Genomic DNA, 92792 nt, shown 5'->3' with positions numbered 1-92792 from the left:
GCACGGAGCTGGGGTGAGGGAGAACGGCCGGTCAGGCGCGGAGGTTGAAGTACGAGCGGGTGTTGCCGTCGGCGCGGCGACCCCTTCTCCGGGCCGGGCATACCATGGAAAAGCAGTCAAAATAGGGCGGTATGCGGCACAGAGCTGGGGGCCGTGATGGTCGAAGAACTGGTGTCTGCAGGGGTGGCGCTGGGGTGCGCCGGTGCGGTGTACTTCCTGGCAGCCGCGCGGGTGGTCAAACAGTACGAGCGTGGGGTGGTGCTCCGCCTGGGGCGGCTGAGCTCCGCGGTGCGGGAGCCGGGTCTGACCATGATCATTCCGATCGTCGACCGGATGCGCAGGGTCAATATGCAGATCGTCACGATGCCGGTGCCCGCCCAGGAAGGGATCACTCGTGACAACGTCACGGTCCGGGTGGACGCGGTCGTCTACTTCAAGGTCGTGGACGCCGCCGATGCGGTCATCCGGGTCGAGGACTACCGCTTCGCGGTCTCGCAGATGGCACAGACCTCGCTGCGGTCGATCATCGGCAAGAGCGAACTGGACGACCTGCTGTCCAACAGGGAGAAGCTCAACCAGGGCCTGGAGCTGATGATGGACAGCCCGGCCATCGGCTGGGGCGTGACCGTCGACCGGGTGGAGATCAAGGACGTCTCGCTGCCGGAGACGATGAAGCGCTCGATGGCCCGGCAGGCCGAGGCGACCCGTGACCGGCGGGCCCGGGTGATCAACGCCGATGCCGAGCTGCAGGCGTCGAAGAAGCTCGCCGAGGCCGCCGCGGCGATGTCCGACCAGCCTGCGGCGCTGCAACTGCGGCTGCTGCAGACCGTGGTGGCGGTGGCTGCCGAGAAGAACTCCACCCTGGTCCTGCCCTTCCCCGTCGAGCTGCTGCGGTTCCTGGAGCGCTCCGGGCAGCCGGCGCAGGGCCCGGAACGGGCCGAGCAGGCGGCGGCGGAGACCGCCACGGAACGCCTGCGGCAGCCGTCCGCCGCACCGGTTCCGCGGGAGCCGGAGGAGCCGGAGGGGCTGGAGGGGCTGACGGGGTCCGGCGGCCGGACCGAGCCGCTCACCCCGGTCGAGGGGGGCGTCGACGCCGGTCGTGCGCTGGCCCCGGAACTGGAGGAGCTCCCCGAGGCGGAAGAGTTGCCGTGAGCCGGCACCCGCGCCCGTAGGGCACTTCGAAGCGCCCCCTCTCCCTGGAGGAGAGGGGGCGCTTTCCGGTCAGATCCGGCCCTCACACTTCGCGCCCCGCGCCGCCGCGCCCGATGCCCGCTGAGGTCCGCACTCAGGACCGCGGTGGGCGGAAATCGGTGTGACGGCGATGTGAGGAAAGCGTGAACTCCCGTATGCCAGACCGGAACTCGGTCTTGTGCACGAGTGAGGCGGATGGGAATACTCGGGCCCGCACGTCGGCATGGACGCGACCCCCGGGGCGCAGCTCCGCGGGGACGGGTTCCGTCCGTGTCCCCACGTCACTCTCCGGGCCCGTGCCACTCCCCACAGTCCACGGGTCCTTCCCCCCACGGGAGGCTCTGAGTTGAATCACAGACGCATACCCAGTCGGCGCATCGTCGTGGCAGGTGCGGGAGCACTTGCCCTCGCCGCCACCGCCACCCTCACCCTCGCCAGCGCCCATGCGGCCCCGGCCACCCCCACGGTGGCCAAGCTCACCTCCGCCGCGGCGACCACACTGGCGTCCCAGTTCAAGACCGGCACGGCCGGTGCCTACTACGACTCCCAGGCCAAGAAGCTGGTGGTCAACGTCGTCAGTGAGACGGCGGCCAAGGCCGTACGCGCGAAGGGCGCCGAGGCCCGCTTCGTCACGCACACACTGGCCCAGCTCGACTCCGCCCGGCAGACCCTGAAGTCCAAGGCCACCATCCCCGGCACCTCCTGGGGCATCGACCCGGTCGGCAACAAGGTCGTGGTGACCGCGGACCGCACGGTCAAGGGTGCCGCGCTGGACCGTCTGGCCAAGGTCACCAAGAGCCTCGGTGACCGGGTCGAGCTGCGCCACAGCAAGGGCACGTTCACCCCCTTCATCGGCGGCGGCGACGCGATCTGGGGGAGCAGCGCTCGCTGCTCGCTCGGCTTCAACGTCGTCAAGGACGGCCAGCCGTACTTCCTGACGGCCGGCCACTGCGGCAACGCCGTCAAGAGCTGGTCCGACAAGCAGGGCGGCTCGGAGATCGCGACCACCGAGGACTCCAAGTTCCCGGGCGACGACTACTCGCTCGCCAAGTACACGGGCGGCGGCGAGCACCCCAGCGAGGTCGACCTCTACAACGGCAGCACCCAGAAGATCACCAAGGCCGCGGACGCGACCGTCGGTGAGAAGGTGCAGCGCAGCGGCAGCACCACCCAGGTGCACGACGGCACCGTCAAGGCGCTGAACGCCAGCGTCAACTACCAGGAGGGTACGGTCGAGGGGCTGATCCAGACCGACGTCTGCGCCGAGCCCGGCGACAGCGGCGGTGCGCTCTTCGACGGCGAGTCCGCGATCGGTCTCACCTCCGGCGGCAGTGGCGACTGCTCCGCCGGTGGTGAGACCTTCTTCCAGCCGGTCCCGGAGGCCTTGAAGGCCTACGGCGCGCAGATCGGCTGATCCGCGGGGTGCACCCGGTGCGGCGCCGGCTCCTGGGCCTGCTCACGGTCCGGGGGGCGGGGCACTCTCCGCACCCGGGTGCGGTGGTGGTCCCTGGGCATCGCCGTCCGGTGTCCAGGGGCCCGGTCCGCTCAGAACACGAAGACCGAACCGCCACCGGCGTTCATCTGGCACGCGTTGGCGAAGGTGTAGGAGTACGAGACCCGCTTGCCCTGCCAGACCCCGTCCGCGGTGACCACGACGGGGGCCCACTCCTTGGTGCACACCCGCTGCGACGGGCTGTTGGTTACCGCGGCGAAGTCACCGGCGACCGCGCGGAGTTGCCCGCAGGCGGCCATGGCGTTCGGGTGGCTGCCGGCCGCCTTCGGCATACAGCTGAGGGTCACTGCGCGTTGCACCGTGGCGGTCGCGCGGCTTTCGCCCTGGCCGACCGTCAGCACCAGTTCCGTCGGGGCGTAGAGCCCGCCGGACCGTGCGGGCGCCGGGGTGGCGGCGGCCTGCGCGGTGGTGGCGAGCGTGCCCAGAACCAGCGCCGCGCCGAGCGCGATCGCCCCAGTGGTGTACCGCATGACGAACACTCCCTTGCTCGAAGGTGCAGATACCGGACGGGAGTCTGGCCCAACCGCACCCCGAAAGCATCCCGAGCGTGCATCGGCCGATCGCTTTGAGTCGTTGAATGAAAGCTGAGGGTAATGGCGCGAACGCGTCATGGACAGGGTGTGAACCGGGTCGCCGGGGGTGTCCGGCCAGCGGGGATGCCGACTTCCGTATGCGGGTGGCAAGCGCCGGTCGGGCGCGGAACGGAGGGATCCGGCCGCCGACCGGTCGTTCGGGAGGGTTTGGATCTCCGGCGATTGGCCGAAGAGGGGGGCCGGAGGCGCCCTCCGTCCTGCCGTGAGTGCCCGTAGGGGTAAGAGCCTCCCCCGGTCCGGCCGCCTTACACCCTCGCCGTGGGCCCGCCCTTGACGCCCGCGCGGGCCCGCCCTCGGGCCCCACGGCTCCGCGCTCAGCGCCCCCGCGGGCCCTCCCCGGCCGCCCCGCCGTCCAGTTCGGGCAGTCCGGCCGTCAAGGTGCGCACGCCCCGGGCCGCCAGTGCGCCGGGCCCCCGCGGCCCGTCCGCCGGGGCGTCCCCCGTCGCCCACTCCTCCACGGCGACCCGCATCGCGGTGTTCGCGGCGGCCGCGCCCAGTCGTACCGCCAATGGGTCCGCGTCGGTCAGCCGCGCCAGCACCGGTACCAGCGCCTCCTCGGAGTCGTGGTGGACCCGGTGCCAGACCGCCCGCAGCGCGGGGTCGCCCGGCATGGCCCGTAGCAGTCCGCGGGTCCAGCGCAGCGCCTCCGCGGCCGGCTCGTCGGCCGGCGTCAGGGCCTGCCGGGCGGCCCGCTCCAGTGTCACGCGTACGGGGGCCGCCCCGTCCGGCGGTGTGGCCAGGGCGTCGAGCCACTGCCGCACCCCGACGGCGAGCAGCGGTGCCACCGCGTCCTCCTTGGTGCGGAAGTAGCGGTAGAAGGTCCGCAGGGCGACCCCCGAGGTGCGGGCGATCTCGTCGGCGGTGACCCCGGCGCCGCGCTCGGCGAACAGCGCCGCCGCGGTGCGCGCGATCTCCAGCTGGGTGGCGGCCTTGCGCCGCTCGGTCAGCGAGGGGCGGGGGAGCGGGGCGGGGCGGGGCTCGGCGGGCATGGGCCCAGCCTACGCAGCGCAACCGCCTCGTCGGCGCATAGTGCAAGCTTGGCACGTTGTGCCATCTGGGCGTAGCGTGCACCAGCACCAGCACCAGCACCAGCACCAGCACCGCGGCCCGTCGGCCGCCCACCGGAGGGGACAGCACCATGAACCGCTTCGACCACCGCCGGGTCCTGATCACCGGGGCCGGCTCGGGCATCGGACGGGCCACCGTCCTCCGGATCCTCGCCGAGGGTGGCCGGGTGGTCGCGGTGGACGTCGACCCGGCCGGTCTGCGGGGCACCGCCGACCGCGCCGCCGCGGACGGCGTCGCCGGGCGGTTGCACACCGCGGTGCTCGACATCGCCGACGAGGCGGCGGTCCGGACCGGCACCGCCGCCGCGGTGTCCGCCCTCGGGGGCCTGGACGTGCTGGTCAACGCGGCTGGAGTGCTGCGTTCCGCACACACCCACGAGACCACGCTGGCGTTCTTCAACGAGATCATCGCGATCAACCTGACCGGCACCTTCCTGATGATCCGGGAGGCGCTGCCGGCCCTCCTGGAGGGCGAGGAGCCGGTGGTGGTCAACTTCAGCTCCACCTCTGCCGCGTTCGCGCACCCGTACATGGCGGCGTACGCGGCGAGCAAGGGCGGCATCCAGTCCATGACGCACGCCATCGCGAGCGAGTACGCCAAGCAGGGGCTGCGCGCGGTGTGCGTGGCACCGGGCTCCATCGCCAGCGGGATGACCAGCGGTCGGGGGCCGGGGCTGCCCGAGGACGCGGACATGTCCCTCTTCGGCAAGCTCGTACCGGCCCTCGGGGAGGGCTTCGCCGCCCCGGAGACGGTCGCCGGCGTGGTGGCGATGCTCGCCTCGCGGGACGGGGCGTTCATCACCGGCACGGAGATCCGGATCGATGGCGGGACGCATATGTGAGGCACGCGGCGGACCGGCCGGGCGGACGGGGCCACGTGGTCGGGACAGGCGGACGGGGACGGGTGGACGGGGACGGGCGGACGGGGTGGGTCGTTCGGCGGCCCGTCCCCGTCAGGCTCAGGCCTGCCCGGTCTCGAACCGGCTCACCTTGCCGTCCGTCACCGTGAACTGCCAGCGGGTGCGCATCTCGCCCCAGGTGTCGTTGCGGTAGTCCGCCACCAGCGACAGCCCGTCGTCGGACTCCGAGCGGACGGCCAGGTGCCCGCGCGAGCCGAAGATCTCCTGGTCGGTCCACTGCCGCAGGTCCCGGTCGGAGCCGTCGTCGGACATCGTGGCGTCGGGCGTGAGCGCGGCGAAGAACGCTTGCTCGTCACCGGCGTTGAGGGCGGTGACCAGGGCGCGCACCGCGGGGTGGGAGAGCTTCTCGGTGCGGAGGGTCATGGCGTTGCTCCTTGGGAGGCGGGGTCTGTACGGGGGGCGGCGGTTCGGTGCGGAACACCGAGCGGACCAGGGCGACGACGGTGCCGCCCACCGCCCAGGCGGAGAGCACCAGCAGGGGTCCGGTGACCGCGTAGCCGCGGAAGTAGGCGAGCGAGCGCGCCGTCCAGGTGCCGGCGCCGGGCGGCAGGGCGGGGCCGATCGCCCGCCAGAAGGGCGGCAGTAGGGGGTAGGGGTAGGCGCCGCCCGCGCTGGGGTTGCCGAGGATGACGATCAGCAGGATGGCCAGGCCGATGCCGAGGATGCCCAGCAGGGCCTGGCAGGCCAGGGTCGTGGCGCCCACCGCGAAGACCACCAGCGCGCCCAGCCCCCACAGTCCGAGGAAGGCGCCGGGCAGCGCGCCCAGGACCGGGCCGACGACCAGCGCGCCGGCCAGTCCGGCGACGAGCGCGTACAGCGCGAGTGCGGCCAGCCGGATCACCGCGCGGTGCCCGTTGGAGGGGCGCGCCCCGGCGCTGATCGCCAGGATCGCGGCGCACAGGTAGCCGCCCACGCACCAGCCGACGACCAGGTAGAAGGACGACAGGCTCCGGGTGTCGCCCGGGTCGGCGGGGATCACGTCCACCGTGCGGACGGTGCGGTGCCGTGCCTCCTCGGCCGCCCGGACGACCGTTTCGACCGCCTGGGAGAGGGACGCCCCGCCGCCGCTGGCGACCAGCAGCCGGTCGGTGGTGCCCCGGGGGGCGACCAGCAGTGCGCCGTCGATTGTCCGGTCGGCGAGCTGCTGCCGGGCGGCGCGCTCGGAGGTGACCGTGCGCGGGGCCAGCGGGGAGCCGGGCAGCCGGTCCAGTGAGCGCACCACCCGTGCTCCCGCGGGCGGGGGAGCGACCACGCCGAGCGGCACATCGGTCGGCTTCGGGTGGTGGAAGGCGCCGGCGTACGACGCGATGAAGCCGACCATCAGGCCCAGCACGCCGAGGACCAGCAGAAAGGCGTGCGGCGTCACCGCGCTTCGCACCTCCCCGAGGAAGGTGGTGCGCCTCCCGTCGTCCGTCGGGGCCATGCCTCGCTCCTCGCCGTTCGCGGCTGCCGGTACTGGGCGGATGCGCCGTGTTCGTCCCCATATCCTGCGGGCGCCGGCGTGCGGGCGCAGACCGGGCGGGGCTGATCGGGCGGAGCTGATCGGCGGAGGTCGGACGGTGAGCGGTCCCGGCTTCCCGGCATGGCGTTCGTACGAATGTTCGATGGGCGGGTTATGGTGGAGGGGAGGAACGAGGGGCACAGGGTTGGCCAGGGGCGGGTGAGGTGTAGGAGGTGCGGATGTCCGGGTTCACACATCTGCACACCGCGTCGGGGTTCTCCCTGCGCTACGGCGCCTCCCATCCCGAGCGGCTCGCCGAGCGTGCCGCCGAACGCGGGATGGACGCCCTGGCGCTGACCGACCGGGACGGGCTCTCCGGGGCCGTCCGCTTCGCCAAGGCCGCCGCAGCGGCGGGTATCCGCCCGCTGTTCGGCAGCGAACTCGCCGTGGCGGAGCGCGCGTCGGGACCCGAGGCCGGCCCGGTCACCGTGCGGCGGCGCACCCCGGTGCGCGGCGGCGCCTTCCGCGACGAGTCCGCCGCCCGCGCCGTCTTCCTGGCTCGCGACGGAGCGGCCGGCTGGGCCGCCCTGTGCCGGCTGGTCTCGGCCGCCCACGCCGGCGGGGGCGAGCAGCCCGTCCTCCCCTGGACCGCCCTGGAGGCCGTCAGCGACGGGCTGACCGTCCTGCTCGGCCCGGACTCCGAGGTCGGCCGGGCCCTGGCCGCCGGCCGCCCGGACCGCGCCGCCCGGCTGATCGTTCCCTGGCGGGAGCTGTACGGCCGGGCACTGCGCCTGGAGGTCGTCGACCACGGCCGGCCCGGCAGCGGACCCGGCTCCACGCGGCTGGCCGCCCGTACCCTCGGCTTCGCCGTCGACCAGGGCGTCCGCGCCGTGCTGACCAACGCGGTCCGCTACGCCGACCCCGGCCAGGGCCCGGTCGCCGACGTCCTGGACTCCGCCCGCCGCCTGGTGCCGGTGGACCCGCACCGCCCCGAGTCCTGGGACAGCGGTGAGCGCTGGCTCAAGGACGGCGCCGCGATGAGCCGCACCGCCGAGCGGGTCGCCGAGGCGGCCGGTTTCCGCCGCGGCCTGGCGCACCGGCTGCTCGCCATGACCGAGGAGACCGCCGGTGCGTGCCTGGTCGACCCGCAGGACGACATCGGGCTCGGCCGGATCCACTTCCCCGAGCCGCGGCTGGTCGGTGCGGAACGCCGCACCGCCGCCCGGGTGCTGCGCTCGCGCTGTGCCGCCGGCATGGTGCTGCGCGGCTACGACCGCGACCGCGGGCGCTGGGCGCGGCTACACGACGAGCTGCGTACCATCGAGCGGCTCGGCTACCCCTCCTACTTCCTGACGGTCGCTCAAGTAGTGGACGACATACGGGAGATGGGGATCCGGGTGGCCGCCCGCGGGTCGGGTGCCGGATCGCTGGTCAACCACCTCCTGGGCATCGCGCACGCGGATCCGGTCGAGCACGGGCTGCTGATGGAGCGCTTCCTGTCCGAACGGCGGGCGGCGCTGCCGGACATCGACATCGACGTCGAATCCGCCCGTCGCCTGGAGGCCTACCGCGCGATCTTCGACCGCTTCGGCACCGAGCGGGTCGCCGCCGTCTCGATGCCCGAGACCTACCGCGTCCGGCACGCCGTACGGGACGTGGGCGCCGCCCTGGGCATGGACCCGGCGCGGGTGGACCGGCTCGCCAAGGCCTTCCCGCACATCCGGGCCGGCGACGCCCGGGCGGCGCTGGCCGAGCTGCCGGAGCTGCGCGGGATCCGTGCGGCCGGCGGCGACCGGCTGTGGCAGCTGGTCGAGGCGCTGGACGCGCTGCCGCGCGGGATCGCCATGCACCCGTGCGGGGTGCTGCTCTCGGACGCCACCCTGCTGGACCGCACCCCCGTCGTGCCCACCAGCGGCGAGGTCCCCCACCTCAAGGGAGGGGGGAGCGCCCCCCTCGCCATGTCCCAGTTCGACAAGGACGACGTGGAGGAGATGGGGCTGCTCAAGCTCGATGTGCTGGGCGTACGGATGCAGTCCGCGATGGCGCACGCGGTCGCCGAGATCGGCCGGGCCACCGGCCGCCGGATCGACCTCGACGACCCCGCGCAGGTGCCGCCCGGCGACCCGGCCACCTACAACCTGATCCGCTCGACCGAGACGCTGGGCTGCTTCCAGATCGAATCGCCCGGCCAGCGCGACCTGGTCGGCCGGCTCCAGCCGGCCACCTTCCACGACCTGGTCGTGGACATCTCGCTGTTCCGTCCCGGCCCGGTCGCCGCCGATATGGTGCGGCCCTTCATCGAGGCCCGGCACGGCCGCAGACCCGTCCGGTACCCGCACCCCGACCTGGCGGAACCGCTGCGCGAGACCTACGGGGTGGTGGTCTTCCACGAGCAGGTCATCGAGGTACTGCGGATCATGACCGGCTGCGCGCGGGACGAGGCGGACGAGCAGCGGCGCGCGCTGTCCGACCCGGAGCAGCAGGGCCGGGTGCGCGCCTGGTTCGCCCGGTGCGCCGAGCGGCGCGGCTATCCGGCCGAGGTGATCGCGCGCACCTGGGAGATCGTCGAGGCCTTCGGCTCGTACGGCTTCTGCAAGGCGCACGCGGTGGCCTTCGCGGTGCCCACCTACCAGTCCGCCTGGCTCAAGGCGCACCACCCCGCGGCCTTCTACGCCGGGCTGCTCACCCACGACCCGGGGATGTACCCCAAGCGGCTGCTGCTGGCCGACGCCCGGCGGCGGGGGGTGCCGGTGCTCCCGTTGGACGTGAACCGCTCGGCGGTCACCCACCGGATCGAACTGGTGTCCGGTAATGAGGGTTCCCGTGAGGTCTGGGGGCTGCGGCTGGCGTTCTCCGACGTGCACGGCATGAGCGAGGACGAGGCGCGGCGGATCGAGGCCGGGCAGCCCTACCACTCCCTGGCGGACCTGTGGCAGCGGGCCCGGCCGAGCCGCCCGGTCGCCGAACGCCTGGCCCGGGTGGGCGCGTTGGACGCCTTCGGCGCCAACCGGCGGGACCTGCTGCTGTACGTCGCCGAACTGCACCGCCACGGGCGGCGGGCGTCCGGTGGTCAGCTGACGCTGCACACGGACCGGGAGATGGGGGTCCCTGCCTGTTCGAGCGGAGCCGCGCACTCGGGGGAGGCCGAGCAGGTCCCGCCGGTGGGACTGCCCGACCTCGGCGACGCCGAGCGGCTCAGCGCCGAACTGGGCGTCCTGGGCATGGACGCCTCCCGCCATCTGATGGCCGACCACCGGGAGTTCCTCGCGGAGCTGGGTGCGGTGCCGGCCCGGCGGCTGCGCGACGCCCGGCACGGTGAGACGGTGCTGGTCGCCGGGGCCAAGGCGGCCACCCAGACGCCGCCGATTCGCTCCGGCCGCCGGGTCATCTTCACCACCCTCGACGACAGTACGGGCCTGGTCGACTGCGCCTTCTTCGACGATCCCCCGGGCTCTGGGGGCTCAGGAGGCACCCTTGCGGCCTGCGCGCACACCGTCTTCCACTCCTGGCTGCTGCTGGTGCGCGGTACGGTCCAGCGGCGCGGCCCGCGCAGCCTCAGCGTGGTCGGCTCGGCCGCCTGGAACCTCGCCGAGCTGGTCGAACTCCGCCGCGAGGGCGGGCTGGAGGCGGTCACCGCCAAGCTCGCCGAGGGGCCCGAAGCCGCCGGGCCGGAGACCGCCGGGGCCACCGCGGATGCCGCGCCGGGGCCGGACACCGGGGCCGGCGCGGACCGGGAGTCCGCGCCGGCCGGTGCCCCGGGCCGCACCATCCGGCTGGAGACCGGCTACGCACTGCACCCCTGGGCCGACCTCCAGCCTCCGGGTGAACGCGCGGCCACCGGCCGCAAGCTGTGGCACTCCAGCCCGGGGAGCGCGGGATGACCCCCGACCCGCGCCCGCCCGCCGTACCGCCGGCGCCCTCCGGCGGCCACCGGCCGCCCGGCCTGCTCCACATCCGCTTCACCGCTGCCGACGGCACTCCCCTGAGCGCCGACCGGTTCGAGCAACTGCTGCGCCTGCTCGCCCGGTTCACACCGGTGACCGAGGCGCTGCCGCCGGACGCCGCACTGGCCGACGTCCGTGGTGCGCTGCGCTACTTCGACCGCGATGCGGAGGGCATCGCCGAGCTGATCCGGCTGCGCGCCCTGGCCTGGCACGGCGTACGGTGCACGATCGGCGTCGCCGGCAACCCGCTGCTCGCCCGGATGGCCGCCCAGGCGGCGGCGCCGGGGGAGATCCAGGTCGTCCCCGACGACGCCGCGGCGGTCGGCGCCTTCCTCGACCGCCGGCCGGCCTCGGCGCTGCACGGCATCGGTCCGGCGACCGCCCGCGCCCTGTCCGCCTACGGCCTCGACAGCATCGGCCGGATCGCCGCCGCACCGCCCGCGACCCTCCAGCGGATCCTCGGCGCGAAGACCGGCCGGAGCGTCCACGAGCGGGCCCGGGGGATCGACCCGACACCGGTCGTGCCCAACGCCGCCAGCCGTTCGATGGCCGCGGAACACCGCTTCGCCCACGACGAGTTGGACCCGGTCCGACGGCGCCGGGCGCTGCTCTCGCTCGCCGACGGCCTCGGGGTCCGGATGCGCGCCGCCGGGCAGGTGGCCCGTGCGCTCACCCTGACCGTCCGCTACGCCGACCGCTCCACCACCACCCGCACCCGGCGGCTGGACGGACCGACCGCCCACGGCCCCGCACTGACCGAGGCGGCCTACGCCCTGCACGCCGCGCTCGGGTTGCAGCGGGCCCGGGTGCGCTCGGTGGCGCTGCGGGCCGAGGACCTCTGCCGCGCCGAACGCGCCGCCCGGCAGCTGACCTTCGACCCGGCCGACGAGAAGGCGCACCGCATCGAGGCGGCAGTCGACCGCGCCCGGGCCCGCTTCGGCGCCGGGGCGGTGCACCCCGCGGCGACCCTGCGTCCCAGGAGCCGGCCGGCTCAGCCGTAGAGCCGCTCGGCGTACCCCGCGCCGTAGTGCTCCTCCAGCGCCTCCAGCGAGGCGTCCGGGGCCTGCACGCCCTTGACGATCCGGGCCCGTGAGGGCGGCGCGTCGATACCCGTCAGATCCGCCGTCGGTGCCGTTTCCCGTGGCCTCTTCCCCGATCGCCGCCCTGGTCGGGGACGTGCACCACGGGAGGCGACCGGTCCGACGAGCGTGCCGCCCCGGCGCAGGAGTGAGGTAGCGGGACACGACGCAGGCATGAAAGGGGAGTTGCAGCACCGGGACGTACGGTGAAGGCCGTGTGTCGTTTCCTTCACCGTCACACCGCTGGCCCGCCCTGCTTACCCAGCCGTAACTTACTTGCCAGTCAACTGCGTTGGCCCTTGCGATCCGGATCGCGGGTGAACGGCTCACCGAGCACTTCGGCACTCCCCTCACCCCGCAAGGAGCACCGTATGAAGCTGCGCTGGTCACGAGCGCTCACCGTCCTCCCCGCCCTCGCCCTCGCCCTGGGCGTCACCGCCGCCCCCTCCGCTGCCGCCGCCCCCACCGCCAGCAGCGGCTGGAACAACTACTCCTGCCGGCCGTCGGCCGCCCACCCGCGGCCGGTGGTCCTGGTGCACGGCACCCTCGGCAACTCCGTCGACAACTGGCTCGGCCTCGCGCCCTACTTGGTGGCCCGCGGCTACTGCGTCTTCTCCCTGGACTACGGCCAGCTGCCCGGCGTCCCCTTCTTCCACGGTCTGGGCCCGATCGACGCCTCCGCACAGCAGCTCGCCGCGTTCGTCGACAAGGTGCTGGCCGCCACCGGCGCTGCCAAGACCGACCTGGTCGGCCACTCGCAGGGCGGCATGATGCCGCGGGTCTACCTGAAGTTCCACGGCGGCGCCGACAAGGTGAACACGCTGGTCGGACTGGCCCCCGACAACCATGGCACCGACCTCAACGGCCTGACCCGGCTGATCGACCACTTCCCCGGCGCCAAGGACAAGATCGGCGAGCTGACTCCGGGCCTGGCTGACCAGATCGTCGGCTCCGACCTCCTCAACCGCCTCAACGAGGGCAGCGACACCGTCCCCGGCGTGCACTACACCGTGATCGCGAGCAAGTACGACGAGGTGGTCACCCCGTACCGCAGTGCGTTCCTCGACGGCCCCGACGTGCACAACGTCGTGCTCCAGGACCTGTGCGCCATCGACCTCTCCGAGCACCTGGCCATCGGGCTCGTCGACCGGGTGGCCTTCCACGAGACGGCCAACGCCCTCGACCCGGCCCACGCCACCCCGACCACCTGCACCTCCTGACCGGAAGCCGGCCCGGCCGCCGGTGCGGTGGCGGCCGGGCCGGGCTCGGCGTTCTCCGGCGTCCGTGCCGGCGCCCCGCCCTCCGCCGTCGGGCGTCCGCCGTCAGACGTCGGCGGTCAGGCGTCCGGGGTCAGATGTCCGCCAGCAGCGCGTCGGTGCACTGCGCCGCCAGTTCCTCGGCGTGCGGTGGCAGCGGTTCGCCGGCGCGCAGGTGGCGGCGGACCAGCGACAGCGGGAGGTCGATGACGGCGAGCGAGACCCGCTCCAGGGCGAGCCTGCCGTGCACGCCGAGGGCGCCGGCGAGCGCCGCCACGGCGGCCCGGACCGCCATGTTCCCCTCGTCGGCGCGGAGCAGGTGCTGCTCCGACCAGTCGTCCCGGCCGAATTCATGGGCCCCGTACAGCAGCAGCGCCGCCTCCTGCGGGTTGCTGCGGCTCCACGCCACGATGTGCCGGGCGGCCGCCCGGGCCCCGGCGCGCGGGTCGTCCTCGGACTCCAGAGCCGCGAAGTAGCCCTCCTGGAAGTGCTCGACCGTACGCAGCCACACCTCGGCGAGGAGCGCCGTACGGCCGGCGAAGCGGTGGTAGAGCGAGCCGCTGGGCGCGCCGACCGAGGCCGCGACCGCGGACATGGTTACGCCCGAGGGCCCGGACGCGGCGGCCAGCCGTACGGCGGCGTCGAGCAGCTGTGACAGGGCGAAGCGTGGTGGTCTGGCCATATTCTAGAGGGTACTCTCCAGTATATTAGGGAGGTGTCTCTATAACCGCTACGGCGCCTCCCGGGCGTGCGGCTCGCTCGACGGAAAGGACGGAGCAGTGGGTGTTCACCACGTGCACGAGCGGGTGCTGCCGGTGCCCGGCGCCGAGGTCGGCCGGCTGATCGACGGGCTCTCCGGCGCCGGCGACCGGCTCTGGCCGCACCCCGACTGGCCCCCAATGCGGCTCGATGGGCCCCTGGCGCCCGGGGCGGCCGGCGGCCACGGCCCGGTCCGCTACACCGTGGCGGCGTACGTCCCGGGGCGGTGGGTGCGCTTCGCTTTCCGGGGGCCGCGCGGCTTCGACGGCTTCCATGAGTACACCGTCCACCCTCTCGGCGCGGACCGCACCCTGCTGCGCCACACCCTGGCCATGCGTCCCCGCGGGCCGGCCCGGCTGACCTGGCCGCTGGTCTACCGCCACCTGCACGACGCGGTCCTGGAGGACAGCCTGGACCGCGCCGAACGCGCCTGTACCGGGACCGTCACCCGCCCCGCCCGCTGGAGCCGCTACGTCCGGCTGCTGCGCGGCCTCATCCGGTGACCCCCGGGGCGCCGGACGGTCTCAGCGCGACACCCGACGCAGCGTCAGGAAGCCGACGGCGGCCGCCGCGAGCAGCGCCGGGACGACCAGCAGCCGACCGGAGAAGGCCAGCACCCCCGCCGTCAGCAGTGAGCTCGCGCACCCGCCGTACCACAGGGGAGTACGGCGCGGCAGCAGCACCAGCGCGGCGGCCAGGCCGGCGAGGGTCACCGCCGCCAGACAGGTGGCGGTGGCCCGCATCAGCAGGTCCAGATCGGCGCCGCCGGCACCGGCCACCACCCCCAGCAGGACGGCCGCAGCGCCCAGCACCGCGAGCGAGCGCCGCGGCACCTCGCCCGGCGCGCCCCCCTTGGCCAGCCAGCGGGGTGCCGCCCCGTCCCGGCCGAGCGCCGCACCGAGCCGGGAGGCCCCGGCCAGGTACGAGTTGACCGCGCCGAAGGTGAGGAAGAGCGCCGCCGCGGCCGCCACCGGGCGGGCGGCCGGGCCCGCGCTACGGGCCAGCAGCTCGGTCAGCGGGGTGTCCGTGTGGGCCGCCGCCGGGCCCAGCACACCGATCGTGACCACCGCGAGCCCCAGATAGAGCACGGAGATGACGGCCAGCGTGCGGCGGGTCACCCGCGGCAGATCCCGCGCCGGATCGGCGAATTCACCCGAGAGGTGGCTGGCCGCCTCCCAGCCGGCGAAGGCGAAGAACAGCACCACGGCCGCCGACCCCACCGACGTCCAGCCGCCGGGCAGGAACGGGGTGAAGTGCGCCGCGGACACCTGAGGGGCGGCGGCCAGCACGGTGCACAACAGCACCGCCGCCAGCAGCCCGCCGAGCAGCAGTTGGGCCCGGCCGGACATCCGCAGCCCCACCGCGTTCGAGACCAGCGAAGCGGCCAGCACCGCACCGGCGACCGCGTTGGCGCCACCGGTGCCCCAGCCGGCCGCGCCCGCTACGTACCTGCCGCCGATCAGCGCCGCCGAGACCACCCCGATCGGCACCGCCCCGTAGAACCACCACCCCACCACGGCCGCGGCCCGTGGCCCGATCGCCCGGTGGACGTAGGTGGCCACGCCCCCGCCGTCGGGGAACCGCGCGCCCAGCGCCGCGAAGGACGCCGCCACCGGTACGCACATGGCCAGCAGCGCCGCCCAGGCCAGCAGCGAGGCGGGGCCGGCCGCCGCGGCGGCCAGGGACGGCAGGGTCAGGACACCGGGGCCGAGCACCGCACCGGCGCACAGCGCGGTGCCGCTGCCGATGCTCAGCCGCCGTACATCCGCCCGCTCAGCAGCGGGGAGAGAAGTCTGTTGCACGGTCACAGTGGCTGAAGGTAACCGTTCACATGATCAATACAAGCTCATGCCGAAGGAAATTCGGCAGAGGGGCCACGATGGGGCCCATGGACGACATTGATTCGGCGATTGTCCGCGAACTGCAGCGCGATGCACGGCAGACCAACCGCGAACTCGCCCGCACGCTCAACATCGCGCCCTCCACCTGCCTGGAGCGGGTCCGGGCGCTCCGCACCCGCGGAGTGATCACCGGCTACCGGGCCACGGTGGACCTGCGCACCCTCAACCGCCCGGTGCAGGCGCTGCTCACGATCCGCATCCGCCCCATGAACCGGGAGGTCATCGAGCGGTTCAAGGCGTTTTTGACCTCGCTGCCGGAGGTGCTCAACGTCTATGTCGTCGCGGGCGGCGACGACTTCCTGGTCCATGTCGCCGTCCCGGACGTCGACCGGCTGCACGCCCTCCTCATGGACCAGGTCTTCAAGCGTCGCGAAGTCGTCGACTGCCGCAGCTCGGTCATCTACCAGCACGTCGCCAACGACATCATCGAGCCGCTGCCGCCGAACGGCCCGTGAACGCGGCGACGCCGCCCCCAGGTGCAGAAGGGGGCGGCATCGTCTGCCCGGACCGTGGGGTGTCCGGGGTGCCCGGGGTGCCCGGTGTGCCCGGGTGTCCAGGTGCTGGGGCGCGATCAGCCGCGGTGGCGGGCGGTCTTGCGGCGGGTGGCGGCGAACATCACGCCGGCGCCCAGCGCCAGGACGGCCGCGCCGCTGATGGCCAGCGGGGTGGTGGAGGAGCTGCCACCGGTCTCCGCCAGGTGCTTGCCGTCGACCGGCGCGGCGGATCCGTCGGTGTGCGGTGCGTTGCCGGGCGCGCTGTCGGGTGCGTTGTCGGGCACGGTGCTGCCGTGGGCCGAACCGCCGCCCAGGGCGGGCTCGTCGGCCTTGCTCGACAGCGTCCGGGCGCTGTCGCCGTGGCCGCCCGTACCACCCTGGCCGCCCGCACCGCCGTGGCTGCCCATGTCACCCATGCCGCCGCCGTGGTCATGGCCCATGCCGACCGTCGACTTGTCGGCGTTCGCCGAGAGCTGGGCCTGGGTCGGCGCCTTGGCGGCCGGCGCCTGCTGTCCGGTCGCGGCGGCGCCCTTGCCGAACACCACGTCGGAGCAGGTGTAGAAGGCCTCCGGGCTGTCCGACCGCTGCCAGACGCTGTAGATCAGGTGCCGCCCGGACCGCGCCGGCACCTTGCCGCTGAAGATGTACTCCCCGTTGACCAGCTTGGGGTCGTTGACCTTCACGAACGGCTTGGACTCCAGGTCCGACCACTTCAGCGGCTTGGACGGGTTGTAGCCGGGCTTGGTGATGTACAGCTCGAAGGAGCCCCGGTGCGGGGCGGTGCCCTTGTAGCGGAACGTGTGGGCGCCGGCCTTCATCGCGGAGGCGGGCCAGTCGGCACGCGCCAGGTCCAGCCCCTTGAACTCGGGGTTGTTGGCGCTGCACAGCTTCCCGTCCGGGATCTTCGTCCTCGACTGACCGCCGGCGTTGCCGTCCCGCACCCCGTTCCAGTCGTAGAACGCCTGCGCCCCGCCGGCCGCCACGGCCGCCTTGCACGCCGCGGACTTCGGGCTCTCCGGGCCCTCCGTGTAGCAGGCCAGGATCCGGCTGACCGGGTCCGACATCGAACCGTGTGCAGCGGCCGGGCTCGCGCTGAGCGCGGTCAGCGCGAGCGGGGCGAGGCCGACCAGGGCGATCGAGGTGGCCTTGCGACGAACGGTCATGGTGGGGGTCTCCTTCATCGATTACGTCGAGCGGGGTGCCAGGTGGCGGGTGTGGGGGGGGGGGGCGGTCGTACGGCCGCCCGCGCCGCCCCCCGGAGAACGACGCCGACGACCCGCAGCGCCGCCTTGCGATCAGCACGCTAGCCCCGCTGAACAGCGCTTTCGGCCCCCGAAGCCCGATCCCGGGGATCTTTATGGCGGACTTAAGGAGCCGCTAAGCGGGGGCACAGGCAGGCGGGGAGGAAGCGGGCATCGGGGTTGCTCCGATCGGGCATCGGGGTTGTCCCGAGGAGGAGTTGGGAGGGGGCGGGTATCCGGGGCATGTGCTCTCCCCGCGTCCATGGCACGTATGGGGCACACGTCCCGGACACAGTTCTGCTGGGTGGTGCGGATCCCTATCGCTGGCGGTGAGGAGCCCGGGCGTCGCTTGGTGTCCGGCCGCGTTGTCAGTGGGTGCTGGCAGCATCGACGGCATGACCACCAACGCAGCCGCCGAGTCGGCCACACCGTCCGCCCTTCCCTCCGACGCCGCCTACTGGGAGGCGGCCGCCGAGAGCTTCGACGAGGAGCCGGATCACGGGTTGCGTGATCCTGCGGTGCGCGCCGCCTGGGACGCGCGGCTGCGGGCCTGGCTGCCGGCTGGCTCCGCCGAGGTGCTCGATCTCGGCTGTGGCACGGGGAGTCTGGCGGCGCTCGCCGTGGAGCAGGGGCACCGGGTCGTGGGCGTCGACCGGGCCGTGGGCATGGTCGAGCGGGCGCGAGCCAAGCTGGCCGGGCGGGACGCCACGTTCCTGGTCGGTGACGCCGCCGCGCCGCCGGTGGGGGAGCGGCGGTTCGACGTGGTGATGGTCCGTCATGTGCTCTGGGCGCTCCCGGATCCGACGGCCGCACTGCGGCACTGGGCGAGCCTGCTGGTGCCCGGCGGGCGGCTGGTGCTGGTCGAGGGGCGGTGGGGCGAGGCCTGGCCGGCCGGCATCCGAGGGAGCGAACTGGTTTCCCTGGTACGGCCGTTGGCGGAGCACACGCTGCTGGAGGACCTCTCCGGGGACCCGGTGCTGTGGGGGAAGGAGGTCACCGACGAGCGCTATGCGGTGATCGCCGATCTGCCGCGCCGGCACACCGAAGTGGTCGATGTGCACCTGGTGCTGCGGCGCGGCGAGGAGGTGCTGCTCGCCCGCCGGGCCGGTACGGGCTACGCCGACGGCCTGCTGCACGCCCCCTCCGGACACGTCGAGGACGGCGAGGACGTCCGGGAGGCCATGATCCGCGAGGCGGCGGAGGAGCTCGGGCTCCGGCTGGCCCCGGAGGACCTGCGGGTCGGGCTCGTGATGCAGCACTGCGCGCCGCCCCCGGCGCGGCCCCGGATCGGCTGGTTCTTCGAGGCGGAGTTCGGGGCGGGCGGCGAGCCGGTCAACCACGAGCCGGACAAGTGCTCCGAGCTGGTGTGGCACCGGATGGACGACCTGCCGGACGACATGGTGGCGTACTGCCGGGCCGGGCTGGACGGCCTGCGGGCCGGGCACCGCTTCCTGCTGCACTGGCACCGGCCCGGCGACGGCATCGCCCACGCCCCGTCCACCCCGGGACGCGCGACGGCCCTGGACGCCCCCTGACTTCCGCCGGCCGGACGGCCGTCGCTCAGCGGCCCGGCGCCACCTCCCGCACGTACCGCCACTCCTCGGCGCACGGCCGGTAGCCCAGGGACTGGTTGACCGCCAGCATCGGGCCGTTGGCGGCGTCGTTGCCGGTGAACGCCTCGGTGCAGCCGGCGTCGCGGGCGCGGTGCAACGAGGCGGTCTTGGCGAGCCGGGCCAAGCCCCGGCCGCGGAAGGCACGGCGGGTGCCGGTCATGGCCGAGGAGTAGCGGCCCAGGCCGTCGGTTGCGGCCACGCTGAAGGCGGCCACCTCCCCGTCGACCAGCACCGCCGTGGTGAGGTCCAGGTCGACCAGGGGATGCTCCCAGGTGCGCAGCAGCCAGTCCTCGTAGGTCATGGCGTCGGCTGGGACATCGCCCGGCTCATCGGCGGTGGCCTCGGCGTCCGCCGCGTACAACAGGCGGGGATCGGCCTCCAGTTCCGCGCCGGTGCACAGTCGGACGCCGGGCGGCAGGCCGGCGGGCAGCGGTGGCAGGGCGGCGGCGGCCAGGGCGAGGCGGAGGAAGCGGCCCGGGCGGGTGCGGCGGTAGCCCCGGCGCTCCGCGAAGGCGTGCGCGGTGGGCTCGTCGGCGGCCCAGGCGAAGACATGGGTGGCGCCGGCCGCGGAGAGGTGTTCCTCGGCCGAGGAGAGCAGGGCCCGGCCGATGCCCCGGCCGCGCCACTCGGGGTGGACGTGCGGGGTGGCCGACGCCTGGCCCGGGACGCTGCTGTCATGCAGCAGCTGGGCCTGGACGAAGCCGGCCACCCGGCCGTCGAGTTCGGCGACGAACAGCCGTAGACGCTGGGCCGCCGCGGCGGTGGACACCTCCCAGGCGATGCTCTGCGGGGTGGCGAGCAGATACGGCAGATTGAGCCGGCGCAGATCGGCGACGGCCTTGGCGTCGGCGGGGCGGAAGTCGCGGACGGTGAGCGTCATGGGGACGGACGGTACGCGCCGACGCCTCGTTGCGCCGCTCCTTTTCCGGCCGGGGAGGCGCGGTGCGTTTGCGCTCTTTTGTGGTGCGGGGGCCTGGGCTTCGTCTGGTGCGGTTCACCGCCTGTGCTGCTCCGTGGTGCGGTCCGCCTGCGCTGTGCTGCGCAGCGGTGCGGTGCGGTCCGCCTGCGGTGCGGTGCGCAGCGGTGCGCTGCGGTGCGGTGCGGTGCGGTGTACGCGGGCCATGCCGCGTTCCGGGCGGGCTTCGGAGGGGCCCGGTCGGTCCGGGGCGATCTCCCGGTCGGTCCCGGTCGGCCCGTCACTACGTACGGTGGCGAGGGCTGCCGGCACCGCCGTGCTGCGGACCAAAGGGGCACCCCCTGGAGGTGCGCACCCGCCACGGCGTCGGGCCCGCCGAAACCGGTCCCCGCTGCACGGACCCGCCGCACCGGTCCGGCTTCGGCCCCGCCGCACCAATCTGCCGCACCGGCCCCGCCGCACCAATCTGCCGCACCGGCCCCGCCGCACCGGTCAACCGTCTCCCGGCGCGGCCCGCGCTCCTGGCGCACAATGGATGCGACAAAGCATGCGCACCGACGAGTACGAGCACACCCGGCCCGGAATCCCCGGAATCCCCGGAATCCCCGGAGTCCCCGGAATCCTCAGAAGCCTCAGAATCCCGGGAATCCCCGGGACGCCCGAGCCTCGCACCCGCCCGCCCCGCCACCACCCCCCCCAGGAGCGCCCCGTGTCACCGCAGGCCCCGACCCTCACCCTCACCATCGACCCGGCCTCCGGCATCGCGCCGTTCGAGCAGGTACGCACCCAGATCGCGGACCGGGCCAGGGACGGCGGGCTGCCGGTCGGCTACAAACTCCCCACCGTCCGCGGGCTCGCCGAGGAACTCGGCCTGGCCGCCAACACCGTGGCCAAGGCCTACCGCGCCCTGGAGACCGACGGGGTGATCGAGACCCGTGGCCGTAATGGCAGCTTCATCGCGTCGGCCGGCGAGGCCGCGGACCGGGAGGCCGCGTCGGCCGCCGAGAGCTACGCCCGCCGCGCCCGGCGGCTCGGCCTGGACCACCGTGCCGCCCTCGCCGCCGTCGAGGACGCCCTGCGCGCGACATACGGCGCCGAGGCCTGAGAGGATCCGGTCCCCGACCGGAAGGAGCCATCCCGTATGACCGGCACACAGGCCCTCGTCCGCCGCCCCGGCCCCCGCCTCGCCGAGGGGCTGGTCACCCATGTCGACCGGCGGCCGATCGACCCCGAACTCGCCCTGCGGCAGTGGGAGCAGTACGTCCGCACGCTGCGCGAGCACGGCTGGCGGATCACCGAGGTCGCCCCCGCCGACGACTGCCCCGACGCGGTCTTCGTCGAGGACACCATGGTCATGTTCCGCAATGTCGCACTGCTCGCCCGCTCCGGCGCCGACCAGCGCCGCCCCGAAATGACCGCCGCCCGCGCGGCCGTGGAGGCGCTGGGCTGCTCGGTCAACGAGATCCGCTCGCCCGGCACGTTGGACGGCGGCGACGTCCTCAAGGTCGGCGACACCGTCTATGTCGGCCGCGGCGGCCGCACCAACGCCGAGGGGATCCGTCAACTCCGCTCCGCCTTCGAGCCGTTGGGCGCCCGCGTGGTCGCGGTCCCGGTGACCCGGGTGCTGCATCTGAAGTCCGCCGTGACCGCCCTCCCGGACGGCACCGTCATCGGCTACCCGCCCCTGGTCGACGACCCGGCCGTCTTCCCCCGCTTCCTGCCCGTCCCCGAGGAGGCCGGCGCCCATGTCGTGCTGCTCGGCGGCGGGAAGCTCCTGATGGCCGCAGGCGCCCCGCAGAGCGCCGCACTCCTCACCGACCTCGGGTACCAGCCGGTGGTCGTGGACATCAGCGAGTTCGAGAAGCTGGAGGGCTGTGTCACCTGCCTGTCCGTACGGCTCCGCGAACTCTATGCCTGACCGGCTCTGACGGGCTCTGGCCGGCTCTGACGGGCTCTGACGGTGATGTGCGCTGATGGGTCGTACCTGACCGTTCGTACGTGGCGAGGAAGAGAGGAGACGGCAGGGGCCGGGGGAGGGACCATGGGGGAGACCAAGGGGAGAGACCGGGGGGAGAGAGCAGGGAAGACACAGGCGGGAGCCGTACCGCCGTCCGCGCCCCACTCTCCTGCTGAGCAGTCACCCCACCTGCCCGTCGTCCCGCCGGTGCACCCGCCCGGGCCTATCGTGACGCCATGAGCAACCTCGATCTAAGACCCACGCCCAGCCTGTGCGGCGGCAGCGGGCGCACCGGCCCGGTCCGCGACCTCCAGCCCGGCAAGCAGGTGCCGCTCGGCGAGAGCACCGTCGTGCGCAGGCTGCTACCCAACCTCGGCCGCCGCATGGTCGGCGCCTGGTGCTTCGTCGACCACTACGGTCCCGACGACATCGTCGACCGGCCCGGCATGCAGGTGCCGCCGCACCCGCACATGGGACTGCAGACCGTCAGCTGGCTGCACGCGGGCGAGGTGCTGCACCGCGACAGCCTGGGCAGCCTGCAGACCGTACGGCCGGGGGAGCTGGGCCTGATGACCTCGGGCCGGGCCATCGCCCACTCCGAGGAGTCCCCGCACGGGCACGGGCCGCTGTTGCACGGCGCCCAGCTCTGGGTCGCCCTCCCCGGGGAACACCGCGCCACCGCCCCGCACTTCGAGCACCACGCCGAGCTGCCGCGGATCACCGGGGGCGGCGGGCTCTCCGCCACCGTCGTCCTCGGCGAACTCGACGGCGCCGCCTCACCCGGCACCGTCTACTCCCCGTTGGTCGGCGCCGACCTCACCCTCCGCTCCGGCACCGACACCCGCCTCCCCCTCGACCCCGACTTCGAGTACGCGGCCCTGACCATCTCCGGGGAGACCGAGGTCGACGGCGTCCGGCTGACCCCGGGCTCCCTCCTCTACCTCGGCTGCGGCCGCACCGAACTCCCGCTGCGCGCCCACTCCGACAGCAGCCTGATGCTCCTCGGTGGCGAACCCTTCGAGGAGAAGATCGTCATGTGGTGGAACTTCATCGGCCGCTCCCACGACGACATCGCCGAGGCCCGCGCCTCTTGGATGGCGGGCACCCGCTTCGGCGACGTCCACGGCTACGAGGGCGACCGGCTGCCCGCCCCGGAGCTGCCGCCGGGCGCCCTGAAGGCACGGGGGCGGGTGCGCTGACCTGGTGCTATGCGCCATGAGTGAGGCACTGCCGAGCGCGGCCACGTTCACCCGGCGGGTGCCGATCTGGAGGACTGGCCGCGCGTCAATGCGGCCGCTCCTGGGGTGCGCCGAGGGCTGCGGGTTCAGTCGCCTGTAGCCACATCGGGTCAGCCGACTTGGGCGCATACCACCACCACGTCGACCTCCTCCATTTCTACGAGCGCGACATCGAGGAAGCCGATGCGCTGACCCGCGTGGCAGCGAGCCTGCTGGTGCCCGAACTCTCCACGCCGTAGCAGGGGTTCGAGAAGCTCCTCGACCGGATTGAAGCCGGCGGTGAGACGGGACACCCGGGCTGGGGTGCCATGACGGCCGGGCCCTGTGCCGGACGTTGGCCTTCCTCGCCTGGTTATGGGGAGTGAAGGCCAACGAATCCCCTGGAGGCAACGCTGTAGGCGTTGGCGGCCGACTGTCAGCAGTTCGGCATGTGGGGCACCTTGGGCGCCGCTCCGCGCACGTAGTGGTTGCTCACCCAGGCCGGGTCGCTACCGGTCAGCAGGGTGACCTTCGTCCACCATACGTTTCCCGAGATCTTGCTGGTGTGCCGGTTGGTCTGGCAAAACGCCCGGAGGTTCGTGTTGGACACCCTTTTGAGGACAACGCAATTCGTCCGAGGGCACTCCCGCAGGGCCACCTGCGTGCCCTTGACGTAGATCTTCTTGATGCTGGCCGCTGAGGTGTTGGACGCCGGCATCAGCGCCGCAGTCCCGGCGGCTGTGTGCGGCATACCGCGCGAATCGGCGTGTGCGGGGGCGGCCACGGCAAGGCCGCCGATCAGTGCGGTGCTTGCCGCTAACGCGGCCAGGCGCTTGTGTGTGTTCATGATCGAATCTTCCTTGGCTGTTGAGTGGGCGACCCCTTTCGTCGCGCCGCCCGGCTTCCGACAAACACTTTGTGGGGCGGGCGGGAACGAGTCCAGACATGCCGGGCGAGTTGGGATAAACCTTCGACCAAATTGAGACAGCACGACCACTGACGGCGCCTGCGGACAGGTAGGAGCGTTGTCTGCGGACTTCCTTCCCGCCGACTCTTCGGCCGCGCGGCGCCCACCAGGCGGGAGGTCACTCGTAGAGGGGCGGAACCACGCGAGGCGCCGTGCGCGGAACGGCCCTACCCGACGCGGGCCCCGGCGCTGCGCGCCCGTGCCCGCGCCTCGGGGCTGACGCCTCGTCTGCGGGGGGACATCCGAGCGTCGGCTGCCTCCGGCTGGGCGACCCACAGCAGGTTCCGCAGGCCGGGAGCCGCCACCACGCCCACGTACCGGGGGTCGCCGGCGAACCACGCCGTCGTGACCTGTCCGGACCTCACCGCGCGCACCCAGAAGTGCCGGCCGGTCCCGATCAGGGCGCCGTACCCGAGGCGCACGGACTTCTCCGGGCGTTCGGGGTCCGGCAGGACGAACTGCGTGCCGCCGTTCTTCTTCGACCGGACGTCGACGATGTCCGCCTGCCACGGGTAGACGCGCAGCACCCGGCGGATGCCCGGCAGCGAGGTGGCGGCGACCATCGAGATCAGGGCGTACCAGATGCCGACGCACAGCAGCGGCAGCCACAGCACCAGTAGCCAACGCGGCGTCATGACGACGCTGAACAGCCATGCCGGAAAGCCCAGGAGCCAGCCCAGCACCGCAGCGCATCGGAACAGCACAGTGCGGCGCCAGGCCTGACGTGTGGCCGGGTCCTCCCAGGCCGTCGTGTGGTGCATTCCGGGCGTCACCTCTGTCATCGCTACGGTCATCACTACGGTCCTCAGGGCCGGCCGAACGCCTCGCGTGCGGAGGTGAGTTCCGGGATACCGGAAGGCTTCCGGCAGGAGCGGCGGGAGGGAGGCCGGTGGTGGGAAGGCCCGGTGTTGGGGAAGGCCGTCCGCCCTCACCGTACGCGGCACCGCGGCACCGGCGTCCGGCCGGTCACGCCGGTGCCGGACGGTGGGCCGGAGCGCGTGCCGACTCCACGGCCACCACTGCCAGCAGCAGGGCGGCGAGGGACGCCACGGCGAGCAGGGCCGGCAGGGCGTGGGCCAGGGGGACGGCGGCCAGGGACGCGACCGCTGCGGTCAGTTGCGGGACCGAGGGGCGGGCGGCGCTGATGTGTTGGATGGCGGGGCCGGCGGCGAGGTAGGCGGCGACTCCGCCGTAGAGCGCGACGAGCGCGGGCCAGGGAAGCGGGGAACTCAGGTCGCGGATGCCGCTCTGGCCACCTTGCAGCACGCCGACCAGCTGCTCCAGTCCAAACGCCACATAGACCACCCCGGCGACCAGGGGGAAGTGCAGCAGGTCGTAGGCGTGCCGGGCCAGAGGGACGCGGTCGGTGCCGTGCAGCAGCCCGAGCCGGTGCTCCAGCGGCGGGCTCACGAAGGAGAAGTAGAGCCACCACAGGCCGACCGTGAGGGCGATGCAGGTCAGTGCGGACAGCAGGATGGGCAGATTGAGTGCGATGTGCGCGCCCGACTGGTTCGCGCTGACCCCGTCGCCGAAGGAGATCAGCAGCTCGCCGAGGGCGATGATGACGATCAGGCCGTGCCGCTCGGCGAAGTGCGAGGGGCTGTGCAGGCGCCAGCCGCCCGTGGGCGGGGTCACCCGCGGGACCACCCAGTCGGCGGCGGCCGCCAGCCCCCACAGCACCAGTTGGACGACCCCGCCGAACAGCGCCCCCACGACCAGGGCGAGCCCGGTGGCGGAGGCCCGGGCGAGGGCCCGGCGCAGGTGGTGGTGCATCGCCGGGTCGCCGGCGGCGACGTAGAACGCGAGCCCGAAGTAGCAGGCGCGCACCGCCAGGAACCCGCACACGAAGACCGCCGGGGTGTACAGCCCGCCGGGTGCGTCGTGCCAGGACTCCTGGATGGCCAGGGCGGTGACGAACAGCGCGGCCATGGCCAGCGCGAAGCCGATCCGCATGGGCAGGGTGTCGGCGTGGGCCTGATTGCCCAGCCAGGCGTACGCCGACCACACCCACCACAGCAGTGTCAGCAGGATCAGGCCCTCGGCCAGCCCCCGCCAGGCGTGGCCCCGGTGGAGGAACACCGTCATCTGGATGAGCGCGAAGACGAAGACCAGGTCGAAGAGCAGCTCGACGAGCGTTGCCCGGTGTCCCGGGGCGGGCGCGATCGGTCGGCGGGGGGCGGCCACGGAACTGACGATAGGTCACCGGGCGCCACCCGCCGGGGAGCCACCGGGCCCGCTCCGCCCGTGGCGGCTACCCGTCGGCGTCCTCCGTCACCCGCAGTGGCAGGGACTTCAGCCCGTGGATGAAGTTGGACACCAGCCGTCGGGGCGGGGCGGCCAGGGTGAGGGCGGGCAGCAGCCGGCAGGTCTCCTCGTAGAGGGTGCGCAGCTGGAGGCGGGCGAGGTGGGCGCCCAGGCAGAGGTGCGGGCCGTCGCCGAAGGAGACGTGCGGGTTGGGGGTGCGGGTGAGGTCGAGGCGGTGCGGGGTGGCGAAGACCCGGTCGTCGTAGTTGGCCGAGCCGTGGAAGACCACGACCTTGTCACCGGCGCGGATGCGGCGGCCGGCGAGGTCGGTGTCGTGGGCCGCGGTGCGGCGGAAGCTGAGGACCGGGGGGTGCCAGCGCAGCAGTTCCTCCACGGCGGGCGTCGGCACCGTCCCTCCGGTGCGCAGCCCCTGGTACGCGTCCGGATGGCCGGCCAGGGCCAGCAGGCCGCCGGGGGCCGCGCTGCGGACGGTGTCGTTGCCCGCGATGGTCAGCAGGAAGAAGAACATCTCCCGTTCGGGCGCGGTGAGTTCGGGGTCGGTGGCCAGGGCGGTCAGCACGTCGTCGGCGGGGTGACGGCGCTTGTGGGCGGCCAGCTCCCTCGCGAAGGCGAACATGTCCTGGAGCATCGCGGGGGAGCGGGGGTTGGCGGGGCGGCCGTCCGGGCCGGCCGCCGGCGGGCCCGCCTCGTCCGGGTCCTGGTAGCCGATGACCCGGCGGGTCCAGTCCAGCAGCAGGCCCCGCTCACCGGGCGGTACGCCCAGCAGGTCGGCGAGGTTGAGCAGGGCGTAGTCGTCCGTGACGTGGGTGACCAGGTCGAACACGCCCGTTCCGGCGCGGGCGGTGCGGGCGGCCGTGCCCAGGAGGCCCTGGGCACGGGCCCGGATCGCGGCCTGGAAGCGGTCCACCCGGCGGCGGGTGAAGGCGCGGCTGACCAACCGTCGCAGCCGGCCGTGGTCCGGCGGGTCCTGGTTGAGCATCATGCTGCGCAGGAACGGTAGGTCCGCGGGGTCCGGATCGCGGATCTGGGTGGCGCCCAGGGAGGAGGAGAAGGTGCGGGCGTCCCTCAGGACCCGTACCACGTCGCGGTGCCGGGTCACCGCCCAGAAGCCGGGGCCGGCGGGCCAGCCCAGCACCTCGGGCTCCTCCTGCCAGGCCACCGGGTGCCGGTCGCGCAGCACCCGGTAGGCGTCGTGCGGCAGCCCGTCCGCATAGCCGCGGGGGTCGAAGACGTCCGGTACGGCGGGGACGTTCGGGGTCGTGCTCTCGGGGGCGGGCCCGCTCATCGGGCCACGACTCCGCGGCCCTCGTCCGCCCCGTCCCCGTCCCGGTCCCCCTCGCTGTCCCGGTTCCCCTCGCTGTCCCGGTCGTCTTCCCCGTGCCTGCCGCCGTCGTCGTCGCCGTCGGCGCGCAGGAAGTCCTCCACCGCCCGGATCAGGTCCAGCGGCGCCTCGTCCATCGCGTAGTGCCCGGCCGATGGAAGTTCGATCAGGGTGCCGCGGGTGTACCAGCGCAGCCAGGTCTGCCGGGCCAGTTCGGCGGTCAAGGCGGGGTCCAGCGCACCGGTCACCGCCAGCGCCGGCACCGCCGAGCCCTCGACCTCGGCGGCGAAACCCTCCCCGGCCCAGGAGTCCAGCCAGGCCCGGAACGCCTTGGGCTCGCTGCGCTCCAGGGACCGACGCACCATCCGGTCCAGCCAGGCCGCGGGCCGCCGCCCGCCGGTGGTGACGTCCAGGATGGTCCGCCGGCTGTCCGGGGCGTGCGCCGCGGAGGCGAACAGCTCCCACTGCGGCGGCGGCAGCGGCAGCCCGGAGGCGGGCACCGGCGAGATGCCGACCAGCCGGCGCACCCTGCGCGGCGCGGCGGCCAACACCCGCTGGGCGACGCTGCCGCCCATCGAGTGACCGACCAGCGAGAAGCGGTCCCAGCCCAGCCGGTCGGCCAGCGCCAGGACGTCCTCCGCGCCCTCGGCGGTGGTGTACGCGCCGGGGACGTCCTGCGCCTGGCCGTAGCCGCGCAGGTCGACCAGCGCGTACTCGAAGGAGTCCCGGTCGAGGTCGGGCAGCACCGGGTCGAACGCGGACCGGTCGGCGAACCAGCCGTGTACGGCGACGACCTTGTGCGGTCCCGTGCCGTACCGGACGTGAGGCAGGACGAAGGAAGCCACGCGCACTCCAAGGGGCTCGGGGAACCGGGCGCGCCGGGGGACCCCGGCCGCCGTCGGCGGTCGCCTGACGACCACAGTGGCCGTAACGTCCGTGCCCCGCAAGGGCGTCCACGGCGCGCCGGCGGGCTGGTAGCGCGCGTCGCCGGGCGGGCAGGCATCGCGGGCATGACCGTCCTCGTGGGAACCTCCGGCTGGCAGTACCGGGACTGGCGCGACGTCCTCTACCCGCAGGGCCGCCCGCAGCGGCTGTGGCTGGAGGAGTACGCACGCCACTTCGCCACCGTCGAGAGCAACGCCGCCTTCTACCGGCTGCCCGAGGAGAAGACCTTCGCCGATTGGCGGGACCGGACCCCCGACGGGTTCGTGATGGCGGTCAAGGCCAGCCGCTACCTCACGCACATCAAGCGGCTGGCCGACCCGGCGGAGCCGGTGGCGCGGCTGATGGCGCACGCCGCCGCCCTCGGTCCCCGACTCGGACCGGTCCTGCTGCAACTCCCGCCCACCCTGCGGGCGGACGCCGGGCTGCTGGACGCCTGCCTCGGCTGCTTCCCGGCCGGGAGCCGGGTGGCCGTGGAGCCCCGCCACGACTCGTGGTGGACCCCCGGGGTCCGAGCGGTCCTGGAGCGGCACGGCGCCGCACTGTGCTGGGCGGACCGGGGGTCCCGGCCGGTGACGCCGCTGTGGCGGACCGCCGACTGGGGGTATCTGCGCCTCCACGGGGGCCGCGCCCGGCCCTGGCCCCGCTACGGCGGGCAGGCGCTCGCCGCGTGGGTGCGGCGGATCGCCCGCACCTGGCCCGACGGGGCCGACGTCCACGCCTACTTCAACAACGACCAGGGCGGCGCGGCCGTCCTCGACGCCATCGCCTTCGCCCGCGCCGCCGCGGCCGCGGGCCGCTCCGTCAGCCGGACGCCGCCCGGGCGTGGCGCCGCCCGCTGACCGCGGCACGGGGATATATCTGCGCGGGTACCGCCCGGGCGAGCGAACGAGGTGAGGCACGGATGATCCGCAGGCGAGTGGTGGTCTCCGGACGCGTGCACGGTGTGTTCTTCCGCGACACCTGCCGGCGCACGGCCGAGGAGCACGCGGTCGCCGGCTGGGTGCGGAACCTGCCGGACGGGACGGTGGAGGCGGTGTTCGAGGGGGAGCCGGAGGCGGTGCGGAGGCTGGTCGAGTGGGCGCGCTCCGGGCCGCCGATGGCGCGCGTGGACGGGGTGGCGGTGACCGAGGAGGAGCCGGGGGAGCCCGAGGGGCTGTGGGGCTTCGAGATCCGACGGACTCCCGGGGGGCCGTAGGCGCGGTGCTTGCGGGGTGAGGTCCGATGGGGGAGCCGGGGTGCCGGGCTGTCCGGGTGCGGCCCGATGGGGGTGCCGGGCTGTCCGGGTGGGGTCGGCCAGGTGGTGCGGAGCCTTCCGGGAGCGGCCCGTCGGATGATGCCGGGAGGTCCGGGCGTGGCCCACCGGGCAGTGCCGGCCCGTCCGGGGGCGGCCCGCCAGGCGATGCCGGGCGATGCCGGGCCGTCCGGGCCCGCCGTACCGCTCGATAGCGATATCTCTATCGATGCCGCCGACCCGGCTATGCATGCCCCGAACCTTCCCGCCGGTCCGTAGGGTGACGGGCACGGCGGAGAGTGCCGTCTCGCCGGAGATGGGGGAGGCCGCGGGGGCTGGGGGAGAGGCTCCGCCGCGGGTGTGCCGTGCGCCGACGCGCGTACGCCACCAGGGCACCTGCCGGACGACCCCGTCCCGGGGAGCAGTGCCCACGGGAGGGACAGCCAGCACATGAGCGGTGGAACAACGGGGGAAGCCGGCGGGGGGACCGCGGCAGCGGCGGACGGCACCGGACGGTACCGGCGCGCGGCGACGACGGTGGTGACGGCGGCCGACAAGCAGTACGCCGACGTCACCAGCGGGCTCAACCAGCGCTACATCGGCCGGCCCGAAGCGGTCCGTATCGTCACCACGACAGGGCAGGTGGTCGACGCCGTCCAGGAGGCCGTGGACGAGGGCAAGCGACTCAGCATCCGGTCGAGCGGACACTGTTACGAGGACTTCGTCTTCCACCCGGACGTACAGGTCGTCCTGGACATGTCGGGGATGGACGAGATCGGCTACGACCCCGAGCACAACGCCTTCGCCATCGGGGCGGGGGCGACCATCCTCAAGACCTACCAGACCCTCTACCCGGAGTGGGGCGTGGCCGTCCCGGCCGGCTTCTGCTACTCGGTCGCCATGGGCGGGCATGTGAGCGGCGGCGCCTGGGGACCGCTGTGCCGGCAGCACGGCCTGGTCGTCGACCACCTGCACGCGGTCGAGGTGGTGGTGGTCGACGCCGCGGGGCGGGCCCGTGCGGTGGTCGCCACCCGGGACGTCCGCGATCCGCACCACGACCTGTGGTGGGCGCACACCGGGGGCGGCGGCGGGAACTTCGGGGTCGTCACCCGCTACTGGTTCCGCTCACCCGGAGCCCGGGGCCGCGACCCGCGCGGGCTGCTGCCCAAGCCGCCGGGCGAGCTGCTGGTCAGTGCGGTCAGCTGGCCGTGGAGCGAGCTGAGCCAGGAGGAGTTCGTCCGGCTGGCGCGGAACTACGCGCAGTGGCACGTGGACCACGTCGCGCCCGACGACCCGCACCGCGCCCTGATCAGCCAGATGGTGCTGGCCCACCGCTCCGCCGGCCAGATCGGCATGCTCGCGATGGTGGACGCCTCGGCCCCGCATGCCGAGCGGATGCTCACCGACTACCTGCGTCGGATCAACGACGGCATCGGGGTCGAACACGGCCCGCTCACCCGGCACATGGGAGACCTGCCCGCCATGCCGCAGTTCGCCGCGCCCCGGAAGTTGCCGTGGCTCCAGGCGATCCGGATGATCGGCACCACCAACGGCACCCTCAACGACCCGACGCTGCGCGCCGAGTACAAGTCGTCCTTCATGCGCGCCGACTTCCCCGACCGTCAGCTGGCGGCGCTGTACCGGCACCTCACCCGCGACGACCTCGGCAACCCCAGCGCCGCGGTACAGATGACGTCCTACGGCGGCCGGATCGGCGCGGTCGCCCCCGGCGCCACCGCGATTCCGCACCGCGCGGCGGCCTTCAAGATGCAGTGGCAGATCTTCTGGAACGACGCCGCCGACGACGAGGCGTGTGTGAACTGGGCGCGGGAGTGCTACGCGGAGGTGTACGCGGACACCGGCGGCGTCCCGGTGCCCAACGAGGTGACCGACGGCGCGTACGTCAACTACCCGGACATCGACCTCAGCGACCCCCGCTTCAACACCTCCGGGGTGCCCTGGCACGACCTCTACTACAAGGAGAACTATCCCCGGCTACAGCGGATCAAGCAGCACTACGACCCGCTGAACGTCTTCCGGCACGGTCAGTCCGTGCAGCGGCCCGGGGCCTGAGCGGCGGCCGACCGCGCCCGCCGGACCGTTCACCGGACCGGTGCCGCCGGACCACCGGCCGGACCGCACTCCCCCACCGCACTCCCGCACCTCACAGGTACAGCCCCGCGTCGGCCCCGGTGTCCTGGGCCGGAACCGATGCGGGGCCCGTGCCGCGGCGGAGCGCGTACAGCTCGGCGAGCGAGGCACCGTCACGGCCGATGCCGCGGTCGGTGCCCAGCCAGCCGACCGCCTCGGCACGGGTCAGCGGGCCCACCTCGATCCGGGCCAGACAGCGGCCGGGGCGCACCACCGCCGGGTGCATCCGCTCCAGGTCTTCGTTGGTGGTCACCCCGACCAGGACGTTGCGGCCCTGGCCGAGCAGCCCGTCGGTGAGGTTCAGCAGCCGGGACAGCGCCTGGCCCGCTGCGTGCTTGGCCTCCCCGCGGATCAACTCGTCGCAGTCCTCCAGGAGCAGCAGCCGCCAGCGGCCCCGGCCCGTGGCGTCGTCCTCCCCGATGGCGATGTCCATGAGGTAGCCGACGTCGTTGAACAGCCGCTCCGGGTCCAGCACGCAGTCCACCTGGCACCACTCGCGCCAGGAGCGGGCGAGGGTGCGCAGGGCGGAGGTCTTGCCGGTGCCGGGCGGGCCGTGCAGCAACAGCAGCCGGCCGGCGATCTCCTCGGGCGCCACCTTCATCAGCCGGTCCAGCGCCTCGGCGACCGGCGCGGTGTAGTTGGGCCGGACCTCCTCCCACGTCCCGGCCGAGATCTGCCGGGAGGTGCGGTGCGGCCCGCGGCGCGGCGAGAAGTACCAGAACCCCATCGGGACGGTCTCCGGCCGCGGGTCCGGCTCGTCCTGCGCCCCGTCCACGGCCTGCCCCAGCACCTTCTCGGCCAGCTCGTCGGTGACGGCGGTGACCGACACATCGGCGCCGCGGTTCCAGCGGGAGACCAGCACCGTGTAGCCGTCGCCCTCGGCGAGGGTGGCGCTGCGGTCGTCGTCCTTGGCCGAGCGCAGGATCCGGGCGCCCGGCGGCAGCAGCGTCCGCCCGGACTTCACCCGGTCCATCGACCGGCTGCGGGAACAGGGCTGCTCGCCCTTGGCGAACCGGCCCAGGAAGAGCGCGTCGATGACATCGGCCGGTGCATCGCTGTCGTCCATCGTCAGACGGAGCGGAAGAGACTCTTCCGTGGCGGACGGTGGGACCTGGTCGGCACACATGCCGCCATGATCTGCCACCGGGCCCGCCGCGTGCACGGATTTTCCCGGGCCGGCCCCCGAACGGGGTGCGGCGCCCGGGGATCCGGCCGCCTCGCGCGCCGGGGCCACGGCTCAGCCCCGCGCCCGGATCCGGCCCGCCTGCCGGAACAGCCGGTCGGCCGCGTCGCGCAGCTCCGGGCGGGCCAGTACGGCGGAGCGCAGCGCCCGCCGCGACGCCCGGTGCGCCCAGTGCCCCAGCGCGACCGGGTGCGGCCGCATCACCCACCCCTCGGCGACGCGGAGTTCCCGGGTCTTCATCGAGTCCTTGTACTCGGCCTCGCCGCGCCCCATGTCGAGGTAGTCCATCGACGCCGCGGCGGCGGCCTCGGCCATCCGCAGGTGCAGCACCAGGCCCGGCGAGTACTTCGCATAGGCCGGGTCGTACGCCGGGAACCAGCAGGACAGCACGGACCGGGTGCGCGGCCCGAAGTGCGCCGCGATCGGCCGGTCACCGGCGTAGAGCACCGACAGCAGGCCCGCGAAGGAGTCGGTGCGGGTGTGGAAGAGCTCCCGGACCAGCCGCACGATCCAGGCCTGGGCGAAGCGGTCGCTGCGCCCCGTCCTGCGGTACTGCGCGGACTTCCACCGGGCGAGGGTGCGCAGCGCCTCCGGGTCCCGCTCGTCGTGGACGTAGCGCACCGGGCCGGCGTTGCGGCCGAGCTTGCGTTCCTTGGCGAGGGTGGTCCGCAGGAACTTCGGCGACTGCGCCCGGAGCCGCTCCAGATACGCCTGGTAGCCCTGGTCCACATCGATGACGGGCGAGGCGTGCGGCTGCCAGGAGCCGTTGTCGAAGGGGCGCTGGTCCGCGACGAGGTGGTCGAACTCCAGCACCGACAGTCCGCAGGCGCGCAGCAGCTCCCGGGCGTCCCAGCGCAACCCGGGCCGGTGCACCAGCCCCTGGGCGTCCGAGACGCCCAGACCGATCGCCCGGCCCACGCCGAGCGGTGAACGGTGGAAGGGCAGGAACGCCGCCGGCCGGCCGCCCTCCCGGAGCACCGCGATCCGCACCCCGCTCCGGCACCGGCCGACGGCCAGGGCGAACTCGGGGGCGAGGAAGGGGTTCGCCAGTTGGGGCGCGCCCGCGGATGGGGCCTCGGACTGCAGGGCGGTCCAGGCGGCCCGGTCGGCCGCGCTCAGATCTCGGGGGTGGTGCACGGTGATGTCCACGTCAGGCCGTCCGTTCCACGGCGGTACGGCCGGCCGGCCGGGCGGCGTACGGGCCGCCGTCCGCCGCTCCGTCCCGGGAAATGCTGGGGGTGTGCATGGGCACTTCTGCCTCCCGTAGGCGCCGGATGCCGGGCCGCGATGCGAGGGGCGCGCCGGCACCGTCCCGACAGTACGGCGCGGCGGACGGGGGCGCGCCGAGGCGGGGCGGGGGCGCCCACAGACGGCGCAATGCCCCCGGGGGCCGTCGTGCGCCCGGACACTGTGAGGGCATCCCCGCGGAAGGAGCCGGGTTGGTGGAGCCGCCGGGCGGAATCCCGCTGACGGTGATCATGGTGGGGCTCACCGTGGCCACCGGTGTGCTGGACGCCGTCAGCTTTCTGACGCTGGGTCAGGTGTTCACCGCCACCCAGACCGGCAATCTGCTCTTCCTCGGCTTCGGCATCGCCGGTCAGGGCGGGCTGCCGGTGGTCGCCACGGCCGTCTCGCTCGGCGCCTTCGTGCTCGGGGCGGCCCTGGGGGCCCGGCTGGAGTCCACGCTCGCCCGGTACCGCAAGCCGTGGTTCCCGGCCGCGCTCGCCGCGGAGGCGGCGCTGCTGGCCGCCTCGGCGGCGGCCGCCTGGGAGTCGGGGCCGGCCAAGGGGCTGCCCCCGGGCCGGCGCTATGTGGTCGTCGGGCTGATGGCGCTGGCGATGGGTATGCGGAACGTCACCGCCATGCGGGTCGCGACCCCGGACCTCACCACCACTGTGGCGACCCGCGCGATGACGGCACTGGTCAGCGGCTCCCGGCTGGGGCGCGACAAGCGGCTGGGGTACGGCACGCACGCCGAGAACCGCCGGCTGTCCTCGGTCGGGGCGATGTTCGCCGGTGGCCTGCTGGGTGCCGGGCTGATCGGCCTGGGCACCCGTCCCACGCTGGTGATCCTGCTGGTGGCGGTGTTCATCGCGGCGGTGGCGCTGCTGGTGCCCGGCCTGTCGCAGCGCCGGCACGGAGTTGGAAGCTGAGCCGGCGTCAGCGAGTCGGAGGGCCCGGCGTACCTACGGCACGGGGGAGCTGAGGCAGCGTCATGATGCCGTGGGTCGGAGGTGGGACCAGGGTGAGCATCCGCCCGAACCGGCAGATTTGCCGTGAACTCTGCACCAGTTTTGGCATGGACACTTCCGGCTACCGGCGAGTCTTGCTACGAGGGATGTGGCAGAGATCCTGCTAAGGGAGGTTCCATGAGACTGTCCCGATTCGCGGCCTTGATGTCCGCCTTCTCCGTCACCTCGGCGCTCGCGCTCACCGGCGCGAGCGCCGCCGCGTCCGCCCAACTCCCCTCCGCAACCGGCTATGTGGCACTCGGCGACTCGTACTCCTCGGGCGTCGGCGCCGGCAGCTACGACAGCTCCAGCGGCTCCTGCAAGCGCAGCAGCAACGCCTACCCGGTCCTCTGGAAGGCCGCACACGCCCCCTCGTCCTTCGCCTTCACCGCCTGTTCCGGGGCCCGAACGGGTGATGTGGTGAGCAGTCAGCTCGGCCCGCTCAACAGCTCCACCGGTCTGGTCAGCATCACCATCGGCGGCAATGACGCCGGATTCGCCGACACCATGACGACCTGTGCGCTCCAGGGTGAGAGCGCCTGCCTCGCCCGCGTCGCCCAGGCTAGGACCTACATCGACGCCACGCTGCCCGGCCGGCTCGACACCGTGTACGACGCGATCGCCCAGAAGGCCCCGAACGCCCGTGTGGTGGTGCTGGGCTACCCCCGCTTCTACAAGCTGCGCGGCACCTGCATCGCCGGGCTCTCCGAGAAGTCCCGGTCCGCGATCAACGCCGCGGCCGACGCCATCAACGGCGTCACCGCCAAGCGCGCCGCCGACCACGGCTTCGACTTCGCCGATGTCAACACCACCTTCGCCGGTCATGAGCTGTGCTCCGGCAGCGCCTGGTTGCACAGTGTGACGCTCCCCGTCCAGGAGTCCTACCACCCCACCAGCTCGGGTCAGTCCGGCGGCTACCTCCCGGTGTTCGCCGACGCTGCGTGACGCTCCCCTCACCGGCGGGGAGGGGTCGGGAGATTCCGGACCCCTCCCCGCGCCGTCCCGCACCCCTCCGGGCGCCGGGGCACCCTCCGTCCATCCGCCCGACGGTTGCTCAACTCGCCCTGCTACGCCCCTCGTAGGTGACATTCCGTATGGTGTGCGTCAACGTCAAGGCGAGGCAGGTGAATCCGTTGACCGGTCGGCACGCGTGTCCTCCGAGAGAGATAGGGTTACCCTGCCCGGGCCGGGTGCCCTCGTAAGGGTGGGGAGAGTCATGGAACAGATAACAGTGCGTAGCAGGGCGAGAGTCCCTGCCATCAGTTGCCGGAGCAGTGCGACCAGCGCGCGCCTCGACCGCCATCTCGCGGTGTTGGGTGGACCTGCCATCCCGCAGCGGGAGACGGAGGGCGCGGCATCGCTGATGCAGGAGCTCACGGCGCGCGATCATGTGCGGATGAGGAACGGCCGCGGCGCCCGGGTGTCGCTGTTCGCCCCGCTGCGCAGGCTGCGCCGCTCGCTCTTCGGGGGACACGGCTGAGTCGTCCCCCTTGCTTCCCAAGCGGCACCTCGGGCGGCCGGCCCGTCCCCGCCCGGCCCGCCGCCTGACCACCCGTCACCTGGTGACGGGTGGTTCTTTCCTCTACGGGGCCGGGCCCCGCGCCGTCGGGCGGTCCGGTCGGACACCGCGGGCGGCCGGCTCACAGCAGCGCACACTGGCCCTCCGGGCCCTCCTCCTGGTGGTCGAGGACGGAGGCCGGACGGCGCGCTGACGGCGGCACCGGGAGGACACCGTCCGCCCGCAGCAGGTCTGCCGTCAGCTGCGGCCCGTCCATGGCGAGTCCGGCCAACTCCGCGCGCTGTGGATCCAGTTCGGCCAGCAGGGCCAGTACGGTGATCAGCTCCAGCAGCTCTGAGGTCCACTGCTGGGGCCAGTCGGCGGGGCGCAGCGCCGCCAGTGAACCGGGCTCGGGCGGCGTCGCCCCGTCCGCCACGGCGCCGCCGCGCTCGGCGAACCACGCGGCCAGGACGCGGACCCCGCCCGCCTGGTAGTCCCATGCACCGGCCGGCACCGGCGCGATCCGGCCGCTGCCCAGCAGCAGCGCCTCCTCCGCCCGGTCGTAGTCGAGGGTCTGCGGCAGCCCGCTGACGGGGAGCGCGGTGCGCACGTAGGGCCGGCGCCCGCCCGGCATCCGGGGCCGCTCACCGGAGCCGGCGCCCCCACCGGGGACGTACGCACCCCGGGTGCCCAGCCACAGCAGCCGCTCGCCCAGTGCCACGCCGCGGCCCCACAGCGCGGGGTCGGCGGGGAGCGGCACCACCGCGCCGTCGGGGGAGGGGTGGGCGGCGGCAACCGCCCAGGCCAGCAGGTCCGTCGGGCCGGCCGGGAGGCCCAGGTGGCGGCCGAGCGCGGCGAGCAGGCCCGGTGCGAGGTTAGGCTCCCGGCCGCCGGGTCGCCGGTAGAGCGGATGGATCCGGCCGGGCCGGCCGGCCGGGGAGCGCCCGTCGGGCAGCAGTGCCGAGCACCCCACCACCGGGCCCGGTGCCGGCGGGGCCGGCCCCCAGTCGACCGCGTACCGCTGGTGGTCGTCGGCCACCCGCCACAGCTCGGGCCGGGCCAGGTCGATCAGCCGGTGGTCGGGCAGCAGCCACTGCGGGTCGAAGCCGCCGTGCAGGATGCGCACCGGTTCGGGGCACGGCCCGCTCGCCCGGTACAGCCGGGTGGTCGCGGTGGCCTGGCCCGGCAGCTGGCCGACCGCGGAGTACAGCGTCCGGGCCCGGGACGGCCCGAACAGCCGCTCGCGGTCCGCCGCGTCCCCGGCCTCCACCAGCGCCCGCCACCGGGCGCGCAGGGTGGCCGGGTCCGGCGACCGGACCCAGGACCGGCCGAGCCGCAGCGGCGCCACCGACCAGGGCATGAGATCGGACAGCCGTGGCGCGTCCTGCTTCGCCGTCACGCGGAGCCCCTCCCGGACCGTTCGGTTCGACCCGGGCATGGTATCCACGGGCCCGGCGGCGGTACCCCCCGTCCGCCGGTCCGTCCGCCTTACGGGGCGGAGCCGGTACGGTGCGCCCGCTGTGGGGGCTGACCCCGATGATCCCGCTGCGGTGCCCGGGCGCGACGCTGCCGGGGGCGCGTACCACCGGGCGCGGTCGGGGTGCTGGACATCGACGCGGTCTGGCGGGCCGAGCACCCGCATCCGGCCCTGCCCCGGCTGCTCACGACCTGCGCGGAGCTATGGCAGGGAGAGCAGGGAGAGCAGGGAGAGGCGGGAGTGGCGGGAGAGGCGGGGGAGCAGGCGGAGCCGGGGAAGCCAGGTAAGTCGGGGAAGTCGGGGAAGCCAGGGAAGGGGGCAGGAGCAGGCGCGGCCGGCGGCGCCGGGGTCAGTGGGCGTCCAGGGTGACCGTGAAGGAGAAGCGGTCGCCGCGGTAGTGGATCCGGGCGACATCGACCGCCCGGCCGTCCTCGTCGTAGGTGACGCCCGTGTAGTGCAGGATCGGGCTGAGCAGCGGGACCTGGAGCAGCCGGGCGGTGTCCGGGTCGGCCAGCCGCGCCTCGACGGTGTCGGTGATCCGGCTGATCCGTACGCCCACCGCGTCCCGCAGCACCTTCGTCATCGGCCAGCGCAGCAGGTCCGCCGGGTCGATCCGCGCCGCGACCTCGGGGTGGACGTAGTTGCGCGCGTGGTTGGTCGGCTCAGCGGTCGCCTCGTCGCTGCGCAGCCGGGTGTAGCCGGCCACCTCGGCCAGGTCCGGGAAGTACTCGGCCAGTTCGGCGGGCACCGCGGCCGGTCCGTGCTCTAGCAACTCGGTGCGCATCCCGGACTGCTGGGCCACGATGGCGTCCACCGAGCCCAGCAGCCGCACGGGTGCCCCGCGGCGGGCGCTGGGTTCGATGAAGGTGCCGCGCCGTCGGTGCCGGCTGATCAGGCCCTCGGACTCCAGCTCCTTGAGGGCCTGGCGCATGGTCAGCACGCTGACGCCGTAGTGCTCGGCGAGCGCGTCCTCGGTCGGTAGCCGCAGCGGCGCGTCGGGCGAGCGGCCCAGTATGGAGGCGCGCAGCGACTGCGAGACCTGGTACCACAGCGGCAGCTTGCGGTTCAGGTCGAGCGAGTCGGGAGCGAAGGTGGTCACGGGGGTTCCCGGTGTCACGGACGGAAGTGGCGCTGGAGACCCTGCCATACGTCGTCGTAACCGCGCTGGAGGTGTCCGGCGTCCCGGGCCTGCTCGGTCAGGGTCAGCGGCCAGCGGGTCTCGAACATGAAGGCCAGCCCGTCGTCGATCTTCTGCGGGGCCAGTTCGGCGGCGCTGGCCCGGTCGAAGGTCTCCCGGTCGGGTCCGTGCGCGGACATCATGTTGTGCAGCGAGCCGCCACCGGGGACGAACCCCCCTTCCCCGGCCGTCTTGGCGTCGTAGGCGCCCTCGATCAGGCCCATGTACTCGGTCATCACATTGCGGTGGAAGTACGGCGGCCGGAAGGTGTCCTCGCCCACCAGCCAGCGCGGTGCGAACACCACGAAGTCCACGCCCGCCAGGCCCGGGGTGTCGGAGGGCGAGGTCAGCACGGTGAAGATCGACGGGTCGGGGTGGTCGTAGCTGATCGAGCCGATGACGTTGAACCGCCGCAGGTCGTAGACGTAGGGGACGTGGTTGCCGTGCCAGGCGACGACGTCCAGCGGCGAGTGGTCGTAGGTGGCCGTCCAGAGGTTGCCGCAGAACTTGTTGATCACCTCGACGGGTCCCTCGACGTCCTCGTAGGCGGCCACCGGCGCCCGGAAGTCCCGGGCGTTGGCCAGGCCGTTGGCGCCGATCGGCCCGAGGTCGGGCAGTTGGAAGGGCCGGCCGTAGTTCTCGCAGACATAGCCGCGGGCGGTCGGGGCCGGCCCGCCGTCGGTCGCGGCGTCCAACAGCTCGACCCGGAAGCGCACCCCGCGCGGGATCAGCGCCACCTCGCCCGGTTCGACGCGCAGCAGGCCGAGTTCGGTGCGCAGCAGCAGGGCGCCCTGCTCCGGCACGATCAGCAGCTCGCCGTCCGCATCGCCGAACACCCGCCGCTCCATGGAGGCGTTGGCGTGGTAGAGGTGGACGGCCATGCCGGTGCGCTGGGTCGCGTCGCCGTTGCCGCCGAGCGTCCACAGGCCGTCCAGGAAGTCCGTGGGCGCCGTCGGGGCCGGCAGCGGGTTCCAGCGCAGCCGGTTGGGGTCGGGGGCGCAGTCGGTGAACGGCGCCGAGCGGACCGCGCCCTGCTCGGCGCGGACGAACGGCGGGTGGGCGGCCGACGGGCGGATGCGGTAGAGCCAGCTGCGGTGGTTGTGGTCACGGGGCTCGGTGAACGCCGATCCGCTCAGCTGCTCCGCGTACAGGCCCAGCGGCGCCCGCTGGGGGGAGTTGCGGCCCACCGGCAGCGCTCCGGGGACGGCCTCCGAGCTGTGCTCATTGCCGAAGCCGGTGGCGTACGCCAGTGCCTCGGCGGTCTTCCTCGCCTGCTCGTTGCCCGTGCCTGCCATCGCGTGCTCCTGCCGCTCAAGGAATCCTATGCAAGACCTTAGGATTGCCGGGCGGGGCCGTCAACGGAGACTCCCGGCCGTGCCGACCGGATCCCGACGCCGGCCCGCGGGGCGCCACCGGCCGGTTCGCCGTGCAGGATGGACGGGTGCAACAGCCGACCCGCCCCGCCCCGTCCGCCCTCCCGCTCCGCCACGCCCCGGTCCAGCGGCGCAGCGCCCAGCGCCTGGCCAGAATCCTCGACGCCTGTGCCGAGGAGCTCCAGGAGACCGGGTACGAGGACCTGAGCACCCGTGCGGTGGCCGGCCGCGCGGGTGTCCCGATCGGCTCGGTCTACCGCTTCTTCCCCAACAAGCGCGCCATGGCCGAGGCGCTCGCCCGACGCAATCTCGACGCCTACGCCGAGCGCATCACCGCCCGGCTGACCGCCCCGGCCGACGCGCCGCTGGAGTGGCGGCGGGCGATGGACGTGGTGGTCGACGAGTACCTCGCCATGAAGCGGACGGTGCCGGGCTTCGGCCTGGTGGAGTTCACCGTCCCGGCGCCACGGGATTCCCGGCCGGCCAACTACCTGGTCGCCGACCGCCTGCTGGCCCTCTTCGCCGGCCGGCTCGGCCTGGACCCCGCCGACCAGCAACTGCGCACCGCCTTCCTGGTCGGCGTGGAGACCGCCGACGCGCTGCTGCAACTCGCCTTCCGTACGGACCCGGCCGGCGACCCGGCCCTGGTGACCGAGACCAAGCTGCTGCTGCGGGCGTACCTGGCCCACCACCTGGATGCGCAGGGGGCGCCGGACAGAACCCATTGACCTGGGGTTTTGCTCGTATTGCTCGCGCGTCAAGCCCTTGTTAACAAAACTTCGCCGGCCCTAACGTCGCCCCGACCGCCACCCCCGCAGTGATGTTCAAGGGCGAACGTGAGGTACCTCCCATGCTGACAATCCTCGGATTCGTCATGATCGCCGCCTTCCTGGCGCTGATCATGATGAAGAAGATGTCGCCGATGGCGGCGCTCGTGCTGATCCCCGCGCTCTTCTGCGTCCTGGTCGGCCAGGGCGCGCACCTGGGCGACTACGTCCTGAAGGGCATCGGTGACCTGGCCCCCACGGCCGCGATGCTGATGTTCGCCATCATCTACTTCGGGGTGATGATCGACGTCGGGCTCTTCGACCCGGTGGTCCGCGGCATCCTCAGGTTCTGCAAGGCGGACCCGGTGCGCGTGGTGGTCGGCACGGCGCTGCTGGCCGCGATCGTCTCCCTCGACGGGGACGGCTCCACCACCTTCATGATCACCGTCTCGGCGCTCTACCCGCTGTACAAGCGGCTGAAGATGAGCCTGGTGGTGATGACCGGCGTCGCCGCCACCGCCAACGGTGTGATGAACACCCTCCCCTGGGGCGGCCCGACCGCCCGCGCCGCCACCGCGCTCAAGCTTGACGCCGGCGACATCTTCGTCCCGATGATCCCCGCGCTCGCCGTCGGACTGGTTGCGGTCTTCGCCCTGGCGTACGTCCTGGGCCGCCGCGAGCGGAAGCGGCTGGGCATGCTGACCCTCGGCGAGGTGCGGGTGGCCGAGGAGACCGCCGAGGACAAGGAGGCCGAGCAGGTCCTGGTCGCGGCGGGCACCGGCGCCAAGGGCGGCGCCCCGGCCGCCGCCCGGCCCGCGGCCGGCGGCGGTGCCGGCACCGGCTCCGAGGACGACGCCGGGGACCTGGACCTCCAGGGGCTGGACCCGGAGCGGCCCACCCTGCGCCCCAAGCTCTACTGGTTCAACGCCGCGCTGACCGTCGCGCTGCTCACCCTGCTGATCCTGCAGACGCTGCCGATCCCGGTCCTCTTCCTGCTGGGCGCGGCTCTCGCGCTGACCGTCAACTTCCCGCACATGAAGGACCAGAAGGCCCGGGTCGCGGCGCACGCCGAGAACGTCCTCAACGTCTCCGGCATGGTCTTCGCCGCCGCCGTCTTCACCGGTGTGCTCACCGGCACCGGCATGGTCGAGCACATGGCCCGCTGGCTGGTCTCCGGCATCCCCGACGCGCTCGGCCCGCACATGGGCCTGGTCACCGGCGTGCTCAGCATCCCGCTGACGTACTTCATGTCCAACGACGGCTTCTACTTCGGCATCGTGCCGATCCTCGCCGAGGCCGGCGCCGCCCACGGCGTCGCCCCGGTGGAGATCGCCCGGGCCTCGCTGGTGGGCCAGGCCCTGCACATGTCCAGCCCGCTGGTCCCCGCCGTCTACGTCCTGGTGGGCATGGCCAAGGTGGAGTTCGGCGACCACACCCGGTTCACCGTGAAGTGGGCCGTGCTGACGTCGCTGGTGGTGCTGGCCGCCGGCCTGCTCTTCGGCATCATCTAGGCCTGCGGTCCGGGGATATGGGGCGACCTGGCCGGCTGGGGTGTGGCCCGTGCCCCGGTCCGGCTCCGGCGCCGGCGGGCGGCCCGGCGCACCCCTGCCCGGCCGGGGAGGTGCCGGGCCGTCCGCCGGGACTCCCTGGCGGATGAAAACTACCGGCGCTAGTTTGGGGCCGTCCGCGGGCGCGGACGACCCACAGCGCCGGGAGGGACCAGGACGTGAAGCAGCACGACGCGATGTACATCGGCGGCAGCTGGCGGCCCGCCGAGGGCAGCGGCACGATCGAGGTTGAGAACCCGGCCGACGGACAGGTGATCGCCACCGTCCCGGCCGGGTCCGCCCAGGACGTGGACGCCGCCGTGCGGGCCGCCCGCGCCGCCCTCCCCGGCTGGGCCGCCACCCCGCCGGAGGAGCGCGCCGACCGGCTGGCCGCGCTGCGCGACCAGCTCATGGCGCGCACCGACGAGATCGCCGCGACGGTCACCGCCGAGCTCGGCGCCCCGCCCAAGCTCAGCCGGGTGGTGCACGCCGGGCTGCCGGTCGCGGTCTGCGGCTCGTACGCCGAGCTGGCCCGGACCACGGCGTTCGAGGAGCGGATCGGCAACTCCACCGTGCTGCTGGAGCCGGTCGGGGTGGTCGGTGCGATCACGCCCTGGAACTATCCGCTGCACCAGGTCGTCGCCAAGGTCGCGCCGGCGCTGGCGGCCGGCTGCACGGTGGTGCTCAAGCCCGCCGAGGACACCCCGCTGGTGGCCCGGCTGTTCGCCGAGTGCGTCGATGCGGTGGGCATCCCGGCGGGGGTGTTCAACCTCGTCACCGGTCTCGGCCCGGTCGCCGGCCGGGCGCTCGCCGAACACGACGGGGTCGACCTGCTCTCCTTCACCGGCTCCACGGCCGTCGGCAGGAGGCTCGGCGCCCTGGCGGGCGGTGCGGTCAAGCGGGTGGCGCTGGAGCTCGGCGGCAAGTCCGCCAATGTCATCCTGCCCAGCGCCGACCTGGCCAAGGCGGTCAAGGTCGGCGTCGCCAACGTCATGGCCAACTCCGGGCAGACCTGCAGCGCCTGGACCCGGATGCTGGTGCACACCGACCAGTACGACGAGGCCGTCGAGCGGGCCGCCGCGGCGGCCTCCGCCTACGTCCCCGGCGAGCGGATCGGCCCGCTGGTCAACGCCCGGCAGCGGGACCGGGTGCGCGGCTACATCGAGCAGGGCATCGCCGAGGGCGCCCGGCTGGTCGTGGGCGGCCCCGAGGCGCCGACCCCGGTGGGCTACTACGTCCACCCCACCGTCTTCGCCGATGTCACACCGGAGATGACCCTCGCCCAGGAGGAGATCTTCGGCCCGGTGCTGTCGGTGCTGCGCTACGAGGACGAGGACGATGCGGTCCGGATCGCCAACGGCACCGTCTACGGCCTGGCCGGCGCGGTCTGGGCGGGCGACGACGCCGAGGCGGTCGCCTTCGCCCGCCGCCTGGACACCGGACAGGTCGACATCAACGGCGGGCGCTTCAACCCCCTTGCCCCGTTCGGCGGTTACAAGCACTCCGGCGTCGGCCGGGAGCTGGGGGCGCACGGCCTGGCCGAGTACCTGCAGACCAAGTCGCTCCAGTTCTGACCGCGCCGGCGGCGGACGGACCGTTGCCGGCAACCGTCCGCTCGTCCGCTCGTCCGTCCGCCCGCCCGCCCGCTCGTCCGTCCGTCAGTCCGCCGCCGTCCGCTCGCCCGTCCGCCCGCCGCCGCCCGCCGCCGGCCGGTCCCGCCCCTGCCCCGCCGCCCCGTATCCCCGTCCTCCGCACCGAGGAGACCCCGTGGTCCGCGCCGCCGTACTCCCCGCCGTCAACGCCCCGCTCCGGATCGTCGAGATCGAGCTGCCCGACCCCGGCCCCGGTCAGGTCCGCATCCGGCTCGCCGCGGCCGGTGTCTGCCACTCCGACCTCTCGCTGTCCAACGGCACCCTGCGCCAGCCCGTCCCGGCCGTCCTCGGGCACGAGGGGGCGGGCACCGTCAGCGCGGTGGGGCCCGGGGTGACCACGGTGTCCGAGGGCGACCGGGTCGTCCTCAACTGGGCGCCGTCGTGCGGCGACTGCCACTTCTGCGGGCTGGCCGAGCCCTGGCTGTGCGCCAACGCCGGCCTCGCCGCGGGCACCCCGTACGCCCGGCTCGCCGCCGACGGCAGCGCGCTCCACCCGGGGCTGGGCACCGCTGCCTTCGCCGAGGAGACCGTGGTGCCCGCGCACGCCGCGCTGCCGCTGCCGGACGGGATCCCGCTCGCCGACGCTGCCCTGCTCGGCTGCGCGGTGCTGACCGGCTGGGGCGCCGTGCACCACAGCGCCCGGGTGCGTGCGGGGGAGTCGGTGGTGGTCTTCGGCGCCGGCGGGGTGGGGCTGGCCACGCTGCAGGCCGCGCGGATCGCCGGGGCGGCGGCGATCGTCGCGGTGGACGTCTCGCCGGAGAAGGAGGAGTTGGCCCGTGCCGCCGGCGCCACGGAGTTCGTGCTCGCCGGTGAGGACACCGCGAAACGGGTCCGCAAGCTCACCGGCGGGATCGGCGCCGATGTCGCCGTCGAGTGCGTGGGCCGCGCCGACACCATCCGTACGGCCTGGTCGGCCACCCGGCGCGGCGGCCGGACCACGGTCGTCGGCATCGGCGGCCAGGACCAGCAGGTGTCCTTCTCCGCGCTGGAGCTCTTCTACTTCGGTCGGACCCTCGCCGGCTGTGTCTACGGCAACAGCGACCCCGCCCGCGACCTACCGGTGATCGCCGGGCACATCCGCTCCGGCGCTCTGGACCTGTCGGCGCTGGTCACCGACCGGATCCAACTCGACGGCATCCCGGCCGCGTTCGAGGCGTTGGTGGCCGGGAAGGGCGGGCGGTCGCTGGTGGTCTTCTGAGCCCCGCTCCGTGGACGCGGGCGAGTACGTTGGCGTGCCATGCGGATCACGAAGTACACCCATGCCTGTGTACGGCTTGAGCACGAGGGCCGCGTCCTGGTCATCGATCCCGGAATATGGAGCGAACCGGCCGCCTTGACCGGCGCGGACGCCGTGCTGGTGACGCACGAACACGCCGACCACATCGACGTCCTCCGCCTGGCCGGGCTCGGCGTACCGGTCCACGCCCCCGCCGAGGCGCACATCCCGGGGTTGGAGGTCATCGAGGTGTCCTCCGGTACGGAGTTCACCGCAGGGGGCTTTCGCGTGCGGGCTACCGGTGGCCGCCACGCGCCCGTCCACGGTGGCCGGCCGGACTGCGCGAACCTCGGCTACCTCGTCGACGAGGCGGTCTACCACCCCGGAGACTCCCTGCACGTGCCCGGGCAGCCGATCGAGACGCTCCTGGTTCCGGTCCAGGGATCGTGGCTGAAGACCGCGGAGGCGATCGATTTCGTCCGGGCGATCGGGCCTCGGCGGGCCTTCGCCATTCACGACGCCCAGCTCAACGACCGCGGCCTGCGCAGCGTCAACGGCTGGCTCGCCGAGGCGACCCACAGCGGCTACCGCCACCTGAGACCCGGCGAATCGCTCTGAGCCGCGTGCCGAAGAGCCCCCTCGATCGGGTTGGCCCGGCTCGTGTCCTCGTCGCCGCCCCGTGAACCTTCCCGGTCACGGCACGAGCTACGGCAGTGGCCCCCGCCCCGGCGGTGTGCCGAGTTCCGGGTGGTGCAGGGCCAGGCCGTCCACCAGGGCGTGCAGCCCGGTCTCGAAGGCGCCCTCGTCGACCCGGCGCTGGTGTTCGGCGAGGAGGTGCGCCTGGCCCAGGTGCGGATAGTCGGCGGGGTCGTAGGCGCCTGGGTCGTCCACGAAGCCGCGGGCGAACGAGCCGAGCGCGGAGCCGGCGACGAAGTAGCGGACCATCGCACAGACCCGGGTGGCCTGGGCGGGCGGCCAGCCGGCCTCGACCATGCCGCCGAACGCCGCGTCGGCCATCTTCAGGCCGGCCGGCCGGCGGCCCGGGCCCCGGGCGAGGTACGGCACGATGTGCGGATGCGCGGCCAGCGCCGCGCGGTAGGAACGGGCCCAGGCGAGCAGCCCGGTGCGCCAGTCCGCGCCGTGCTCGAACGCCGACACATCGACCTCGGCGATCACGGTGTCGGCGACCGCGTCCAGGATCTCGTCCTTGGTCGTGAAGTGGTTGTAGAGGGACGGCCCGCTGACGCCCAGCTCCGCCGCCAGCCGCCGGGTGGAGAGCGCCGGCAGCCCTTCGGCGTCGATCAGCTCCAGCGCCGTGGAGACGATGCGCTCTCGGCTCAGCAGGGGCTTGCGGGGTCGGGCCATGCCGCACATAGTAGAGCTGCCCAGCGGAAACTAGCAGTGCTAATTAAAGGCCCGGCCGGGCATTTTGCGCTGCTCACGGCCGCGAGGGGACCGGGAGGGACCTGGAGCTCAGCGCGGAGCAGACCGCGGTACGCCGGCTCGCCAAGGACTTCACCGACCGCGAGATCGCGCCGTACGCCGTCGCCTGGGACCGGGCGGAGCAGGTCGACCGGGGCGTCGTGCGCAAGCGCGGCGACCGTGGCTTCCTCGGGCTGACCGTGCCCGAGGAGTACGGCGGCGCCGGCGGTGACCACCTCTCCTACGCCCTGGTCGCCGAGGAGCTGGGACGCGGCGACTCCGCGGTGCGCGGGATCGACGTGGCCGCGGCGCGGCTGCTGACCGTGGGGGTCCCCCCGCGCCCTTAAGGCGTGGGGGAGGGTCGCTGATCTCATCCACCGCGGGCAGCCGATCGGCCGGGCGCTGACCGGCGTCTCGGCCTTCTGACCGGCCCCGCCCGCGGCCGGCGGCGGGCCGGTCCGGCCGCCCGGCCAGAGCTAAGCGCTTGCTCAGTGGCGCGGTATGGTGTTCGATCCGTCTGAGGAACACGGCGGGTCGAGGAGCGGGGTGCGCGATGGGTGCGGCGGCACAGCAGGCTGCGGAGGAGTACGAGGAGTGGGCCGGGGTGACCCCGGACGCCGCTCGGCGGCTGGTCGGCGCCGCCGTCGAGGCCTTCGCCGAGCGCGGCTACCACGCGACCACCACCCGGGACATCGCCGGCCGGGCGGGGATGAGCCCGGCCGCCCTCTACATCCACTACAAGACCAAGGAAGAGCTGCTCTACCGCATCAGCGGGATCGGCCACGAGAAGGCGCTGCGCATCATGGGCGCCGCCGCCGAGGCCCCGGGCAGCGCCGCCGAGCGGCTGCGCGACGCCGTGCGGACCTTCGCCCGCTGGCACGCCGAGCACCACACCACCGCCCGCGTCATCCAGTACGAGCTCCAGGCGCTCGGCCCCGAGCACTACGCCGAGATCGCCGGTCTGCGCCGTCGCACCGACCGGCTGCTGCGGCAGATCATCCAGGACGGTGCGGACAGCGGGGAGTTCCGGGTCGACGACGTACCGGGCACCACCCTCGCCGTGCTGTCGCTGTGCGTGGACGTGGCCCGCTGGTTCACCGCGGACGGCGCCCGTACGCCCGACGAGGTCGGCACGCTCTACGCCGACCTCGTCCTGCGCATGGTGGGTGCCGCACCGGACCCGGCTACAGGTAGAAACGGCTGACCGTCTCCGCCACGCACACCGGCTTCTCGCCGCCCTCCCGCTCGACGGTGACCACCGTGGTGAGCTGCACCCCGCCGGCCACCTCGGCGACCTCGGCGATCCGGGCCGAGGCGCGCAGCCGCGAGCCGACCGGGACGGTCGCCGGGAAGCGCACCTTGTTCGAGCCGTAGTTGATGCCCATGGTGACGCCCTCCACCCGCATCAGCTGGGGTACCAGGGCGGGCAGCAGCGACAGCGTCAGATAGCCGTGCGCGATGGTGGTGCCGAAGGGCCCGTCCGCCGCCCGCTGCGGATCCGTATGGATCCACTGGTGATCGCCGGTGGCGTCCGCGAACAGATCGATCCGCTTCTGGTCGATCTCCAGCCAGTCGCTGGTGCCCAGCTCCTCACCGACCGCGGCCCGCAGTTCATCGAGCGATCCGAACACTCGGGGCTCTGCCATCTGTGTCTGCCTCCCTGGGATCCGTCCGCCGTCGTCACACACCGGCCGACCCTTACTAAGCGCTTGCTCAGCATGCGGAGTGCGGGTCCCCGCTGTCAACGCCCGCGTCCCCGCTGTCAACGCCCGCGTCTCCGCTGTCAACGCCCGCGTCTCCGTGGTCGACGTCCGCAAATCCTCGTGGTCGACGTCCATGTCACCGTGGTCGGCGTCGGTGTCCCGCCGTCACCGCCTGGGGCGCCCGTGCCGCCCGTACTGGCCCGTGGCGCGCGCCGGCCCGTGGCGCTCCGGGGCAGGGTCCGGGGGAGAGGGCCCTTATAGGGTTGAAGGGTGCCCCAGCTTCCGTACAAGGTTCATGAACTCACCGTCGGCCAGCTGTCCGCGCGCAGCGGCGCCGCGGTCTCGGCGCTGCACTTCTACGAGTCCAAGGGCCTGCTCAGCAGCACCCGGACGGCAGGGAACCAGCGCCGCTACACCCGTGACGCGCTGCGCCGGGTGGCCTTCGTCCGGGCGGCGCAGCGGGTGGGGATCCCGCTGGCGGTGATCCGCGACGCGCTGGCGGAGCTGCCGGACGAGCGCACCCCCAACCGCGACGACTGGGCTCGGCTCTCCGAGGCCTGGCGTTCCGAGCTGGACGAGCGGATCAGCCAACTCGTCGAACTCCGGGACCGGTTGACCGACTGCATTGGCTGCGGCTGCCTGTCGCTGGAGCGGTGCGCGCTGTCCAACCCGTACGACAACCTCGGTGAACAGGGCCCCGGCGCGCGCCGGCTGCGGGTCGACCGGAGCGCCGGGGACCAGGGGGAGCAGGGCCTCGGGGACAAGGGCGCCGGAGGCGTGGGCGCAGGGGGAGCGGGCGCCGAGGGGGGCCTTGGGGCCACCGCCTCCGAGGACGACGGCCGGGAGTGCACCGGCCGCCCGGCCTGCCCGCAGAGCTGACCGCGGAGGCGCCCGCCCAGGGGTGGGACGGGCGCGCGCCGCGGTCGTGATCACCACACCGGTGGCGTGCGGGCCGCCCAGGGGCGGGCCTGCTCCAGCTGTGCGGATAGCGCGATCAGGGTGGCCTCGTCGCCGTACCGCGCGCCCAGCATCACCCCGATCGGCAGCCCCTCGGCGTTCCACTGCAGCGGGACGTTCACCGCGGGCTGCCCGGTGGCGTTGTAGAGCGAGGTGAACGGTGTGAAGGCCGTCATCGCCGCGAACTCCGCCTGCGGATCGGCGTCGTTGCGGAGCGCGCCGACCGCCGCCGGAGGCGTGGCGAGGGTCGGCGAGAGGAGCACGTCGTAGCCGCCCGCCGGCATCAGGCCGTCGGCGACGGACTGGCCGAGCGCGCGGAAGGTGCGCAGCGCGGCCGCGAAATCCACGCCGCCGACCTCGGCGCCTCGGCGGCGCAGGTAGCGGCTGAGCGGCATCAGCTGCTCCTCGGCGGCCGGCGGGAGCGGGCGCAGCGCGGCGAGCACGGACCAGACCCGGCTGAAGGCGTGCCGGAGGGTGTCGTCGGCCGGCAGCGACAACTCCTCGACCTCGTGGCCGAGTCCGGTCAGCAGCGCGGCGGTGTCGGCGGTGGCGGCCCGGCAGTCGGGGTGCACCGTGACCTCCGGGACCGGGGCACCGGTCAGCACGGCGATCCGCAGCCGGCCGGGGTCCCGCACGGCGTGCGCGGCGAAGGTCTCCCCGGGCGGCAGGGGCGGCGCGCCGTACGGGTCGCCGGGCATCGCGCCCGCCATCACGTCCAGTAGGGCGGCCGCGTCGGCGACGGTGCGGGCCAGCGGGCCGGAGGTCGACAGCCCACTGACGTCGTGCAGCAGCGGGCCGCTGCTGATCCGGCCGCGGCTGGGCTTGATGCCGTACAGCCCGCACACCGACGCCGGGATCCGGATCGAGCCGCCACCGTCACTGGCGTGCGCGACCGGCGCCAGCCCGCCGGCGACCGCCGCGGCCGCCCCGCCGCTGGAACCGCCCGCCGAGCGCGACAGGTCCCAGGGGGTGCGGGCGGGCGGGGCCAGGCCGTTCTCGGTGTAGCAGGGCAGCCCGAATTCGGGGGTGTTGGTCTTGCCGAGCAGCACCGTGCCGCCCGCCCGCAGCCGGGCCACGACATGGTCGTCGGTGGTCGGCACGTGGTCGGCCAGCGCCCGTGAGCCCATGGTGCAGCGCACGCCGGCGACCTGCTGGAGGTCCTTCACCGGCACCGGAACGCCGTACAGCGGCGGCAGCGCACGGCCCTCGCGGCGGGCCGCGGCGGCCTCGCTCTCGGCCTCCGCGGCCTGCTTGCGGGCGAGGTCCGGGGTGCGGGTGAGGAAGGCCCCCAGCGTCGCATCGAGCCGCTCGATCCGCGCGAGGTAGTGCTCGGTGAGCTCGACCGGGGAGAGCTCACCGGACCGGATGCCCGCGGCCTGTTCGAGCGCGGTGAGATCGTGCAGTTCGGCCATGTCCGCCCTCTCCTGGGGTACCGCCCATGCCCGCAAGGCACGGGGGAGAATGCCCGCGCGGCCTGGTGCCGTACGGGCGAGGGGCCGCTGTCCGCGTCCGGCGCGCGGCCGGTGCGGGACGGCCCGGGAACCGTTGTGTCCGTTCACGGGGGCGTTCGTAACGGCCGTGCGGTACGGACCGGCCGTCCTCGGCCGGAGCGCCCCGGCCCTACGCCAGCGCCGCCCGCACCAGTTGGTCGTTGCCGTCGGCCCGGCTGCCGTCGGGGAGCGTCAGGGTGTCCTCGATGCCGATACGGGCGTCCAGGCCCAGCCGCCGGGCCAGCCGCAGCACCGGCCAGGTGCTCGCGTCCTGGCCGTGCAGCAGCACCGGGCGGCCGCAACCGGCCCCGGCCACCGCGGTGAGCAGCTCCTGTGCGGCGGCCGATGCCGATGCGGCGGCCACGCCCATCACTTCGGCCAGTATGCGCAGCACCCGGGGCGCGAGGGGCGAGCGGGCGAAGCGGTCGGCGCCGTCGGTCCCCGACCACAGGCCCGCCTCGACGCCGACGCCGCGGTCCAGCAGGGCCGCGGCGACCTCCTCGGCGCCCGGCTCGTGCCAGTTCACCGAGGCGTAGTCGGGCAGCACCGTCCAGGCTCGGATCCGCTCCACACGGCGGTCGAGGTACCCACCCCGTCCGTCGGGCCGTGGGGGATCCGGCTCGGCCCAGGCGCCGGTCGTCACGCCCACGGGGACGTCCACCGCCGCCCGGAGCGCCTCCAGGACGGGGCCGACCACCTGCGGCGAGAGGGAGTCTTGGCCGCACGGGGTCTTGGGATGGACATGGACTTCCTCGGCGCCGGCCGCCACCGCCTGCCGCGCCGATGCGGCGAGCGCGGCGGGCGACAGCGGCACCACCGCCGAATCGGCCGCGGTCCGGGGGCCGTTGAGACATACCTGCAACATGCCTCGATGATGACAGCTGGGTCTGACATCGGCAGCGGTGCCGCCCGTGGCCCGGGCGGCACCGGCCGGATCAGGCCGCCGCGAACGCCCCGGCCGGGTGGGCCGGGCGGTCGGCGCGCAGCGTCTTCGGCGCCAGCGTCGAGCGCGGGGCCAGTACCCCGCACTGCCGGCAGGCCGGTCCGACGAGGTCGTCGGCGCTCCCGTCGGGCCAGCTGAAGCGGGTGGAGCCGCACACCGGGCAGTCGTGGCGCGGCCGTCCCGACTCCATCGCCGAGATCACGCTGCGCAGCACCACCGCGAGCCGGGCCGCCGGGTGCCGGTGCGGTGCGGCGCATGGCACGATGTCGCAGCCGCCCCAGGTGCGGCGGTGCCACGCGTCGAGCGCGCCGGGCTGCCGGATGCCGTCGTGCTTCTCCTTGCGGCGCCGGGCGGCGAACTCCTCCTCGTAGGTGAGCCAGAGGGTACGGGCCTCTTCCAGTTCGGCGAGCGCGGCGACCAGCCGCTCCGGGTCCGGATTGCGGTCGTGTGTCGCGATGCCGGCCCGGGTGCACAAGTGGTGCCAGGTCGCCCGGTGTCCGTACGGGGCGAACCGCTCAAGGCACTTGCGCAGGGCGGTGCGGCGCTGCGCCGCGACGAGTCGTGGATTGCGGACCTGTTCTGCGAGGGCTCTAAAACCGGCCATTTCATCCCACCTCCGGGGGAGGACCCGACGTGATGGGGATGGGACGTAGCCGGGCGGCACCTGGATCCCTCGAATTTCTGTGCGGTTCCCACGGCGGTGTGCGGGGGTGTTACGGCAGTAACCACCGGAGGGCTGTGGGGAATTGGCAAAGGTGACTGTTGTTCATCTTCCGGCCCGGGATAACCGCCGGTAACCTCCGGCGCACCTTCCCCACGCTCCTGGCGAGCAGGGGGACCCCCACCGAGGAGCAGCAATGCGACGACGTACCAGACGGCTCAGGACTGCCGCGGCGGCAGCCCTGTTCGCGCTGACCGCCATGGTGGTGGCACCGCCCTCCACTGTGGCCGCCGCGCCGAACGACGACCACGACTACTGCCAGGGCCAGTGCGGGGACATCCTGCCGCCCGGCGCCAACGGCAACGCCACCCTGGTGGAGATCCTCGGCAACAAGGTGTTCGGCACCCACCCCGAACACTCCACCGACCAGCTCGCCCCGTACGGTGCGCTGGCGAGCGGATATCAGTCACTCACCGACGACACCTTGGCCAACTTCTTCAACGACGCCTCCTTCGGGGTCCCCGAGGGCCAGGTCGGCAAGGTCAGCACGCCCCGCGACGACGTCACCATCACCCGCGACAAGAAGACCGGCGTCCCGCACATCAAGGGCACCACCCGCTACGGCACCGAATACGGCGCCGGATACGCCGCGGGCCAGGACCGGCTCTGGCTGATGGACCTCTTCCGGCACATCGGCCGCGGCGAGCTGACCTCCTTCGCCGGCGGTGCGCCGGCCAACCAGGGCCTGGAGCAGCAGTTCTGGCCACAGGCCCCGTACACCGAGAAGGACCTCCAGGAGCAGGTCGAGTACATCAGGGACCACAACGGGGAGCGCGGCAAGCAGGCCATGGCCGACGCCCAGGCCTATGTCGACGGGATCAACGCCTACCGCGAACAGTCCAAGAACGGCCGCTACTTCCCCGGTGAGTACGTCCTCACCGGCCATGTCGACGCCCTCACCAACGCCGGTGAGATCGCGCCCTTCAAGCTCACCGACCTGATAGCGCTCGCCTCCGTCGTCGGCGGGCTCTTCGGCAACGGCGGGGGCGGGGAGGTCACCAACGCCCTGTCGCTGCTCGCCGCCCAGCAGAAGTACGGCGTCGAGCAGGGCACCAAGGTCTGGGAGTCCTTCCGCGAGCGCAACGACCCCGAGGCGGCCAAGACCCTGCACGAAGGCCAGCGCTTCCCGTACGCCGTCAAGCCGGCCCAGGCCAAGGGCACGGCGCTGCCCGACCGCGGCTCGGTCACCCCCGAACCGCTGGTCTTCGACCGCACCGGCGCCGCCACCGCCAAGGGCGGCACCGCCCCGCAGGACCCCGTCAAGGCCCCGAAGAAGTACCGCAAGCTGGAAGGCCTGTTCAAGAACGGCGTGCTGCCCGAGGGGAGCTTCAACCCGACCCAGCACCGCGGGATGTCCAACGCCCTGCTGGTCTCCGGCAAGCACACCGCCAGCGGCCACCCGGTCGCCGTCTTCGGCCCGCAGACCGGCTACTTCGCGCCCCAGCTGCTGATGCTCCAGGAGATCCAGGGCCCGGGCATCAGCGCCCGCGGCGCCTCCTTCGCCGGCGTCGGGATGTACGTCCAGCTCGGCCGCGGCCAGGACTACTCCTGGAGCGCCACCTCCGCCGGCCAGGACATCACCGACACCTACGCCGTCGAGCTCTGCAACGCGGACGGCTCGGCGCCCACCAAGGACTCGACCTCCTACCGTTACCGCGGCGCCTGCCTCCCCATGGAGAAGCTGGAGCGCACCAACTCCTGGAAGCCCACCGTCGCCGACCCCACCGCGGCCGGCTCCTACCGGATGCAGGTCTTCCGCACCAAGTACGGCGTCGTCACCCACCGCGCGACCCTCGACGGCAAGCCCGTCGCCTACACCGCCCAGCGCTCCACCTACCGCCACGAGGCCGACTCGATCATCGGCTTCCAGATGTTCAACGACCCGTCGGCGGTGCACGACGCGGCGTCCTTCCAGCAGGCCGCCCAGCACATCGGCTACGCCTTCAACTGGTTCTACGCCGACTCCCGCGACATCGCGTTCTACAACAGCGGCCTCAACCCGGTGCGCAACCCCGATGTGGACCCCTCGCTCCCGGTCCGGGCCGACGACGCCAATGAATGGCGCGGTTTCGACCCCGCCACCAACACCAGCGACTACACCCCACCGGCCCAGCACCCGCAGTCCATCGGCCAGGACTACTACATCTCCTGGAACAACAAGCAGGCCACCGACTACGACTCGGCGGGCTTCGGGAACGGCTCGGTGCACCGCGGCAACCTGCTCGACGACCGGGTGCGCGCACTGACCCGACAGGGCGGGGTGACCCGCGCCTCGCTGACCCGCGCGATGGGCGAGGCCGCGGTCACCGACCTGCGCGGCGAGGACGTGCTGCCCGAACTCCTGCGGGTGCTGGGCAGCAAGCCGGTCACCGACCCCGCGCTGAAGACCGCGGTCCAGCAGCTGGACGCCTGGCGCAAGGACGGCGCCCAGCGCAAGGAGACCGCCGCGGGCTCGCACACCTACACCCACCCCGACGCGGTGCGCCTGATGGACGCCTGGTGGCCGCTGCTGACCGAAGCCGCCTTCAAGCCGGGCCTCGGCGGTGACCTCTACGACGCGCTGCGGTCCGACCTCGCCATCGACGAGTCGCCCTCGGCCGGCCACGGCCCGACCGGGTCCCACGCCGGATCGGCCTTCCAGTACGGCTGGTGGAGCTACGTCGACAAGGACCTGCGGTCCGTCCTGGGCGAGCCGGTCAAGGGCCCGCTCGCCCAGCGGTACTGCGGCAACGGCGACCTCTCCGCCTGCCGCGACACCCTGCTGACCACCCTGCAGCAGGCCGCCGGCAAAACGGCCGAGCAGGTCTACCCGGGCGACGCCAGCTGCAAGGCCGGCGACCAGTGGTGCGCGGACGCCATCATCCAGCGCGCGGTGGGCGGCCTGACACACGACGCCATCAGCTGGCAGAACCGGCCCACCTACCAGCAGGTGGTGGAGTTCCCGGCACACCGGTAGCCGGCGACCACCGGCCACCACCGCCAGGCCCCGGATGCGACCGCGCATCCGGGGCCTGCGCGTGCGCTCCGCCCGCCCATACCGGCACAACTATCCATAACGAGAAAGAGGTTGGGGTGTGCAGCGCCCGGCCGCCCCCAAAAGGCCCACGCCCGGCGGGTTATGCTGCACAGTTCTGAACTTTCGCAGACGGGAAAGCGAGTAGGGGCAGATGGCCGTGTCAGGTCCGCAGCAATACCCGACCGAGCTGCTGGATACCACCATGGACCAGCTGCGCACACTGATCGTCGTCCACGAGGCGGGGACCGCGCTGGGCGCCGCCCGCCTACTGGGCCGCGAACAGTCCAGCGTGCAGAAGCAGCTGGACACCATGAACCGCACCTTCGCCGCGCTGTGCGGCGAGGAACTGGTGCTCAAACAGGGGCGGGGGCGCGACGCCCTGTTCACCGCGACCGGGGAGGCGCTGGTCGAGCTGGCGCGGCGCACCCTGGACACCTGGTCGGAGGGGGTGCACGACGCCCGCCGCCGGCTCGGCCGCACCCTGTCGGTCGGCACCACCCGCTATACGCTCGGCTTCCTCCTCGACGCGGTGGAGCGGGTCAGCGAGGACTACGAACGCGACGGTGTCGACCTCAAGGTCACCCATGTCCGCACCGGCGACCTCTTCACCAAGCTCCGCGCCAAGGAACTCGACCTGGTCTGCGGCAGCATCGTCGTCACCGAAGGGGAAGAAGCGGAACTACTGGCGCCGTACGACGTGATGGAGTGGCGGCGCAGCGGCCTGTCGCTGCTCACCAACCTGCCGCCGGAGCGCCTTCCCGGCACGTCCTTCAGCGCCGGAGACCTGTCCCGGCTGCCCCTGGTGGTCTCGGCACGCGGCCTCATCGGCCGCTTCCTGACGTCCTGGTACGGCCCCGAATACCGCCAGCGGCTCACCGTCGCCGCCGAGATCGAGGCCGCCCACTACGGCTTCGAGCTGCTGCGCTCCGGAGTGGTGAGCGGGGCGATGCTGGTCACCCGGGGCATCGGCGAGGCGGCCGCGGACGGCCGGCTCCCGGAGGCCGGCGGGCTGCGCACCCTGAAGATCGTCGGGGACGTCGGCCCCCGCACCGAGGTGCTGGTCGGGGTCTTCACCCGGCGCGGCGAACGGGCCGCGGGTACGCCCGGCGACCCGCTCAACCTGCTGTGGGACGCACTGTCCGGTGAGAGCGGACGGTGGTGGCTCAGCTCCTAGCCAGGCCGTTTCGTGCGGATCATCCGAGCGTTGATCCGGGGGTGTCGTTGACTGCCACCGGCGAGGCGAGGCAGCCGCGGCGGCAGGCCGCCCTCCTTCGACCGCGCGGCATACGAGCAGCGCAACACCGTCGAGCGGTGCATCAACCGCTTGAAGCGGTGGCGCGGCATCGGCACCCGCTACGAGAAGACCGAGACCGTCCATCTGGCTGCTCACCCCACCGTGGGGAAGGCGCGCAGATGCCCTGCCCTTCCTGTTCCCTGACTCGGTATCAGGGGGAACCCGGAGGGGAACGCTCGCTCCGCAATCATCCTTCTTCGTGATCACGGTCAGGGCCGGATTTCCTGTCCACCACCGCCGATCTGAACCGTTTCTACCGCGCCCTTTCAGGCGGCAAGCTGCTGCCGTCCCCGCTGTGGGAGGAGATGCGGGCGTTCCGAGGCACGGATCGCGGATCGAACCGGATGTACGGGCTGGGCCTGGAGAGCAGGGCCGCCTACTGCCCGGGGGAGAAGCCCGTATGGGGCCATACCGGCAGCGTCCCCGGCTACAGCACGTTCAGCTTCTCATCGGCCGACGGACGGCGGCAGATCACCCTTGCCGTCAACACCAGCCTCACCATGCCGGAGAAGGCCAATGACGCCGCGTTGAAGGTGTTCGGCACGGCCCTGTGCGCGAAGTAGCCCGTTTGAGCGAGGGTTTCTACCGATCCAAAGGAAACTGCCCAGGCGGCTTCGTCCGGACGGTGTGGTCGTCGGGACGGTGTGGTCGTCCGGATGGTGTGGTCGTCCGGTTCGCCGTCCGGGGCTCCGTTTCACGGGACTCGGCGGCGGGCCGGTGGGCACGTACGGTCGCGGAGTCGACCGGGCCGCCGAAGGCAATGGGTGCAACGGCCTGTGCTCGGGCGGGGTTTCCTTGACGAGGTCGGCTTCCTGCCCGCAAAGGTGCCTCAGAGGGGCCGGGGTATGTCCCCCGGGGCCGCCAGCAGCTCCGCCAGCCGCCCGGCGAAGTCGACACCGTCCTCCACGTACCCTGTGTGACCACCGGGCAGTTGCGTGGTGGCCCTCCCCAACGTCCGCGCCAGCGCCGTGCAGCACACGGCCGCCATCTGCTGCCCGGACTGGCTGCCGACCGCGAGCAGCAGGCGGTCCGCCACCGCCCGCAGCGCCTGGGCATCCGGTAGGTACCCGGTCACCTCGGGCAGCTCGTGCTCCAGGAAGAACGGCTCGTTGGCCGCCATCCGCGCCATCATCTCCCGTAGGGCCGGCGGGAGTTCCTCGGGCGCGGGCGGCCGCCAGCCGGGCCCGACCAGCCCCACCGCCGTGAGGAACTGCCCCATCGCCGTCGCCACGCCCTGCCGGCGGAAGGTGACCCGGACATCGGCGAACAGCCGGCGGTAGACCGCGGCGTCCGGCAGCAACTCGATCAGCGGCGGTTCGTGTGCGACGACGGTCCGCACCCGCTCCGGGTGCCGGGCCAGCAGGTCGAGCGCCACCACGGCGCCCGAGCTGCTGCCGTAGACCAGGGCCGGTTCCTCGGTCACCGCGTCCAGCAACCGCCGGAGGTCTTCGCTGTGTTCCGCGACCCGCGGAGTGCTGCCGGGCCGCTCCAGTGGACTGCGGGAGTGGCCCCGACGGTCCGGTACGACGACGGTGAACCGGGTCGCCAGCGCCGGCGCGATCCGGTCGAACACCCCGGCATCACCGGCGCCGCCGTGCACCAGCGCAAGGACCGGGCCACGGCCCCGCACCTCGTAGTGGATCCGGGCGCCGGGCACGTCGAGGGTGCAGCTCCGAGGTGAGGTCATCACGGACTCCCGTTCTTCCGACGGCCGACCATCGGCCACACCCCACCGTGCCGCACCCCACTGACACCCGGCCGATACCCCACCGACAGCCTCCCGACGGCCCCTCGACAGCCTTACGGCAGCGCCTTGATGTCGCCCCGTGCCCCCGCCACCCCGCCGCTCAGCCGCCTGGCCGCCCAACCTCCCAGCCGCCTCGCCGCCCAGCCACCGGCGGCGCTGCCGGGTGCCGTGCCCGGTGGGGGCTCTCCGGCGCAGCGTGGACCGCTGACTGCTGACCGCTGACCGCTGACCGCGTGGCCCGGGGGGCGGCCGGAAGACGATCCGGGGGAACGGGTGTGCGGCCGGGTGCGGCAGGATGGCAGATTGCGCCGGGCCGTCCGGGACGGACCGGCGCCCTCACAGCCCTAGAGACGAGCAGGTGGCAAGGTGACGAGACTTCACATCCGGTACGCGGCACGGACGGTCCTCCGGGCAGGGGGAGCCGGCCGGTGAACCGGGAGATCACGCTGCACGACGGGATCTTCGCCGGGGCCGCGCTGGTGGCCGGTCTCCTGGGCGGCCTGCTGCTGCGCGCGGTCCTGCGCTGGCTGGGGAAGCACGCCAGCAGGACGCGGTGGAGCGGCGACGACGTCATCGTGGACGCGCTGCGGTCGGTGGTGCCGTGGGCGGCGATCTGCGCCGGACTGGCCGGGGCGACCGCGGCCCTGCCGCTGCACGCCGCGATCGGACGGAACGTCAATCGGACGTTGACGGTGCTGCTCATCCTCGTCGTCACGCTCACCGCGGCCCGGGTGATCACCGGTCTGGTCAAGTCCCTGGCCCAGTCCCGTTCCGGAGTGGCCGGATCGGCCACCATTTTCGCCAACATCACCCGCATCGTGGTGCTGGCGATGGGCGTCCTGGTCGTGCTGCAGACGCTGGGCATCTCCATCGCCCCGCTGCTCACCGCCCTGGGAGTGGGCGGCCTCGCGGTCGCCCTGGCGCTGCAGGACACCCTCGCCAACCTCTTCGCGGGCGTCCACGTCCTCGCCTCGAAGACCGTGCAGCCTGGCGACTACATCCGGCTCAGCAGCGGCGAGGAGGGCTATGTCGTCGACATCAACTGGCGCAACACCGTGGTCCGTCAGCTCTCCAACAACCTGGTGATCATCCCCAACGCCCAGCTGGCCGGCACCAACATGACCAACTTCACCCGGCCGGAACAGCAGCTGACGATCCTGGTGCAGGTGGGGGTCGGCTACGACAGCGACCTCGAACACGTCGAGCGGGTCACCCTGGAGGTCGTGGAGAGCGTGATGCGCGACGTCAGCGGCGCCCTGCCGGAGCATGAGGCGGCCGTCCGCTTCCATACGTTCGGCGACTCCAGGATCGGCCTGACGGTGATCCTGGGGGTCGGCGAGTTCAGCGACCAGTACCGGATCAAGCACGAGTTCATCAAGCGTCTGCACCAGTGCTACCGCACCGAGGGCATCCGGATCCCCGCGCCCACCCGGAGCGTGGCGCTCCAGCAGCCCGAGGGCGTCGTGATACCGCATCAGCGCGGAACGGCGGACCCGGTGGGGTAGTCGCCGCGTTCCCGGGGCCCCGAGTCTCTCCGAGTCTCTGAGTTCCTGAGGCCCCGGATTCCCGGATCCGTTACCTCCATCCGGGAGTCCGGGGCCGCGGAGCGCCGGGCCCCGGAGGTACCCAGGCCCCTGAATTCCCGAGGCCGCCCCGCCGACCGCTCCGTCCCGCCGGCCGCTCCGTCCCGCCGGCCGCTCCGTCCCGCCGACCCCTCCGTCCCGCCGACCGCTCCGGCTCGGCGCCGCGGCCGGAAAGGAGTCCCTCACCGGGGCTCCGGGCCGCCGCTGCTGCCACGGCTGCCGCCGCCGGCCAGCCGTTCCACCGCCGCCACCACCCGGCCCGCGCCGTCCTCGGCATCGAGCAGCGCCGCGACCTGCTGGGCGCGCCGGGCGTACCGCGCGTCGCGTACGGCCGTGCGTACGGCCGTCGCCAGGCGTTCCGCGGAGAGCCGCCGGAAGGGCACGGCCGCCGGGCCGACACCCAGGGCGGTCAGCCGCGACGCCCAGAACGCCTGGTCCAGCATCATCGGCACCGGGACCGCCGGCACCCCCGCGCGCAGACCGGCCGCCGTGGTGCCCGCCCCCGCGTGGTGCACCACGGCCGCCATCCGCGGGAACAGCCGGGCGTGCGGCACCTCGCCGACGGTCAGCACGTCGTCGCCGCCGACCGACAGGCCGGCCCAGCCCGACTGGACCACACCGCGTACTCCGGCCAGCCGCAGCGCCCGGGCGACCAGCCGCCCGAGCCGCTCGGGGTCCGCGGGCTCCATGCTGCCGAAGCCCACGAAAACCGGCGGCGGACCGGAGTCCAGGAAGTCCGCCAGCCCGGGCTCCGGTGTCCAGTCGGGGCGTTCCGACGGCCACCAGTAGCCCGCCACCTCCAGCCCCGGCCGCCAGTCCGCCGGCCGGGGAACCACCGCGGGGCTGAAGCCGTGGTGCACCGGCCAGCGCGCCCGCCGCCGTGCCAGCGCGGCCCGGGAGACGCCCAGTTGCCGCCGCAGATGGCGCACCCCGGGGGCGAAGGCCAGGTCCAGCAGCGACCCGGCGCACCGGCCCGCGGCCAGGTTGCCGTACCGCCCCCACGACGAGGTGCCGAGGACGACCGGCGGGAACTCCCGGGTCGGTGCGAGGGGTTGCAGGAAGGCGCCCAGGCACGGCAGTCCCAGCCCCTCGGCCGCCACCAGCCCCAGCGGCGCCAGGCTGCCGGACACCAGCATCGCGTCCGCACCGGACGCCGCCGCCTCCGCGACCGCGTCGGCCATGGCGGGCGCCCACTCCCGTGCCAGCCCCAGTTGTTCGGCCTTCGACAGCGTGGCGCCCGAGCGGCCCTCGGCGGCGCAGCGGTCGAGCGGCAGGGGGTGGAAGGGCAGACCGCTGTGGCGGACGAGCTCGGCCGACCGCGGGTCCGCGGCGAGGACCACCGAGTGCCCGGCGGCCTGTAGCCGCACCCCGAGTCCGGTGTAGGGCGCCACGTCCCCGCGGGAACCGGCGGTGGCGATGAGGAGGTGCATGGAGAGCCCCGCTTTGCTGTTGCCTGGTGTCGGTGGGGAGGGCCGGTGGAGGGCGGCGGCCGGCGGTGGTCACTCGCGGCGGGCGATCACCCGGTAGGCGTTGGACAGCCGGGTGCGCCGGACCACGGGGGACAGCAGGAGGTCGCAGCCCAGCAGGGCCAGCAGCGCGGGCGCCGCGGCCGGCAGGGACAGCGCGCGAAGGCCCCGCGCGAGCGGGCCCGGCTTCGCCGGCAGCCAGGGCAGATCCTCGCCCGGCAGCACGGACTTGAGCAGATTCGCCGCAGCGGACGTCAGATCGGTGGGGACGTGCGGCTGCTGCCGGTCGATGGCCACGATGGTGAAGTCCTGCTCGCTGAGTGCGACACAGAGGTTGTCCAGCGGGATGAGGTGCAGATGCTGGGGCTGCAGCCAGGGCCCCCACCACTGGCCGAGCAGCCGGGCCGCGGCGGACTCCGGGTCGGGGACCTCGATCAGCAGATGGCCGCCGGGGCGCAGGACGCGGTGGGCGGCGGCCAGTTCCCGCCGGGGCGCGAGGGTGTGCTCCAGGTAGTGGTGCATGCTCACCACGTCGTACCGGGCGGTCAACTGGTCGGCCAGCAGCGGGAAGGGGCCCCGGAAGGCCCGGTCGATCCGGCCGCAGCGCTCGGCGATCTCCACGCCCTGGCCGAGGTCGAGGCCGTGGAACTCGGTGCCCGGGTGGATCTTCCCGGCCTCGGCGCAGAAGTGGCCGTGGCCGGTGCCCACGTCCAGCCAGCGTGCCGGGCGCCCGAAGGGCAGCAGCGCCCGGGCCCGCGACCGGTACAGCCGGACCGCGAGCGGTGAGCCCGCCATCCGCGCCATCGTCGCCTCGCCCAGGCCGTCGTAGCAGTCGCGGTAGTAGAACTCCAGCCCGTCGGCGCTGAGCCGGGGGTTTTGGAAGACGTGCCCGCAGGCGCGGCACCGGTCGAGCACGAAGGTGCCCGGCTTGTGCTGGAGCTGGTCGGTGGTCTTCAGCCTCCGGAACAGCCGGGCCGAGCCGCACCAGGGGCAGGCGGACTGCGGCGGCTCGAAGAACTTCCCCAGCCCGTCCCGGAGATCGTCCTGGTAGTGCGGCCGGCGGGCGGCGATCTGTCCGCGCCGTCCCGGCCCCGGCGCAGTCCCGCTCATACCGACCCCCGTCCGACCGGGGCCCTGCCGGGCGACCGGTGCCGCCCCTGGGACACGACGCGGGGGGCGGAGAACCGGCGCACACACGGCCGCTCCACCCCGGCGTACAGCAGCCACGAGGCCAGCAGGACCAGGGGGAGGCCGGCCAGTACGGCCCAGAGGCGGCCCCAGCCCAGAGCCGTCAGGCTCACCGAGAGCCCGCCCAGCACGAGCAGGTGCACCAGGTACATCGCGTAGGAGATCTCCCCGAGGGCCACCAGTGGGCGGCTGCGCAGCAGCGACGGCCGGTTCTCCAGGTCCCGTTGCGCCACCGCGTGGACCAGCACCACCAGCGGGACCACGGTCGACGCCGCGTACAGATAGGGGTGTGGCAGGACGGCGCTGTTCACCACGACCGTGCTGAGTACGCCCAGCGCGGCGGGCAGTACGCCGAGGTGGGGCAGCCGCACCCCGGTCGCCGCGAAGCGGGCCGCCAGCATGCCGAGGACGAACTCCGGCAGCCGGGCCGGTGGCAGCATGTACAGCAGCCAGTAGCCGGGGAAGAACGCCTGTTCCGGGCTGATGACCTGGGTGTACAGCAGCGGCCAGAGCCATGCCAGGGCGACCGCGGTGCCCGCTGCGGTCAGCAGGCCCCGGCGGGAGAGCCGCTCGACCCAGGGCCGCAGCACCGGGAAGAGCAGGTAGAAGAAGACCTCGGCGGCCAGGGACCAGCAGACGGGGTTCCCCGCGGACAGGTAGCGCAGGCTCGGCACCCAGGTGTGCACCAGGAAGAGGCTGGCGAGGTGGGCGGCCGGGCCGGAACCGGTGGCCGCGTCGCCGGCACAGACGAGGGCCACCACGACCACGCACCAGGTGAGGACGTGGTTGGGCAGGATCTTGGCGGCCCGGCGCCGCCAGAAGGAGCGGGCGGTGTCCGCGGGCCGGGCGGACAGCGTCAGGACGTAGCCGCTCAGGATGAAGAACAGCGACACCGCGCTCGCGCCCACCCAGACCTGGGGCCCGGGGTCCGCGGCGAGGTGGGGATCGCTCAGCAGCGCGCAGTGGGTGAAGACGACGCCGCCGGCCGCGGCGAAGCGCAGGCCGGTCAGCGAGGGCAGTCTGCCGGGGCCGGAGCCGGGCGCGGACCGGGGGAGTTGACGCATGCATGGCCTCCTGCCAGCAGCGAAGCCCGGGCCGGTGGCCACCACGGAGCTGCGCAGGGGTGCGCGCGGGGCCGCCCGGGATCGGAGTGCACGACTGATCGTCTCCGTGCACCGGAATGGGCGGCCCGTCACGCGGATGGCACGATTGACCCATCGCGGCACGCCCCGGGCATAGGGACGTCACCCGATTTCACTCGTACGGCGCAGCGCCCTCAGGGCCCTCCCTGGTCCTCTCCCGGTACGGCCCGGCGCCCTTCCCGGTACGGCGCGGCTCCCTCTCCCGTAAGGCGGGGGACGCCCGCTCCCGGCCGGACCGCCGCGCACCGTCAGGGAGCGGGCGGGTAGTGCAGGTAGCGGGCCCGCAGGGCGCGGAAGTCGGCCAGTCGCGGCTGCCAGGCGGCGACGACCTCGTCGGTGTCCGCACCCGCGTCGATCATGGTGCGGACGGTCGCCGTGCCGGTCAGCCGGTCGATGCCGTGGTCCGGGCGCCAGGCGAAGCCGTCCCAGACCCGCCGGGCGGTGACCAGCAGCGCGATGCCGGTGCGGACGGGGTCGAACGCGGCCCGGTCGTGGACGTGGAGCTGGACGCCGCCGATGGTCTTCCCCTGGAACTTGGAGAAGGTGGGGGCGAAGTAGGCCTCCCTGAAGTGCACGCCGGGCAGGGTGAGTTCGGCGAGGGCCGCGGCCCAGCGGTGGTCGATGCCGTCCGCGCCCAGCAGCTCGAAGGGGCGGGTGGTGCCGCGCCCCTCGGAGAGGTTGGTGCCCTCGAACAGGCAGCTGCCCGCGTAGACCAGGGCGGTGTCCGGGGTGGGCATGTTGGGGCTCGGCGGCACCCAGGGCAGCCCCGTCGCGTCGTAGAAGTCGCCGCGCCGCCAGCCGGACATCCACACCGTCTCCAGCGGCACCGGGCGGCCGGCGGCCCGCGGCACGAACTCCCCGTTGAACAGCCGGGCCAGCTCCGCCACCGTCATCCCGTGCGCCTGGGCGATCGGCTCCCGGCCGACGAAGGAGGCAAAGGCCCGCTCCAGCACCGGGCCGGTGGCGCGGCGGCCGGTGACCGGGTTGGGGCGGTCGAGGACCACGAAGCGCTTGCCGGCGAGGACGGCCGCCACCATGCAGTCGTAGAGCGTCCAGATGTAGGTGTAGAAGCGCGCGCCGACGTCCTGGATGTCGAAGACGACGGTGTCCACCCCGGAGGCGGTGAAGACGCCGGCGAGCTCCCGGCCGCTCTTGTTGTACGTGTCGTAGACCGGCAGTCCGGTGGCCGGATCGTCGTAGCGGCCCTCGGAGCCGCCGGCCTGTGCGGTGCCGCGGAAGCCGTGTTCGGGGCCGAAGACGGCGGTCAGCCGCACCCGTTCGTCGGCGTGCAGCACATCGACGAGGTGCCGCACCTCCCCGCTCCCGCCCGGGCGGGCGGCAGGGGCGACGGTGACGCCGGTGGGGTTGGTGACGATGCCGACCCGGTGGCCGTCCAGCAGCCGGTAGCCGTCGGCGGCCAGCCGGTCGAAGCCGGTGTGCACCCGCCGGCGACCGGTCACCGCCGCCGCTGCGGCTGTGGCGGGCCCGGCCGCACCCAGGGCCGCACCGGCCGCTCCGGTCGCCGCCAGTCGCCCGAGCAGGACGCGTCTCGACAGAGCCATCCGTACACCTCCGTGATCACAGAACCAGCAGGATCGACAGCGTCGACAGCATCGACGGGGTACGTGCCGTGCGCACGCTAACGCGCCCGGGGTGCGGGCGGAACCGGCCCGCCACGGCGACGGTGCCGGCTCCCGCGGGCTACGGGCGCGGGGGAGGACCCTGCCACCCCGGCGGAAACGAACCCTTCCGCCAGGACATACCGACTGGTTAGTCTGCCCTTCAGTCGTACCGAGCGACCGAGGGAGCTGCCGCAGTGGAAGCCGTCAGGGACAAGGGCGTCGTGGTGACCGGGGCGGGCGGGGGGATCGGCGCGGCCCTGGCGCGCCGGTTCGCCGCCGAGGGCGCCCGCGTCGTGGTCAACGACCTGGATGCGGACAAGGCGCAGCGGACCGCCGAGGAGATTGGGGCGGTTGCGGTCCCCGGTGACGCCTCCGCCGTCGTCCCGGCCGCCCGCGAGGCGCTCGGCGGCGCCGTCGACATCTTCTGCGCCAACGCCGGCGTCGGCACCGGCGGCGGGCCCGAGGCGCCCGAGGACGACTGGGCGCTGGCCTGGGACGTCAATGTCATGGCGCACGTCCGGGCGGCCCGCGAGCTGGTGCCGGAGTGGCTGGCGCGCGGCAGTGGCCGCTTCATCTCCACCGTCTCCGCCGCGGGGCTGCTCACCATGGTCGCCGCCGCCCCGTACAGCGTCACCAAGCACGGCGCCTACGCCTTCGCCGAGTGGCTCTCGCTGACCTACCGCCACCGCGGCATCGACGTGCACGCCATCTGCCCCCAGGGCGTCCGCACCGACATGCTCGCCGCCACCGGGACCGCCGGGGACCTGGTGCTCACCCCCACCGCCGTCGAGCCCGAGGACGTCGCCGAGGCGCTCTTCACGGCGATGGCCGAGGGCCGCTTCCTGGTCCTCCCGCACCCCGAGGTCGCCGACTACTACACCGCCCGGGCCGCCGACCCCGACCGCTGGCTCGGCGGGATGAACCACCTCCAGCGGAAGCTGGAGCAGGCCGAGCGCCGCCCCTGACGGCCCCTTCCGCCGGGCCGGGCGGTCCGGCCCGGCCCGGACCGCCACCCCGCCGTACCCCGGCCGCCCCCTTGCAGGCATGATCCGGCGAACAGGAAGAAAGGGCCGCACCCCGATGACCTCCTACCAGGACAAGCCGTGGCTGGCACAGCTCACCGACGCCCAGCGCGCCCCCGTGCAGCCGCCGCCCTCGACGCTGCACGCCTTCCGGGCCGCGGTCCGCGCCGCCCCCGACCGTACGGCGCTGGCCTACTTCGACGGCCGGCTGTCCTACGCCGAGACCGACGCGCTCTCCGACGGCATCGCCGCGCACCTCGCCGCGCGGGGGTTCCGCCGCGGCGACCGGGCCGTGGTGATGCTGCAGAACACCCCGCACTTCGTGCTCGCGGTGCTCGGGGTGTGGAAGGCCGGCGGGGTGGTCGTGCCCGTCAACCCGATGTACAAGTCCGCCGAGCTGCGGCACATCCTGGACGACGCCGAGGTCACCGCCGTCATCTGCGCCGACCACAGCTGGGCCGGCTTCCTCGGCGCCACCGTCGCGGACGCCCCGTCGGTCCGGCTGGCGCTCACCACCAGCGAACGGGAGCTGCAGACCCGCGACGACCCCCGGGTCCTGCGCGAGGCCGCGGCCGGTCCCCAGGACGGCGCCGACGACCTGCTGGCCGTGGCCCGGAACGCCGTGGGCGTACCTCCCACGCCCTCAGGGCAGTGGGGGAGCACCAGGGCGGTGTCCGACGACCCCGGGCTCACCGCCGACGACCCGGCGCTGATCAGCTACACCTCCGGCACCAGCGGCACCCCCAAGGGCGCCACCAACACCCACGGCAACATCACCTTCAACGCCGAACGCCAACGCACCGGCCACGGCCTGCCCGAAGGCGCCACCTACTTCGCGCTCGCCCCGCTCTTCCACATCACCGGCATGGTCTGCGAACTGGCCACCTGCATCGCCAACGCCGGCACCCTCGTGCTCGCCCACCGCTTCGAGGCCGGCGTGGTCCTCGACGCGTTCCTGGAGCACCGCCCCGCCTACACGGTCGGCCCCGCCACCGCCTACATGGCGCTGCTGGCCCACCCCGCCGTCACCCGCGAGCACTTCGCGTCCTTCCACCTGCTGTCCTCCGGCGGCGCACCGCTGCCGCCCGCGCTCGTCGAGTCCTTCCGGGCCGGCTCCGGCCACTACCTCCACAACGGCTACGGCCTGACCGAGTGCACGGCGCCCTGCGCCAGCGTCCCGCCCGGCCGGCGGGCGCCGGTCGACAAGGTCTCCGGGACGCTCGCCGTGGGCGTGCCCGGCCCGGACACCGTGGTGCGGATCATCGACGACGACGGCCGTGACCTGCCGTTCGGCGAGCAGGGCGAGATCGCGGTGCGCGGCCCCCAGGTCGTGCCCGGCTACTGGCGGCGCCCGGACGCCACCGCACAGGGCCTCCCGGACGGTGAACTGCGCACCGGCGACATCGGCTTCATGGACCGCGACGGCTGGCTCTACGTCGTCGACCGCAAGAAGGACATGATCAACGCCTCCGGCTTCAAGGTGTGGCCCCGCGAGGTCGAGGACGTGCTCTACACCCACCCCGCGGTGCGCGAGGCGGCGGTGGTCGGGGTGCCGGACCCCTACCGCGGTGAGACCGTCAAGGCGTATGTCAGTCTGCGTCCGGGGGCGGCGCCGCAGCCCGGCGAGCTCGCCGCGTACTGCAAGGAACGCCTCGCGGCGTACAAGTACCCCCGCGAGGTGGAGATCCTGGTCGAGCTTCCCAAGACCACGAGTGGCAAGATCCTCCGACGGGAGCTGCGCCACCGCGCATGACGTACGACGAAGGACAGGTGAAGGCGATGGCCGGCACGAAGGAAGGCAACGGTAACGGCGGCGCGAAGCCGGTGGCCCAGCGGCTGCTGGCCACCGCCACCCGGCTCTTCGCCGAGCAGGGCTACGACCGCACCTCCGTCCAGGAGATCGTCGATGCCGCGGGCGTCACCAAGGGCGCCCTGTACCACTACTTCGGCTCCAAGGACGATCTGCTGCACGAGGTCTACGGGCGGGTACTGCGCCTCCAGCAGGAGCGGCTGGACCACTTCGCGGACGCCGACGCGCCCGTGGAGCAGCGGCTGCGGGACGCCGCCGCGGACGTCGTGGTCACCACCATCGAGAACCTCGACGACACCAAGATCTTCTTCCGCTCGATGCACCACCTCGGGCCGGAGAAGGACAAGCAGGTCCGCGCCGAGCGCCGGCGCTACCACGAGCGCTTCCGGGCCCTGGTCGAAGAGGGCCAGCGCAGCGGGGTGTTCGCCGACGACATCCCCGCCGACCTCGTCGTCGACTACCACTTCGGCTCCGTGCACCACCTGGGCACCTGGTACCGCGAGGACGGCCCGCTCAGCCCGCAGCAGGTCGCCGACCACCTCGCCGAGCTGCTGCTGCGCGCCCTGCGCCCCTGACGCCCCGGCCCACGGCCCGGCACCGCGCGACGGTCGGGGCCCGCGGCCGGCGGACGGCCGGCCGCGGCGCTCCCCGCGCTACCGGTACTGCTTGAGCTCCCGGCGCGCCAGCGACCGCTGGTGCACCTCGTCCGGACCGTCCGCCAGCCGGAGCGTGCGCGCCGCGGCCCACAGCTCGGCGAGCGGGAAGTCCTGGCTGACGCCGCCCGCGCCGTGCAGCTGTACGGCCTTGTCGAGGATGTCCACGACCGTGCGCGGGGTGGCGATCTTGATGGCCTGGATCTCGGTGTGCGCGCCCTTGTTGCCGACCGTGTCCATCAGCCAGGCCGTCTTCAACACCAGCAGCCGCAGCTGCTCCACCGCCACCCGGGCGTCCGCGATCCACTGCTGCACCACGCCCTGCTGCGCCAGCGGCTTGCCGAACGCGGTGCGGTCCACCGCGCGCCGACACATCAGCTCGATGGCCCGCTCGGCCATGCCGATCAGCCGCATGCAGTGGTGGATCCGCCCCGGACCGAGGCGGGCCTGGGCGATGGCGAAGCCGCCGCCTTCCTCGCCGATCAGGTGGTTCGCCGGCACCCGCACGTCGTGGAAGAGCACCTCGGCATGGCCGCCGTGGTAGTGGTCCTCGTAGCCGTAGACCTGCATGGCGCGCTTCACCTCCAGACCGGGGGTGTCGCGCGGCACCAGGATCATCGACTGCTGGCGGCGGATGTCCGCACCGTCCGGGTCGGTCTTGCCCATCACGATGAAGATCCGGCACAGCGGGTTCATCGCCCCGGAGATGTACCACTTGCGGCCGTTGATGACGTACTCGTCGCCGTCCCGCTCGATCCGGGTCTCGATGTTGGTGGCGTCCGAGGAGGCCACCTCCGGCTCGGTCATCGCGAACGCCGACCGGATCTCGCCGGCCAGCAGCGGCTCCAGCCACTCCTTCTTCTGCGCCGGGGAGCCGAACTGCGCCAGCACCTCCATGTTGCCGGTGTCCGGCGCCGCGCAGTTCACCGCGGTGGGCGCCAACTGCGGGCTGCGGCCGGTGATTTCGGCCAGCGGCGCGTACTGGAGGTTGGTCAGCCCGGCGCCGTGCTCGGCGCCCGGGAGGCCGTGCTGATCCACGAAGAACAGGTTCCACAGCCCCTGCCGGCGGGCCTCGGCCTTCAGCTCCTCGACGATCGCCGGGGTGTCCCACGGCGAGGCGAGCGCGGCCCGCTGCTCGTGGGCGGTCTGCTCGGCCGGATGGACGTGCTCGTCCATGAACGTCAGGAGCCGCTCGCGCAGCTCCTCGGTACGGGCGTCGAACGCGAAGTCCATGGGTGCCTCAGCCTTCCTTGAGGGTGGTGAGTCCGTGGTCGATGAAGACGGGGACGAGCTCGCCGATCCGGTCGAACCCGGCGCCGACGGTCTGGCCGAGCGTGTAGCGGTAGTGGATGCCTTCGAGGATCACGGCGAGCTTGAACCAGGCGAACGCGGTGTACCAGGCGATCGCCGAGGTGTCCCGGCCGGAACGGGCGGCGTAGCGCTCGATCAGCTCGGCCGGCGAGGGGTGCCCGGGGGCACCGCTGGTGGTGCTGACCGGTGACCCCGGCAGGTCCAGGTCCGTGCTGTACATCGCCAGCAGACCGAGGTCGGTCAGCGGGTCGCCGAGCGTGGACATCTCCCAGTCCAGTACGGCCCGGAGGGTGTCGTCGGCCCCGATCAGGACGTTGTCGAGCCGGTAGTCGCCGTGCACCACGGCCGGTGCGGGGGAGGCGGGCAGCGCCCCGCCCAGCGCCCGGTGCAGCTCGTCGATCCCCGGCAGCTCGCGGTTCTTCGAGGCTTCCAGCTGCTTGCCCCAGCGCCGCAACTGCCGCTCCAGGAAGCCGTCCGGGCGGCCGAAGTCGCCCAGCCCGACCGCCTCCGGGTCCACCGCGTGCAACTCCACCAGGGTGTCGACCAGCGACAGCACCACCGCCCGGGTGCGCTTGGGACCGAGCGGGGCCAGCTGCGCCGCCGTGCGGTACGGGGTGCCCTCGACCAGCTCCATCACGTAGAAGGGCGCGCCCAGCACCGCCTCGTCCGCGCACAGCAGCAGCGCCTCCGGCACCGGCACCGGGGTGCGGTGCAGCGCGCTGATCACCCGGTGCTCGCGCCGCATGTCGTGCGCGGTGGCCAGGACATGGCCCAGCGGCGGCCGGCGGACGACCCAGGAGCCGGCGCCGTCGGTGATCCGGTAGGTGAGGTTGGACCGCCCGCCCTCGATCAGCTGTGCACGCAGCGGCCCACCGACCAGGCCGGGTCGCTCCTGGTCCAGGTGTGTGCGCAGGCGGGCCAGGTCGAGGCCCGGCGGATCGTCCCGGTCCGGGGCCTGAGGGGGAGGGGTGCCCTTGCTCATCGTGCTCCTTCGTGGGGAGGGGACGGTCCACGCCGTGCGGAGGGGACGGTCCGTCGTCCGTCGGCCGGTCGGTTGTTGCCCCGATCATGCCGACTAGTCGGTATGGAGTCCAGTGCGGGGTGGTGGGGCATCGGTCACGCGGGGGCGCCACCGATGGTTTTCCGCCGGGCCCCGGGAGCGCGGGCCGCCCCGGGCCGTGGGCCGCCCCGGGCCGTGGGCCGCCCCGGGCCGTGGGCCGCCCCGGGCCGAGGGGCGCCCCGGGCCGAGGGCGGTCCACGGCCGCGGGGACTCCGGCCCCGCGGCCCGCCCCGCCCTCACGTGCGACCCGCCCTCATGCGTGCCATGCCCTCACGTGTGCCGTGCCCTCACGTGTGCCGTGCCCTCACGCGTGGCACGCCATCGGCACCCCGCCGTTCATCGCCGTCATATCGGCGAACCCGACGAGCGGATCCAGCGGCGCCCCCGGCTCCTCACCCGCCAGCTCCGCATACGCCCGGTGCAGGTTGGCCACCAGCCGCTCGCTCTCGGCCAGCTCCCCGAACGGCCCGAGGTCCGCCCGCTGCGCCACCTCCAGCGGCGTCCGCCCGGCCGCCCTGCCCTCCGCCGCCAGCGCGCCGACGAACTCCAGGTAGCGCTGGATCCCGTCGTACACCTCGGGGCCGGTCACCGGGCCGTGCCCGGGGACGACGGTCACCGCGTCCAGTGAGCGCAGCACGTCCAGCGCCCGCAGCGACCCGGCCAGCGACCCCATGAACACGAACGGTGTGCCGCCGTGGAAGACCAGGTCCCCGGCGAAGACGATGCGCTGCGCGGGCAGCCAGACGAGGGTGTCACCGGTGGTGTGCGCCACGCCCGGGTGGATCAGCCGCACCTCGATGTCGCCGACGTACAGGGTGAGTTCGTCGCGGTAGGTGACCGCCGGCGGGGTGATCCGGATGTCGCCGTACGCCACCTCCGGCCACACCGCGTGCAGCTGGTGCCCGGCGGCCAGCACCTCGCTCCGGCAGGCCGCGTGCCCGATGACGGTCGCCTCGGGCGTGAAGACGGCATTGCCGTAGGTGTGGTCACCGTGGTGGTGGGTGTTGACCACCATCCGGGGCACCGGCGCGCCGCTCTCCGCGATCCGGCGCCGCAGCAGCCGCGCCCGGTGCTCGGTGGCGGCGGTGTCCACGACGAGGGTGGATTCCCCGTCGGTGACGAAGCCGGCGTTGTTCAGGCACCAGCCGCCGTCCGGCTGGATGAAGGCATGGACGCCGGCGGCGAGCTCGGTGAGGTACGGCTCCGCGGTGGCCGCTGCGGTGGTGTCGCCCATCGGTCCTGCTCCCTTTCTGGGGGTGTCATGATCCGTCGAACGTACGGGAGTTGTGGCGACCCCCGTGGAACGGGGCGCGTCACGGTACCGCCGCCCGGCACCGCCCGACTACCTGGCGCCTTCCCGGCCACCGGGCGCCGCTTCGACTACCGGACGCCGCTTCGGCTACCTGGTGCGGACCCGCCCGGCCGGCGCCGCTCCAGCCTCCGGGCGGCCGTCAGTGCCCTGGCCGCGCCACCAGCACCGCACCGCACAGCGCCAGCGCCAGGGTGCAGCCGACCAGCAGCAGCGCGGACCGCGGCGGCAGGCCCGGCGGGCGGCCAGCGGCCATGGCCCGCATCCGGTGGTGTGCCAGCGCCACAAACGCCAGCCACAGCAGCCCCATCAGCACCGCCAGCAGGATCTCCACCGGCCCCGGCGCCCGGCTCCTCAGCAGCTGCCGCCCGGCCAGCGCCACCACCACGCAGACGGACAGCGTGGTGCGCCGCCAGGCCAGCCGGGTCCGCTCCGGCTGCAACCCGGGGTCCCGGTCGGACGCCGGACGGGGCCCCGCGCCGCCCGGCCGCGCTCCACCCGCCATCGGCTAGTCGCTCCAGCCCGCCAGCACCAGCACCGCCACCGCCACCGCGAGGAGGCCGACGGCCAGCGCCAGCACCGTCGGGAAGCGGGTCACCGGCAGGTCCTCGCCACGCCGCATCGCCCGCTCACAGCGCACCCAGTGGTTGACCGCCCGCAGCGCACACAGCGCCCCGCCCGCCAGCAGGACGACGGTGAACCCCAGCCGGACCCCCTGGTGCAGCCGGGGCAGGAACTGGTCCACCGCGAAACCGCCGCCGACCAGCGCCAGCCCGGTGCGCAGCCAGGCCAGGAAGGTGCGTTCGTTGGCGAGCGAGAAGCGGTAGTCGGGCGTGTCGCCCTCCTCCCGGATCCGCCCGGGCGCGAACCACAGCCGCACGGCCGCGGCGGCCGACCGCAGCCCGCCGGTGCCGCTCACCGCCGTGGCCCCCGGGGCCGGCCGGCCCGTGGACGCCGCCGCATCAGCGCCCGCCTCCCGGCTGCCCGGACGCCTCCTGCCGGGCCAGCAGCTCCCGGTAGGCGGCCATGCCGTCCGGTGTCCAGGGCCACTCGTCCAGCCGCCGGATCAGCTCCTCCTCGGTCAGGAACGCGTACCAGTCGATCTCCGACTCCTGCGGCGCCACCGGCAGCGTGCAGCGCACCTGGTAGACGGCCGACCACCAGGTATGCTCGGCCGTCTCGTAGAGGAACTTGAACAGCGGCTCGGGCTGCGTCAGGCCCTGGACGCCGAGCTCCTCCTCGGCCTCGCGCAGCGCCGCCCGGTCGTAGCTCTCCCCGGCGCCCACCACCCCGCCCACGAACATGTCGTAGTGCCCGGGGAAGACCAGCTTCTGCGGGGTGCGGCGGTGCACGAAGATCCGGTCCTCGGCGTCCCGCACCAGGACGAAGGCGCAGCGGGTCCGCATTCTGCGGGCGTAGGTCTCCCCGCGCGGGGCCTGCCCCACGACCTGATCGTTCTCATCGACGACATCGAGGATCTCGTCCGCGTTGAGCGGCTGGTTGAGCGGCTGCTGATCGGTCATGGGCCCATGCAACCACCACCGGCCCGGGCCGCACCCGCCGGGGCGACGCTCTCCGGCGCGCACCCGACCCGCCGGAACGGCCCGGACGGCGCAGTCCGGCAGGGCCGAACGGGGCACCCGCCGGCGGTCCGGCGCTCCAGGCCCCCGTCGGCACGCTCCCGCCGGCCCCGCGGCGTCCGGCACCCGCGCTCACCGCGTGGTCGGGAACGCACGCACCAGACGCCGCCGGGCCCGCCCTCCGGGCGAATGACGGGGTGACGACGGGGGCCTAGCGCGGCTGGAGCTCCCGCACGGTCTCGGCCCGGCCCGCCCCCGGCGGCATCGCCGGATGGGTGCCGATCAGCACGATGCCCGAGACCACCGCCACGATCCCGGCCACCTCCCACGCCAGCGCCCCGGCGGTCACCTGGAGCCGGTCGCCGAGGAACCCCACCCCGCAGGCGATCCCGGCCAGCGGCTGGGCTGCGGTCAGCGCGGGCAGCGACAGCCGCAGCGGCGCCGATTCGAAGGCGCTCTGCACCATCACCAGCGCCAGCACTCCCAGCACCACGATGGCGTACGGCTGCCAACTGGTCAGCAGCGCCGACCAGCCGCCCACGCCGAAGTGCTCACCGCTGATCCGGGTCAGCGCGTCCTGCAGTCCGTACAGCAGGCCCGCCGCAACGCCCAGCAGGGCGGCCTCCAGGCTCACATGGGTCCGCTCGCGCTTGGCGACCGCCGCCAGCACCAGGGCGGTGCCCAGCACCATGCCCATGATCAGCCACTGCCACAGGTGGTCGGTGCTGCGGCTGCCGCCCTGCGGACGGCCGGCCACGATGAAGGCCGTGACCCCGCCGGCCAGCAGCCACAGCCCGGCCCAGCCGGTGCGGCCGAGCCGCTGCCGGGTCAGCCGCCGCGACAGCGCCATCGCGAACAGCAGATTGGTCGCCAGCAGTGGCTCCACGAGAGTGATGTCGCCCATTCCCAGCGCCACCGCGCCGAGCGCCATCCCGACCACCATCAGCCCGATGCCGGCCACCCACAGCGGCATCCGCACCAGATCGAGCAGCAGCCGCAGCGAGAGGTAGTCCTTCTGCGGGGCCTGCTGCGCGGCGGCCTGCTGGAGCACGAAGCCGAGTCCCAGACAGCAGGCAGCGCCAAGGGCGAGCAGTATCACCGTCACGTCGCACACCTCGTATCGCGCGTGGGCGGGGGATGCGCCCGAGGATAGCCATCCGGCGGCGGGTGTGGGGTGGCCCTGGTCACCCACCATTCTCCCGCGCGTCCCGCCGTACTGCGCGGTAACCGGACGGTTGACGCGGCCGTCGGGCGCACTGAGGATCGTTCCACCCGGCGGCCGGAGCGGGCCGCTGGGCGTGCCCCGGCGAGGAGAGGCAGAGATGGCGTACGACGCTGATGTGATCGTGATCGGAGCGGGGCTCGCGGGCCTGGCGGCCACCGCCGAGCTGGTGGATGCCGGCCGGACGGTGATCCTGCTCGACCAGGAGCCCGAACAGTCCCTCGGCGGGCAGGCGCACTGGTCCTTCGGCGGGCTGTTCCTGGTCGACTCGCCCGAGCAGCGCCGGCTGCGGATCCGCGACAGCCGCGCGCTGGCCTGGCAGGACTGGCTGGGCACGGCCGGCTTCGACCGGCCCGAGGACCACTGGCCCCGGAAGTGGGCCGAGGCGTACGTCGACTTCGCGGCGGGGGAGAAGCGCTCCTGGCTGCACCGGCAGGGGGTGCGGCTGTTCCCCGTCGTCGGCTGGGCCGAGCGCGGCGGCTACGACGCCACCGGCCACGGCAACTCGGTGCCCCGCTTCCACATCACCTGGGGCACCGGGCCGGGCCTGGTGGCGCCGTTCGAGCGCCGGGTGCGGGCCGGCGTGGCGCGCGGCCTGGTGGACCTGCGCTTCCGGCACCGCGTCACCGGCCTCTCGCGCAGCGCGGGCGGCGTCGACACGGTCAGCGGCGAGATCCTGGAGCCGTCCGCCGTGCCGCGCGGCCGGCCCAGCAGCCGGGAGGTGGCCGGGGCCTTCGAGCTGCGGGCGCAGGCCGTGATCGTCACCTCCGGCGGCATCGGCGGCAACCACGAGCTGGTGCGCGCCAACTGGCCGGAGCGGCTGGGCCGGCCGCCGGAGCGGATGCTGTCCGGGGTGCCGGCGCATGTGGACGGCAAGATGCTCGGCATCACCGAGGCGGCCGGCGGCCGGATCATCAACCCCGACCGGATGTGGCACTACACCGAGGGCATCGACAACTGGAACCCGATCTGGCCGCAGCACGGCATCCGGATCCTGTCCGGCCCGTCCCCACTGTGGCTGGACGCCCGCGGCAAGCGGCTGCCGGTGCCGCTCTTCCCCGGCTTCGACACCCTGGGCACCCTCGCCCACATCATGCGCACCGGCCACGACCACACCTGGTTCGTGCTCACCCGCAAGATCATCGAGAAGGAGTTCACCCTCTCCGGCTCCGAGCAGAACCCCGACCTGACCGGGAAGAGCGTGCGCGGCGTACTGGCCCGCGCCCGGGCCGGTGCGCCCGGACCGGTGCAGGCCTTCATGGACCGGGGTGCGGACTTCATCGTCGAGCGCTCGCTGACCTCTCTGGTGCGGCGGATGAACGCGCTGACGGGGGAGCCGCTGATCGACGAGGCGGCGCTGCGCGACGAGATCGTCGCCCGGGACCGCGAGATCACCAACCCGTTCACCAAGGACCTCCAGGTGACCGCGGTGCGCGGGACCCGCACCTACCTGGGCGACCGGCTGATCCGCACCGCGGCCCCGCACCGGCTGCTCGACCCCAAGGCCGGCCCGCTGATCGCCGTACGGCTGAATATCCTCACCCGCAAGACCCTGGGCGGCCTGGAGACCGACCTCGACTCCCGGGTGCTGACCGATGACGGGGCGCCGCTGCCCGGTGTCTACGCGGCGGGTGAGGCGGCCGGTTTCGGCGGCGGCGGGGTGCACGGCTACCGGTCGCTGGAGGGCACGTTCCTGGGCGGCTGCCTGTTCTCCGGGCGCACCGCGGGGCGGGCGGCGGCCCGAGCGGTGGGCTGACGGCAGGGGCGGAGCCCGGCCCGCCGTCAGGGACCGGGGACGGCCTGCCGGCACGGGGGCGGGCATGGCTCGACGGAAACGGGGCCGGGCATGGCCTGACGGGAACGGGGTCGGGCATGGCCTGACGGAAACGGGGCGTGGCGTGCCCGGGGTGCGGAACCGGGCGTGGCTCGAGAGAACGGGCCCCGGGCGGTCGCCCGAGGGCAGCGGGCGGGGGAGCGTCGGGGGAGCGGCAGGGGGAGCGGCCGGTGGAGGACCGGAGGGGAAGGGCCCGTCGTCGGGGCGCGGTGCGGCAGGTGGCGGTCCAACCCCAGGGCAGGGCACACGGGTTGGCGGATCCGGCCATTCCCCTTCCGCCCTTGACGCGGGCCTCTGCGGGGCGCTTTGCTGTGCGTGATGACTGGTGCGGACCAATCCGTCACCCTCTGTAGCAGGCGTGCGTAGACCCGGCCCAGCCCACCCGGATCGATGGTGCGGTGCCCGGCCCGGCGCGGCGCGCCATGGAGCCCCTGACCCGTGATGCCGACTGTCCCTTCGCCCCTCTTGCCGCCCTCGACCCCACCGCTCCACCACCCCCGCCACCCCAGGGCCCCGGCCCTGGACGACACCGCGCTCGCCGTCGCCGCCGATGACCTGGCCCTCGGCCGGTGGGCCACCGTACGCACCCTGCTCACCGAAACCGGCACCGACTGGGACCGGCGCGGACACCGGCTGACCGTCCTGGCCGGCTGCCCGGGCAGCGCCGCCTGGGCCGGCGACTGGCAGCTCGCCGACCCCGACAGCAGCGACGCCGCCACCCTCCTCGCCCTCGCCACCGTCCGGCTCGCGCTGCGCGGCGCGGCCCGCCCCGGCGCCGCCGCAGCGGCCTGCGCGCAGGCCGCCCGGATGCGACCCGAGGACCCCACCCCCTGGCTCGGCGCGCTGCTCCTCGCCCGTCGCACCGGCACCCCCGCCGAGCGGGAACACGCCTTCCGCCAGATCCGCGCCCGCCACCCCGAACACCACCACGCCCACCACCTGATGGCGGCCTGCCTGGCCGAGGCGCACCCCGACCACGACGGCTGCGCGCGGCACCCGGCCGAGGACTTCGCCGCCCGGGCCGCCGCCCGCGCCCCCGCCGACTCCCCGCTCGCCCTGCTCCCCCTCGTCGTACACGCCGAGCGCTACCGGGTACGGGCCGCCGCGGGTCTCGCACCGCCCGACCCGGCGGACTCCGGCCACTGGTCCACCCCGCGCGCCCGCCACGTCCTGCAGAGCGCCTTCGACTGGTGGCTGGAGTGGGACGGCGAGGACCACCCCCGCGGCAAGATCGACCTCAACTTCCTCGCCCACGCCACGTTCCACGACGGACGGATGGCCCAGGCCGCCACCCTCTTCCAGCGCATCGGCCCGCATCCGACCCGCGCCCCCTGGTCGTACCCGGGCCGTGACGCCGAGGGCGCGTTCCGGGCCGCCCGCGCCACCGCGCTGCGCCACGCCGGCGCCCGCTCCGGCCGCCGGGCCGGGCCCGACCGATGACGAAAGTCTGACGCCGGGGCCCGGACACTGGCCCCGACGCCCGCGCGGTGTTCGAATCGAAGGGTGACCAGGGAAACGCAACCGGCCGGCACGGATGGCCCCGGCGGCGGCAGGGACGGCCACGGCACCCCCGTCGGGCGCCGGGTGGTGCTCGGCATGCTCGCGGCCGGCGCCGCCGGCATCGCCGCCAGCCCCGTACTGCAGCGCGCCTACGACAGCACCATCGGCGCCGCCGCCCAGAAGGACCCCACCGGCCTGTCCGGGCTGCTCCCGGCCGGCGGCGGCTTCCGCTACTACTCGGTGACCGGCTCCGTCCCGCACCAGGGCGAACGCAGCTACCGCCTCACCGTCGACGGCCTGGTGCGCCACCGCGCCAGCTACCGCCTGGCCGACCTGCGCGCCCTGCCGCAGACCCGGCTCGTCCGCGACGTCCAGTGCGTCACCGGCTGGCGGGTGCCCCACACCCCCTTCGAGGGCGTACGGCTGGCCACCCTCCTCGACGCCGCCGGGGTCCGCCCCGAGGCCAAAGCCGTCCGCTTCACCTGCTTCGACGGCGCCTACAGCGAGTCCCTCACCCTCGAACAGGCCCGCCGCCACGACGTCCTGGTCGCCCTGCGGATGCAGGACCGCCCGCTCGGCCACGACCACGGCGGGCCGGTGCGCCTCTACGTCGCGCCCATGTACTTCTACAAGTCGGCCAAGTGGCTCTCCACCATCACCGTCACCGACCACGTCCAGCCCGGATACTGGGAGCAGCTCGGATATGACGTCGACGCCTGGGTCGGCCGGTCGAACGGACGCGACGATGTCCCGACCGTCTGAGCGGGCCGCGGCCGGGACCGCGGCCGGCGCCCGCATCCTGCGCTTCACCCCCGCCGAACACTGGGTGCACCGCACCACCGCTGCCCTGATGACGGTCTGTGTGCTCACCGCCGGCTGCCTCTACCTGCCCTTCCTCGCCGAACTCGTCGGCCGCCGCGTCCTGATGGTCACCGTCCACGAGTGGTCCGGCATCCTGCTCCCCGCCCCGCTGCTGCTCGGCCTGGCCTCCCGCGCGCTGCGCGCCGACCTCCGCCGGCTCAACCGCTTCGGCCCGCACGACCGCCACTGGCTGCGGGCCGCGCTGCGCCGCCGGGGCGGCCGTCCGGCCGGGAAGTTCAACGCCGGCCAGAAGCTCTACGCCGCCTGGATCGCCGGCGCGGTCCTGGTGATGGCGGGCACCGGCCTGCTGATGTGGTTCACCCTCCCCCAAGCTCTCGGCTTCGCTCGACCCGGGGGCACCCCCATCGCACCGCTGGCCTGGCGCACCGGTGCCACCTTCGTCCACGACTGGCTCGCCCTCGCCGTGATCCTCGTGATCGCCGGGCACATCGGGAAGGCCTACCGGGACCCCGAGTCCCGCCGTGGGATGCGTACCGGGTCGGTGGACGCCCGCTGGGCCCGCCGCGAGCACCCGCTCTGGGAGCACGAGGACGACGGCGCCCCGCGCTAGCGCGTGCCCAACGTCCCTGCCTAACGTCCCGGCCTAACGTCTCCCTGCCTAACGTCCCGGTCCAACCTCCCAACCCAACGCCCCTTCCCCAGGCCGTACTTGCATCGCAGAGACCCCTCTGCAGCGAACCCTGTGCAGAGGAGTCTCTGCAACTGTAGGGTCGCCGCCATGACGGAGGACACTGCACCGCCGCAGCCGCCCCGGCCCGCTCCGCCCGGCGCCCGACCCGTGCGCCGCATCGACGCCCGGAGCCTGCGCGGCCTGGCCCACCCGCTGCGGATGCGCATCCTGGACCTGTTGACCCTCGACGGCCCGGACACCGCCACCGGACTCGCCCGCCGCCTCGGCGAGAACACCGGCACGGTCAGCTGGCACCTGCGCCACCTCGCCGGCCACGGCTTCATCGAGGAGGAGACCGGCCGCGGCACCCGGCGCGAGCGCTGGTGGCGGGCGGAGCGGGCGTCTCGCCGCCTGGACACCAACGACTTCCGCGACGACCCCGACACCCGGGGCGCGCTGACGGTCTATCTGCACGAGACCGTCCAGCGGGACTTCGAGCAGGTCACCAGCTACCTCGCCGAGGACTGGGCGCCCGAGTGGCGCGACGCCGGATGCCTGATACGCCGCTCCGACCTGCGGCTCACCCCGGCCCAACTAGCCGCTCTCAACGCCGAGTTGGAACAGGTCATCGACCGTCATCGGGAGGCGGCCCGGACCGCGGCGGACCACTCCGCGGAGGGTGCCACTGCCCTGGCGGAGGGAGCCACCGCCCCCGCGGAGGGTGCCATCGTGCCGGCGGAGGGGGCCGCCGCCGTACCGGGCACCGCCGCGGAGGGTGCCACGGTGCCGGACGCCGCCGCGTCGGGCACCGCCAGACAGGACGTCACCGACGAGGCCGCCGCCCGCCCGGTCCTGGTCCAACTGCAGTCCTTCCCGCGCCGGGAACGCGGCGAGCGGTGAGCGGGCTGCTGCGCCGGCACCGCGACTTCCGGCTGCTGTGGTGCGCGGAGACCGCCGGGAAGTTCGGCGCGGCGGTCTCCACCGTGACCCTGCCGCTGATCGCCGTCACCACCCTGCACTCCTCGCCCTTCGCGGTGGGCCTGCTCAGCGCCTGCGGCTGGCTGCCCTGGCTGCTCATTGGCCTCCCGGCCGGCGCCTGGGTGGACCGGCTGCGCCGCCGCCCCCTGATGCTGGTCGGCGCCGCGGTGCCCCTGGTGCTCTTCGCCACGGTGCCGGTGGCGGCCCGGGCCGGCTGGCTCGGCCTCGGCCCGCTGAGCGCGGTGGCCCTGCTGGCCGGCGCCGCGGCGGTGATCTTCCAGACCGCCTACAGCGCCTACCTCCCCACGCTGCTCGCCCCCGCCGACCGCTCCGAGGGCAACGCCCTCCTGCACGGCAGCGCCTCCGCGGCCCAGCTCTCCGGCCAGGCGTCCGGCGGCCTGATCGCCCAGCTCGCCGGCGCCGCCAACGGACTGCTCGGCAACGCCGGCGCCTTCCTCGTCGCCCTGCTCTGCCTGCTGCGCATCCGCCACCGGGAGGCGCACCCCCGGACCCGGGGCGACGCCCCGCGCACCCTGACCGCAGAGATCGCCGAGGGCGTACGGCTGGTCGCCGGCGACCGGTGGTTCCGCACCCTGACGCTCTTCGGCGCCACCTCCAACCTGGCCCTGATGGGGTACCAGTCGCTGGTGACGGTCTTCCTGGTCCGCGAGGCCGGCCTGGCGCCCGGCACGGTCGGCGCGCTGCTGGCGCTCGCCGGCACCGGCGGCATCGCCGGCGCCCTCGTCGTCCGCCAGACCGCCGCCCGGATCGGCACCGCCCGCGCCATGCTGCTGTTCGAACTCGCCGTCCCCACCACCGCCCTGCTGATTCCGCTGGCCGCTCCGGGCCCCGGCGCCCTGCTCTTCGTCGCCGGCAGCTTCGGCGTCTCGGCCGGAGTGGTGGCCGGCAACATCCTCAAGGTCGGCTTCCAGCAGGGCTACTGCCCGCCACCGCTGCTCGGCAGGCTGATCGCCAGCAGCGCCTTCCTCAACTACGGCACCCTGCCGCTGGGTGCCCTGCTCGGCGGTGCGCTGGGCTCCGCCCTCGGCGTCCGCCCGGCCATGTGGATCATGACGGCCGGGGTGCCGCTGGCCGCCCTCGTCCTGCTCTGCTCCCCGGTACGCACCGTCCGCGACCTGCCCACCCGCCCCACCGGCGCCGAACCGGCCGCTCAGCCCGTCGCCGGCTCCCCCTGAGCCCGGCCCGCCGCCGGCGCCGCCGGCAGGACGATCTCGAACCGGCAGCCCGCCCCGGCGTTGTGCACCGTCGCCCGGCCCTGGTGGGCCTCCACGATGCCGCGGACGATGGCCAGCCCGAGCCCGGCGCCGCCCGCACCATCGCTGCGCGGAGTTCGGGCGCTGCCGCCGCGCCAGCCGGTGTCGAAGACCCGCGGCAGGTCCTCCGGGGGGATCCCACCGCAGCCGTCCTCGACCGACAGCACCACCCGGCCCGCCTCCTGGCGGGCGCTGACCGCGACGGTGCCGTCGGCCGGCGTCGCCCGGATCGCATTGACCAGCAGATTGCCCAGCACCCGGGTCATCTGCTGGGCGTCCACCCGCACCGGAAGCGGTACCACCCCACCGTCCACCAGCCGCACCCCGCTCGCCCGCGCCAGCGGACCGGCCCCCGCCAGCGCATCGTCCACCAGGTCGTACACCGACACCCGCGAGAAGCTCAACGCCAGGGCCCCGGCCTGGATCCGCGAGAGCTCGAAGAGGTCGTCGACCATCGCCGCCAGCCGGTCCACCTCGGTCCGCATCCGGGCGTGGTAGCGCGCGGTGTCCTCGGCGACCCCGTCCTCCAGCGCCTCGGCCATCGCCCGCAGCCCGGCGAGCGGAGTACGCAGATCGTGCGAGATCCCGGCGATCAGCTCCCGCCGCGAGGCGTCCAGCGCCCGCTCCCGCTCCCGCGCCTGCGCCAGGCGGGCACTGGTCTCCTCCAACGCCCGTGACAGCGCGGCCAGTTCGGCGGTCGGCGGCTCGGTGGGCGCGAGGAAACCGCCCTCGCTGCCAACCGTACGGGCCGCCCGCGCCAGCTCCCGGCTGCCCGCCGCGATCCGCCGCCCGAACAGCAGCGCGGCCGCCAGCGACACCGTCCCGGAGACCGCGACCACGGCCATCACCACGCCCAGGTCGTGCCCGGACAGGAACATCGCCTGGGCGACCGCCACCGTCCCCGCCGCCATCGCGGCCACCGCCAGCGCCGCCACCGCGAACAGCGACAGCGCCACCGAACGCCGCCGCAGCGCCCGCACCGCCAGCGCGGCCGGCAGCCCCACCAGTGCCGCGCCGCCCGCCGCCAGGGCCACGATGACCAGGAAGTCCGTCATGATGCCGGTTCGCCTCCCGCCGGGTCGAAGCGGTAGCCGGCGCCCCACACCGTGGTGACCAGGGCGGGCGCCGCCGGGTCCGTCTCGATCTTCTCCCGCAGCCGCCGGACGTGCACCGTGACCGTCGACAGATCGCCGAACTCCCACCCCCAGACCCGCTGTAGCAGCTCCTCGCGGGAGAAGACCCGGCCGGGGTTGCGCATCAAGAAGGCCAGCAGGTCGAACTCGCGGGCGGTCAGGGAGAGTTCCCGACCGGCACGGTCGGCCCGCCGGCCGCCCGGGTCCGCGGTCAGCTCACCGGCCCGCAGCACGGCGGAGGGCGCGGCGGCCGGCGGCGCGGCCTCCGCACGGCGCAGCACCGAGCCGATCCGCAGCACCAGCTCCCGCGGACTGAACGGCTTGGTGACGTAGTCGTCCGCGCCCAGCTCCAGGCCGAGGATGCGGTCCGCCTCCTCGCCGCGCGCGGTCAGCATCACCACCGGGACGGCGGGCCCGCCGTCCGCGGGCCGCAGCCGGCGGCACACCTCCAAGCCGTCCAGGCCCGGCAACATCAGGTCGAGCACGACCAGATGCGGGCGGAACGCCTCGGCCCGTTCGAGCGCGGCGAAGCCGTCGGCGGCGTGCTCGGTAGCGTACCCGGCGCGGGAGAGGTAGCCGGTGACCACCTCGGCGACGGTCGGATCGTCCTCCACCACCAGGACACGGCGCGGCGGTCCGGACGCGGGCCGGGGCGCGGGCGGCGGCGTTACGGGGGGCACGGCGTCAGCGTCCCCTCCCGGGAGATGGCTCATGCCCCCACCCAACACCAGTACCGCTGGCCCTGCGCACCCAGGCCCCCTCCCGTAAGACTCCGGTAACCGCCGGACTCGGGTGACGGTCGGGGGCCGGTCGGCCGTCGGGGGTCCGTCGACGGTCGGGGCTGCGGTTTCTGCCGGGCTCGGGGGCCGCCGGACCTTCAAGGCCCCGGCGGCTCAGCCTTCCAGCCCCTCCCGCACCCGCCGTGACACTGTGATCGCGTACAAGTCGAGCACCCCGGGCGGCTCCGCCAGGCCCGGGCCGCCGGCCCGGATCCAGGCCGCGATGTCCGCCAGCGCGTCGTCGTCGTTGACCAGACCCAGCCAGACCGGGCGCCCGCCCGCCGCGCGCCCCGCCGCCGATGGCTGGACCACCACCACGTTCGCCTGGTCGCAGACGTCCAGGCACTCCGAGGCCCGCACCGGCGCCGCGCCCTCCAGGGCCGCCCGCAGCCGGGGGATCTGCCCGGTGTGGTCGACCCCGGGGATCTTGGCTGCGTCACCACAGCAGCAGCCCCGGCACACGGTGACCCGGCACGGGGCCCCGCCGGCGGACTTCGCCTTGCGGGCAGGCTTGTTGATCATCCGGCCCATGGTACGGGGCACCTCATGGCCTTTCTCGACGGCCTCCCCGGGCCCGGCGCCCCGCCCGCCCCGCCCCGTCTCGTCCACCCGGCCCTCCGGGCGAACGACGGGAGTGTGACCACAGGGGACCCCGCGAGCCCACGAAGCTCCGAACAGCACACCTAGTGCTGCATCAGCCATCGTTCGTCCTGGTGCGATAGCGCTCCCCAGCCGTCGGTTCGGTAGGCATCAGCTGCCACAGTTGAGGGATGAACGGAAACTTCTTGGCTCGACACCACGATCAGTTGACTGCGTGGCTGAGGGACGGAGAGGCCGAAAGTCTCAACGCATTCCTGGGCGCACACCACGAGTCCTTCGTGCTCGTGACGACAGAGGGAGCGATCCTCGGCCTTGAGACGCTGCGAGAATCCCTGCGTAGTGCGGGCGGCAGCCAGCCTGGCTTGTCGATCCAGGTCGAGGAAGTCACCAGTATCACCCCCGAGGTGTACCGGTTCCTGGAGCGCCACATCGTGGACGGCTCCGTCGTGGGCGTGCGGGTGGTGACTGCCGTAATGGAGGACGGGTTGCTGCTCAGCGTGCAGGAGACCGCCCGTCGGTAGCGGAACCAGCGGACGTCACGCTTCAGCGTTATCGCTCTCGCTGGCGCGTCGTTCTACCACCCGCATTGCCTGCAACACCTCGCCGCCCGAGCCAGTATCCGAACGGCACGTCACGTCGCAACAGGGCAAGCATTGCCTGATACGGCACTAGGCGTCCCGGTACCGGTCCCGGATCTCGGGGCGTGGCTGGAAGCCGGCTGACGTGTAGGTGGCGACGGCGCCGACATGGGAGCTCGGGGTGCACACGAGCGCGCTCGACGAGCCCAGCTCCTGGAGTGCGGCCGCCGCGGCAACGGTGATCGCCTTGCCGTAGCCCTGACCGCGATGTTCCCGGTGCACGCCCATCGGTTCCAGCAACCCGGGCCGGCCCGGACCGGCCGACCACACCGTCACCGCCGCCACCGCACGGCCCCGCTCGTCGAAGGCCACCAGACAGCGGGCGTCGGCGTACGGCGGTCCGGCCGCCATCGCGCGCCAGTGCTCGTCGGCGAACGTCGACCCGTCGAACGCCGCCCGCTGCACGGCGGTACGCAGGTGCGCCTGCTCCGGCCCGACCACCTCGATCCGCACGCCCGGGTCCTCCACCGGCTCGGTGAGGTCACGGCGCAGCGGCGTCCACGGCTCATCGGTGTTCCAGCCCTCCTCGAACAGCAGATCCCGGACCAGCGCACCCGTCGGCGCCTCGACGCTCACCCTCCCCTCGGGCAGCACACCGCGCTCCGGCCCGGTCACGTCCGCAACCAACTGCCGCGCCAACTCCTCGTCCCCCTGAGCGTCCGGCGCGATCGTCAGCCGCAACAGCCCGGGACCGTCCAGCAGCCCGACAGCGAGGATCCGTCCGTCCCGGCTCCACGTCCTGACCGCCGCGGCGGTCGCTTCCGCCCCGGACCGCCAGAACCAGCCCAGGTCCCCCGGATGCAATTGCATCGGCGCCCCGTCGTACTGCCACTCCCGCAGCACGCCCACAGCCCCGCCCAGCCCATCGACTCCCGGCTTGCCCAACACCATCGCCATACCCCAATCACACACCGCCGCACCGACACTCCGCACCGCCCCGCCTGGCAACTGGCCTTCCCTGTCCGGCCAACCGGCGCGCCAGGCTGGACCCAGGCGCACCCCCGCCGACCAACCGGCGCGCCCGCCGGGCAACTGGCCTCCCCCGGCCGGACATCCGGTGCGCCCCGGCGGCATGGACCGGTGCCCGACCGGGATAGACATCCGGCATGCCCCTCACCGAGCCCCCGTCCCACCGCCAGCCCGGATCCCCGGCGCCGACCGCCATCCCCGGGCCGGCCGGCCTCCCCCTCCTCGGCTCGCTGCTCGACCTGCGCCGCGACTCCCTGGCCACCTTCCTCGACGCCCAGCGCGCCCACGGCGACGTGGTCCGCCTACAGGCCGGCCCGCCCGGGCTGCGCAGCGTGTTCTACGCCGTGTTCTCCCCCGAGGGCGTCCAGCAGATCCTCGCCTCCCAGGCCACCACCTTCCGCAAGGACCACCCGCTGTACGAGGAGGTCCGGCAGTCCTTCGGCAACGGCCTGCTCACCAGCCAGGACGCCGACTACCTCCGGCAACGGCGGCTGGTGCAGCCGCTGTTCACCAAGCGCCGGGTGGACGGCTACGCCCCGGCCGTGACCACCGAGGCCGCCACCACCGTCGACCGCTGGCGCACCGCCGAGGACGGCACCGTCGACCTGGTCCCCGAGATGAACCGGCTGGCGCTGCGCACCGTCGCCCGGATCCTCTTCGGCCTGGACGCCGAGGAGGCGGTGGCGGCCATCCACCGCTGCGCACCGGTCATCAACGCCTACGTCGTCCAGCGCGCCTACGTCCCGGTGAAGATCCCCCGCAGCTGGCCCACCCCCGCCAACCGGACGGCCCGGGCCGCCACCGACGAGCTCAACGCGCTGTGCGACCGCATCGTCGCCACCCGGCGTGCCGCATCCGGCCCGGCGGACGGCGCGGCGCCCGCCCAGGGTGACGACCTGCTCGCCCTCCTCGCCGCGGCCGGCAACGAGCAGGACGGCTCGCTGGACGCGAAGGAGGTCCGCGAGCAGGTCCTGATCTTCCTGCTGGCCGGCCACGAGACCACCGCGACCTCCCTGGCCTTCACCCTCCACCTCCTCGCCCGGCACCCGGAGGAACAGGCCGCGGTCCGCGAGGAGATCGACCGGGTCCTGGGGGAGCGCACCCCCACCGCCGCGGACCTGGACCGGCTGCCGTACCTGACCCAGGCGCTCAAGGAGTCCATGCGGCTGTACCCGGCGGCGCCGGTCGTCAGCCGCCGGGCGGTGGCGGACACCGAGATCGGCGGCCACCGCATCCCGGCCGGCGCCGATGTGGTCGTCGCGCCGTGGGTCACCCACCGCAACCCGGCGCTGTGGGAGGACCCCGAGCGCTTCGACCCGCGCCGCTTCGCGCCCGAACGGGAGGCCGGCCGGCACCGCTACGCCTGGTTCCCGTTCGGCGGCGGGCCACGCGCCTGCATCGGCCAGCACTTCTCGATGCTGGAGTCGGTGCTGGCACTGGCGATGCTGCTGCGCGCCTACGAACTGACCGCGGTTGACGAGCAGGTGCCGGTCGCGGCGGGGATCACCCTCCAGGCCACCGGCCCGGCCCGAGTGCGGCTCCACCCCCGTACGACGGCGGGCGCAGGAGCGGGGGAGTAGGCCCGGAGGGGCCGGGAGCGCCGACAAGGGGGCCTGGAGCGACAGGCCCACCCTAAACGCAACGAAAATAGCGTTTGCGTTTTGGCGGTCACCCCCGTACTGTCATTCCCGGTCCCATTGCCGCCGATTGGAGAAGGCCGTTGCTCGTCTGAGGTCCGCCTGACACCGCGTCCGCGCATGCCCTGCATCGCGCGGCGTCGTCCGCGACCTCGGCGTACCCGCAACCGGCGTACCCCGGCGCACCTCGGCGTCTCCCGCGGTGTCTCCCTGCGCAAGTCCCGCACACCCACCCGCGCACCCAGGAGACCCCTTTGTCCAGAACCCCCCACTCCGCATCCCCCACCGGCCCGGCCCGCCCGGCGACCCTCGTCTGTACCGGACTCGGCTTCCACTGGCCCGACGGCAGCCCCGTCCTGGACGACGTCCACCTCACCGTCGGCCCCGGCCGCACCGGCCTCATCGGCACCAATGGGGCAGGAAAGTCAACCCTGTTGAGGATCATCGCCGGAGAGCTGGCCCCCACCACGGGCAGCCTCAAGGTCACCGGCGAGGTCGGCTACCTCCCCCAGCACGCCCACCTCGACACCCACCTGCGGGTCGACCAGGTCCTCGGTATCGCCGACACCCGCACCGCCCTGCACGCCATCGAAAGCGGCGACGCACGCGAGGAGCACTTCACCGCCGTCGGCGACGACTGGGACGTCGAGGAACGCGCCCGCGCCACCCTCGACCAGCTCGGACTGCCCGGCATCGACCTCGACCGCACCATCGGCGAGGTCTCCGGCGGCGAATCGGTACTCCTCCGGCTGGCCGCGCTCCTCCTGCGCCGCCCCGACGTGCTGCTGCTCGACGAACCCACCAACAACCTCGACCAGGCCGCCCGCCAGCGGCTGTACACCGCCGTCCGCGGCTGGTCCAAAGCGCTCATCGTCGTCAGCCACGACCGGGAACTCCTCGAACTCGTCGACCGGATCGCCGACCTGAGGCCCGACGGCGTGCACGCCTACGGCGGCAACTTCAGCGCCTACGAACAGGCCCTAGCCGTCGAACAGGACGCCGCCGAGCGGATGGTGCGGGTCGCCGAGGCCGACGTACAGCGCCAGAAGCGCGAACTGGCCGACGCCCAGGTCAAACTGGCCCGCCGGGTCCGCTACGGCAACAAGATGAACGCCACCAAGCGCGAACCGAAGATCGTCATGAACGCACGCAAACGCGAGGCCCAGGTCTCCGCCGCCAAACACCGCGCCCTGCACACCGACCGCCTCAAAGAGGCCCAGGAACGCCTCGACGAAGCCGCCGAAGCCGTCCGCGACGACGACGAGATCCGCATCGACCTGCCCCACACCGCCGTCCCGCCGGGCCGCACCGTCCTCACCCTCGACGCCCTCCGCACCCGCTACGGCGCCCGCGCCGACCTGGAGGTCCGCGGACCCGAACGCATCGCCCTCACCGGCCGCAACGGCTCCGGCAAAACCACCCTGCTGCGCACCCTCGCCGGGCAGATCCCACCCGCGTCCGGCACCGCGCACACCCACGTCCCGCACCGCTTCCTGCCCCAGCGCCTGGAGGTCCTCGACCCCACCCTCACCATCGCGCAGAACGTCGCCCGCTACGCCCCCGACGCCACCCAGAACCACATCCGGGCCCGGCTCGCCCGCTTCCTCTTCAAGGGCGCCCGCGCCGACCAGTGCGCCGGCACCCTCTCCGGCGGCGAAGCCTTCCGCGCCTCACTCGCCGCCCTGATGCTCGCCGAACCGGCCCCCCAACTGCTGCTGCTCGACGAGCCCACCAACAACCTCGACCTGGCCTCGGTCCGCAGACTCGTCACCGCCCTGGACTCCTACCAAGGCGCGCTGCTGATCGTCAGCCACGACCTGCCGTTCCTCCGCGACCTCGGCATCACCCGCTGGCTCGCCCTCCAAGACGGTGAACTGACCGACACCGCACCCCTGTAACCCACCGCCACACCCACCCGGCCACCGGCGGGGACCGTACCGCACGGCCCCCGCCGGCCGGCCCGCCTCACCGGGCCCGACCGCCTCACCGGGCCCGACCGCCACACCGGCCCGACCGCCTCACCGGCCGACGAACAGCGCCAGACTCGCCCCGCACTGCGAATGCAGCGGCGCCGGCAGCGCCCCCGGCGCGAACCAGCCCAGCGCATCGAACTTCTGCGGCTCACCGATCCGCACCGCCCCCGGATCCACCTGGACGGCGAACACCACCGCCACCCAGTGCGACACCACCGGATCGCCCCGCAGCACATTGCGCACCCCGAGCTGCTCGATGCCGAGCGGCCGGACGCCGTACTCCTCGGCCACCTCCCGGGCCACCGCCGCCTCGAACTCCTCCCCGAACTCCAGCGCCCCGGCCCCGCAGTCCCAGCACCCCGGCTCGTCCCTGGCCCCGGCACTCCGCCGCGCCAGCAGCACCCGGCCCGCGCCGTCATGACACACGAAGACGCACGACACACCCGGCCCCGTCACCCGACCCACACGCGCCACCCCGCCCTCCTCAGAAGTGCCGCAGCAGCTCGTCGAACGCCGACAGCCGCAGCACCTTGTCATCACCCGGGTCGAGTACCTCGTCCTCCAACACCCAGGTGTGGACGTTCGGGATGAACACCGCATTCAGACCGGCCGAACGGGCCGGCACAATATCCGACTTGGGGGAATTCCCGATCATCCAGGCCGACGACGGCACCAGGTCGTACGCCCGGATCAGCTCCTCATAGGTGACGACGTCCTTCTCCGGCACGATGTGCACGCCCCGGAAGTGCCCGCCCAGCCCGGACGCCGCCACCTTCCGCCGCTGCTCCTCGGTGTCGCCCTTCGTCAACAACAGCAGCTCATGCCGCCGCGCCAACTCCGCCAGGGTCTCGGCCACCCCGGGAATCAGCTCCACGCCGTCCCCGCCGAACGCCGCCGCCCACCCGGCGATCCGCGCCGACTCCGCCGCCGTCACCGCCCGCCCCCGCAGCCGCTCCACACACTCCCCGAGACTGCGCAGGAACACCGCGCTGCCGTACCCCAACGTCACCGCGTTCGCCGCCTCGATGCCGTCCAGCACCGCCCGCACCCCGGCCCGGTCCCCGCCCGGCGGCGTCACCCACGCCAGGAACTCGTCAATGACCCGCTCGAAGATCACGTTGTTCTCCCACAACGTGTCATCCGCGTCGAAGATCAGCATCCGCCCACCAGCCCCTCCCACTCAGCACCGACCCGCGCACCCTACAAACCCCCACCGCGCACCCGCACCGCGATTTCCGCCCCCGGCCACCGCACCCCGGCCCACCCCGCCACCAGCACAGGGACGACAACAGCCGCAGCAGCCCCACAGCGCGCCGGACGACCGGCGCCACCCTCAGTCCGAACGCCCCTCACCAGGCCCGCCGGTGCCGGGCTCCCGACGACAGGAGTCCCACGCTGCCAGCCGCAGCCCGCTCTCGAACCGCCGCTCCCGCCCATCCACCGGATCCCGGAACTCCAGCACCCGAGCCAGCAGTTGCAACGGCTCCCCGAACCCCTCCATCCCCACCACACCCCCGGCGCCCGCGCCCCCGCCACCCGGGAACAATCGACGGTCCGGAACCGGGAACAACGGTTCGTCCGGCATCGGGAACAACGGATCGTTCAGAATCGGCAGCCCCAA

Annotated in this window: 85 protein-coding genes and 2 pseudogenes (1 of these 87 cut by a window edge); 43 read left to right on the top strand and 44 right to left on the bottom strand. The window is 73.8% G+C overall.

Translation table 11 applies throughout. The features are described from left to right. Positions 1-156 precede the first annotated feature (156 nt). Together AB0G84_RS19985 and AB0G84_RS19980 are read left to right on the top strand one after the other, a co-directional pair. A complete protein-coding gene (locus AB0G84_RS19985; protein ID WP_361322035.1) occupies positions 157-1152 on the top strand; it encodes a slipin family protein in 996 nt (331 codons plus the stop codon). A gap of 385 nt (positions 1153-1537) precedes the next feature. Next, positions 1538-2605: a S1 family peptidase gene (locus tag AB0G84_RS19980; protein WP_361322032.1), complete on the top strand. Its 1068-nt coding sequence runs from the start codon at positions 1538-1540 to the stop codon at positions 2603-2605. Positions 2606-2736: 131 nt separating this feature from the next. Here the strand turns inward: AB0G84_RS19980 and AB0G84_RS19975 are convergent, their stop codons facing one another. Next, positions 2737-3174 (bottom strand): subtilase-type protease inhibitor, encoded by a 438-nt coding sequence (locus tag AB0G84_RS19975; RefSeq protein WP_361322029.1) that lies wholly within the window; start codon positions 3172-3174, stop codon positions 2737-2739. A 437-nt stretch (positions 3175-3611) separates the two neighbouring features. Further along, positions 3612-4286 (bottom strand): TetR family transcriptional regulator, encoded by a 675-nt coding sequence (locus AB0G84_RS19970; protein WP_361322027.1) that lies wholly within the window; start codon positions 4284-4286, stop codon positions 3612-3614. 149 nt (positions 4287-4435) lie between these two features. Here AB0G84_RS19970 and AB0G84_RS19965 point away from each other — a divergent pair, with 149 nt between their 5' ends. Further along, the gene (locus AB0G84_RS19965) at positions 4436-5206 is read left to right on the top strand and encodes an SDR family NAD(P)-dependent oxidoreductase (RefSeq protein WP_361322025.1); all 771 of its coding nucleotides are present in this window, start codon (positions 4436-4438) and stop codon (positions 5204-5206) included. Between the two features lie 117 nt (positions 5207-5323). Here AB0G84_RS19965 and AB0G84_RS19960 read toward each other — a convergent pair whose 3' ends face one another. After that, on the bottom strand, positions 5324-5647 hold the full coding sequence (locus tag AB0G84_RS19960; protein WP_361322023.1) for a nuclear transport factor 2 family protein: 324 nt from the start codon (positions 5645-5647) through the stop codon (positions 5324-5326). Continuing rightward, positions 5577-6707, bottom strand: a complete 1131-nt coding sequence (locus AB0G84_RS19955; protein ID WP_361322021.1) for a DUF3533 domain-containing protein — start codon at positions 6705-6707, stop codon at positions 5577-5579. The genes AB0G84_RS19960 and AB0G84_RS19955 overlap by 71 nt, the downstream gene beginning before the upstream one ends. Before the next feature lie 257 nt (positions 6708-6964). On the opposite strand from AB0G84_RS19955, the gene dnaE reads away from it, so the two are divergent. Further along, a complete protein-coding gene (gene dnaE, locus AB0G84_RS19950) occupies positions 6965-10606 on the top strand; it encodes a DNA polymerase III subunit alpha (protein ID WP_361322019.1) in 3642 nt (1213 codons plus the stop codon). Then, positions 10603-11670 (top strand): helix-hairpin-helix domain-containing protein, encoded by a 1068-nt coding sequence (locus tag AB0G84_RS19945; protein WP_361322016.1) that lies wholly within the window; start codon positions 10603-10605, stop codon positions 11668-11670. Before dnaE ends, AB0G84_RS19945 begins: the two co-directional genes overlap by 4 nt. Here AB0G84_RS19945 and AB0G84_RS19940 read toward each other — a convergent pair. Then, on the bottom strand, positions 11661-11924 hold the full coding sequence (locus AB0G84_RS19940; protein WP_361322013.1) for a hypothetical protein: 264 nt from the start codon (positions 11922-11924) through the stop codon (positions 11661-11663). The two genes, AB0G84_RS19945 and AB0G84_RS19940, sit on opposite strands and share 10 nt — an antisense overlap. Positions 11925-12119: 195 nt before the next feature. On the opposite strand from AB0G84_RS19940, the gene AB0G84_RS19935 reads away from it, so the two are divergent. Further along, a complete protein-coding gene (locus AB0G84_RS19935) occupies positions 12120-12968 on the top strand; it encodes an alpha/beta fold hydrolase (RefSeq protein WP_361322010.1) in 849 nt (282 codons plus the stop codon). Between the two features lie 130 nt (positions 12969-13098). Here AB0G84_RS19935 and AB0G84_RS19930 read toward each other — a convergent pair whose 3' ends face one another. Next, on the bottom strand, positions 13099-13686 hold the full coding sequence (locus tag AB0G84_RS19930; protein ID WP_361322007.1) for a helix-turn-helix domain-containing protein: 588 nt from the start codon (positions 13684-13686) through the stop codon (positions 13099-13101). 97 nt (positions 13687-13783) lie between these two features. On the opposite strand from AB0G84_RS19930, the gene AB0G84_RS19925 reads away from it, so the two are divergent. Next, positions 13784-14266, top strand: coding sequence for an SRPBCC family protein (locus AB0G84_RS19925; protein WP_361322004.1), 483 nt, complete (start codon positions 13784-13786; stop codon positions 14264-14266). A 21-nt stretch (positions 14267-14287) separates the two neighbouring features. On the opposite strand, the gene AB0G84_RS19920 is transcribed toward AB0G84_RS19925, so the two are convergent. After that, positions 14288-15565: an APC family permease gene (locus tag AB0G84_RS19920; protein ID WP_361322002.1), complete on the bottom strand. Its 1278-nt coding sequence runs from the start codon at positions 15563-15565 to the stop codon at positions 14288-14290. Positions 15566-15651: 86 nt separating this feature from the next. Here AB0G84_RS19920 and AB0G84_RS19915 point away from each other — a divergent pair, with 86 nt between their 5' ends. Then, positions 15652-16119 (top strand): Lrp/AsnC family transcriptional regulator, encoded by a 468-nt coding sequence (locus AB0G84_RS19915; protein WP_361321999.1) that lies wholly within the window; start codon positions 15652-15654, stop codon positions 16117-16119. Between the two features lie 116 nt (positions 16120-16235). Here AB0G84_RS19915 and AB0G84_RS19910 read toward each other — a convergent pair whose 3' ends face one another. Continuing rightward, the gene (locus tag AB0G84_RS19910; RefSeq protein WP_361321997.1) at positions 16236-17321 is read right to left on the bottom strand and encodes a lytic polysaccharide monooxygenase; all 1086 of its coding nucleotides are present in this window, start codon (positions 17319-17321) and stop codon (positions 16236-16238) included. Positions 17322-17794: 473 nt separating this feature from the next. On the opposite strand from AB0G84_RS19910, the gene AB0G84_RS19905 reads away from it, so the two are divergent. Beyond that, the gene (locus tag AB0G84_RS19905) at positions 17795-18934 is read left to right on the top strand and encodes a methyltransferase domain-containing protein (protein WP_361321994.1); all 1140 of its coding nucleotides are present in this window, start codon (positions 17795-17797) and stop codon (positions 18932-18934) included. A gap of 25 nt (positions 18935-18959) precedes the next feature. Here AB0G84_RS19905 and AB0G84_RS19900 read toward each other — a convergent pair whose 3' ends face one another. Both AB0G84_RS19900 and AB0G84_RS19895 read right to left on the bottom strand, forming a co-directional pair. After that, positions 18960-19892 (bottom strand): GNAT family N-acetyltransferase, encoded by a 933-nt coding sequence (locus AB0G84_RS19900; RefSeq protein ID WP_361321992.1) that lies wholly within the window; start codon positions 19890-19892, stop codon positions 18960-18962. 114 nt (positions 19893-20006) lie between these two features. Next, complete coding sequence (locus tag AB0G84_RS19895) at positions 20007-20258, bottom strand: hypothetical protein (protein ID WP_361321990.1); 252 nt, start codon at positions 20256-20258, stop codon at positions 20007-20009. A gap of 379 nt (positions 20259-20637) precedes the next feature. Here AB0G84_RS19895 and AB0G84_RS19890 point away from each other — a divergent pair, with 379 nt between their 5' ends. From AB0G84_RS19890 to AB0G84_RS19880, 3 genes are all read left to right on the top strand, one after another. Further along, on the top strand, positions 20638-21033 hold the full coding sequence (locus AB0G84_RS19890) for a GntR family transcriptional regulator (RefSeq protein ID WP_361321987.1): 396 nt from the start codon (positions 20638-20640) through the stop codon (positions 21031-21033). A 36-nt stretch (positions 21034-21069) separates the two neighbouring features. Then, complete coding sequence (gene ddaH, locus AB0G84_RS19885) at positions 21070-21846, top strand: dimethylargininase (RefSeq protein WP_361321984.1); 777 nt, start codon at positions 21070-21072, stop codon at positions 21844-21846. A 275-nt stretch (positions 21847-22121) separates the two neighbouring features. Continuing rightward, positions 22122-23084 (top strand): pirin family protein, encoded by a 963-nt coding sequence (locus AB0G84_RS19880; protein WP_361321981.1) that lies wholly within the window; start codon positions 22122-22124, stop codon positions 23082-23084. A gap of 454 nt (positions 23085-23538) precedes the next feature. On the opposite strand, the gene AB0G84_RS19875 is transcribed toward AB0G84_RS19880, so the two are convergent. The 5 genes from AB0G84_RS19875 to AB0G84_RS19855 form a co-directional block, all read right to left on the bottom strand. Continuing rightward, positions 23539-23949: a hypothetical protein gene (locus AB0G84_RS19875; protein WP_361321978.1), complete on the bottom strand. Its 411-nt coding sequence runs from the start codon at positions 23947-23949 to the stop codon at positions 23539-23541. 287 nt (positions 23950-24236) lie between these two features. Beyond that, on the bottom strand, positions 24237-24830 hold the full coding sequence (locus tag AB0G84_RS19870; protein ID WP_361321975.1) for a hypothetical protein: 594 nt from the start codon (positions 24828-24830) through the stop codon (positions 24237-24239). A gap of 205 nt (positions 24831-25035) precedes the next feature. Continuing rightward, on the bottom strand, positions 25036-26253 hold the full coding sequence (locus AB0G84_RS19865; RefSeq protein WP_361321972.1) for a low temperature requirement protein A: 1218 nt from the start codon (positions 26251-26253) through the stop codon (positions 25036-25038). Positions 26254-26320: 67 nt separating this feature from the next. Next, the gene (locus AB0G84_RS19860) at positions 26321-27619 is read right to left on the bottom strand and encodes a cytochrome P450 (RefSeq protein ID WP_361321969.1); all 1299 of its coding nucleotides are present in this window, start codon (positions 27617-27619) and stop codon (positions 26321-26323) included. Then, positions 27616-28500 (bottom strand): alpha/beta hydrolase, encoded by an 885-nt coding sequence (locus AB0G84_RS19855; protein WP_361321967.1) that lies wholly within the window; start codon positions 28498-28500, stop codon positions 27616-27618. The genes AB0G84_RS19860 and AB0G84_RS19855 overlap by 4 nt, the downstream gene beginning before the upstream one ends. Positions 28501-28665: 165 nt before the next feature. On the opposite strand from AB0G84_RS19855, the gene AB0G84_RS19850 reads away from it, so the two are divergent. The 3 genes from AB0G84_RS19850 (at position 28666) to AB0G84_RS19840 (ending at position 31904) form a co-directional block, all read left to right on the top strand. Beyond that, positions 28666-29439, top strand: a complete 774-nt coding sequence (locus tag AB0G84_RS19850; RefSeq protein ID WP_361321964.1) for a DUF72 domain-containing protein — start codon at positions 28666-28668, stop codon at positions 29437-29439. A gap of 62 nt (positions 29440-29501) precedes the next feature. Then, a complete protein-coding gene (locus tag AB0G84_RS19845; protein ID WP_361321961.1) occupies positions 29502-29795 on the top strand; it encodes an acylphosphatase in 294 nt (97 codons plus the stop codon). 486 nt (positions 29796-30281) lie between these two features. Further along, positions 30282-31904 (top strand): FAD-binding oxidoreductase, encoded by a 1623-nt coding sequence (locus AB0G84_RS19840; RefSeq protein WP_361321958.1) that lies wholly within the window; start codon positions 30282-30284, stop codon positions 31902-31904. 91 nt (positions 31905-31995) lie between these two features. Here AB0G84_RS19840 and AB0G84_RS19835 read toward each other — a convergent pair whose 3' ends face one another. Together AB0G84_RS19835 and AB0G84_RS19830 are read right to left on the bottom strand one after the other, a co-directional pair. Beyond that, positions 31996-33108, bottom strand: a complete 1113-nt coding sequence (locus tag AB0G84_RS19835) for a DUF5925 domain-containing protein (RefSeq protein WP_361321955.1) — start codon at positions 33106-33108, stop codon at positions 31996-31998. Between the two features lie 111 nt (positions 33109-33219). Then, positions 33220-34314 (bottom strand): GNAT family N-acetyltransferase, encoded by a 1095-nt coding sequence (locus AB0G84_RS19830; protein ID WP_361321952.1) that lies wholly within the window; start codon positions 34312-34314, stop codon positions 33220-33222. Between the two features lie 293 nt (positions 34315-34607). Here AB0G84_RS19830 and AB0G84_RS19825 point away from each other — a divergent pair, with 293 nt between their 5' ends. The 3 genes from AB0G84_RS19825 (at position 34608) to AB0G84_RS19815 (ending at position 36876) form a co-directional block, all read left to right on the top strand. Continuing rightward, positions 34608-35318: a YoaK family protein gene (locus tag AB0G84_RS19825; protein WP_361322061.1), complete on the top strand. Its 711-nt coding sequence runs from the start codon at positions 34608-34610 to the stop codon at positions 35316-35318. Positions 35319-35534: 216 nt separating this feature from the next. Further along, positions 35535-36341 carry an SGNH/GDSL hydrolase family protein gene (locus AB0G84_RS19820; protein WP_361321949.1) on the top strand — a complete coding sequence of 269 codons (807 nt, stop codon included), beginning with the start codon at positions 35535-35537 and terminating at the stop codon, positions 36339-36341. A gap of 271 nt (positions 36342-36612) precedes the next feature. After that, on the top strand, positions 36613-36876 hold the full coding sequence (locus AB0G84_RS19815; RefSeq protein WP_361321946.1) for a hypothetical protein: 264 nt from the start codon (positions 36613-36615) through the stop codon (positions 36874-36876). A gap of 160 nt (positions 36877-37036) precedes the next feature. Here AB0G84_RS19815 and AB0G84_RS19810 read toward each other — a convergent pair whose 3' ends face one another. The 3 genes from AB0G84_RS19810 to hmgA form a co-directional block, all read right to left on the bottom strand. Continuing rightward, positions 37037-38293 carry a type ISP restriction/modification enzyme gene (locus AB0G84_RS19810; RefSeq protein WP_361321943.1) on the bottom strand — a complete coding sequence of 419 codons (1257 nt, stop codon included), beginning with the start codon at positions 38291-38293 and terminating at the stop codon, positions 37037-37039. Positions 38294-38720: 427 nt separating this feature from the next. Further along, positions 38721-39470, bottom strand: a complete 750-nt coding sequence (locus AB0G84_RS19805) for a GntR family transcriptional regulator (protein WP_361321940.1) — start codon at positions 39468-39470, stop codon at positions 38721-38723. 14 nt (positions 39471-39484) lie between these two features. Continuing rightward, positions 39485-40843 (bottom strand): homogentisate 1,2-dioxygenase, encoded by a 1359-nt coding sequence (gene hmgA / locus AB0G84_RS19800; RefSeq protein WP_361321937.1) that lies wholly within the window; start codon positions 40841-40843, stop codon positions 39485-39487. 146 nt (positions 40844-40989) lie between these two features. Between hmgA and AB0G84_RS19795 the strand changes: the two genes are divergently transcribed. The 5 genes from AB0G84_RS19795 to AB0G84_RS19775 all read left to right on the top strand — a co-directional run bounded on the left by AB0G84_RS19795 (position 40990) and on the right by AB0G84_RS19775 (position 46721). Further along, a complete protein-coding gene (locus AB0G84_RS19795; RefSeq protein WP_361321934.1) occupies positions 40990-41649 on the top strand; it encodes a TetR/AcrR family transcriptional regulator in 660 nt (219 codons plus the stop codon). A gap of 122 nt (positions 41650-41771) precedes the next feature. Then, positions 41772-43199 carry a citrate:proton symporter gene (locus AB0G84_RS19790; protein WP_361321932.1) on the top strand — a complete coding sequence of 476 codons (1428 nt, stop codon included), beginning with the start codon at positions 41772-41774 and terminating at the stop codon, positions 43197-43199. A gap of 215 nt (positions 43200-43414) precedes the next feature. Further along, the gene (locus AB0G84_RS19785) at positions 43415-44809 is read left to right on the top strand and encodes an aldehyde dehydrogenase family protein (protein ID WP_361321929.1); all 1395 of its coding nucleotides are present in this window, start codon (positions 43415-43417) and stop codon (positions 44807-44809) included. A 193-nt stretch (positions 44810-45002) separates the two neighbouring features. Then, positions 45003-46085, top strand: coding sequence for a zinc-binding dehydrogenase (locus AB0G84_RS19780; RefSeq protein ID WP_361321926.1), 1083 nt, complete (start codon positions 45003-45005; stop codon positions 46083-46085). Positions 46086-46124: 39 nt separating this feature from the next. Next, on the top strand, positions 46125-46721 hold the full coding sequence (locus AB0G84_RS19775; RefSeq protein ID WP_361321923.1) for an MBL fold metallo-hydrolase: 597 nt from the start codon (positions 46125-46127) through the stop codon (positions 46719-46721). Between the two features lie 87 nt (positions 46722-46808). Here the strand turns inward: AB0G84_RS19775 and AB0G84_RS19770 are convergent, their stop codons facing one another. Further along, entirely contained in the window at positions 46809-47468 is a 660-nt protein-coding gene (locus AB0G84_RS19770) for a TetR/AcrR family transcriptional regulator C-terminal domain-containing protein (protein WP_361321920.1), read from the bottom strand. 101 nt (positions 47469-47569) lie between these two features. Between AB0G84_RS19770 and AB0G84_RS19765 the strand changes: the two are divergent. Both AB0G84_RS19765 and AB0G84_RS19760 read left to right on the top strand, forming a co-directional pair. Continuing rightward, positions 47570-47821, top strand: a pseudogene (locus AB0G84_RS19765) (acyl-CoA dehydrogenase family protein); the annotation flags it as partial. 257 nt (positions 47822-48078) lie between these two features. Continuing rightward, a complete protein-coding gene (locus tag AB0G84_RS19760) occupies positions 48079-48729 on the top strand; it encodes a TetR/AcrR family transcriptional regulator (RefSeq protein WP_361321918.1) in 651 nt (216 codons plus the stop codon). Here AB0G84_RS19760 and AB0G84_RS19755 read toward each other — a convergent pair. Then, the gene (locus AB0G84_RS19755; protein ID WP_361321915.1) at positions 48710-49171 is read right to left on the bottom strand and encodes a MaoC family dehydratase; all 462 of its coding nucleotides are present in this window, start codon (positions 49169-49171) and stop codon (positions 48710-48712) included. The genes AB0G84_RS19760 and AB0G84_RS19755 overlap by 20 nt on opposite strands. A 327-nt stretch (positions 49172-49498) precedes the next feature. Between AB0G84_RS19755 and soxR the strand changes: the two genes are divergently transcribed. Then, positions 49499-50107 (top strand): redox-sensitive transcriptional activator SoxR, encoded by a 609-nt coding sequence (gene soxR, locus AB0G84_RS19750; protein ID WP_361321912.1) that lies wholly within the window; start codon positions 49499-49501, stop codon positions 50105-50107. Positions 50108-50157: 50 nt separating this feature from the next. Here soxR and AB0G84_RS19745 read toward each other — a convergent pair whose 3' ends face one another. From AB0G84_RS19745 to AB0G84_RS19735, 3 genes are all read right to left on the bottom strand, one after another. Continuing rightward, entirely contained in the window at positions 50158-51597 is a 1440-nt protein-coding gene (locus AB0G84_RS19745) for an amidase (RefSeq protein WP_361321909.1), read from the bottom strand. A gap of 208 nt (positions 51598-51805) precedes the next feature. Beyond that, the gene (locus AB0G84_RS19740; protein ID WP_361321906.1) at positions 51806-52540 is read right to left on the bottom strand and encodes a 3-keto-5-aminohexanoate cleavage protein; all 735 of its coding nucleotides are present in this window, start codon (positions 52538-52540) and stop codon (positions 51806-51808) included. Positions 52541-52610: 70 nt separating this feature from the next. Beyond that, positions 52611-53222 carry a hypothetical protein gene (locus AB0G84_RS19735; protein ID WP_361321903.1) on the bottom strand — a complete coding sequence of 204 codons (612 nt, stop codon included), beginning with the start codon at positions 53220-53222 and terminating at the stop codon, positions 52611-52613. A gap of 253 nt (positions 53223-53475) precedes the next feature. Here AB0G84_RS19735 and AB0G84_RS19730 point away from each other — a divergent pair, with 253 nt between their 5' ends. The 4 genes and pseudogenes from AB0G84_RS19730 (at position 53476) to AB0G84_RS19715 (ending at position 58212) form a co-directional block, all read left to right on the top strand. Next, on the top strand, positions 53476-56295 hold the full coding sequence (locus tag AB0G84_RS19730) for a penicillin acylase family protein (protein WP_361321901.1): 2820 nt from the start codon (positions 53476-53478) through the stop codon (positions 56293-56295). 211 nt (positions 56296-56506) lie between these two features. After that, the gene (locus AB0G84_RS19725; RefSeq protein WP_361321898.1) at positions 56507-57529 is read left to right on the top strand and encodes a LysR family transcriptional regulator; all 1023 of its coding nucleotides are present in this window, start codon (positions 56507-56509) and stop codon (positions 57527-57529) included. 66 nt (positions 57530-57595) lie between these two features. Continuing rightward, positions 57596-57793 (top strand): annotated as a pseudogene (locus tag AB0G84_RS19720) (hypothetical protein); the annotation flags it as partial. A gap of 80 nt (positions 57794-57873) precedes the next feature. Next, on the top strand, positions 57874-58212 hold the full coding sequence (locus tag AB0G84_RS19715) for a serine hydrolase (protein ID WP_361322058.1): 339 nt from the start codon (positions 57874-57876) through the stop codon (positions 58210-58212). Between the two features lie 266 nt (positions 58213-58478). Here the strand turns inward: AB0G84_RS19715 and AB0G84_RS19710 are convergent, their stop codons facing one another. Beyond that, positions 58479-59336, bottom strand: coding sequence for an alpha/beta hydrolase (locus tag AB0G84_RS19710; RefSeq protein WP_361321895.1), 858 nt, complete (start codon positions 59334-59336; stop codon positions 58479-58481). A 488-nt stretch (positions 59337-59824) separates the two neighbouring features. On the opposite strand from AB0G84_RS19710, the gene AB0G84_RS19705 reads away from it, so the two are divergent. Next, complete coding sequence (locus AB0G84_RS19705; protein ID WP_361321892.1) at positions 59825-60901, top strand: mechanosensitive ion channel family protein; 1077 nt, start codon at positions 59825-59827, stop codon at positions 60899-60901. 260 nt (positions 60902-61161) lie between these two features. Here the strand turns inward: AB0G84_RS19705 and AB0G84_RS19700 are convergent, their stop codons facing one another. From AB0G84_RS19700 to AB0G84_RS19685, 4 genes are all read right to left on the bottom strand, one after another. Then, positions 61162-62409, bottom strand: coding sequence for a glycosyltransferase (locus AB0G84_RS19700; protein WP_361321889.1), 1248 nt, complete (start codon positions 62407-62409; stop codon positions 61162-61164). Between the two features lie 69 nt (positions 62410-62478). Next, positions 62479-63555, bottom strand: coding sequence for a class I SAM-dependent methyltransferase (locus AB0G84_RS19695; protein WP_361321886.1), 1077 nt, complete (start codon positions 63553-63555; stop codon positions 62479-62481). Beyond that, entirely contained in the window at positions 63552-64697 is a 1146-nt protein-coding gene (locus AB0G84_RS19690; protein WP_361321883.1) for an acyltransferase, read from the bottom strand. Before AB0G84_RS19690 ends, AB0G84_RS19695 begins: the two co-directional genes overlap by 4 nt. A gap of 326 nt (positions 64698-65023) precedes the next feature. Further along, positions 65024-66337, bottom strand: coding sequence for a DUF1343 domain-containing protein (locus AB0G84_RS19685; RefSeq protein ID WP_361321881.1), 1314 nt, complete (start codon positions 66335-66337; stop codon positions 65024-65026). Positions 66338-66591: 254 nt separating this feature from the next. Between AB0G84_RS19685 and AB0G84_RS19680 the strand changes: the two genes are divergently transcribed. From AB0G84_RS19680 to AB0G84_RS19670, 3 genes are all read left to right on the top strand, one after another. Continuing rightward, positions 66592-67362: an SDR family oxidoreductase gene (locus tag AB0G84_RS19680; protein WP_361321878.1), complete on the top strand. Its 771-nt coding sequence runs from the start codon at positions 66592-66594 to the stop codon at positions 67360-67362. Between the two features lie 115 nt (positions 67363-67477). Next, a complete protein-coding gene (locus AB0G84_RS19675; RefSeq protein ID WP_361321875.1) occupies positions 67478-69172 on the top strand; it encodes an AMP-binding protein in 1695 nt (564 codons plus the stop codon). A 26-nt stretch (positions 69173-69198) separates the two neighbouring features. Then, positions 69199-69804: a TetR/AcrR family transcriptional regulator gene (locus tag AB0G84_RS19670; protein ID WP_361322055.1), complete on the top strand. Its 606-nt coding sequence runs from the start codon at positions 69199-69201 to the stop codon at positions 69802-69804. 78 nt (positions 69805-69882) lie between these two features. Here AB0G84_RS19670 and AB0G84_RS19665 read toward each other — a convergent pair whose 3' ends face one another. The 7 genes from AB0G84_RS19665 to AB0G84_RS19635 all read right to left on the bottom strand — a co-directional run bounded on the left by AB0G84_RS19665 (position 69883) and on the right by AB0G84_RS19635 (position 76247). Then, the gene (locus tag AB0G84_RS19665) at positions 69883-71115 is read right to left on the bottom strand and encodes an acyl-CoA dehydrogenase family protein (protein WP_361321872.1); all 1233 of its coding nucleotides are present in this window, start codon (positions 71113-71115) and stop codon (positions 69883-69885) included. Between the two features lie 7 nt (positions 71116-71122). After that, positions 71123-72175 (bottom strand): phosphotransferase family protein, encoded by a 1053-nt coding sequence (locus tag AB0G84_RS19660; protein ID WP_361321869.1) that lies wholly within the window; start codon positions 72173-72175, stop codon positions 71123-71125. Positions 72176-72557: 382 nt separating this feature from the next. Beyond that, positions 72558-73487, bottom strand: coding sequence for an MBL fold metallo-hydrolase (locus tag AB0G84_RS19655; protein WP_361321867.1), 930 nt, complete (start codon positions 73485-73487; stop codon positions 72558-72560). Between the two features lie 217 nt (positions 73488-73704). Further along, positions 73705-74067, bottom strand: a complete 363-nt coding sequence (locus AB0G84_RS19650; RefSeq protein ID WP_361321864.1) for a DUF202 domain-containing protein — start codon at positions 74065-74067, stop codon at positions 73705-73707. Between the two features lie 3 nt (positions 74068-74070). Continuing rightward, complete coding sequence (locus AB0G84_RS19645) at positions 74071-74481, bottom strand: DUF202 domain-containing protein (RefSeq protein WP_361321861.1); 411 nt, start codon at positions 74479-74481, stop codon at positions 74071-74073. A gap of 43 nt (positions 74482-74524) precedes the next feature. Further along, on the bottom strand, positions 74525-75085 hold the full coding sequence (locus AB0G84_RS19640; RefSeq protein ID WP_361321858.1) for an NUDIX domain-containing protein: 561 nt from the start codon (positions 75083-75085) through the stop codon (positions 74525-74527). Between the two features lie 268 nt (positions 75086-75353). Further along, positions 75354-76247, bottom strand: a complete 894-nt coding sequence (locus AB0G84_RS19635) for a DMT family transporter (RefSeq protein WP_361321855.1) — start codon at positions 76245-76247, stop codon at positions 75354-75356. 217 nt (positions 76248-76464) lie between these two features. Here AB0G84_RS19635 and AB0G84_RS19630 point away from each other — a divergent pair, with 217 nt between their 5' ends. The 6 genes from AB0G84_RS19630 to AB0G84_RS19605 all read left to right on the top strand — a co-directional run bounded on the left by AB0G84_RS19630 (position 76465) and on the right by AB0G84_RS19605 (position 83364). Further along, a complete protein-coding gene (locus AB0G84_RS19630; RefSeq protein ID WP_361321852.1) occupies positions 76465-78120 on the top strand; it encodes an FAD-binding dehydrogenase in 1656 nt (551 codons plus the stop codon). A gap of 519 nt (positions 78121-78639) precedes the next feature. Further along, entirely contained in the window at positions 78640-79638 is a 999-nt protein-coding gene (locus tag AB0G84_RS19625) for a hypothetical protein (RefSeq protein WP_361321849.1), read from the top strand. 156 nt (positions 79639-79794) lie between these two features. Next, positions 79795-80460: a molybdopterin-dependent oxidoreductase gene (locus AB0G84_RS19620; protein ID WP_361322052.1), complete on the top strand. Its 666-nt coding sequence runs from the start codon at positions 79795-79797 to the stop codon at positions 80458-80460. After that, entirely contained in the window at positions 80444-81130 is a 687-nt protein-coding gene (locus tag AB0G84_RS19615; RefSeq protein ID WP_361321846.1) for a cytochrome b/b6 domain-containing protein, read from the top strand. The genes AB0G84_RS19620 and AB0G84_RS19615 overlap by 17 nt, the downstream gene beginning before the upstream one ends. 168 nt (positions 81131-81298) lie before the next feature. Beyond that, on the top strand, positions 81299-82090 hold the full coding sequence (locus AB0G84_RS19610; protein ID WP_361321843.1) for a helix-turn-helix domain-containing protein: 792 nt from the start codon (positions 81299-81301) through the stop codon (positions 82088-82090). Further along, the gene (locus tag AB0G84_RS19605) at positions 82087-83364 is read left to right on the top strand and encodes an MFS transporter (protein ID WP_361321840.1); all 1278 of its coding nucleotides are present in this window, start codon (positions 82087-82089) and stop codon (positions 83362-83364) included. The genes AB0G84_RS19610 and AB0G84_RS19605 overlap by 4 nt, the downstream gene beginning before the upstream one ends. Here the strand turns inward: AB0G84_RS19605 and AB0G84_RS19600 are convergent. From AB0G84_RS19600 to AB0G84_RS19590, 3 genes are all read right to left on the bottom strand, one after another. Next, a complete protein-coding gene (locus AB0G84_RS19600; RefSeq protein ID WP_361321837.1) occupies positions 83340-84497 on the bottom strand; it encodes a HAMP domain-containing sensor histidine kinase in 1158 nt (385 codons plus the stop codon). The genes AB0G84_RS19605 and AB0G84_RS19600 overlap by 25 nt on opposite strands. Continuing rightward, positions 84494-85255, bottom strand: a complete 762-nt coding sequence (locus AB0G84_RS19595) for a response regulator transcription factor (RefSeq protein WP_361321835.1) — start codon at positions 85253-85255, stop codon at positions 84494-84496. Before AB0G84_RS19595 ends, AB0G84_RS19600 begins: the two co-directional genes overlap by 4 nt. A gap of 213 nt (positions 85256-85468) precedes the next feature. Continuing rightward, entirely contained in the window at positions 85469-85876 is a 408-nt protein-coding gene (locus AB0G84_RS19590; protein WP_361321832.1) for a (2Fe-2S) ferredoxin domain-containing protein, read from the bottom strand. 248 nt (positions 85877-86124) lie between these two features. Here AB0G84_RS19590 and AB0G84_RS19585 point away from each other — a divergent pair, with 248 nt between their 5' ends. After that, the gene (locus tag AB0G84_RS19585; protein WP_361321829.1) at positions 86125-86475 is read left to right on the top strand and encodes a hypothetical protein; all 351 of its coding nucleotides are present in this window, start codon (positions 86125-86127) and stop codon (positions 86473-86475) included. A gap of 147 nt (positions 86476-86622) precedes the next feature. On the opposite strand, the gene AB0G84_RS19580 is transcribed toward AB0G84_RS19585, so the two are convergent. Next, positions 86623-87489: a GNAT family N-acetyltransferase gene (locus AB0G84_RS19580; protein ID WP_361321826.1), complete on the bottom strand. Its 867-nt coding sequence runs from the start codon at positions 87487-87489 to the stop codon at positions 86623-86625. Positions 87490-87698: 209 nt separating this feature from the next. On the opposite strand from AB0G84_RS19580, the gene AB0G84_RS19575 reads away from it, so the two are divergent. After that, entirely contained in the window at positions 87699-89141 is a 1443-nt protein-coding gene (locus tag AB0G84_RS19575; protein ID WP_361321824.1) for a cytochrome P450, read from the top strand. Positions 89142-89452: 311 nt separating this feature from the next. Continuing rightward, positions 89453-91096, top strand: coding sequence for an ABC-F family ATP-binding cassette domain-containing protein (locus AB0G84_RS19570; RefSeq protein ID WP_361321821.1), 1644 nt, complete (start codon positions 89453-89455; stop codon positions 91094-91096). Between the two features lie 120 nt (positions 91097-91216). Here AB0G84_RS19570 and AB0G84_RS19565 read toward each other — a convergent pair whose 3' ends face one another. From AB0G84_RS19565 to AB0G84_RS19555, 3 genes are all read right to left on the bottom strand, one after another. Further along, the gene (locus AB0G84_RS19565) at positions 91217-91645 is read right to left on the bottom strand and encodes an NUDIX domain-containing protein (RefSeq protein ID WP_361321819.1); all 429 of its coding nucleotides are present in this window, start codon (positions 91643-91645) and stop codon (positions 91217-91219) included. 10 nt (positions 91646-91655) lie between these two features. Next, entirely contained in the window at positions 91656-92330 is a 675-nt protein-coding gene (locus AB0G84_RS19560; protein ID WP_361321816.1) for an HAD family hydrolase, read from the bottom strand. 174 nt (positions 92331-92504) lie between these two features. Next, a protein-coding gene (locus AB0G84_RS19555; RefSeq protein ID WP_361321813.1) for a pseudouridine synthase crosses the window boundary here: on the bottom strand, positions 92505-92792 show its 3' portion. The gene runs 756 nt beyond the window's last position; the window shows 288 of its 1044 coding nt (coding positions 757-1044); its start codon lies beyond the right edge, outside the window; its stop codon occupies positions 92505-92507.

It is taken from the genome of Streptomyces sp. NPDC020742, assembly GCF_040641675.1.
GTDB lineage: Bacteria > Actinomycetota > Actinomycetes > Streptomycetales > Streptomycetaceae > Streptomyces.
This window is presented reverse-complemented; position numbering and strand designations above follow the sequence as displayed.

Excerpts from the sequence above, each read along its gene's own strand:
- AB0G84_RS19985 (WP_361322035.1), top strand. The coding sequence starts at position 157 with ATGGTCGAAGAACTGGTGTCTGCAGGGGTGGCGCTGGGGTGCGCCGGT.
- AB0G84_RS19975 (WP_361322029.1), bottom strand. The coding sequence starts at position 3,174 with ATGCGGTACACCACTGGGGCGATCGCGCTCGGCGCGGCGCTGGTTCTG.
- AB0G84_RS19970 (WP_361322027.1), bottom strand. The coding sequence starts at position 4,286 with ATGCCCGCCGAGCCCCGCCCCGCCCCGCTCCCCCGCCCCTCGCTGACC.
- AB0G84_RS19965 (WP_361322025.1), top strand. The coding sequence starts at position 4,436 with ATGAACCGCTTCGACCACCGCCGGGTCCTGATCACCGGGGCCGGCTCG.
- AB0G84_RS19960 (WP_361322023.1), bottom strand. The coding sequence starts at position 5,647 with ATGACCCTCCGCACCGAGAAGCTCTCCCACCCCGCGGTGCGCGCCCTG.
- AB0G84_RS19955 (WP_361322021.1), bottom strand. The coding sequence starts at position 6,707 with ATGGCCCCGACGGACGACGGGAGGCGCACCACCTTCCTCGGGGAGGTG.
- dnaE (WP_361322019.1), top strand. The coding sequence starts at position 6,965 with ATGTCCGGGTTCACACATCTGCACACCGCGTCGGGGTTCTCCCTGCGC.
- AB0G84_RS19945 (WP_361322016.1), top strand. The coding sequence starts at position 10,603 with ATGACCCCCGACCCGCGCCCGCCCGCCGTACCGCCGGCGCCCTCCGGC.
- AB0G84_RS19940 (WP_361322013.1), bottom strand. The coding sequence starts at position 11,924 with ATGCCTGCGTCGTGTCCCGCTACCTCACTCCTGCGCCGGGGCGGCACG.
- AB0G84_RS19935 (WP_361322010.1), top strand. The coding sequence starts at position 12,120 with ATGAAGCTGCGCTGGTCACGAGCGCTCACCGTCCTCCCCGCCCTCGCC.
- AB0G84_RS19930 (WP_361322007.1), bottom strand. The coding sequence starts at position 13,686 with ATGGCCAGACCACCACGCTTCGCCCTGTCACAGCTGCTCGACGCCGCC.
- AB0G84_RS19915 (WP_361321999.1), top strand. The coding sequence starts at position 15,652 with ATGGACGACATTGATTCGGCGATTGTCCGCGAACTGCAGCGCGATGCA.
- AB0G84_RS19910 (WP_361321997.1), bottom strand. The coding sequence starts at position 17,321 with ATGACCGTTCGTCGCAAGGCCACCTCGATCGCCCTGGTCGGCCTCGCC.
- AB0G84_RS19905 (WP_361321994.1), top strand. The coding sequence starts at position 17,795 with ATGACCACCAACGCAGCCGCCGAGTCGGCCACACCGTCCGCCCTTCCC.
- AB0G84_RS19900 (WP_361321992.1), bottom strand. The coding sequence starts at position 19,892 with ATGACGCTCACCGTCCGCGACTTCCGCCCCGCCGACGCCAAGGCCGTC.
- ddaH (WP_361321984.1), top strand. The coding sequence starts at position 21,070 with ATGACCGGCACACAGGCCCTCGTCCGCCGCCCCGGCCCCCGCCTCGCC.
- AB0G84_RS19880 (WP_361321981.1), top strand. The coding sequence starts at position 22,122 with ATGAGCAACCTCGATCTAAGACCCACGCCCAGCCTGTGCGGCGGCAGC.
- AB0G84_RS19875 (WP_361321978.1), bottom strand. The coding sequence starts at position 23,949 with ATGAACACACACAAGCGCCTGGCCGCGTTAGCGGCAAGCACCGCACTG.
- AB0G84_RS19870 (WP_361321975.1), bottom strand. The coding sequence starts at position 24,830 with ATGCACCACACGACGGCCTGGGAGGACCCGGCCACACGTCAGGCCTGG.
- AB0G84_RS19860 (WP_361321969.1), bottom strand. The coding sequence starts at position 27,619 with ATGAGCGGGCCCGCCCCCGAGAGCACGACCCCGAACGTCCCCGCCGTA.
- AB0G84_RS19850 (WP_361321964.1), top strand. The coding sequence starts at position 28,666 with ATGACCGTCCTCGTGGGAACCTCCGGCTGGCAGTACCGGGACTGGCGC.
- AB0G84_RS19845 (WP_361321961.1), top strand. The coding sequence starts at position 29,502 with ATGATCCGCAGGCGAGTGGTGGTCTCCGGACGCGTGCACGGTGTGTTC.
- AB0G84_RS19840 (WP_361321958.1), top strand. The coding sequence starts at position 30,282 with ATGAGCGGTGGAACAACGGGGGAAGCCGGCGGGGGGACCGCGGCAGCG.
- AB0G84_RS19835 (WP_361321955.1), bottom strand. The coding sequence starts at position 33,108 with ATGTGTGCCGACCAGGTCCCACCGTCCGCCACGGAAGAGTCTCTTCCG.
- AB0G84_RS19820 (WP_361321949.1), top strand. The coding sequence starts at position 35,535 with ATGAGACTGTCCCGATTCGCGGCCTTGATGTCCGCCTTCTCCGTCACC.
- AB0G84_RS19815 (WP_361321946.1), top strand. The coding sequence starts at position 36,613 with ATGGAACAGATAACAGTGCGTAGCAGGGCGAGAGTCCCTGCCATCAGT.
- hmgA (WP_361321937.1), bottom strand. The coding sequence starts at position 40,843 with ATGGCAGGCACGGGCAACGAGCAGGCGAGGAAGACCGCCGAGGCACTG.
- AB0G84_RS19790 (WP_361321932.1), top strand. The coding sequence starts at position 41,772 with ATGCTGACAATCCTCGGATTCGTCATGATCGCCGCCTTCCTGGCGCTG.
- AB0G84_RS19775 (WP_361321923.1), top strand. The coding sequence starts at position 46,125 with ATGCGGATCACGAAGTACACCCATGCCTGTGTACGGCTTGAGCACGAG.
- AB0G84_RS19770 (WP_361321920.1), bottom strand. The coding sequence starts at position 47,468 with ATGGCCCGACCCCGCAAGCCCCTGCTGAGCCGAGAGCGCATCGTCTCC.
- AB0G84_RS19760 (WP_361321918.1), top strand. The coding sequence starts at position 48,079 with ATGGGTGCGGCGGCACAGCAGGCTGCGGAGGAGTACGAGGAGTGGGCC.
- AB0G84_RS19755 (WP_361321915.1), bottom strand. The coding sequence starts at position 49,171 with ATGGCAGAGCCCCGAGTGTTCGGATCGCTCGATGAACTGCGGGCCGCG.
- AB0G84_RS19745 (WP_361321909.1), bottom strand. The coding sequence starts at position 51,597 with ATGGCCGAACTGCACGATCTCACCGCGCTCGAACAGGCCGCGGGCATC.
- AB0G84_RS19740 (WP_361321906.1), bottom strand. The coding sequence starts at position 52,540 with ATGTTGCAGGTATGTCTCAACGGCCCCCGGACCGCGGCCGATTCGGCG.
- AB0G84_RS19735 (WP_361321903.1), bottom strand. The coding sequence starts at position 53,222 with ATGGCCGGTTTTAGAGCCCTCGCAGAACAGGTCCGCAATCCACGACTC.
- AB0G84_RS19730 (WP_361321901.1), top strand. The coding sequence starts at position 53,476 with ATGCGACGACGTACCAGACGGCTCAGGACTGCCGCGGCGGCAGCCCTG.
- AB0G84_RS19725 (WP_361321898.1), top strand. The coding sequence starts at position 56,507 with ATGGCCGTGTCAGGTCCGCAGCAATACCCGACCGAGCTGCTGGATACC.
- AB0G84_RS19710 (WP_361321895.1), bottom strand. The coding sequence starts at position 59,336 with ATGACCTCACCTCGGAGCTGCACCCTCGACGTGCCCGGCGCCCGGATC.
- AB0G84_RS19700 (WP_361321889.1), bottom strand. The coding sequence starts at position 62,409 with ATGCACCTCCTCATCGCCACCGCCGGTTCCCGCGGGGACGTGGCGCCC.
- AB0G84_RS19695 (WP_361321886.1), bottom strand. The coding sequence starts at position 63,555 with ATGAGCGGGACTGCGCCGGGGCCGGGACGGCGCGGACAGATCGCCGCC.
- AB0G84_RS19690 (WP_361321883.1), bottom strand. The coding sequence starts at position 64,697 with ATGCGTCAACTCCCCCGGTCCGCGCCCGGCTCCGGCCCCGGCAGACTG.
- AB0G84_RS19685 (WP_361321881.1), bottom strand. The coding sequence starts at position 66,337 with ATGGCTCTGTCGAGACGCGTCCTGCTCGGGCGACTGGCGGCGACCGGA.
- AB0G84_RS19675 (WP_361321875.1), top strand. The coding sequence starts at position 67,478 with ATGACCTCCTACCAGGACAAGCCGTGGCTGGCACAGCTCACCGACGCC.
- AB0G84_RS19670 (WP_361322055.1), top strand. The coding sequence starts at position 69,199 with ATGGCCGGCACGAAGGAAGGCAACGGTAACGGCGGCGCGAAGCCGGTG.
- AB0G84_RS19665 (WP_361321872.1), bottom strand. The coding sequence starts at position 71,115 with ATGGACTTCGCGTTCGACGCCCGTACCGAGGAGCTGCGCGAGCGGCTC.
- AB0G84_RS19660 (WP_361321869.1), bottom strand. The coding sequence starts at position 72,175 with ATGAGCAAGGGCACCCCTCCCCCTCAGGCCCCGGACCGGGACGATCCG.
- AB0G84_RS19655 (WP_361321867.1), bottom strand. The coding sequence starts at position 73,487 with ATGGGCGACACCACCGCAGCGGCCACCGCGGAGCCGTACCTCACCGAG.
- AB0G84_RS19650 (WP_361321864.1), bottom strand. The coding sequence starts at position 74,067 with ATGGCGGGTGGAGCGCGGCCGGGCGGCGCGGGGCCCCGTCCGGCGTCC.
- AB0G84_RS19640 (WP_361321858.1), bottom strand. The coding sequence starts at position 75,085 with ATGACCGATCAGCAGCCGCTCAACCAGCCGCTCAACGCGGACGAGATC.
- AB0G84_RS19630 (WP_361321852.1), top strand. The coding sequence starts at position 76,465 with ATGGCGTACGACGCTGATGTGATCGTGATCGGAGCGGGGCTCGCGGGC.
- AB0G84_RS19625 (WP_361321849.1), top strand. The coding sequence starts at position 78,640 with ATGCCGACTGTCCCTTCGCCCCTCTTGCCGCCCTCGACCCCACCGCTC.
- AB0G84_RS19620 (WP_361322052.1), top strand. The coding sequence starts at position 79,795 with ATGCTCGCGGCCGGCGCCGCCGGCATCGCCGCCAGCCCCGTACTGCAG.
- AB0G84_RS19615 (WP_361321846.1), top strand. The coding sequence starts at position 80,444 with ATGTCCCGACCGTCTGAGCGGGCCGCGGCCGGGACCGCGGCCGGCGCC.
- AB0G84_RS19610 (WP_361321843.1), top strand. The coding sequence starts at position 81,299 with ATGACGGAGGACACTGCACCGCCGCAGCCGCCCCGGCCCGCTCCGCCC.
- AB0G84_RS19600 (WP_361321837.1), bottom strand. The coding sequence starts at position 84,497 with ATGACGGACTTCCTGGTCATCGTGGCCCTGGCGGCGGGCGGCGCGGCA.
- AB0G84_RS19590 (WP_361321832.1), bottom strand. The coding sequence starts at position 85,876 with ATGATCAACAAGCCTGCCCGCAAGGCGAAGTCCGCCGGCGGGGCCCCG.
- AB0G84_RS19585 (WP_361321829.1), top strand. The coding sequence starts at position 86,125 with ATGAACGGAAACTTCTTGGCTCGACACCACGATCAGTTGACTGCGTGG.
- AB0G84_RS19580 (WP_361321826.1), bottom strand. The coding sequence starts at position 87,489 with ATGGCGATGGTGTTGGGCAAGCCGGGAGTCGATGGGCTGGGCGGGGCT.
- AB0G84_RS19575 (WP_361321824.1), top strand. The coding sequence starts at position 87,699 with ATGCCCCTCACCGAGCCCCCGTCCCACCGCCAGCCCGGATCCCCGGCG.
- AB0G84_RS19560 (WP_361321816.1), bottom strand. The coding sequence starts at position 92,330 with ATGCTGATCTTCGACGCGGATGACACGTTGTGGGAGAACAACGTGATC.